This is a genomic window from Bordetella ansorpii, from assembly GCF_900078705.1.
Classification (GTDB): Bacteria; Pseudomonadota; Gammaproteobacteria; order Burkholderiales; family Burkholderiaceae_B; genus Bordetella; species Bordetella ansorpii_A.
Genome location: NZ_FKIF01000010.1, coordinates 228,961 through 344,303, shown reverse-complemented (window position 1 = coordinate 344,303; position 115,343 = coordinate 228,961). Strand labels below are relative to the sequence as shown.

Annotated in this window: 81 protein-coding genes, 1 tRNA gene and 4 pseudogenes (2 of these 86 only partly in view); 33 read left to right on the top strand and 53 right to left on the bottom strand. The window is 68.3% G+C overall.

Annotation, left to right across the window (positions count from 1 at the left end):
• Together A6745_RS25920 and A6745_RS25915 are read left to right on the top strand one after the other, a co-directional pair.
• Positions 1–478, top strand: partial view of a phage tail assembly chaperone gene (locus A6745_RS25920; protein ID WP_066133942.1) — the 3' portion only. Its footprint begins 113 nt before the window's first position; the window shows 478 of its 591 coding nt (coding positions 114–591); the start codon falls outside the window, past its left edge; it ends in the stop codon at positions 476–478.
• 134 nt (positions 479–612) lie between these two features.
• Positions 613–1,404 carry a DNA adenine methylase gene (locus tag A6745_RS25915; RefSeq protein WP_066133939.1) on the top strand — a complete coding sequence of 264 codons (792 nt, stop codon included), beginning with the start codon at positions 613–615 and terminating at the stop codon, positions 1,402–1,404.
• Here the strand turns inward: A6745_RS25915 and A6745_RS25910 are convergent.
• Positions 1,364–2,386 (bottom strand): tyrosine-type recombinase/integrase, encoded by a 1,023-nt coding sequence (locus A6745_RS25910; RefSeq protein ID WP_066133938.1) that lies wholly within the window; start codon positions 2,384–2,386, stop codon positions 1,364–1,366. The two genes, A6745_RS25915 and A6745_RS25910, sit on opposite strands and share 41 nt — an antisense overlap.
• Before the next feature lie 259 nt (positions 2,387–2,645).
• Here A6745_RS25910 and A6745_RS25905 point away from each other — a divergent pair, with 259 nt between their 5' ends.
• The gene (locus A6745_RS25905; protein WP_066133936.1) at positions 2,646–3,821 is read left to right on the top strand and encodes a PepSY-associated TM helix domain-containing protein; all 1,176 of its coding nucleotides are present in this window, start codon (positions 2,646–2,648) and stop codon (positions 3,819–3,821) included.
• On the top strand, positions 3,818–4,012 hold the full coding sequence (locus A6745_RS25900; protein ID WP_066133933.1) for a hypothetical protein: 195 nt from the start codon (positions 3,818–3,820) through the stop codon (positions 4,010–4,012). The genes A6745_RS25905 and A6745_RS25900 overlap by 4 nt, the downstream gene beginning before the upstream one ends.
• Before the next feature lie 101 nt (positions 4,013–4,113).
• Here A6745_RS25900 and A6745_RS25895 read toward each other — a convergent pair whose 3' ends face one another.
• Entirely contained in the window at positions 4,114–4,938 is an 825-nt protein-coding gene (locus A6745_RS25895) for an aldo/keto reductase (protein ID WP_066133930.1), read from the bottom strand.
• Between the two features lie 214 nt (positions 4,939–5,152).
• Between A6745_RS25895 and A6745_RS25890 the strand changes: the two genes are divergently transcribed.
• Positions 5,153–6,958, top strand: a complete 1,806-nt coding sequence (locus A6745_RS25890) for an ABCB family ABC transporter ATP-binding protein/permease (protein WP_066133927.1) — start codon at positions 5,153–5,155, stop codon at positions 6,956–6,958.
• 7 nt (positions 6,959–6,965) lie between these two features.
• Here A6745_RS25890 and A6745_RS25885 read toward each other — a convergent pair whose 3' ends face one another.
• The 6 genes from A6745_RS25885 to A6745_RS28865 all read right to left on the bottom strand — a co-directional run bounded on the left by A6745_RS25885 (position 6,966) and on the right by A6745_RS28865 (position 9,794).
• Positions 6,966–7,211, bottom strand: a complete 246-nt coding sequence (locus tag A6745_RS25885) for a hypothetical protein (protein ID WP_066133924.1) — start codon at positions 7,209–7,211, stop codon at positions 6,966–6,968.
• Between the two features lie 117 nt (positions 7,212–7,328).
• Complete coding sequence (locus tag A6745_RS25880) at positions 7,329–7,544, bottom strand: hypothetical protein (RefSeq protein WP_066133921.1); 216 nt, start codon at positions 7,542–7,544, stop codon at positions 7,329–7,331.
• Between the two features lie 105 nt (positions 7,545–7,649).
• A complete protein-coding gene (locus A6745_RS25875; protein ID WP_066133918.1) occupies positions 7,650–8,756 on the bottom strand; it encodes an AGE family epimerase/isomerase in 1,107 nt (368 codons plus the stop codon).
• A 127-nt stretch (positions 8,757–8,883) separates the two neighbouring features.
• Complete coding sequence (locus tag A6745_RS25870) at positions 8,884–9,096, bottom strand: hypothetical protein (RefSeq protein ID WP_066133917.1); 213 nt, start codon at positions 9,094–9,096, stop codon at positions 8,884–8,886.
• Positions 9,097–9,300: 204 nt separating this feature from the next.
• On the bottom strand, positions 9,301–9,531 hold the full coding sequence (locus tag A6745_RS25865; protein ID WP_066133915.1) for a hypothetical protein: 231 nt from the start codon (positions 9,529–9,531) through the stop codon (positions 9,301–9,303).
• A gap of 107 nt (positions 9,532–9,638) precedes the next feature.
• Complete coding sequence (locus A6745_RS28865; protein ID WP_156513550.1) at positions 9,639–9,794, bottom strand: hypothetical protein; 156 nt, start codon at positions 9,792–9,794, stop codon at positions 9,639–9,641.
• A gap of 513 nt (positions 9,795–10,307) precedes the next feature.
• Between A6745_RS28865 and A6745_RS25860 the strand changes: the two genes are divergently transcribed.
• A tRNA-Pro gene (locus A6745_RS25860) sits at positions 10,308–10,384 on the top strand.
• Between the two features lie 579 nt (positions 10,385–10,963).
• Here A6745_RS25860 and A6745_RS25855 read toward each other — a convergent pair.
• The 7 genes from A6745_RS25855 to A6745_RS25825 all read right to left on the bottom strand — a co-directional run bounded on the left by A6745_RS25855 (position 10,964) and on the right by A6745_RS25825 (position 17,489).
• Positions 10,964–11,380 carry a MerR family transcriptional regulator gene (locus A6745_RS25855; protein WP_066133911.1) on the bottom strand — a complete coding sequence of 139 codons (417 nt, stop codon included), beginning with the start codon at positions 11,378–11,380 and terminating at the stop codon, positions 10,964–10,966.
• Positions 11,381–11,488: 108 nt separating this feature from the next.
• On the bottom strand, positions 11,489–11,842 hold the full coding sequence (locus tag A6745_RS25850; protein ID WP_066133904.1) for an integration host factor subunit alpha: 354 nt from the start codon (positions 11,840–11,842) through the stop codon (positions 11,489–11,491).
• 2 nt (positions 11,843–11,844) lie between these two features.
• Positions 11,845–14,265, bottom strand: coding sequence for a phenylalanine--tRNA ligase subunit beta (pheT, locus tag A6745_RS25845; RefSeq protein ID WP_066133902.1), 2,421 nt, complete (start codon positions 14,263–14,265; stop codon positions 11,845–11,847).
• Positions 14,266–14,437: 172 nt separating this feature from the next.
• Positions 14,438–15,460, bottom strand: a complete 1,023-nt coding sequence (gene pheS, locus A6745_RS25840; protein WP_066133899.1) for a phenylalanine--tRNA ligase subunit alpha — start codon at positions 15,458–15,460, stop codon at positions 14,438–14,440.
• Positions 15,461–15,537: 77 nt separating this feature from the next.
• A complete protein-coding gene (rplT, locus tag A6745_RS25835) occupies positions 15,538–15,897 on the bottom strand; it encodes a 50S ribosomal protein L20 (RefSeq protein ID WP_066133896.1) in 360 nt (119 codons plus the stop codon).
• A 13-nt stretch (positions 15,898–15,910) separates the two neighbouring features.
• Positions 15,911–16,108 (bottom strand): 50S ribosomal protein L35, encoded by a 198-nt coding sequence (rpmI, locus tag A6745_RS25830; RefSeq protein ID WP_012249552.1) that lies wholly within the window; start codon positions 16,106–16,108, stop codon positions 15,911–15,913.
• A gap of 334 nt (positions 16,109–16,442) precedes the next feature.
• On the bottom strand, positions 16,443–17,489 hold the full coding sequence (locus tag A6745_RS25825; protein ID WP_197488237.1) for a DUF481 domain-containing protein: 1,047 nt from the start codon (positions 17,487–17,489) through the stop codon (positions 16,443–16,445).
• A 186-nt stretch (positions 17,490–17,675) separates the two neighbouring features.
• On the opposite strand from A6745_RS25825, the gene A6745_RS25820 reads away from it, so the two are divergent.
• Entirely contained in the window at positions 17,676–18,416 is a 741-nt protein-coding gene (locus A6745_RS25820) for an IclR family transcriptional regulator (RefSeq protein ID WP_066133892.1), read from the top strand.
• A 52-nt stretch (positions 18,417–18,468) separates the two neighbouring features.
• Here A6745_RS25820 and A6745_RS25815 read toward each other — a convergent pair whose 3' ends face one another.
• The 4 genes from A6745_RS25815 to A6745_RS25800 form a co-directional block, all read right to left on the bottom strand.
• A complete protein-coding gene (locus A6745_RS25815) occupies positions 18,469–19,635 on the bottom strand; it encodes an acyl-CoA dehydrogenase family protein (RefSeq protein WP_066133890.1) in 1,167 nt (388 codons plus the stop codon).
• A complete protein-coding gene (locus A6745_RS25810) occupies positions 19,635–20,879 on the bottom strand; it encodes a CaiB/BaiF CoA transferase family protein (RefSeq protein ID WP_066133887.1) in 1,245 nt (414 codons plus the stop codon). The genes A6745_RS25815 and A6745_RS25810 overlap by 1 nt, the downstream gene beginning before the upstream one ends.
• Positions 20,876–21,853: a Bug family tripartite tricarboxylate transporter substrate binding protein gene (locus tag A6745_RS25805; protein WP_066133886.1), complete on the bottom strand. Its 978-nt coding sequence runs from the start codon at positions 21,851–21,853 to the stop codon at positions 20,876–20,878. Before A6745_RS25805 ends, A6745_RS25810 begins: the two co-directional genes overlap by 4 nt.
• A 130-nt stretch (positions 21,854–21,983) precedes the next feature.
• Positions 21,984–22,376, bottom strand: a complete 393-nt coding sequence (locus tag A6745_RS25800) for a cupin domain-containing protein (protein WP_066133883.1) — start codon at positions 22,374–22,376, stop codon at positions 21,984–21,986.
• A gap of 249 nt (positions 22,377–22,625) precedes the next feature.
• Here A6745_RS25800 and A6745_RS25795 point away from each other — a divergent pair, with 249 nt between their 5' ends.
• The gene (locus tag A6745_RS25795; RefSeq protein WP_197488236.1) at positions 22,626–23,648 is read left to right on the top strand and encodes a D-cysteine desulfhydrase family protein; all 1,023 of its coding nucleotides are present in this window, start codon (positions 22,626–22,628) and stop codon (positions 23,646–23,648) included.
• Between the two features lie 40 nt (positions 23,649–23,688).
• Here the strand turns inward: A6745_RS25795 and A6745_RS25790 are convergent, their stop codons facing one another.
• Positions 23,689–25,194 carry a YifB family Mg chelatase-like AAA ATPase gene (locus A6745_RS25790; RefSeq protein WP_066133882.1) on the bottom strand — a complete coding sequence of 502 codons (1,506 nt, stop codon included), beginning with the start codon at positions 25,192–25,194 and terminating at the stop codon, positions 23,689–23,691.
• A 169-nt stretch (positions 25,195–25,363) separates the two neighbouring features.
• On the opposite strand from A6745_RS25790, the gene A6745_RS25785 reads away from it, so the two are divergent.
• Positions 25,364–25,666: an ArsR/SmtB family transcription factor gene (locus A6745_RS25785; RefSeq protein ID WP_066133879.1), complete on the top strand. Its 303-nt coding sequence runs from the start codon at positions 25,364–25,366 to the stop codon at positions 25,664–25,666.
• Between the two features lie 83 nt (positions 25,667–25,749).
• On the top strand, positions 25,750–26,724 hold the full coding sequence (locus A6745_RS25780) for a zinc-dependent alcohol dehydrogenase family protein (RefSeq protein ID WP_066133876.1): 975 nt from the start codon (positions 25,750–25,752) through the stop codon (positions 26,722–26,724).
• Here A6745_RS25780 and A6745_RS25775 read toward each other — a convergent pair.
• Positions 26,714–27,307, bottom strand: a complete 594-nt coding sequence (locus A6745_RS25775) for a TetR/AcrR family transcriptional regulator (RefSeq protein WP_066133873.1) — start codon at positions 27,305–27,307, stop codon at positions 26,714–26,716. The genes A6745_RS25780 and A6745_RS25775 overlap by 11 nt on opposite strands.
• A gap of 126 nt (positions 27,308–27,433) precedes the next feature.
• Here A6745_RS25775 and A6745_RS25770 point away from each other — a divergent pair, with 126 nt between their 5' ends.
• The gene (locus A6745_RS25770) at positions 27,434–28,624 is read left to right on the top strand and encodes an MFS transporter (RefSeq protein ID WP_066133870.1); all 1,191 of its coding nucleotides are present in this window, start codon (positions 27,434–27,436) and stop codon (positions 28,622–28,624) included.
• A 20-nt stretch (positions 28,625–28,644) separates the two neighbouring features.
• Here A6745_RS25770 and A6745_RS25765 read toward each other — a convergent pair whose 3' ends face one another.
• Complete coding sequence (locus tag A6745_RS25765) at positions 28,645–28,917, bottom strand: accessory factor UbiK family protein (RefSeq protein ID WP_066134846.1); 273 nt, start codon at positions 28,915–28,917, stop codon at positions 28,645–28,647.
• Positions 28,918–29,553: 636 nt separating this feature from the next.
• Here A6745_RS25765 and A6745_RS25760 point away from each other — a divergent pair.
• Positions 29,554–29,892, top strand: coding sequence for a P-II family nitrogen regulator (locus A6745_RS25760; protein ID WP_029579579.1), 339 nt, complete (start codon positions 29,554–29,556; stop codon positions 29,890–29,892).
• 36 nt (positions 29,893–29,928) lie between these two features.
• Complete coding sequence (gene amt / locus A6745_RS25755) at positions 29,929–31,167, top strand: ammonium transporter (RefSeq protein ID WP_066133867.1); 1,239 nt, start codon at positions 29,929–29,931, stop codon at positions 31,165–31,167.
• A gap of 129 nt (positions 31,168–31,296) precedes the next feature.
• Here amt and A6745_RS25750 read toward each other — a convergent pair whose 3' ends face one another.
• Positions 31,297–31,743, bottom strand: a complete 447-nt coding sequence (locus tag A6745_RS25750) for an acetyltransferase (RefSeq protein ID WP_066133864.1) — start codon at positions 31,741–31,743, stop codon at positions 31,297–31,299.
• Positions 31,744–31,752: 9 nt separating this feature from the next.
• Positions 31,753–32,352, bottom strand: coding sequence for a TetR/AcrR family transcriptional regulator (locus A6745_RS25745; protein ID WP_066133861.1), 600 nt, complete (start codon positions 32,350–32,352; stop codon positions 31,753–31,755).
• A 161-nt stretch (positions 32,353–32,513) separates the two neighbouring features.
• Between A6745_RS25745 and A6745_RS25740 the strand changes: the two genes are divergently transcribed.
• Positions 32,514–33,791 carry an MFS transporter gene (locus tag A6745_RS25740; protein ID WP_066133859.1) on the top strand — a complete coding sequence of 426 codons (1,278 nt, stop codon included), beginning with the start codon at positions 32,514–32,516 and terminating at the stop codon, positions 33,789–33,791.
• Between the two features lie 13 nt (positions 33,792–33,804).
• On the opposite strand, the gene A6745_RS25735 is transcribed toward A6745_RS25740, so the two are convergent.
• Positions 33,805–35,529, bottom strand: coding sequence for a cyclic peptide export ABC transporter (locus A6745_RS25735; protein WP_066133856.1), 1,725 nt, complete (start codon positions 35,527–35,529; stop codon positions 33,805–33,807).
• Between the two features lie 184 nt (positions 35,530–35,713).
• Here A6745_RS25735 and A6745_RS25730 point away from each other — a divergent pair, with 184 nt between their 5' ends.
• The 6 genes from A6745_RS25730 (at position 35,714) to A6745_RS25705 (ending at position 44,208) form a co-directional block, all read left to right on the top strand.
• Positions 35,714–36,688: an alpha/beta hydrolase gene (locus tag A6745_RS25730; protein WP_066134843.1), complete on the top strand. Its 975-nt coding sequence runs from the start codon at positions 35,714–35,716 to the stop codon at positions 36,686–36,688.
• 3 nt (positions 36,689–36,691) lie between these two features.
• The gene (locus A6745_RS25725) at positions 36,692–37,768 is read left to right on the top strand and encodes a GNAT family N-acetyltransferase (protein WP_066133853.1); all 1,077 of its coding nucleotides are present in this window, start codon (positions 36,692–36,694) and stop codon (positions 37,766–37,768) included.
• Between the two features lie 59 nt (positions 37,769–37,827).
• The gene (locus tag A6745_RS25720) at positions 37,828–39,123 is read left to right on the top strand and encodes a lysine N(6)-hydroxylase/L-ornithine N(5)-oxygenase family protein (RefSeq protein ID WP_066133850.1); all 1,296 of its coding nucleotides are present in this window, start codon (positions 37,828–37,830) and stop codon (positions 39,121–39,123) included.
• 127 nt (positions 39,124–39,250) lie between these two features.
• Positions 39,251–40,675, top strand: coding sequence for a diaminobutyrate--2-oxoglutarate transaminase (locus A6745_RS25715; RefSeq protein WP_231886090.1), 1,425 nt, complete (start codon positions 39,251–39,253; stop codon positions 40,673–40,675).
• A 112-nt stretch (positions 40,676–40,787) separates the two neighbouring features.
• A complete protein-coding gene (locus tag A6745_RS25710; RefSeq protein ID WP_066133843.1) occupies positions 40,788–42,908 on the top strand; it encodes a TonB-dependent siderophore receptor in 2,121 nt (706 codons plus the stop codon).
• Between the two features lie 28 nt (positions 42,909–42,936).
• Positions 42,937–44,208 carry a PepSY-associated TM helix domain-containing protein gene (locus tag A6745_RS25705; RefSeq protein WP_066133840.1) on the top strand — a complete coding sequence of 424 codons (1,272 nt, stop codon included), beginning with the start codon at positions 42,937–42,939 and terminating at the stop codon, positions 44,206–44,208.
• Between the two features lie 22 nt (positions 44,209–44,230).
• On the opposite strand, the pseudogene A6745_RS29765 reads toward A6745_RS25705, so the two are convergent.
• The 12 genes and pseudogenes from A6745_RS29765 to A6745_RS25650 form a co-directional block, all read right to left on the bottom strand.
• A pseudogene (locus A6745_RS29765) lies at positions 44,231–50,044 on the bottom strand (amino acid adenylation domain-containing protein); the annotation flags it as partial.
• Positions 50,045–50,119: 75 nt separating this feature from the next.
• Positions 50,120–53,344 (bottom strand): annotated as a pseudogene (locus tag A6745_RS29760) (amino acid adenylation domain-containing protein); the annotation flags it as partial.
• Positions 53,345–56,689 (bottom strand): non-ribosomal peptide synthetase, encoded by a 3,345-nt coding sequence (locus A6745_RS25695; RefSeq protein WP_066133833.1) that lies wholly within the window; start codon positions 56,687–56,689, stop codon positions 53,345–53,347. It lies immediately after the preceding pseudogene.
• Entirely contained in the window at positions 56,689–64,359 is a 7,671-nt protein-coding gene (locus A6745_RS25690; RefSeq protein WP_066133829.1) for a non-ribosomal peptide synthetase, read from the bottom strand. The genes A6745_RS25695 and A6745_RS25690 overlap by 1 nt, the downstream gene beginning before the upstream one ends.
• Positions 64,353–67,355, bottom strand: a complete 3,003-nt coding sequence (locus A6745_RS25685) for a non-ribosomal peptide synthetase (protein WP_066133826.1) — start codon at positions 67,353–67,355, stop codon at positions 64,353–64,355. Before A6745_RS25685 ends, A6745_RS25690 begins: the two co-directional genes overlap by 7 nt.
• A 6-nt stretch (positions 67,356–67,361) precedes the next feature.
• Complete coding sequence (locus A6745_RS25680; protein WP_082853297.1) at positions 67,362–76,403, bottom strand: non-ribosomal peptide synthetase; 9,042 nt, start codon at positions 76,401–76,403, stop codon at positions 67,362–67,364.
• A 3-nt stretch (positions 76,404–76,406) separates the two neighbouring features.
• Positions 76,407–82,892 carry a non-ribosomal peptide synthetase gene (locus A6745_RS25675; protein WP_066133823.1) on the bottom strand — a complete coding sequence of 2,162 codons (6,486 nt, stop codon included), beginning with the start codon at positions 82,890–82,892 and terminating at the stop codon, positions 76,407–76,409.
• Positions 82,889–83,902 carry a TauD/TfdA family dioxygenase gene (locus A6745_RS25670; protein WP_066133820.1) on the bottom strand — a complete coding sequence of 338 codons (1,014 nt, stop codon included), beginning with the start codon at positions 83,900–83,902 and terminating at the stop codon, positions 82,889–82,891. Before A6745_RS25670 ends, A6745_RS25675 begins: the two co-directional genes overlap by 4 nt.
• Positions 83,903–83,940: 38 nt before the next feature.
• Entirely contained in the window at positions 83,941–84,675 is a 735-nt protein-coding gene (locus tag A6745_RS25665; protein ID WP_066133817.1) for a thioesterase II family protein, read from the bottom strand.
• Between the two features lie 5 nt (positions 84,676–84,680).
• Positions 84,681–84,938: an MbtH family protein gene (locus A6745_RS25660; protein ID WP_066133814.1), complete on the bottom strand. Its 258-nt coding sequence runs from the start codon at positions 84,936–84,938 to the stop codon at positions 84,681–84,683.
• 206 nt (positions 84,939–85,144) lie between these two features.
• Positions 85,145–85,393: a FecR/PupR family sigma factor regulator gene (locus A6745_RS25655; protein WP_066133811.1), complete on the bottom strand. Its 249-nt coding sequence runs from the start codon at positions 85,391–85,393 to the stop codon at positions 85,145–85,147.
• Between the two features lie 99 nt (positions 85,394–85,492).
• Positions 85,493–86,023, bottom strand: coding sequence for a sigma-70 family RNA polymerase sigma factor (locus A6745_RS25650; protein ID WP_066133808.1), 531 nt, complete (start codon positions 86,021–86,023; stop codon positions 85,493–85,495).
• 344 nt (positions 86,024–86,367) lie between these two features.
• Between A6745_RS25650 and A6745_RS25645 the strand changes: the two genes are divergently transcribed.
• Both A6745_RS25645 and A6745_RS25635 read left to right on the top strand, forming a co-directional pair.
• Entirely contained in the window at positions 86,368–87,663 is a 1,296-nt protein-coding gene (locus A6745_RS25645; protein WP_066133807.1) for an alpha/beta hydrolase family protein, read from the top strand.
• 495 nt (positions 87,664–88,158) lie between these two features.
• Positions 88,159–89,757, top strand: a complete 1,599-nt coding sequence (locus tag A6745_RS25635) for a TerC family protein (RefSeq protein WP_066133803.1) — start codon at positions 88,159–88,161, stop codon at positions 89,755–89,757.
• A gap of 266 nt (positions 89,758–90,023) precedes the next feature.
• Here the strand turns inward: A6745_RS25635 and A6745_RS25630 are convergent.
• Positions 90,024–90,299, bottom strand: a pseudogene (locus A6745_RS25630) (AAA family ATPase); the annotation flags it as partial.
• 65 nt (positions 90,300–90,364) lie between these two features.
• On the opposite strand from A6745_RS25630, the gene tnpA reads away from it, so the two are divergent.
• Complete coding sequence (tnpA, locus tag A6745_RS29150; protein ID WP_197488248.1) at positions 90,365–90,673, top strand: IS66-like element accessory protein TnpA; 309 nt, start codon at positions 90,365–90,367, stop codon at positions 90,671–90,673.
• A 16-nt stretch (positions 90,674–90,689) separates the two neighbouring features.
• On the opposite strand, the pseudogene A6745_RS25625 reads toward tnpA, so the two are convergent.
• A pseudogene (locus A6745_RS25625) lies at positions 90,690–91,622 on the bottom strand (aldo/keto reductase); the annotation flags it as partial.
• A gap of 162 nt (positions 91,623–91,784) precedes the next feature.
• Between A6745_RS25625 and A6745_RS25620 the strand changes: the two are divergent.
• Positions 91,785–92,753 carry an AraC family transcriptional regulator gene (locus tag A6745_RS25620; protein ID WP_066133796.1) on the top strand — a complete coding sequence of 323 codons (969 nt, stop codon included), beginning with the start codon at positions 91,785–91,787 and terminating at the stop codon, positions 92,751–92,753.
• A gap of 5 nt (positions 92,754–92,758) precedes the next feature.
• Here the strand turns inward: A6745_RS25620 and A6745_RS25615 are convergent, their stop codons facing one another.
• Positions 92,759–93,586: an oxidoreductase gene (locus tag A6745_RS25615; RefSeq protein WP_066133794.1), complete on the bottom strand. Its 828-nt coding sequence runs from the start codon at positions 93,584–93,586 to the stop codon at positions 92,759–92,761.
• A 124-nt stretch (positions 93,587–93,710) separates the two neighbouring features.
• On the opposite strand from A6745_RS25615, the gene A6745_RS25610 reads away from it, so the two are divergent.
• The 4 genes from A6745_RS25610 to A6745_RS25595 all read left to right on the top strand — a co-directional run bounded on the left by A6745_RS25610 (position 93,711) and on the right by A6745_RS25595 (position 98,642).
• Positions 93,711–94,643, top strand: coding sequence for an AraC family transcriptional regulator (locus A6745_RS25610; RefSeq protein ID WP_066133791.1), 933 nt, complete (start codon positions 93,711–93,713; stop codon positions 94,641–94,643).
• Positions 94,644–94,772: 129 nt separating this feature from the next.
• Entirely contained in the window at positions 94,773–95,273 is a 501-nt protein-coding gene (locus A6745_RS25605; RefSeq protein ID WP_066133790.1) for a (2Fe-2S)-binding protein, read from the top strand.
• Complete coding sequence (locus A6745_RS25600; RefSeq protein WP_066133787.1) at positions 95,260–96,249, top strand: FAD binding domain-containing protein; 990 nt, start codon at positions 95,260–95,262, stop codon at positions 96,247–96,249. Before A6745_RS25605 ends, A6745_RS25600 begins: the two co-directional genes overlap by 14 nt.
• A complete protein-coding gene (locus tag A6745_RS25595) occupies positions 96,246–98,642 on the top strand; it encodes a xanthine dehydrogenase family protein molybdopterin-binding subunit (protein ID WP_066133783.1) in 2,397 nt (798 codons plus the stop codon). Before A6745_RS25600 ends, A6745_RS25595 begins: the two co-directional genes overlap by 4 nt.
• Before the next feature lie 36 nt (positions 98,643–98,678).
• On the opposite strand, the gene A6745_RS25590 is transcribed toward A6745_RS25595, so the two are convergent.
• The 3 genes from A6745_RS25590 to A6745_RS25580 form a co-directional block, all read right to left on the bottom strand.
• Positions 98,679–99,647: a Bug family tripartite tricarboxylate transporter substrate binding protein gene (locus A6745_RS25590; protein WP_197488234.1), complete on the bottom strand. Its 969-nt coding sequence runs from the start codon at positions 99,645–99,647 to the stop codon at positions 98,679–98,681.
• Between the two features lie 108 nt (positions 99,648–99,755).
• Positions 99,756–100,448 (bottom strand): maleate cis-trans isomerase family protein, encoded by a 693-nt coding sequence (locus A6745_RS25585; protein WP_156513548.1) that lies wholly within the window; start codon positions 100,446–100,448, stop codon positions 99,756–99,758.
• Between the two features lie 68 nt (positions 100,449–100,516).
• Positions 100,517–101,869, bottom strand: a complete 1,353-nt coding sequence (locus A6745_RS25580) for an MmgE/PrpD family protein (protein WP_066133778.1) — start codon at positions 101,867–101,869, stop codon at positions 100,517–100,519.
• 114 nt (positions 101,870–101,983) lie between these two features.
• Between A6745_RS25580 and A6745_RS25575 the strand changes: the two genes are divergently transcribed.
• A complete protein-coding gene (locus A6745_RS25575) occupies positions 101,984–102,910 on the top strand; it encodes a LysR family transcriptional regulator (RefSeq protein WP_066133775.1) in 927 nt (308 codons plus the stop codon).
• A gap of 31 nt (positions 102,911–102,941) precedes the next feature.
• Here the strand turns inward: A6745_RS25575 and A6745_RS25570 are convergent, their stop codons facing one another.
• Complete coding sequence (locus A6745_RS25570) at positions 102,942–103,139, bottom strand: hypothetical protein (RefSeq protein ID WP_156513547.1); 198 nt, start codon at positions 103,137–103,139, stop codon at positions 102,942–102,944.
• 287 nt (positions 103,140–103,426) lie between these two features.
• Here A6745_RS25570 and A6745_RS25565 point away from each other — a divergent pair, with 287 nt between their 5' ends.
• Both A6745_RS25565 and A6745_RS25560 read left to right on the top strand, forming a co-directional pair.
• Positions 103,427–104,308, top strand: coding sequence for a Bug family tripartite tricarboxylate transporter substrate binding protein (locus A6745_RS25565; protein ID WP_197488233.1), 882 nt, complete (start codon positions 103,427–103,429; stop codon positions 104,306–104,308).
• Positions 104,266–104,733: an EthD domain-containing protein gene (locus tag A6745_RS25560; RefSeq protein WP_156513546.1), complete on the top strand. Its 468-nt coding sequence runs from the start codon at positions 104,266–104,268 to the stop codon at positions 104,731–104,733. Before A6745_RS25565 ends, A6745_RS25560 begins: the two co-directional genes overlap by 43 nt.
• A 93-nt stretch (positions 104,734–104,826) precedes the next feature.
• Here A6745_RS25560 and A6745_RS25555 read toward each other — a convergent pair whose 3' ends face one another.
• Together A6745_RS25555 and A6745_RS25550 are read right to left on the bottom strand one after the other, a co-directional pair.
• Complete coding sequence (locus A6745_RS25555) at positions 104,827–105,798, bottom strand: tripartite tricarboxylate transporter substrate binding protein (protein WP_066133762.1); 972 nt, start codon at positions 105,796–105,798, stop codon at positions 104,827–104,829.
• Between the two features lie 67 nt (positions 105,799–105,865).
• The gene (locus tag A6745_RS25550; protein WP_156513545.1) at positions 105,866–106,588 is read right to left on the bottom strand and encodes a hypothetical protein; all 723 of its coding nucleotides are present in this window, start codon (positions 106,586–106,588) and stop codon (positions 105,866–105,868) included.
• Between the two features lie 112 nt (positions 106,589–106,700).
• On the opposite strand from A6745_RS25550, the gene A6745_RS25545 reads away from it, so the two are divergent.
• A complete protein-coding gene (locus A6745_RS25545; protein ID WP_066133756.1) occupies positions 106,701–107,546 on the top strand; it encodes an SDR family NAD(P)-dependent oxidoreductase in 846 nt (281 codons plus the stop codon).
• Here the strand turns inward: A6745_RS25545 and A6745_RS25540 are convergent.
• Positions 107,543–108,430 carry a fumarylacetoacetate hydrolase family protein gene (locus A6745_RS25540; RefSeq protein ID WP_066133753.1) on the bottom strand — a complete coding sequence of 296 codons (888 nt, stop codon included), beginning with the start codon at positions 108,428–108,430 and terminating at the stop codon, positions 107,543–107,545. The genes A6745_RS25545 and A6745_RS25540 overlap by 4 nt on opposite strands.
• Before the next feature lie 3 nt (positions 108,431–108,433).
• The gene (locus A6745_RS25535; protein ID WP_197488232.1) at positions 108,434–109,630 is read right to left on the bottom strand and encodes a cupin domain-containing protein; all 1,197 of its coding nucleotides are present in this window, start codon (positions 109,628–109,630) and stop codon (positions 108,434–108,436) included.
• Between the two features lie 79 nt (positions 109,631–109,709).
• Between A6745_RS25535 and A6745_RS25530 the strand changes: the two genes are divergently transcribed.
• Positions 109,710–110,489, top strand: a complete 780-nt coding sequence (locus tag A6745_RS25530) for a FadR/GntR family transcriptional regulator (RefSeq protein ID WP_066133747.1) — start codon at positions 109,710–109,712, stop codon at positions 110,487–110,489.
• 22 nt (positions 110,490–110,511) lie between these two features.
• Here the strand turns inward: A6745_RS25530 and A6745_RS25525 are convergent, their stop codons facing one another.
• The 5 genes from A6745_RS25525 to A6745_RS25505 all read right to left on the bottom strand — a co-directional run.
• Positions 110,512–111,177, bottom strand: coding sequence for an MmgE/PrpD family protein (locus A6745_RS25525; protein ID WP_066133744.1), 666 nt, complete (start codon positions 111,175–111,177; stop codon positions 110,512–110,514).
• Positions 111,178–111,201: 24 nt separating this feature from the next.
• Complete coding sequence (locus A6745_RS25520; protein WP_066133741.1) at positions 111,202–111,921, bottom strand: MmgE/PrpD family protein; 720 nt, start codon at positions 111,919–111,921, stop codon at positions 111,202–111,204.
• A 35-nt stretch (positions 111,922–111,956) separates the two neighbouring features.
• A complete protein-coding gene (locus A6745_RS25515) occupies positions 111,957–113,588 on the bottom strand; it encodes an FAD-dependent monooxygenase (RefSeq protein ID WP_066133740.1) in 1,632 nt (543 codons plus the stop codon).
• Positions 113,589–113,598: 10 nt separating this feature from the next.
• A complete protein-coding gene (locus A6745_RS25510; protein ID WP_269148923.1) occupies positions 113,599–115,035 on the bottom strand; it encodes an FAD-dependent oxidoreductase in 1,437 nt (478 codons plus the stop codon).
• Positions 115,036–115,096: 61 nt separating this feature from the next.
• On the bottom strand, positions 115,097–115,343 hold the 3' portion of the coding sequence (locus A6745_RS25505) for a hypothetical protein (protein WP_066133736.1). It continues 11 nt past the right edge of the window; the window shows 247 of its 258 coding nt (coding positions 12–258); its start codon lies off the right edge, out of view — the gene reads right to left on this strand; its stop codon occupies positions 115,097–115,099.

Sequence of the window (115,343 nt, the reverse complement as noted above, 5' to 3'; positions counted from 1 at the left end):
GCAGATTGCTCGTTGGGACACGTCCATCCCGGATTACGAACCGACGTTCGGTAATGCTGGAACCGGGCAGTGGCTGGTCGAGGCCGACTATCGTACTGTCCCGCTGTTCGTGACCTCGGACGGTCGGCCCTACGACCTCGCCGAAGAAGTCGACGGGCAGATGTACCCTGGCACCGGCCCGTTGCCCGAGTGGCTGACGGCACAACCGCGGCCGACGGAGAATCACCGCTGGGACGCCAGCACGATGGCCTGGGTGCTCGATCAGGCAGCGGAGCTGGCGGCACAGGCAAGGGCCGTCCGTGCGAGGCGCGACGAACTGCTGAACGCTACCAACGGCCTGGTGCTGCGCTCTGTCACAACGGCCGTTCCGTTGCCTCAGACGGTGCTGGACTACCTGCAGGCACTGCGCGACGTCCCGGAGCAGGTTGGCTTCCCCACCAGCGTGACGTGGCCCGAAAAACCTGCAGCGGTCGAATAAAAGACGCGGCGACGTGTTCGATGTTGGAGCATCGAACACGTCCCGCACCAGCAGGACAAGCTGCGGGCGTGGCCAGGGCCGCGTCACCTGTGCACAGGCGCGCCAAGGCTACCATTTTGAAACCTATTTACAAAATGGCATCACCAATCATCCCCTGGCTCGGCGGCAAGCGCCGCCTGGCCGACCGGCTTCTCCCGTACTTCCCCCCTCACCAGTGCTACGTCGAGCCGTTTGCCGGCGGCGCCGCGATGTTCTTTCTGCGGCCGGTGCCGGCCGATGCCGAGGTGCTGAATGATGTCAACGGCGAACTGGTGAATCTCTACCGGGTGGTCAAGTGTCACTTGGAGGAATTCGTCCGGCAGTTCAAATGGGCGTTGTCGAGCCGTCAGGTGTTCGAGTGGCTCAAGGAGACGCCGTCTCAGACGCTGACGGACATCCAGCGCGCCGCCCGGTTCTTTTACCTGCAGCACAGTGCGTTCGGAGGCCGCGTTGACGGGCAGACCTATGGCACGGCCACCACCGCACCACCTGGGTTGAATCTCCTGCGCATCGAGGAGAACCTGTCGGCCGCCCATCTCAGGCTGGCCAGCGCCTATATAGAAAACTTGCCGTGGAACGAGTGCATCCGGCGCTATGACCGGGTGCATACGTTCTTTTTCATGGACCCGCCGTATTGGGAGACCGAGGGGTATGGAGTCCAGTTCGGCTGGGATCAATACGAGCTGCTCGCGGCCGTGCTGGGCCAGCTGAAGGGGAAAGCCATCGTCACCCTCAATGATCATCCGGCCATTCGAAAGCTGTTCAGCGCCTACCCAATCGAGTCGACCGACATCGTCTACACCGTGGGCGCGGGCGCCGGTGCACCGCGCCGCGAGCTGGTGATCTTCAGCTGGAATGTGCACGCTGAGCCAGCAGGGCTGGTGTGATGCCGGCCGACAACTGGGCGCGCTGCCGGCGGCCGAGGTCGCTGCGCGCCAGCTCTCTGGCCAGGTCTCGGCCAGAGGGATGGTAGTAGCGCAGCAGCATGCGCGTGTCCCTGTGCCCCGTCACTTTGGCGAGCTTGTGCATGTCGTAGACCTCGGCCAGCCTGGTCGTGGCTTCGTGTCGCAGATCATGCAGCCGGAGGTCGACGAAGTACTCCGGTCGCGGCGCGCGGCCATAGCGCCTGCATAGAGCTTCATACTGGCGCCTGGCTCGATCACGTGCGCGGGCGAAGGCGCGGGTGGCAGCCGAGGGGGAAATCGAGAAGATGCGCCCCCTGGACGGCTTGCCCACTAAGTACAGCTTGAGCCAGGCCAGCGCCCAGGGAGTTAACGGAACGGCGCGCCGCTCCCCGTTCTTGGTGTCATCCAGGTGCACGACGCCATGGGTCAGGTCGATCCGCTCCCGCCGCGCTGCGACCACCAGCTCCGAGCGTCGCATGCCGGACTCTGCGGCCAGCACCATGATGGTGGGTAACTCGGCCGACCTAGTCGCCCGGATCAGCCACTCGATCTCGCTGCGGGGGCATTCCGCAGCCGGGACGCCGCGCAGCCTGATGTTGTCGTAGAGCCGGCGCTCGCGGGCATTGTTGACCGCAGGACGGTCGACGAACTGGACCGGGTTGGCGAGTTGACGGTGTTTCCAGGTCTTCCTGGCCACCGTATAGAGATGGGAGAGCAGTGCCAGGCGACGAACCACCGTCGCAGGCGCCAGGGTCTGGAGCCACTCGGCAGCGATGCTGCTGATCTCTGTGTCCGTGATGGAGCTGAGGCGGCGGGTGGCCAGCCGTGTGGCCAGCCAGCGTTTCGCAATCGACGCGTCTGTGGCTGCGCCTTTTTTTCTAGGAGATATCTCAGCCTGGTAGCGCTCGAGGGCGTCGGAGAGGGTCGGGGTAAGGGTTTGCGGGCGATGTATCCAGCGGCTCATAAAAAGCCGCAGGTTTATCGTTTTGTAATTTCGTTTCTTCTAATGAAACCCAAATCAGGGCCATTTATCTCACGCCGCGTACCGCAAATATCGCGCGCCGCTTCAGCAACCGCTGTAGGGCTTGCACAGCAGCCTGGAAGGCAGGCCGGAAGCCCTCTGACGAAAAGCACGATCAGCTTTCCGTCAGCATTTGCGTGCCGGGCTGAGAATAACTATTATTCTTGCTATTTTTCGCGCCCCTCGCCTGCAAGGCCGCCTCATGAGCACCGCCTCCAAGATCAAGACCTGGTATCTGGTCCACAAGTGGACCAGCCTGGTCTGCACCCTCTTCCTGCTGATCATCTGTATCACCGGCTTGCCGCTGGTCTTCCACCACGAGATCGAAGACCTGCTCAGCGACGGCAAGCCCGTCGCGGAACTGCCCGCCGGCACGCCGAACGCGTCCGTCGACAGCTACGTCGCCCGCGCCAAGTCCTTGTATCCCAAGGAGTTCGTGGACTACGTCTACATGGACGACCACGATCCGAAAGTCTACGTCGGCATGACGCCCAAGCTGGGCGACGGCGTCGCCCAGGGCCATGCCGTCCAGTTGGACGCCCGCACCGCCGACGTGCTGGAAGACGGTCCGCTGTATGCCGAGGACAAGTTCAGCTTCATGGGCATCATGCTGGCGCTGCACACCGACCTGTACGCGGGCCTGGCCGGTGAACTGTTCCTGGGTTTCATGGGCCTGCTGTTCGTCGTGGCCATCGTGTCGGGCGTCGTGCTGTACGGCCCCTTCATGAAGAAACTGGACTTCGGCACCGTGCGCGCCGACCGCTCCAACCGCATCAAGTGGCTGGACCTGCACAATCTGCTGGGCATCGTCACGCTGGTATGGGGCATGGTGGTGGGCGTCACGGGCGTCATCAACGAACTGTCCACGCCCATGTTCGCGCTGTGGCAGTCATCCGAACTGCCGCCGCTGCTCGAGCCCTACCAGGGCAAGCCGGTGCCGACCGACCTGGCCTCGCCGCAGGCCGCCGCCGACACGGCCCTGAAGGCCGTTCCCGGCCGCGAGCTGACCAGCGTCGTGTTCCCCGGCAACGCCTACGGCAGCCCGCATCATTACCTGGTGTGGCTGCGCGGCAGCACGCCGCTCACGTCCAAGTTGAACACCCCGGTCCTGGTCGACGCCGTCACCGGCGACCTGACCAAGGTCGCGCAGATGCCCTGGTACCTGACCGCGCTGGAGCTCTCCCGTCCGCTGCACTTCGGCGACTACGCCGGCATGCCCCTGAAGATCCTCTGGGCCCTGCTCGACCTGATCACCATCGTGGTGCTGGGCAGCGGCCTGTACCTGTGGCTGGCCCGCCGCAAGGCCACCGATGCCCGCGTGGCCGAACTGGTGCGCCGCCACCAGGCCGCCGCGCAACCGCAACGGAGCCCCGCATGACCGCCACGCGCTCGCATTTCATGTTCGTGTGGGGCATGCCCATCCTGTTGGGCATACTCAGCACCTTCGGCCTGCTGGCCGCCCTGCTGGGCACCGGCATCTGGCACTGGGCCTCGTGGCTGTCGCTGGCCTGGCTGCTGGTGGTGATCGCCCGCTACTGGCTGCGTCCGGTGCGCCGCGAACGCGGATAGGCCCGTCCTACCGCCCGGCGAGCCTTAAAGAACACATCGCCGCCCACGGGGCCGCTCTGCGCGGTCTCGTGGGCGGCGATGTCTTTGGGGCCCGGTGCCTCTTACTTGAAGCTTTCCGGATCCGGCCCAAGGCGGCCGCTGTCCGGAATGCCGTCGATGGCGGCCATCTCGTCGGCCGACAGCTCGAAACCGAAGACGTCGAGATTGGCGCGGATGCGTTCCGGCGTCACCGACTTGGGAATCGCGATCAGGCCGTTCTGGATGTGCCATCGCAGCGTGACCTGGGCGGGCGTCTTGCCATGCTTGCGGGCGATGCCGGCGATGGTCTCGTCGTGCAGCGCGCCGCCCTGGCCCAGCGGGCTCCAGGACTCGGTGGCGATGCCGTGTTCGGCATGGAAGGCGCGCAGTTCGCGCTGGGTGAAGCCAGGATGCAGCTCGATCTGGTTCACGGCGGGCACCACGCCGGTTTCGTCGATCAGGCGTTGCAGAGCCGCCTGCGTGAAATTGGATACGCCGATCGAACGCGCACGCCCGTCTTCCTTCATGGCCACCATGGCGCGCCAGGCATCGACGAAACGGTCGCTGCCGGCCACGGGCCAGTGGATCAGGTACAAGTCGACGTAAGCCAGGCCGAGCTTCTGCAGGCTTTCGTCCATCGCGCGCTGGGCATCGTCGTAGCCGTGCTTGTCGTTCCACAGCTTGGTGGTGACGAACAGGTCTTTGCGGCCCACGCGCGCCGCGCGCAGCCCCTCGCCCACGCCCGGTTCGTTGCCGTAGATGGCCGCGGTGTCGATCGAGCGGTAGCCCGCCGCCAGGGCCTCCTGGACAGCCGCGCTGGCCTGGTCGTTCGGAACCTGCCAGACGCCGAACCCCAACTGGGGCATCGCATTGCCATCGTTCAACTTGAATACGGGGACTTGCGCCATACAACCTCCCTGAAAATCGTGTTGCCGCACCAAGAACGGCGCCAGGGCCGCAAGAGCGCTTATTGCCGGCCCGGACGTTCTGCGCGAGAGTCTGATGAATGCCATGCGGGACGGCGTCATCGCATGATGGCGCTATCCGGCAGGATGACAGGCCTGTATAGCATAATGCGTGCCGCATCGGCCTCACGGGCTTGTCACGCCCCTTGAAACAGTCATGAGCAAATCCGACAATCCCGCCCCGCAGGGCCGCCTCGCCACCCTGAAACCCCTGCTGCCCTATCTGTGGCCCAAGGGCCGCAAAGACCTGCGCTGGCGCGTCGTGGCGGCCGTGCTCGCCCTGCTGGCCGCGCAGATCGCCCAGGTCTACGTGCCCATCCTGTACAAGCACGCGGTCGACCACCTGGGCGGGCCGCAGCCCAACGGGCTGGTCACGGTGCCGCTGGGCATCATCCTGGGCTATGGCGCGGCCCGGGTGCTGTCCCTGCTGTTCTCCGAATTGCGCGATGCCATCTTCGCCAAGGTCGGCCAGCACGCCATCCGTGCGGTGGCGCTGCAGGTTTTCCAGCACCTGCATGCGCTGGCGCTGCGCTTTCACCTGGCGCGCCAGACGGGCGGCCTGACGCGCGCCATCGAACGCGGCACCAAGGGCATCCAGACGCTGCTGTCCTACCTCCTGTTCAGCATCCTGCCCACTTTTTTCCAGATCGCGCTGGTCTGCGTGATCCTGTGGCGCATGTTCGACATCTGGCTGGCCCTGGCGACCGCCGGCACGGTCACGCTGTACCTGGCCTACACGCTGGCGGTGACCGAATGGCGCACCAAGTTCCGCCGCCAGATGAACGACACCGACTCCGAGGCCAACACCAAGGCCATCGAGAGCCTGCTGAACTACGAGACCGTGAAGTACTTCGGCAACGAAGCCCACGAAGCCGCCCGCTTCGACGCCTCGCTGCAGCGCTACGAACGCGCCGCCGTGCGCAGCCAGGTCAGCCTGTCCATCCTGAACGTCGGCCAGGCGCTCATCATCTCGATCGGCCTGACCGTGGTGATGGCGATGGCCGCCCAGGGCATCGCCGATGGCCGGCACACGCTGGGCGACTTCGTGCTGGTCAATACCTACCTGCTGCAGCTGTACCAGCCGCTGAACTTCTTCGGCTTCATCTACCGGGAGATCAAGCAGGCGCTGGTCGACATGGAAAGCATGTTCACGCTGCTGGGCCAACAGCGTGAAGTGGCCGATGCCCCCGGCGCGCGGCCCCTGAAGGCGGACGGCGCCGCGCTGGAGTTCCGCGACGTGCATTTCGGCTACGACCCGCGCCGTCCCATCCTGAAGGGCGTCAGCTTCAGCGTGCCGGCCGGCAGGACCGTGGCCGTGGTGGGCGCCTCCGGCGCGGGCAAATCCACGCTGGCGCGCCTGGTGTTCCGCTTCTACGACGTGGACTCGGGCGCCATCCTGATCGATGGCCAGGACATCCGCCAGGTCACGCAGTCCAGCGTGCGCGCGGCCATCGGCGTGGTGCCGCAGGACACCGTGCTGTTCAACGACACCATCCACTACAACATCGGCTATGGCCGTCCCGGCGCCACCGACGCGGACATCGAGGAGGCCGCGCGCCTGGCGCACATCCACGCGCACATCCTGTCCATGCCGGACGGCTACCGCACGGTGGTGGGCGAACGCGGCCTGAAGCTGTCGGGCGGCGAAAAACAGCGCGTGGCCATTGCCCGCACCATCCTGAAGAACCCGGCGATCTTCCTGTTCGACGAGGCGACCAGCGCCCTGGACACCCACACCGAGCGCGAGATCCAGGCCAACCTGCGCGAAGTCAGCAGAGGCCGAACCACGCTGATCATCGCCCACCGCCTGTCCACCATCGCCGATGCCGACGAGATCCTGGTCATGGGCGACGGGCGCATCGTCGAACGCGGCAGGCACCACGACCTGCTGGCGCAGGGCGGCGTCTATGCGGGATTGTGGGCACGCCAGCAGGAGTCGTCGCGCGTGGCGGACGACGCCTGAAACGCAGCTACTGCGGCAAGGGGTCGGGCAGGCCGTCGGGGTCGACCGACCGAACCGCCGCCAGCGCATTGCGCGCCGCGGACATCGCTTCGATCGTGTTCCGGAAACGGCGCGACGTGAATATCTCGAACACCTGGGCGTCTGCCTCGCCCGCTACCGCCCTGGTTTCGATGAACGCCCGGGCGGGAATGCCACCTTGGGGGTGCGTGGCGTAGGCCACCACGTTGAAACCATCAAGCACTTTCGATGACATGCTGGTATCCCATCTTGCGCGCCATGCAAGGGCGCAACAAGCCGATAACGGCGGGAAAACCCACAGGCTTAAGAGGGTTAATGCGCCATCCCTTGCCGGCGCCATCGAGCAGCGGGTTCAGGGGGCCAGACGAAAACCCATGTCGAACCCCCACCGATCGGTCTCGCGCAGCCACTTGGATTCGCAACGCACGCAACGGAAGTGCTCCACGCGGTTGTTCTCGCGGCCTTGCTGCGTGGGGCTGGTGAACCCCTGATAACCCAGTTCGCCATGCGGCGAGACGCCGGACAGGCCGGCAGTGATGGACCGGCACGCTGGACACATGACACTCATGACTTTCCCCCGACAATTGCGTGTAACCAACGAATTGTAAGGGGTTTCGTCAAATCCGAACGCCCTGCCGTGGTACGAATGCGTCACTTCCCTATGAGAAGTGACTTATTTCGCAAGAGTTTCAAGCACGTTTTCCAGTGCCTCGTAACACGTCGAAAGGTGATATGGCGTCGTCGCGGGCATATCGGCGCGCGCCAATTCCCCATCGGGCCGCAGCACTTCGCGCCAGCCGGTGTCGTGCAGAAAACGGGCGCGGAACTGCGCCAACTGCCCGGCAAGCGCCGGATAGTCTCCCACCAGCGCCAGATAGCGGGCGTATTCGGTCTGCGCCCAGATACGCTGCAGGGGATCGCGCACCTGGCCCGCCGGATCCAGCGCGGCGCATACCCCCGCCGTCGACCCGTCGACCCCCTGCCCGCGCGCCCACAGGCTGCCGCGCGGCATGGCCAGCGTCAGGCTCAGGCCGTCATAGACCTGCGGCGCGGACTGCAGCAGGGCCATCCATTCGAACTGGTGGCCGGGCTCGATGCGATTGCCCGCCGTGCCCAGCGGCAGCTCGGCGATGCACTGGGTGCGCGCGTCCAGATGCCGGCCCGCGACGTCGTCGGCGATGTCGCGCAGCTTCTGCGCGAACCAGGCCGGCTCGGCCACGCGCGCCGCGGCCAGATAGGCCTCGGTCAGGTGCATGACGGGATTCTGTTCCGGGCCGCGCAGGGCCACGCCAGCGGCGCTCAGCGCGGCATCGTAGCCTCCGTCGGGCCGGCGAAAGCGCGCTTCCACCGCTTGCGTCGTGGACAGCATGGCCTTGCGCGCGCGCGGATCGCGCGTGCGCCCGAAATACACGGCACTGGCGAAGATCACGAACGCGTAGGTGTAGAGGTCTTGGGTGGTATCGAGCGGGCGCGCCTCGGCATCCACGCTGAAACGCCAGTTGCCCGACGCCGTATCGTGGAAATGGCGCAGCAGGCCGTCGAACAGCAACGTGGCATGCGCGGCGGCGGCCTGCCCCGGCGCGCGGGCATGCACATAGAGCTGGCGTGCGCACGCCATCGCACGATAGCGTTCATCGGGCAGCGGCACGCCCTCCTGGGAGATCGCCTCGTGCGGCAACCCCAGCACGGCATTGAAGCCCGCTTGCCGCCATTGCGGCAGGACCACGTCATCGAGATGTCGGCGCAGTGCGTGTACGGTGTCGGCCAGGGCGTGAGGCATGAAATCGTCGGAATACGGAGAACCCGCACGCCGCCGGCCTGACCGCATGACGGTCCGGCCGGCGAGCGGCTGGCGCAACGATAACCCGAAACGCCGCAGCCAACGGCACGCGGCTAGCGGCGCAGCGTCATCGATAGACGTTTTCCTGCAGCCAATCCATCGCAAAGGATTCGGCGCGCTCTCGCGCCTCGTCCAGGGATGCGCAGGCCCCGAGATAGGAAAACGCGGCGTCGACTTCGGTGCCGCCTTCGGCCGTGACGGTCAACAGTACGCCGTAGCCGCCAGTGTCCATGGCGGCGGTGGAAACGTCGATCAGAACTTCCTGGTCATGATGCTGCATGGCGCCCTCCCAGTCGGTTGCTTATAAGAAAGAGACGCGTGACTCGTTCCACGCGACGTCAGCGGGCAGCGTACACCCCGCTTTTGTCAGGATAAGACAAGGCTGGTGCCTTGGAGTTCATCATGCGATGACAAAATGGCTACAGGCCCATTTCAGTGGATTCCGCGCGACAAACCGCGATGGCTCGCGGGCCGTGCCTGGCGCTTACCGCAGATGGATGGCGGCCGGATCCGCCATGCGCAGCGACAGCCGGCCTTTGTCCGTCAGGCCATACCCGCCCTCGACCGGCTCGATGCACCGCAGGATCTGCAAGGCGTCGGCGACATGCCGCGGGATGTCCCGAGCCACGGCGGCGCGGGTCTCGGCGGTGTCCGCCGCGGAGATGGCGCCGAGCCAGGAAGCCAATTCACCTTGCTGGATGCGGGCGGTGGTCATAGGTGCGTTGCCAGAAGCCGGATACGGAAAGCCCGACAATAGCACGCACGCCCCGGCCCGCCCTCGAAAGACAAGCCCGCGGCCGCAATGGCGCCGCGGGCTCGAGGTCAGGACATGGAGCGGTCGCTCGGGCGTCCCTGGCGGATCGGGATCGGCGCCGGACGCAGCATGCGCTGGCGTATCAGTTGCGCGATGCGCGGTCCCAGGATCGTCACGCCGGCCATCAAGACCAGCCAGAAACCGAGGAATTGAATGAACGTCATGAACAGGGGATCCATCGTCGTCACCTTCTCGTCGTGTGGTTACTGGGGAGCCCCTTGCACCGGAGTGTGCGTCTTGCGGGGACATGGCTGCATCCTACGTGCGGCCCGGGGCGGCGGGAATGGCTTTCCGGGACTCGGTTACAAGAACCATTTTTTTGACGGATTCATGACGCAAGGGGGATTTCCCTGAGGGAACAACAAGTGGGCAGGTGATGGGCAGTGACATCGGATCGGCGCCGGGATTGCCCGCGCAGCCTTGCGCGGCAAGGGTTTGCGCAGGATGCGAGGTGGGCGGCTGCGCGCGGACGCCACGGGTTCGGCTGATACATATGGGATACAGCGGGCAAAGAATTGCGCGAGGCGTGTTTCCATCCTGGAGCCACGGAAACAGGGTCGCATCGGAAGACTGAAGCCATGCACGACGGCCAGAAGCAAGAATTTTTGAGATTTTTGGAAAAAAGTGCCGGGTCAGTTTGACAAGCAGCTTTTTCTTCCGCTATACTCTTTTTCTTTCGGGGCGTAGCGCAGCCTGGTAGCGCACTTGCATGGGGTGCAAGGGGTCGCGAGTTCGAATCCCGCCGTCCCGACCAGCAATACCGAGGCCGTTAGTGATAGCAATCACTAACGGCCTTGTTCTTTTGCCCGGCATTTTTGCGCGCCTCCCGCGCCTCTTCGACGAAGGCTTCCAGGGCCGCTCCCTCTATCCGTCGCCGGGATCCGGCTCGCATCTTTGCCCGATGGGCGGGTCCGTGGGGGCGTGGTGAGTTGTAACGGCCAGCGCCGTTGGCGTGCCCGGCCAGGGCTTTCCTTGCTCTTCAGGAACGAATTCGAAGAAGGACCCGGCGCGCAGGACGCCAAGTATCCCATCGCAGCGTCTGGCCCCCGGCAAATCATCTGCGATCCAGCAGCAACCGCCCCCCTCGCCAGCGACCTTTGGGCGCATGGGCCGACGCGGCGCGGCACGATTATCCGTCCGCGTCTTGCGGCCAACCTGCTGTCGACCGATGGGAGGGTGAAGTCGAAGGATGCGGCGCCCCGCGCTCACGTGGACGTCTGGCAGCGGCCACATGGCCCGAATGACGTTCCCGGCGGGGTTGCAGCCGGGAAATCGAGAAATTGGCGTCAGGCGGCTCGAGAACGGCCGCCCTTGCCCTTATCACCGCAAGGGATCAGCCCCGCGGCGTCTGCCGGCTTTCCGCCAGCGCCAGGGCCTCGCCCAGCATCATCGAGATGCCGCCCAGCTCGGCGCGCAGCGATTGCATCTCCGCGGCGCTCAGGCGCACGGCGGCTTCGGGGTCATGCGCGGCGGCGTCGCGCACGTCGCCCAGGCGATTGCGGGCGCCGCTGATGGTGAAGCCCTGCTCGTACAGCAGCGAACGGATCTTGCGGATCAGCAGCACTTCGTGATGCTGGTAGTAGCGGCGGTTGCCGCGCCGCTTGACCGGCTTGAGCTGCGTGAATTCCTGCTCCCAGTAGCGCAGCACGTGCGGCTTGACCCCGCACAGGTCGCTGACCTCACCGATGGTGAAGTAACGCTTGGCGGGAATGGGGGGAAGGACGACGGCGGTGGTTTCGGGACGGGTCATAGAGGGATTTTATGCCGCTGATTCCTTGGGGATCGATGACAATTGCCGACAAAGCGTATCACTAGGCCTGAAAAGCGCCGGGCGCTGCCGCAAGCGGAGATACAGGCATCAAGCCGAAGCGTCCGGGTCCGGGTCGGATTCGGCCACGGGCGGGGCTTGCTCGACCACGCCCTTCAATTTCTGGCTCGCATGGAACGTGACCACGCGGCGCGCCGCGATGGGGATGGTCTCGCCGGTCTTGGGGTTGCGGCCAGGACGCGGCGGTTTGTCGCGCACCTGGAAATTGCCGAAACCCGAGAGCTTGACGGCATCGCCGCGCGCCAGCGCCTCACGGATTTCCTCGAAGAACGTATCGACGATGTCCTTGGCCTCGCGCTTGTTCAGGCCGACCCGCTCGAAGAGCAGTTCGGCCAACTCGGCCTTGGTCAGTGTGCGCGGTTCGGCAATCAAAGCGGTCCCCATGATCAATCGCGCAGGCGTGCGCCGTGAGCGGCGGCCAGCGCATCGCGGATACGTGCCAGGCAGTCGGAGACGCGAGCCTCGTCCAGCGTGACCTCAGTGTCCTGTAGCCAGAAACGGAAGGCAAGGCTTTTCTCGGCCGGCGCGGGCTGGCCGGCCTGCGTCTTCTCGCGCCACACGTCGAACAGGCGCACCTCCTGCACCACGGCCAGTTGGGCGTCGGCCCGCACGGTGGCCAGGACGGTGTCCAGCAGCGCCTGGGCCGGCGTGGCGGCGGCCACCCACAGCGCCAGGTCGCGCACCACCACGGGCTGGCGCGACAGTTCGCGCACCTGCGGCAGACGGCCGGCCTGCAAGGCATCGACATCCAGCTCGAACACCACCGTCGCATGCGCCAGCTCGGCCTGCTGCGCCAGGCGCGGATGCAGCTCGCCCAGCCAGCCGATGGCGTGGCCATCGAGCTCGATGCGGGCGCCACGGCCCGGATGCAGCGCGGGATGGCTGTCGGCAATGAAACGCAGGCCAGCGGCGCGCGCGCCGAACAGCGCCTCGACGTCCATCTTGACGTCGTAGAAATCGACCTGGCGCACCGGCTCGGCCCACTGCTCGGCCACGGCCGGGCCCCAGGCGGCGCCCGACAGTTTCAGGGGCTGGGTGAGACCGGCCACGGCCAGCTCGCCGTCGGCGGCGCCGGCATCGCGCTGGAACACGCGGCCCAGTTCGAACAGGCGCACGCGCGACTGCTTGCGGTTGGCGTTGTGGCGGACGATGGCGACCAGGCCGGCGATCAGGCTCGAACGCATCACCGACAGATGGCTGGCGATGGGGTTGACCAGGCGCACGGGATTCTCGTTGCCCGCGTAGTCGCGTTCCCAGGTGGCTTCGACGAAGCTGTAGTTGACCACTTCCTGGTAATCGCGCGCGGCCACCTGGCGGCGCAGGCCGTGCAGGCTGGGGCGGGTCTCCGGCTGCGCGTGCATCTTGGCGCGCGCCATCGGCGGCACGCTGGGGATGCGCTCGAAACCATGGATGCGCGCCACTTCCTCGATCAGGTCTTCCTCGATGACCAGGTCGAAGCGGTAGGTGGGCGGCTGCACCACGAAATCGTCACCCTCGCGGGTGAAAGGCAGGCCCAGGCGCGTGAAGATCTGCGCCACTTCCTCGGCGGACACGGTCACGCCCAGCACGCGGTGGCAGCGCGCCAGGCGCATGCGCACGGGTTCGCGGGTGGGCAGGTTGACGATCTGGTCGTCCAGGGGGCCGACCTGGCCGCCGCAGATGTCGACGATCAGGCGCGTGATGCGCTCGATGTGGTCGGGAATGCTGTCGTAGTCGACGCCGCGCTCGAAGCGGTGGCTGGCGTCGGTGCTGAACTTGTAGCGGCGCGCGCGGCCGGCGATGGCCTCGGGCCACCAGAAGGCGGCCTCGAGGTAGATGTTCCGGGTGTCCAGCGTGACGGACGTGGACTCGCCGCCCATGATGCCCGCCAGGCTCTCGACCTGGTCGCCGGCGCTGATGACGCCGACGCGCTCGTCCAGCGCGATGGTCTGGCCGTTGAGCAGTTCCAGCGACTCGCCGGTGCGGCCCCAGCGCACGGTCAGTTCGCCGGACACCTTGTCCAGGTCGAACACGTGGGTGGGACGGCCCAGTTCGAGCATGACGTAGTTCGAGATGTCGACCAGCGCCGAGATGGAACGCTGGCCGGCGCGCTCGAGGCGGCCGCGCATCCAGTCGGGCGTGGCCGCGCGGGCGTTGACGCCGCGGATGACGCGGCCGGCGAAACGGCCGCACAGGTCGGGCGCCTGAACGTTGACCTTCAGGCGGTCATCGATGGAAGGTGCCACGGGCTCGAGGGCCGGCAGCGCCAGCGGCAGGCCCGACAACGCGGACACTTCGCGCGCCACGCCCACCATCGACAGGCAGTCGGCGCGGTTGGGCGTGAGCTTGAGCGTGAAGACGGTGTCGTCCAGGTCGAGCGCCTGGCGGATGTCCTGGCCCGGCGTCAGCGTGTCGGGCAGCAGCATCAGGCCGGCGTGATCTTGCGACAGGCCCAGTTCGCGCGCCGAGCACAGCATGCCCGACGATTGCACGCCGCGCATCCTGGCCACGCCGATCTTCATGCCACCAGGCAGTTCGGCGCCCACGCGCGCCAGCGGCACGGTGATGCCGGCCGCGGCATTGGGCGCGCCGCAGACGATCTGCAGCAACTGGCCCGAACCATCGTCGACCTGACAGACGCGCAGCTTGTCGGCATCGGGATGCGGGGCGATCTCGGCGATGCGGGCCACCACCACGCCGGAAAACGGCGGCGCGGCGGGCACGGCGTCCTCGACTTCGAGGCCGGCCATGGTGAGCTGGTGCGCCAGCTCGTCGGAGGAGATCGGAGGATTGACCAGCGAACGCAGCCAGGATTCGGGGATTTGCATGTCAGTTTTCCAGGGCGCTTGCGCGCCATCCAGACAAATTCAAGTCAACAACGTCGGCACCACAACCAACACCACTCAGAAGAACCTCGGGCACCGCGGACAGCACGGATCCGGCTTTGCCGGTCCGTAGCTGTCGCCCCCCTTGGGGGGCGCGCGCAGCGCGTAGGGGGGGCTACTGATTAAATTGGCGCAGGAAGCGCAGGTCGCCTTCGTAGAATTGGCGCAGGTCGTTCACGCCGTAACGCAGCATGGTCAGGCGTTCGAGGCCCGAGCCGAAGGCAAAGCCGATGTAGCGCTCCGGATCCAGCCCGAAGTTGCGCACCACCTGCGGATGCACCTGGCCCGACCCCGAGATTTCCAGCCAGCGGCCGCGGTTGGGACCGGACGTGAACATCATGTCGATCTCGGCCGAGGGCTCGGTGAACGGGAAGAACGACGGGCGGAACCGCACCACCAGGTCGTCGCTTTCGAAGAAGCAGCGCAGGAAGTCGGTGTACACGCCCTTCAGGTCGGCGAAGGAGATGTCCTCGGCGATCCACAGGCCTTCGACCTGGTGGAACATCGGCGAGTGCGTGGCGTCGCTGTCCACGCGATAGGTGCGGCCCGGGGCGATGACCTTGATGGGCGGCTGGTGCATGCGGGCGTAACGCACCTGCATGGGGCTGGTGTGCGTGCGCAGCAGCAGCGGCAGGCCGTCGGCGTCCTGCATGTCGACGTAGAACGTGTCCTGCATGGACCGCGCGGGGTGGTCAAGCGGATTGTTCAACGCCGTGAAGTTGGTCCAGTCGTTCTCGACTTCGGGGCCGTCGGCCACGTCGAAACCGATGGAGCGGAAGATCTCTTCGACGCGTTCCCAGGTGCGGATGACCGGGTGGATGCCCCCCACGGCCTTGCCGCGGCCCGGCAGCGTGACGTCGATGGTCTCGGATGCCAGGCGGGCATCGAGCTCGGCCTGCGCCAGCGCGGCGCGGCGGGCGGTGAGCAGCCCTTCGATGCGCTGCTTGGCCTGGTTGATCCGGGCCCCCATCTCGCGCTTGGCGTCGGGATCGAGCTTGCCCAGGCCTTTCAGAAGCACCGTCAGGGCGCCCTCCTTGCCGAGGAAACGCGCCTTGGCGTTCTCGAGCGAAGCGGCATCGGCCGAAGCGGCGAAACGTTCGTCTGCCTGGGAAACCAGGTCGTCGAGCTCTTGAGTCATGGCGTATAACAGCCTTCAAAACGCAAACGGGGCCATGACAGCCCCGTTTGCAAGCGCGATGCGCGATAGATGCGCGATCAGGCGGCCAAAGCGGCCTTGGCTTGCTGGACAATGGCGGCGAAGCCGGCCTTGTCGCGGACGGCCAGGTCGGCCAGGACCTTGCGGTCGAGTTCGATCGCTGCCTTCTTCAGGCCGGCGATGAACACGCTGTAGCTCAGGCCCTGTTCACGCACGGCGGCGTTGATACGGGTGATCCACAGGGCGCGGAAGGTGCGCTTCTTGTTGCGGCGATCGCGGTAGGCGTATTGGCCAGCGCGCATGACCGCTTGCTTGGCGATACGGAAAACATTACCACGGCGGCCACGGTAACCCTTGGCGGCCTTGATGACTTTCTTGTGACGTGCGCGGGCAGTTACGCCGCGTTTGACGCGAGGCATATATGATCTCCTATCAAGCGAACGGCATCATCGCCTTGACGGAGGCGACGTTGGTTTCGTGGACCGCTGCGGAACCGCGCAGTTGGCGCTTGTTCTTGGTGGTCTTCTTGGTCAGGATGTGACGCTTGAACGCCTGACCGCGCTTGATCGATCCGCTGCCGCGAACCTGAAAGCGCTTGGAAGCGCTTTTCTTGGTTTTCATCTTGGGCATGATGATTCCATTCTTGGACGTGTTGATGTTGCATGGCGGACAGGTGCTTGCGATCGTGCGCCAACCCCGGATTGCCCGGGAGCCGTTGCCAAGCAGGAGATGAACCCCGCCCGTATCTTTCGATACCTGAACACAAAACTTGTAGACCCGCGCCACTTCTAGGGGTAACTACTTTATGAACTACCGGCACTGCCGTACTGGTGCTGCCCGGCACTGCCGATGTTCCCCGGACGAATCCGGAAAAGCCCTTGATTATATGGCATTTTTATCCCGCGTGTCGACCGGCTGAGCGAAAAGAAACGGATCGGCCATCGGGCCGCCCTGCGCCTGGGCCCTACCACCTCACGCCAAGACCGGTGCCGAAGATGGATTCGTTGATGGATTCGCGTGAACTGCTCACCTGGTTGCGGGCGTATTTCGCATAGAGGGACAGCCAGCTGTTGAGGTTGTATCTGGCCCCCATCTCGCCCGATACGGAGACCTGGGCGGCGCCGCCGAAGGGCCGCGTCAGCTCGCCCCGCGCATAGATCTCGTACTGTTTGCCGCTGAAATACTTCAGGTAGTCCCACCGCAGGCTGGCGGCGTAGCTGTTGTCGCTGCCGCCATCGTCATAGCCGTAGTGAACCCGGCCGAAGAGCGCCGACATCGAGAAGGCGCCCCGCTCGTCGTCCCAGAACTGATAGCCGGGCCCCGTGCCATAGCCCGTCTGGCGATTCAGATCCTCCACCCAGTCGCGCCGATGCAACACCCGCCCCTGCCAGAATGCCTGCTCGGACAGGAAACGGTCCAGCGTGTAGTCGACGCCGTAGTTGTTGGTGTTGACGCTGTCCTCTTCCTTGCTGCGCGCATAGTTGGCCGTCAAGGCGTGCCGCCACAGGCCATGGCGCAGGCCGGCCTGCACCGCGGCGGAATAATCCTGCGTTTCGGTCGAAGCGGTCTTGCGATTGGCGGCGACGTCGACGCGCCCCGTCCACAGGGCGTCGGTCAGGAACGGGCGCGGCCGTACCAGGCCATCCAACGAAGACAGCGGCAGCTGGCGGTCCACCGGTTCGGACGCCCCGTCCTCGGTCACCACGCCACGCACCACGACCGCGCCCGGATTGGCCGCCGCCAGGCTGGCGCGGTATTCGCGGCCGAAGGTCTGGTCCCGCAGGACCAGGTCGCCTTCCGTCTGCAAGGTCTTGATCTTGTCCGCCGCGATGCGGACATCGCCGCCGTAATCAGTGCTGATGAGCAACTTGCCCGCGTCCAGCGAACGCACCGTGCCGGAGATGCGGTCGCCATTCTTCAGCCACACCGTATCGGCGTGCGCGGCGCCGGCCAGCAGGCACAGCATGGCGGAAAAGGGCAGCCTGGCGGCGATGAGATTCCTGTACGGCATGAACGTCCCTGGTCTGGCTGCGAAACGGACCATCCTAGAGAATTGCTGCGGCGCAAACAACGCTCGCAGTGTTGCCCCTTGTGTCAGGACGTTCGGCAAGGGGCCCCGCCGGCCCGGTGTCGGGTACCATACCCGCACATCCGCCCTGCCCGCCGCGGCCCCTTGGAACAAGCCCGTTTTCCGCCCATGAGCGTCAAGACCGCGCTGCGAGTCATAGAAATCATCGAAATCTACGCGCGCGAGAAACGGCCGCTGTCGCTCTCCGAGCTGGCGCGCCTGTCCGACGTGCCGGTGTCCAGTTGCCTGGCGCTGATCCGCACCCTGACCAACCTGGGCTATCTGTATGAAACCGGGCGGCGCCAGGGCTACTACCCCACGTCGCGCCTGCTGGCCATGGCGCAGTCCATCGCCCGCGCCGATCCGGTGCTGGATCGCGTCTATCCGCGCCTGTCGGCGCTGCGCGAGGCCACCCAGGAAACCGTGGTGTTCGCCAAGCTGGACGGCGAAGGCCGGGTGGTCTATCTGGATGTGCTGGATTCGCCGCACACCATCCGCTACGTGGCGATGGCCGGGGAATTCCGCGAGGCGCACGCCAATTCGCTCGGCAAGGCCCTGCTGTCGACGTTGCCCCCCGAGGCACGCCAGGCGCTGCTGGCGCGCCGGCCCATGACCCGCTACAACGAGCGCACGCTGGTGACGGTGGAAGCGATCGAGGCCGAACTGGCGCATTCCCTGCAACGGGGCTGGTTCGCCAACATCGGCGAATCCATCCAGGACGTGGGCGCGGTGGCGTGGCCCGTGAACCTGTCGGGCGAACACTACGCCATGTCGATCGGCGGACCCGTGCAGCGCATCGAGCCGCGCCAGCACGAATACGCCGAATTGCTGCGGCAGGCCGGCTCCCTGCTGGAAAATCCGGCGGGCTGAACGGGCGTCCCGGCAGCCCGGGATCCGCGGCGCGCGCCGGCCCGGAGCCTCTTCAGTAAGAGCGCGGCAGCCCCAGCACCTTCTCGGCGATGAAGCACATGATCAGTTGCGGGCTGACCGGCGCGATGCGCGGGATGTAGCTTTCGCGCAGCAGGCGCTCGACGTGGTATTCCTTGGCATAGCCCATGCCGCCCAGCGTCAGGATGGCGGTCTGGCAGGCGTTGTGGCCGGCTTCCGCGGCCAGGTACTTGCCCGCGTTGGCGCTGGGCGCGCACGGCAGGCCGGCGTCGTACTGGGTGGCGGCGCGCATCACCATCAGGTTGGCGGCCTCCAGCTGCATCCAGACCTGGGCCAGCGGATGCTGGATGCCCTGGTTCTGGCCGATGGGCCGGCCGAACACCACGCGCTCGCCGGCATAGCGCACCGCGCGGTCCAGCGCGGCGCGGCCCAGGCCGACGGCCTCCGCGCCGATCAGGATGCGCTCCGGATTCAGGCCATGCAGGATGTACTCGAAGCCCTTGCCCTCTTCGCCGATGCGGTCCGATTCGGCAATGCGCAGGCCATCGATGAACAGCATGTTCGAGTCCACGGCCTTGCGGCCCATTTTCTCGATCTCGCGCACTTCCACGCGCGAGCGGTCCAGGTCGGTGTAGAACAGCGACAGCCCCTGCGTGGGCTTGGAGACGTCCGCCAGCGGCGTGGTGCGCGCCAGCAGCAGCATCTTGTCGGCCACCTGCGCGGTCGAGATCCAGATCTTGCGGCCATGCACCACGTAGCCGCCCTCCACGCGTTCGGCGCGGGTGGACAGCCGCGTGGTGTCCAGGCCGGCATCCGGTTCGGTGACGGCGAAACAGGCCTTGTGCCTGCCCTCGATCAGGGGCGGCAGCCAGCGGCCGCGCTGCTCGTCCGTGCCGAACACCACCACGGGGTTCAGGCCGAAGATGTTCATGTGCACGGCGGACGCGCCGGTGAAGCCCGCCCCCGAGGCCGCGATCGACTGCATCATCAGCGCGGCCTCGGTCATGCCCATGCCGGCGCCGCCGTATTCCTGCGGCATGGCGATGCCCAGCCAGCCATCGCGCGCCAGGTCGGCGTGGAACTCGTGCGGAAACGCGCCGTCGCGGTCGCGCGCCAGCCAGTATTCGTCGGGATAGCGGGCGCACACGCGCCCGATCGCATCGCACAGCGCGGACTGGTCCGCGGAAAGCTCGAAATCCATCAGGTCTCCCCGGAGATGGTGACATGTTCGGCAATCAGGCGGTCGATGGCCGTGTCGTCGAACCCCGCTTCGCGCAGGATCTCGCGGCCATGCTCGCCCAGGCGCGGCGCGGGACGGCGCAGCGCGGTCGGTGTGTCGGCGTAGCGTCCCAGGGGGGCGGGGGTGCGCAGCCTGCCCTCGGTGGGATGGTCGACGCTGCGCACGAAATCGGTGGCGCGCATGTGCTCGTCGGCCATCAGGTCTTCGACCGAATACAGCGGCGCGGCCGGGATGTCGGCGCGCGCCAGTTCCTGCAGCCACTGCGCGGTGGAGCGCGTACGGATGATCCCGGCCACGTAGGCGTAGACCTCGCCGATGTGCGCGGCGCGCGCGGTGTGGGTGCAAAAGCGCGGATCCTGCAGCAGCCCGGGCTGGCCGATCAGCGTGAAGAAGGCGCGCCAGTGCTTGTCGTTGTAGATCAGCAGCGACAGGTAGCCGTCGGAAGTGGCGTAGGGCCGGCGATGCTCGGCCAGCAGGCGCGCATAGCCGGTGGGCCCCATCGGCGGATCGAAGGTCGCCCCGCCCAGGTGGTCGCCCAGCACCATGTGGGCCATGCCCTCGAACATGGGCATCTCGATCGCCTGGCCCCGGCCGTGCCCACGCGCATGCAGCACGCCGGCCAGCAGCGCGATCGCCACGTTCAGCCCGACGCTGCGGTCGGCCAGGGTCAGCGGCGCATAGCGCGGCACGTCCGAGCCCTGCCGCACCGACAGGTCGCCCAGGCCGGCCAGGCCCTGGATGAGGTCGTCATAGGCGGGCCGGCCCGCGTACGGGCCGGCTTCGCTGAAGCCATAGGCGCCCACGTACACGATGCGCGGATTCACCGCCGCCACCGCTTCGTACGACAGGCCCAGGCGCGCCATCGCCCGCGGGCGGATGTTGTAGAGCAGCGCGTCGCAGTCCGCGGCCAGCCGCAGGCAGGCGTCGCGGCCCGCGGACGTCTTCAGGTCCAGCACCAGCGAACGCTTGTTGCGGTTCAGGTGCAGGTGCAGGTGGCCCATGCCGGGATTGCGCATGGGGCCGACGGCGCGCAGGTTGTCGCCGGCGGGAGGCTCGACCTTGATGACGTCGGCGCCCAGGTCGCCGAGCATCTGCGTGGCATAAGGCCCCATCACGACGGTACTGAGGTCCAGCACGCGCAGGCCGGCCAAGGGGCCTGCGGCCTGCGCGGCCGGGTCGAAGCGGGAATCGGAAGGTTGCGTCATTCGGGTTGGATGCCGGCGTCGCGCACCAGTTTGCCCCACAGGTCGAGCTGCTGGCGGACGAAGGCGCCGAATTCCTGCGGCGTGCCGCTGAAGGCGTCGAAGCCCAGGTCGGCCAGGCGCTTGCGCATCTCGGGCTTGGCCACGATCTGGTTGATGGCCTGGTTGAGCCTGGCCACGACTTCCGGCGGCATGCCCGCCGGGCCGAAGTAGCCGTTCCAGGAGTTCAGGTCGAAATTGGGCACGCCGGCCTCGCGCATCGACGGCAGGTCGGGCACGATCTTGCTGCGTTCGGCGGTGGACACGGCCAGGGCGCGCAACTGGCCCGATTGCACGAACGGCATGCCGGACGTGAGATCGGTGAACATGAAGTCGACCTGCCCGCCCACCACGTCGGTCAGCGCCTGCGGCGTGCCCTTGTAGGGAATGTGCAGCATGTCGGTCTTGGTCTGGTGCGCCAGCGTGGCGCCGGCCACGATGCCCGTGCTGTTGCCGCTGGCGTAGGTGACCTTGCCGGGATTCTTGCGCGCGTAGTCGACCAGCTCCTGCACGTTCCTGTACGGCCGCTTGGGATTGACCACCAGCATGAACGGCAGATTGCCGCCGCGCGCGATGGGCGTGAAATCCTTGATGGGATCGTACGGAATGCTCTTCATCAGCCACGGCGCGGCCGAATGCGAGGTGTTCGTGGTGACGAACAGCGTGTAGCCGTCCGGCTTGGCGCGCGCCACCAGATTGCCCGCGATGGTGGAGTTGGCGCCCGGCCGGTTCTCCACCACGACGGGCTGGCCCAGGATGGCGCCCAGCTCGCCCGCGAAGATGCGGCCCACGGCGTCGGTGCCCGCCCCCGCAGGGAACGGCACGACCAGCGTGATGGGACGCGAGGGATAGTTGTCGGCGGCCATGGCGGGCGCCGCGGCGCACAGCCCGGCGACGGCCAGGACGGCCGCCCCCAGGAAGGATCGGAATTGCTGCATGGTTTTGTCTCCTGTCGTTATAGGGATATGGGCCCATGCCGATCGGGACGCCGGCGCGGGCAGGCATGCGGGCCATCCATGGCGCGCCGGCCTGAGCCCGCGTCCCGATGGCACGGCGCCTCGGCGCCGCTCAGGCAGCGCCGCGGATCACCCGGTCGGGCGATTCTTCGTACGGCGGCGTGTAGATCACCAGCAGGCGGGCCGGGGTATCGCTGGTCACCGTGAACACGTGCGGAATGTCGGGCGGGAAATAACAGCAGTCGCCCGGCTGCATGTCGGCGGACTCGTCGCCCACCTGCGCGCGCGCCGTACCCGCCAGCAGATAGCAGACCTGTTCGATGCCGGGGTGCGCATGGGGCAACGCGCCGCTGCCCTTCTCGATCACGCCCAGCAGCACCTCGACGTGCTTGGAACCGACGTTGGCGGGGCCGATGAGGCGGCGGTTGAGCGTGCCGGTGTGGTTGGCGGGATGGTAGCCAGGCACGTCGGCCTCGCGCACCAGCCACGAGGGGGTCGTGGTCATGCTGTCTCCGTTTTTCGCGTGTATGAAAAACATTTTCGTATACGGAAAATAAAAATGCAATGCACGGCATCCCGCCGTCGAGGATGGCCCCGCTTCCCGGGGTGCAAAGGCGGGGACGGCTTGCGCTGGACAGCGCCATCCTTCCCGCACGGCCCGCCGCCAATGCCGCCGGCGAAGGCGACAGGCGGGCAGAGCCGCTGCCCTGTGGCCTAATGGCGGTTCCGGCGGAAAGACGAACATGCAGACACGATGGACCTGAACGACGCATTGAGCCGCTTCGAGCGGTTTCCCCTGCTGGACGGCCCCACGCCCATCCAGCGCCTGTCTAGGTTGGAAAGCCGCCTGGGCAGCCCGATCCGGATCCACGTCAAACGCGACGACCTGATGGGCGTCGGCTTGGGCGGCAACAAGCTGCGCAAGCTGGAGTTCCTGGTCGGGCAGGCGCTTGCCCAAGGGTGCGACACTTTCATCACCACGGGCGGGTTGCAGTCCAACCACGCCCGGCTGACGGCGGCCGCCTCGGCGCGGGCGGGCCTGGCCTGCGAGCTGGTGCTGGCCGACATGGTGGCGTACGAAGACGAGGCCTACGCCCACAACGGCAACGTGCTGCTGGACCAACTGTTCGGCGCCGCGGTGCACCGGGTCGCGCGGGACGCCGATCCGCTGCTCGCGGCCCGGCAGCGCGCGGGCGAACTGCAACGCCAGGGCCGCAAGGCCTACGTGGTGGGCCTGGGTGGATCGTCTCCCTTGGGCGCACTGGGCTATGTGGCCTGCGCGGCGGAACTGCTGCAACAGGAACGGGCCATGGAGACCCGCTTCTCGCGCATCGTGATTCCCACGGGCAGCTTCGGCACGCACGCGGGCCTGCTGGCCGGGCTGCAGTGGCTGGGCGGCGATGCGCGGCGCGTGCGGGGATACACCATCCTGGCGCGGCAGGACGTGGCGAGGCAACGCACGGCCAGCCTGGTGGAAGCGATCTTCTCGCAGTTGCGGCGCCCGGGCGCGCTCGATGCCGACGCGATCGATGTCACCGACTCGCAGTTGGGGCCGGGATATGGATTGCCGACGCCGGCCATGATCGATGCCGTGCGCCTGCTGGCCCGCACGGAAGGCCTGGTGCTGGATCCTGTGTACAGCGGCAAGGCGTTCGCGGGCCTGCTCGCATCGATTCGCGCCGGAGAATTCGCGGCGGGCGGCTCGGTGCTGTTCATCATGACGGGCGGATCGCCGGGGGTGTACGCGTATCGGAGCACGCTGGAAAACCAGGGCTGAATCATCGCGCAGAATCACCCCTGGCCCGGTACCCGCGCGATCACACCGACGCCCGCCGATACTGCACGGCCTCGGCCACATGCCGCGTATCGATCTCGTGCGCCCCGTCCAGATCCGCCAGCGTGCGCGCCACCCGCAAGGCACGGTGCAAGGCGCGCGCCGAACCATCCAATTTACGGATGGCCTGCTGCAGGAGATTGCGCGCCGCCTGCGGCATCGGGCAATGCCGTTCGAGCTCCGCGCCTTGCAGCGCGGCATTGGGCTTGTCCTGCCGGGCCATCTGGCGCTCGCGACAACGCACCACGCGCATCCGCACCACCGACGAAGGCTCGCCCGGCGGCTCGTCCAGCCAGTGCAGGTCCGCGGGTGGAATGGCCAGGTGCAGGTCGATGCGATCCAGCAAGGGTCCGGATATCTTGCCCGCATAGCGCTGCACCTGATCCGGACTGCAACGGCACGGCCGCGTGGGGTGGCCCCGCCATCCGCAGGGGCAGGGATTCATGGCCGCCACCAATTGAAACCGCGCGGGATACTCGACCTGATGCAAGGCGCGCGAGATGGCGACCCTGCCCGTCTCCAAGGGCTCGCGCAAGGACTCCAGTGCTTTTCTGCCGAACTCCGGGAGTTCGTCGAGGAAGAGCACTCCCCGGTGGGCCAGGCTGATCTCCCCCGGCCTCGGTTTGCTGCCGCCGCCCACCAATGCCGTCGCCGAGACGGTGTGGTGCGGCGCGCGCAGCGGCGGTTGTCCCAATGGCAACACGCCGCCCGCCAGCGCGGCCAACGCGGCGGCCTCCAGCGCATGCGTCACGGACATCGGCGGCAGCAATCCCGGCAGGCGCTGCGCCAGCATGCTCTTGCCCGCCCCCGGCGGCCCGACCATCAGCAGGCTATGGGCGCCCGCCGCGCAGACTTCCAACGCCCGCCGCGCCGCGGGCTGGCCGCGCACATCCGACAGGCAGGGCATGTCCGGCGCGGCGGGCCAGGCTGCCGGTTGCGCGGCCGGCAACGCCGAGGCGCCGGCCAGATGCGCCGCCACCTCGGCCAGCGTCCGCGCGGACAGCACCCGCACGCCCGGCACCCAGGCCGCGATCTCCGCGCTGCCCGTGGGCAGCACCAGCACGGCCCCGGGCCGCTCGCGGGCCACGGCCAACGCCAACGGCAATGGGGATGCCACCGGCACCAGCGCGCCGGTCAGGGACAACTCCCCCGCCAGCACGATGTCCGCCAATGCATGCGCCGGCATACTTGCCGCAAGCGTGAGTTGGCCGGAGGCCAGCAGCAGTCCCAGCGCGATGGGCAGGTCGAAACGCGCCGACGCCTTGGGCAGGTCGGCGGGCGACAGATTGACGGTGATGCGCCCCGGCGGAAACTCGAAGCCGCTGTTGGCCAGCGCCGCGCGCACGCGTTCGCGGCTTTCACGCACCTCCGTATCCGGCAAGCCCACGACGCTGAACGACGGCAACCCCGTGCCCAGGTGGGTTTCCACGCGCACGGCGGGCGCTTCCAGGCCGGACAGGGCGCGGCTGGCGAATACGGCTAGGGTCATGGATGGCCTGCTCGATGGATGACGAGCGGGCCAGTATGGGCAATTGTGGCCGGCCGCGCCGGGCGCCGAGAGACAGAAACGTCACCCAGGCCCGCCCCGGCGAGGCGGCGGACGAAACGTCGGCATTTTTTTGCATTGACATATCGGGAAATTCCGATACGATAGCGCCATGGACCTGCTCGAAGTATTCAAAGCCCTGTCGAACCGTACCCGTCTTCAGATCCTGCAAGGCCTGAAGGATCCGGTGAACAATTTCCCTCCGCAAGACGAAGGGGATGTTCTGACGGTCGGTGTCTGCGTCAGCAGCATCCAGGAAGGGGTCGGGCTGTCGCAGTCGACGGTGTCCGATTACCTTGCGACCTTGCAACGGGCGGGCCTGGTCGAAGTCCGGCGCATCGGCCAGTGGACCTACTACAAGCGGAACGAGGCCACCATCAGCGCGCTTACCGAGCTCATAGGCAAAGAGCTTTGATCGTCAGCGCCTTCCCAGCGCTTTTTATCAACCTGTTAAATCGATAATTCCCGATATCCCTTTTTCCAGAAATAAGGATCACCATGAAAGCGCTAGTACTCAAGTCATTCGGCGGCCCGGACGCGTTCGAGCTTCTCGACGCCCCCAAGCCCCAGCCCCAGGCGGGCCAGATCCTGGTCCGGGTGCATGCCACCTCCATCAATCCCCTGGATTACCAGGTCAGGCGTGGCGACTATCCCGACCTGGTGCCGCTGCCTGCCATCACCGGGCACGACGTCTCCGGCGTCGTCGAAGCCGTCGGACCGGGCGTGACGGCTTTCTCCGTGGGAGACGAGGTCTGGTACACCCCGCAGATATTCCACGGGCCGGGGAGCTACGCCGAGTACCACGTGGCCGACGCCAGCATCGTCGGCAGGAAGCCCGCTTCGCTGAACCATCTCGAGGCGGCCAGCCTGTCCCTGGTGGGCGGAACGGCGTGGGAGGCCCTGGTGGTCCGCGCGGCGCTGAGAGTGGGGGAAAGCATTCTGGTGCACGGCGGCGCGGGGGGCGTGGGCCATGTGGCGATCCAGCTCGCAAAGGCCATCGGCGCCAGGGTGTACACCACCGTACGCGCAGCAAACTTCGACTTCGCACGAAAGATGGGCGCTGACGTGATGATCGACTACGAGAAGGAAGATTACGTCGAGGCCATCATGCGGCAGACGGAGGGACGCGGCGTCGACGTCGTGTTCGACACCATCGGCGGCAATACCCTGTCGCGCAGCCCCGACGTGCTCGCGCAGTTGGGCCGTGTCGTGTCGATCGTGGACATCGCCCAGCCGCAGAACGTCATCCAGGCCTGGGGCAAGAACGCGAGCTATCACTTCGTCTTCACGCGGCAACACCGCGGCAAGCTCGATGAGCTCGGCGCATTGGTGGAGCGCGGCCAACTACGGCCGCACGTGGGCGCCGTCTACTCGCTTGCCGATGTCCCGCTGGCCCACGCCCGGCTGGAAAGCCCCGACAACGGCCTGCAGGGAAAAATCGCCATCGCGGTCGACCCCGGGCTCATGCCGTAAGGGCAGGCTCGCCCACCCGCGCGTCCAGCAGCCTGGCGACACAAAGCTTCGCGAAGCCCGGATCCACCGGCACCGTATCGAACAGCAGCCGGTACGTGATCGGCGCCACGACGAAATCCAGCACGTCGTCCATGTCCGGCACGCCGCCCTCGCCACGCTGGTGCGCGCGATCCACGAACATCTGCAGATGCGCCCGCACGATGGTCGCGCACTGGCACGCGGGGCCGCTGTCGGTGGCGCTCATGCCGGCCATCACGTCGCGCAGCATCTGGCGGCCCGGCGCCGAGGTCATTTCCTCGACGTACCCTTGCGCCCACGCCTCCAGGTCGCTGCGGAACGATCCCGTATCCCCAGGATCGCCATCGGGATGGAACCGGTCGACCGCCACGTCGGCCAGCAAGGTCTGCAGGTCGCCCCATCGTCGATAGATGGTGGAAGGGGTGACCCCGGCTTGCGCCGCCACCAACGCCACCGTCACCTCCTCGCTGGACATTTCGTCCAGCAGGCTCTTTACTGCCTGATGCACCGACGCCTGCACGCGCGCACTGCGCCCGCCCGGCCGCACACCCTCTCGTATCGGCATGATGTGGACTCCTTGCGTCAAATCCGAACGCTTCTGGTGAATCTAAAGCTATTAAATTGCTTTAGTGAGAGTAATGATCTATGCTGCACTAAAGCAATTATCTAGCTTTTGACCGCCGGAGTGTCAATGAACGCCATCTACACCCCCGCTGCCTCCGCACGCGCACTCGCCGTCTACTCGTTGACCGCCGCGACATTCCTGGGTGCGTCCAGCGCTCCCACGCCGCTGTACCGGGTGTACCAGGAAACCTGGCACTTCTCTTCCGGCACGTTGACGCTGGTATTCGCCATCTACGCCTTCAGCCTGCTTGCCGCATTGCTGACCACCGGCCCGCTGTCCGACCATCTGGGCCGGCGGCCCGTGATCGTGGGCAGCATCCTGCTGAACATGCTGGCCCTGTCAATCTTCGCCGCCGCGGATGGCGCGCCGATGCTGCTGCTGGCGCGCGCGTTGCAGGGGCTGGCCACCGGCATGGCGATCAGCGCCCTGGGCGCCGGCCTGCTCGACGCCAGCCGCGAACGCGGTCCCCTGCTCAATTCCCTGGCGCCGTTGTTCGGCATGGGAATCGGCGCCCTGGGCGCCAGCCTGCTGGTGCAATACGCGCCCGCGCCGCTGCGCCTGACCTACCTGCTGCTGATCGTCCTGCTGGCCGCCGAAGCGCTGCTGGTGCTGAGGCTGCCGGAATCCGCAAGCCGCGTGCCGGGCCTGCTGGCCTCGATGCGCCCGCGCGTCCGGGTGCCGCCCGCGGCGCGCGGGGCCATGCTGCGTATCCTACCGGTCAACATCGCCCTGTGGGCGCTGGGCGGATTCTATTTATCGCTGGGGCCGACCCTGGCTCGCAGCGTCACGCATTCCGACAATATCGTGGTGGGCGGCTGGGTGGTATTCGCGCTGACGATGAGCGGCTTCGGGGCCATCGCCCTGCTGCGGGGATTGCCCACGCCTCGCCTGCTGATGACAGGATCGATCGCGCTGGCGGCTGGCCTGGTGGTGACGCTGACCGGTGTGCACCTGGATAGTGCCGCGCTGTTCTTCGCCGGCACCTGCCTGGCGGGCACCGGTTTCGGCGCGGCCTTCCAGGGCGCGTTACGGTCGGTCGTGCCGCTGGCGCAGCCCACCGAACGCGCGGGACTGGTGGCGGCGTTCTTCGTGCTGAGCTACCTGGCCTTCAGCCTGCCCGCGCTGCTGGCGGGTGTGATGGCGCATGAACTGGGCCTGCGGGCAACCACGGACCTTTATGGCGCCACGCTGATCCTGTTGGCGGTGTCGACGGCAGTGGCCAGCGGCCTGGGCAAGCGCGCAACCGCCTCGGGCTGAGGCCGCGGCGCGTCCCGCGCTCAGGAGGGCGAACCGCCGCCCTTTGCTTCCAGCGCATCCAGGCGGGCCTGCAACTGCTGCACCTGCTCGCCCAACTGATCGACGCGCATGCGGGCGCGCGCCAGCAGGTCGGTCTGCACCTCGAACTCTTCGCGGGTGACCAGGTCGAGCCGGGTGAACGTCTGCGTCATCATGGCGCGCGCGTTGCGCTCCAGGTCGGCGGCGGGGCTGCGGGCGATCAGATCGGACAGATTCTTCTGCAGGTCTTCCATCCACTGCGTGCGATTATTCATCATGGCTTTTCCTTCGGATGCTGGCGAACAACCGCCAGTGTAGAGCCTGACGCCCCGCTGTGCAGGCGCCGACGGTGATCTTCTGTGTCGCAGGCCCCAGGAAGGTGCCGATCGCCCCTCCTTGGCAAGCGACGGACAAAAAGAAAGCGGCCCGCCGAAGCGCCGCCGCCTTTCAAAAGCACAGGAGAAAAACCGAATCGCCGCAGCGATTCCTAGAAGCTGCCATCAGGCACACCCCTGGTTGGCCGGTTGCCCGGACCGTACTCGAAAACCTTTCGGTCATCGCGTGGGGACGATTCTTCATGAGTGCCGGACCCCACACAAGCGGCAGCTGTAATGCGCCGTATCAGCGGCGGGGGGCCGACGCCGTGGCCACCCCTGCAATTGGCTACAAATTCCCCCGCCAATACATACTTGGTTGCACCATGCCCTCTCGCCCGGGATGACGACCCAGAATGGTGCATCGCGGCGTGCACGCATGCCCCATATTGATGCATATATGCACGGATGCGACGCACCGCGATCCGGCCCGACACGATGGCACGGGCCAGCGGCGCGCCGAGCCCGGGCGTCATGAAGTTGGCATGCGTTTTGCTTAATAGCTGATGCCTACGCGCAACCATGAGAGGAAAAGCCATGAAACTCGTCATCGCCATCATCAAGCCATTCAAGCTCGACGAAGTGCGGGTGGCTCTGTCCGGCATCGGCGTCCAGGGACTGACCGTCACCGAAGTGAAAGGTTTCGGACGCCAGAAGGGCCATACCGAGCTGTACCGCGGCGCTGAATACGCCGTCGATTTTCTGCCCAAGCTTCGGGTGGAAGCTGCAGTGCCCGACCACCTGGTCGATCAGGTCATCGAAGCCATCGAGCAGGCCGCCCGCACCGGCAAGATCGGTGACGGCAAGATCTTCACTGCCCCGCTGGAGCAGGTCATTCGTATCCGAACCGGCGAATCCGGGGAAGCTGCGCTGTAAAGCACACAGAGAAAGACTCATTGGAGCCTATTAGAAATGGATAAAGCGGATATCTCCTGGTTGCTCGTCTCGACACTGCTGGTGTTGATGATGGCGGTCCCCGGCCTGGCACTGTTCTACGGCGGCCTGGTGCGCAGCAAGAACGTGCTGTCGGTGCTGATGCAGGTGCTGTGCACGTTCGCCCTGGGCGTCGTGCTGTGGTTCATCTACGGCTACTCGCTGGCCTTCACCGAAGGCAACGCCTTCTTCGGCGGCTTCTCGCGGGTGTTCTTCTCCGGCATGTTCACGCCGGCGGATGGTTCGTACGCCATGTCGGCCTCGCTGACCGAGATCCTATTCGCGTCGTTCCAGGCCACGTTCGCCGGCATCACCTGCGCGCTGATCGTGGGCAGCTTCGCCGAGCGCGTCCGCTTCTCCGCCGTGCTGGTCTTCACGGCGATCTGGTTCACGTTCGCCTACGTTCCCATCGCCCACATGGTGTGGTTCGTCTCGGAAACCGCGCCCGGCCTGATGAACGCCAAGGGCGCGCTGGACTTCGCCGGCGGCACCGTGGTGCACATCAACGCCGGCGTGGCCGGCCTGGTGGGCGCCTACGTGATCGGCAAGCGCGTCGGCTACGGCCGTGAAGCGATGCAGCCGCACAACCTGCCCATGACCTACATCGGCGCCATGCTGCTGTGGGTGGGCTGGTTCGGTTTCAACGCCGGTTCGTCGCTGGCCGCCAACGAAGGCGCCACGCTGGCCTTCTTCAACACGATGGTCGCCACGGCAGGCGCGGTGCTGGCCTGGACGCTGACCGAGTGGAGCCTGAAGGGCAAGCCCTCGATGCTGGGCGCCGCTTCCGGCGCGATCGCCGGCCTGGTCGGCATCACCCCGGCCGCCGGCCTGGTGGGCCCGGTGGGCGCGCTGGTGATCGGCGTGGTGGCGGGCGTGATCTGCGTGTGGGGTGTCAACGGCCTGAAGCGCATGCTGCGTGCCGATGACGCGCTGGACGTGTTCGGCGTGCACGGCGTGGGCGGCATCGTCGGCGCCCTGCTGACCGGCGTGTTCAACGCCAAGGCCCTGGGCGGCCCGGGCCTGGACAGCGTCGGCGCCATCGCCGGCCAGGTCTGGGTGCAGCTCGAAGGCGTGCTGCTGACCATCATCTGGTCGGGCATCGTGGCCTGGATCGCCTACAAGATCGCGGACATGCTGTGCGGCCTGCGTGTGCCGGAAGACCAGGAACGCGAAGGCCTGGACGTGACCAGCCACGGCGAGTCCGCGTACCACAGCTAAGCAGGAACACCAGAGGCGGGCACCATACGCCCGCCCTGCAGACCCCGGGGGAAAAAGCCGAAAAGGCTGAGCAGTACGGAACGGCGCCGCGAGGCGCCGTTCTTTTTGGGCTCGGGCGAAAGCGCGGGCTCAGGCCCGGGCGGGCCGGTGGCGAAGATGGATCAGCGGGTATGGCCTGCCCTGCCCGTCCTGTTCGGACCGGCCGATGGCCTGAAAGCCCAGCCGCTCGTAGAACCCGATGGCTTGGCCATTCTGCGCATTGACGTCGGTGTACAGGTCCGGATGCCGGAACAGCGCGTGCCGCACGAGCAAGCGGCCCACGCCGGCCCCGCGATGCGCCGGATCGACGAACAGGGCCTCCATGCGGTTGCCATCCAGCAGCATGAAGGCAATGGCGCGGTCCGCCGCGTCGACCGCCAGCTCCAGCGGCGCCCGCGGCAGGAAGGCCGCGACCTCGGCCTCGATGGCCTGGCGGTCTTCTGGGGCCAGGAAATGGTGCGTGGCATCCACCGCCCGCCGCCAGATGTCGAGCGCGCGCGGCGCATCCGCCGGGGTGGATTTGCGTAAGGAGATCATGGAAAGGGGCTACAGGCTTGCCTCGATCAGCCGGTCCGCGATCTCACGCAGATGTTTGGCGGGGCCGTCCGCGCCGAAGATCTGCCCCGATACGAACGTGCCTTCGAGCAGCAGCAGCAAGCCATCGCCCAGGGCCTGCGGATCACGCGCGCCCATGTCGCGCGCCATGTCCACCAGGCGCCTGCGCAGTTCGCGCTTGTGCGCGACGGCCACTTGCCGCGCCGGATGGTCTTTCTCGGGATACTCCACCACCGCATTGCTCAGGCCGCAGCCGCGATAGCAGCCCGGCGCCGTGGCGCGCGCGGTCAGGCCACCGAAATACGCCAGGATCTGCGCGCGCGGATCGCCGGGATGCGCGGCGGCAGCGGCATCCAGGCGGGCCCAGAACTCGCTCTCGTAGTCACGCAGATACGCCGCCGCCAGTTCGTCCTTGGACGAGAAGCTACGGTACAGGCTGGGCTTGGTGACGCCGGCCTCGGCCACGATGGCGTCCACTCCCACGGCGCGTATGCCCTGGTGATAGAAGAGCTGGCGCGCACTCTTGCGGATGCGGTCGGCCGCCGGCGCGGGACGCGGCGGGGCATCGGGAAGGGAGGCTTTGTTCGTCATGGAAGGCCCTGGAAAATGGCGCGCGGATCGCCCGAGCATAACAAGGCGGCGTTCTGCAATGCCCGTACGGGCGCGCGCCGGCACGGAATCGAAAATGCGCTTGACGGCGTTACTGACCGGTACGTACTATACGCCCCTCTTGATACGTACCGGTCAGTAACATGATCTTCCACCGCGCCGTTCCCCGCTTTGGCCAGCGCTATGCCTTCGTCGTGGTCGCCGTCATCTTCTTCGCCCTGCTGGTCTCGGCCGGCCTGCGCTCCACGCCCAGCGTGCTGCTGGTGCCGCTGGAAGAATCCTTCGGCTGGAGCCGCTCCTCGATTTCGCTGGCCGCCGCCATCGGCATCTTCTTCTACGGCCTGATGGGCCCGTTCGCCGCGGCGGCCATGGAGCGCTTCGGCCTGCGCCGCGTGCTGATCTGCGCCCTGCTGGTGATGTCGGCCTCCAGCGCCGCCAGCGCCTACATGACCGAGACCTGGCATCTGCTGGCCACCTGGGGCGTGTTCTCGGGCATGGCCTCGGGCGCGGTGGCCGTGGTGCTGGGCGCCACGGTGGTCAACCGCTGGTTCGTCCGCCGCCGCGGGCTGATGATGGGCCTGCTCACCGCCAGCACGGCCACGGGCAACCTGGTGTTCCTGCCGATCCTGGCCAAGCTGGCCTCGTCCGGCGACTGGACCCTCGTGGTCTGGGTGGTGGCCGCCGCCGCCCTGGTCATGGCGCCGTTGGCCTGGCTGCTGGTGCCCGACCGCCCCGCCGACGTGAACCTGGTGCCCTATGGCAGCGAGCCCGGCACCCTGCCCTCGGCCCCCGCGCCGCGCACCGGCATGGTGGCCGCCACCTTCGGCGTGCTGCGCCAGGCCGCGGGCAAGCGCGTGTTCTGGTATCTGTTCGCCACGTTCTTCGTGTGCGGCTTCACCACCAATGGCCTGATCGGCACCCACCTGATCGCGCTGTGCGGCGACCACGGCATCGCCGAGGTGCAGGCCGCCGGCCTGCTGGCGCTGATGGGCGTGTTCGACCTGGTGGGCACCACGGCCTCGGGCTGGCTGACCGACCGCTACGATCCGCGCAAGCTGCTGTTCACGTACTACGCGCTGCGCGGCCTGTCGCTGATGTATCTGCCCTACTCCGATTTCTCGTTCTACAGCCTGTCGATCTTCGCCATCTTCTACGGCCTGGACTGGATCGCCACCGTGCCGCCCACGCTGCGCCTGACCACCGACGCCTTCGGCGAGCGCGATGCCCCGGTGGTGTTCGGCTGGATCGTGGCCGGACATCAACTGGGCGCGGCCAGCGCGGCCTGGATGGGCGGCTTCGTGCGCGAAAGCACGGGCAGCTACCTGATGGCCTTCGTGCTGTCGGGCGCCACGGGCCTGGTGGCGGCGGTGATCGCGCTGATGATCCACCGCACGCCGCGTCCGCGGGTGCTGGCCGCCTGACGGGCCGGTCTCTTCACGCGGCCAGGCTGGCGGGGACGTCGACCCGCTCGACGCGGCCCGCCCGCATGTGCACGATGCGGTCGGCCACATGGAAATACCGGTCGTCGTGCGAGATCACCACCAACGACCGGCCTTGCGCGCGCAGCTCGGGCAGCAATTCGGTGTAGAAAAGATGACGGAAGGCCGGGTCCTGGTCGGCCGCCCATTCATCGAACACCAGCACCGGCCGGCCCTCCAGATAGGCATGGACCAGCGCCAGGCGCTTGCGCTGTCCGGTGGACAGGTCCACGGTGCTGAAGGCGCCCTCCCGGACCGTCACCTTGTGCGCCAGTTCCAGCCGCTGCAGATAAGGCCGGGCCGTTTCCGGCAGCGACTGCCGGTCGCCGGGCAGGTCCTCGAACAGGAAGAAATCCGACAGCACCGTGCCGAACAACTGCCGGTAGTCATCGCGCTCGCCGTGGCCCACCGGCCTGCCGTCCAACAGGACCGTGCCCTCGCTGGGCAGGTACAGGCCCAGCAGCAGCTTGATCAGCGTCGTCTTGCCTGAACCGTTGTCGCCCACGATGAACAGCAGCTCGCCCCGGCGCACGGTCAGGTCTATGGGTCCCAGCACGAAGCCCGGTGGACCGCCGTCGGACGCCGGGAAGGCATACGTCGCACCGCGCAGTTCGATGCCGCGCTCCATCGCGGGCTGGTGCTGTGCGCCGCCGCCCACGTCCATCGCGTGGTCCAGCGCCGCCTCGGGCGTGGCGAAGCGCGCCGCGAGATCGGCGATGCGCTGGAAGGCCACCTTGGCGCGGCCGATGCCGGGCAGCGCATTGACGATCTGATCCACCGGCCCCTTCAGGAACAGCAGCACCAGCACGAAGCCGCTGAGCACGCCCGGCTCGCTGCCACGCAGCGTGGCCCACCCCAGGATCAGCGCGATCAGCAGGAAGAACAGCGCCGACCCGAAGGCACGCGCGGTGACATAAGTGTTGATCGCCTTCCAGTTGATGTCGCGGATGCGGTCCACCGAGTCCGCCACCCCTTCGCGGTAGAGCCGGTCGCGGCGCTGCCGGTTCATCCGCAGTTCCTTGGCCCCCTCGCTGATGCCGCGATAGGCCTTGTGCAGGCTCTCCTCCATCTCGCGGGCCTTCCAGAAGCCGGCCATGCCGCGCGCCTGGTAGCGCAGCTGGCAGGCCGTGCCCAGCAACAGCATGCACAGCAACACGCCGAACATGGCGGGCGACAGCCAGGCGAGGTAGACCAGGCAGCCCAGCGCGGTCGCCAGTGCGATGACCGTGGACGACAAGGTGAACGCCACGTCGCTGATCATGTCCACATCCTGCGTCAGCACCGGCATGAGGCGGTGGGTGCGGTAGCGCTCCAGCGCATCGATGGGCGCGGACAGGATCTGGCGCGCCAGCATCTTGCGGACCTGCGCCACGAGCCGTTGCCCCACGAGGTTGGTGGAGATGTCGGAGACGGCCCGGCCCGCCAGCGCCAGCAGGCACAGCCCGATGAATACGTACAGCGCCTGCCCCTGCAAGGGACCGGACTGGTTGAGCACGTCGTTGATCGTGCCCAGCAGCGCCACGGTGGCCGCGCCGGCGGCGACGCCGCACACCGAGGACAGGACGATCCAGCCCAGGAAGGGACGCAGCAGTCCCGCCAGGCCACGGCGTTCGGACGGGCCCGCCTTGTCCGGGGGCCGCCGCCCTGCTGTCTCCGTGGCCGTCTCTTGCACAACCGTCATCACCCACTCCCAGACCGCGGCGCCGGTACGGCACTGCTCTCCTTACACAGGACGCACGAGCCCGCGAGATGTTTAGTCCCGCCCGCCGGGCGCCGGCCAGGCGACTAAACAAAATCCCATGGTCCGCGTCTTTCCATGACAGGCGCTCGCTGGTTGCCAGGCGCCGCCCTTGCCTAGGATGGACATGACTCTGCATCCCGACCTGGAAGCCTTCCTGGAAATGAGCCGGCGGGCATCCGCGCGCCCCATGACGGCGATGACGCCGGACGAAGCCCGGGCCGCGTACGACCGCTCCACGCTGGCGCTGGACACCGAAGCCCCGGAACTGCCCACCGAGATCCTGCGCGTGGCCTGCCGCGATGGCCACGCGATGCGGCTGCGCCGCTATCGCGGCGCCGCGCGGCAGCCCGCCCCCGTGCTGCTGTATTTCCATGGCGGGGGCTATGTGCTGGGCAGCCTGGAATCGCATCACTCGCTGTGCGCCACCCTGGCGCAACAGGCCTCGTGCGACGTGCTCGCGGTCGAATACCGGCTGGCGCCCGAACACCGTTTTCCCACGGCGTTCGAAGACGCCGAGGACGCCAGGCTGTGGCTGGACCGCGACGGCGCCGCGCTGGGCCTGGACACCGGGCGCGTGATCTACGGCGGCGACAGCGTGGGCGGCACCCTGGCCACCGCGCTGGCGCTGGCCGACCGCCTGGCCGGGCGGCCGCAACCCGCGCTGCAACTGCTGCTGTATCCCTGCGCGAGCGCCAGGCAGGACACGGCCTCGCATGCCACCTATGCCTGCGGCCATCTGCTCGAAGCCGAGGTGCTGCAATGGATGTTCAACCATTACCTGCGCAGCGCGCGGGACCGCGACGACTGGCGTTTCGCGCCGTTGCAGGCCACCGACCTGTCCGGGCTGGCGCCCGCGCGCCTTTTCCTGGCGCGCCACGATCCGCTGTGCGACGAGGGCCTGGCCTATGCGCGGCGCCTGCGCGAAGCGGGCGTGGACGCGCAGGTGCGGGTGTACGAGGACATGGTTCACGACTTCGCGCGATTGGGCAACATCGTGGAGCAGGCCGAGGAACTGCGCGCGGAACTGTCGGCCTGCCTGCGCCAGTGGCACGCGCGGGCCGTGCCTGCCGCGCCGGCCGGCCGGACGGCACTGGCCTGAACCATGGACATCATGCAAGCCGCCCCCTCCACCGCCGCCTCGCGCCAGCGGCACGCGCCGGACTGGATCTCCCATGCGTCGGGCCTGGTGCTGCATGCGGACATCCGGCCCGCGCGAGATGGCGCACGGATGCTGCGCATCGGCACCGGACAGGGTCCATGCAGCGTCTGGACATTGCATGCCGACGGCGCGACGGGCCAACTGCACTGCCAGGACGCCGCGCAGGACGAATCGCTGGCCGCGCATACGCTGGCCGCGCTGGATGCCGCCTTCGGACTGCACCCGACCCTGCGCAGCCTGAGCGTGCCGCGCGCGACGCAGCTCGCCCGGCAACTGGCCAGCGCCTCCTTCCCCGCGGCGGGGGATGCCCCGGCCGTCATCACGCGCGGCGCCCTGTGGCAACTGCCCGCGCTCTGGCTGCCCGCCGATGCGCCGCAGACGCCGTACGCCGAGCAATGGACCTGGACGGCAGGCCGGCGCCATCCCGCGCGCAGGCCGCAGCCGGCCGGCGTGGCGTACCGTCGCTACATTCCCTGGCTGCGCGGCACGCTGACCCTGCGCGCCGCCGACCCCGACGTGGACCTGCCCCACTTCCACCGCTGGATGAACGACCCGCACGTCGCGGCGTTCTGGCAGGAGAACGGCACCGAGGCCGAGCATCGCGCCTATCTCGAAAAGCTCGCCGCCGATGCGCATGCCGCGCCGCTGATCGTGGAACTCGACGGCGCGCCCTTCGCCTACGTCGAGACCTATTGGGCCCAGGAGGACCGCCTGGCCCCCTACTACGACGCCGATGATTACGACCGGGGCTGGCACGTGCTGGTGGGCGAGCCGGCGTTCCGCGGCAGGCCCTTCCTGACCGCATGGATGCCGTCGGTCTCTCATTACCTGCTGCTGGATGACTGCCGCACGCGGCGCCTGGTCATCGAGCCCAGGGCGGACAACGCCAGGATGATCAAGAGCCTGGGGCGCTGCGGCTACGCGATGCTCAAGGAGTTCGACTTTCCCCACAAGCGCGCGATGCTGGGCATGCTGCTGCGCGAGCGCTTCTTCTCGGATGCGCTCTGGATACCGGGCTGATGCCCGCCGCGGGAGAACGGCATTCCTGCCCGGACCCGCAATGACATAAGGACGAATCCATGCAAGTCCACGACGTCATCGGGGTCGGCTTCGGCCCGTCGAATCTCGCCCTGGCCATCACCCTGCGCGAGACGCCACGGGACGGCCGCCCCCTCAGTGCATGCTTCATCGAGAAACAGCGGAACTTCGCCTGGCACCGCGAAATGATGCTGGATCACGCCCACATGCAGATCTCGTTCCTGAAGGACCTGGCGACCATGCGCGATCCGCGCAGCCGCTTCACCTTCGTCAACTACCTGCACAGCAAGGGCCGGCTGGCCGATTTCATCAATCTCAAGACCTTCTTTCCCAGCCGCCGCGAGTTCAACGACTACCTGTCATGGGCCGCCTCGCATTTCGAGGACGAATGCGCCTATGGCGAAGAGGTGTTCGAGGTGCGGCCCGAGCCGCGCGACGGCCGGGTCGGACAGCTGCGGGTGCGCTCCCGCGATGCGCAGGGAAATGTGCGCGAACGGCTGGCGCGCAACCTGGTGCTGGGCATCGGCGGCAGCGCGCATATCCCCTCCTGCTTCGCCAGCCTGCCGGACGGGTCGCCCGTGTTCCATTCCAGCCGCTACCTGGGCTGCATCGACGCGCACGCGCGCGCCCGGCGCATCGCCGTGGTGGGGGCGGGGCAGAGCGCCGCGGAACTGTTCATGGACCTGCACGGCCGCCTGCCCGGCGCGCACGTGGACCTGATCATGCGCGGCCGGGCCATGCGGCCGTCCGACGACAGCCCCTTCGTCAACGAGATCTTCAACGCCGAGTTCACCGACTACATGTACCGACGCGATCCCGCCACGCGCGCCGCGCTGCTGGACGAGTTCTGGCACACGAACTACGCCGCCCCGGACCTGGACCTGGTGCAACGGATGTTCGCCGTGTTCTACGAGCAGAAGGTCTCGGGACAGCACCGCCACCGCCTGCTGCGCCGCCACGAGACGCGCGGCGCGCGGCGCGACGGCGCCGGCATCGAACTGGACCTGCGCGACCTGGACACGGGCGCGCCGCGCTCGGAACGCTACGACGCCGTGGTCCTGGCCACCGGCTATGCGCACGAACACCACAAGACCCTGCTGGCGCCGCTGTCGTCCCATCTGGGCGAACTGGCGGTGGACCGCAACTACCGAGTCGTGTCCGACGCCTCGCTGCAGGCCGGCATCTTCCTGCAGGGCGCCTGCGAAACCAGCCACGGCCTGAGCGACACGCTGCTGTCCGTCACCTCGATCCGCGCGAATGAGATCCTGGACGCGATGTTGCAACCGCCCCACAACCAAGCGGAATCCGTCCTGCAAAACGCCGCGGAAAGCCTCTAGGACGGCCCTTGCCCATAGGGTAAGTATCTATAAATATTTAATTGCAAATAAGAACCATACCTATTACTCTTCTTGAAGGAGTACAGCGATGACCCCAATGCCACCGCGTATGACCCCCGGATTCGGCTTGTCCGCCGCTGCAGCCGAGTTGGCGCGGCGGCATCGCGCCATGGCGGGACCTTACGTCCTCGGCACGAACCCCTTGCTGGCGAACCAGCAGGCCCGCGAATCCAGCGCTCGCAGCTATCCCCGGCGCATTCCGCTGGCGCTGCGCCAGGGCGCGGGCATCTATCTCGAAGACGTCGAGGGCCGCGTATTCATCGATTGCCTGGCGGGCGCCGGCACCCTGGCGCTGGGCCACAACCATCCGGTGATCACCGAGGCCATCCAGGCTGTGCTGGACAGCGGCGCGCCGTTGCACACCCTGGACCTCACCACGCCCACCAAGGACCGCTTCATGGCGGACCTGTTCGACATGCTGCCGGCCGGCATGGCCGCCGACGCCAAGGTGCAGTTCTGCAGCCCCAGCGGCTCCGACGCCATCGAGGCCGCGATGAAGCTGGTGCGCATCGCCACGGGGCGGGCCGGCATGGTGGCCTTCAGCGGCGCGTATCACGGCATGACGCAGGGCGCCCTCGCCATGATGGGCAGCCTGGGTCCCAAGCGCGCGCTGCACGGCATCCCGCAGAACGTGCAATTCGCGCCCTACCCCTATGACTACCGCTGCCCTTTCGGGCTGGGCGGCCAGGCCGGCGTGCGGGCCGGCCTGCATTACCTGGAGACGCTGCTGTCCGACCCCGAGAGCGGCGTGCCCACGCCGGCCGGCGTGGTGGTCGAGCCCGTCCAGGGAGAAGGCGGCGTCATTCCCGCTCCGGATGCCTGGCTGCGCGGCCTGCGCGACGCCACCGCGCGCCATGACGTACCGCTGATCGTCGACGAAGTACAGACCGGTTTCGGCCGCACCGGCCGCATGTTCGCGATCGAGCATGCAGGCGTCACGCCGGACGTGCTGGTCCTGTCCAAGGCCATCGGCGGCGCGCTGCCGCTGTCCGTCGTCGTCTACCGCGGCGGCCTGGACGCCTGGAAACCCGGGGCGCACGCCGGCACCTTCCGGGGCAACCAACTGGCGATGGCGGCGGGTTCGGCCGCCATGCGCTTCATCCGGGACGAGGGCCTGCCCCAGCACGCCGCCGACATGGGCGAGCGCCTGGCCGCGCACCTGCGCGCGCTGCGCGAAGACGTCCCCGCGCTGGGCGACGTGCGCGGCCGCGGCCTGATGCTGGGCGTGGAGATCGTGCAGGCCGACGCGCGCGGCGCGGACGGCCCTCCCGCGGCGGCGCCGGAACTGGCGCAACGCCTGCAGGCGCTGTGCCTGCGCCACGGACTCATCCTCGAGCTGGGAGGCCGCCACGGCAGCGTCGTGCGCTTCCTGCCCCCCCTGATCATCGATGCCTCGCAGATCGACGACGTGGCGCGCATCTTCGGCCATTGCGTCCGCCAGGCATGCGGACCGATCGTCAAGGACACCAAGGAACCGGCTGTACCCATGTAGTTCCCCTCAACACCATCGACCCACGACAATGACTCAACGGCTTAACACGCACAGAGCGGCGACGAACCGCCCCCTTCCCCACAGGACTTCCCTGGCGGTACGTGCCGCCCTCATGGGCCTGGCTTGCTTCCATGTGGGCGCCCAGGCGCAGAACGCCTCGGGCAGCGCCAACGTCACGCAGCTTCCGGCGGTGACCGTCACGGGCGACGTGGTCCCCCAGACGGCCACCGGCCCGGTGGACGGCTACGTGGCCCAGCGCAGCGCCACCGGCACCAAGACCGATACGCCCATCCTGGAGACGCCGCAGTCGATCTCGGTAGTGACCAAGGATGCCATGCAGACCCAGGGCACCCTGAACCTGGCCAATGCCGTGCGCTACACGTCCGGCATGAACACGGCGGCGTACGCCAACGGCGACGGCAACGCCTTCGATGCCTTCACCATGCGCGGCTTCGTCGTCAGCAACAGCGGATTGCTGCTCGATGGCATGCGGTTGCACTACAACATCCTGGATGCGCCCACCGACCCGTACGCCCTGGAACGCATCGACATCCTCAAGGGGCCGTCTTCCGTGCTTTACGGCCAGTCGGGTCCCAGCGGGGTGATCAATCTGGTGTCCAAGCGGCCCAGCGCGGAAAGCCACCACGAGATCGAAGTGCAGGGAGGCACGTACGACCGCCGCCAGATCGCCACCGATCACACCGGCGCGCTCAACGAGGATGGCACGCTGTCCTACCGCCTGACCGGCCTGTTCCGCGAAAGCCATACCTATCTCGACTTCAACCGTGACAACCGGGTCTTCATCGCGCCGGCCCTGAAGTGGCAGCCCAGCGCCGCGACCAGCCTCACGCTGCTGACCAGCTACTACAAGAACAAATCCGACGCCTACGCCGGACTGCCTTATTCCGGCACAGTGAAGAAGAATCCGCTGGGCGAACCCTCCGTCCACACAAACCTGGGCGACCCGAACTACAACTACTGGGACAGCTACAGCAAGTCCGTGGGCTACATCTTCGAACACAAGTTCAACGATGCCCTCGAAGTGCGCCAGAGCGCCCGCTACGGCGAATCGTCGCTGTACTACGGCTACCTGTTCCCCGCGGTCACCGGCGGCGCGCTGCCCGGCAACCGCACGGTCAACCGGCAGGCCATCCGCCGGCACGACGAGACCGACACGCTGACCGTCGACACCAACATGACGGGCCGCTGGCGCGCCCTGGGCGGCGAGCACACCACCCTGCTCGGCCTGGATTACGGGCGCAACCACTCGGACACGATGAACTATCGCGGCGCGGCGCCCCCGGTCGACCTGTTCGACCCGGTCCATGGCCTGCCCAACCTGCCGCCGTCCACACTCGCCTTGCGCAACAGCGACGTCGTGCGCTTCGAGCAGGTCGGCCTGTATGCGCAGCAGCAGAGCAAGTTCATGGACCGCTGGGTCGTCACGCTGGGCGGCCGCCAGGACTGGTCCGAGAACCGTGCCTACAGCCGCGTCACCAAGGTGGGCACGAAGCAGACCGACGACAAGTTCACCGGCCGCGCCGGGCTGACCTATCTGGCGCCTTACGGCATCGCGCCGTACGTCAGCTACACCCAGTCCTTCGAACCGGTGGGCGGCAGCGACGCCGGCGGCACCCCGTTCAAGCCGACCGAAGGCGAACAATACGAAGTGGGCGTGAAGTGGCAGCCCGATAACGGCAGGACGCTGGTCACCCTGGCGGCGTATCACCTGACGCAGCAGAACGTGCTGACCTCGGACCCGGACAACCAGGGCTTCCAGGTCCAGACCGGCGAGATCCGCTCCAAGGGCGTCGAATTGGAGGCCACCACCGAGATCATGCGCAACCTGCGCGTGCGCGGCGCCCTGACCTTCAACAGCAGCGAAATCACCAAGAGCAATACGGTTGGCCAGGTCGGTTTCCGCCCCGCGGATACGCCGATGCGCATGGCCTCGCTGTGGGTGGACTACAAGCTGCCGCCCGCGGTGCTCGGCGGCATGATGATGGGCGCCGGCGTGCGCTACATGGACGGCACGAACGACGTGCAGAACTCCGTCAAGACCTCGGGCTACACGGTCTACGACGCGATGCTGGGCTACGAGATCGAGAAGTGGCGCTTCACGCTGAACGTGCAGAACGTCTTCGACAAGAAGTTCCTGAGTTCATGCAACAACTTCTCGTGCTACTACGGCCAGCCCCGCACGGCCATGCTGTCGGCGCGCTACTCATGGTGAGTCCGGTTCCACGCCGGACGATGCCTGCGTGAGGCGCGAGGCCGGCCGCGCCGCACTGATCCTGCTGCACAGGTGGGTGGGATTGGTGCTGGCGGCCTTCCTGGTGGTGCTGGGGCTGACCGGCGGCATCCTGGCCTTCGAGGATGAGCTGGATGCCTGGCTCAGCCCGCAGTTGCGGCTGGCCGAGCCGCCCGCCCCCGGCAGCCCCATGCTGGACGCGGATGAACTGGCCTATCGTGCGCAAGCGGCCTTGCCGCGGGCGCAGATCAGCCAGTTGCCCTTGCAGCGGCCCCCCGGCCGGTCGGTGCGGATGCGGGTGTATCCGCGCGTGGACCCCGGCACGGGCCGGCCCTTCGTCCTGGACTACAACGAAGCCTTCTTCGATCCCTACGACGCACGCCTGCTGGGCACCCGCATGTGGGGCGAACTGCAATGGGACCGCACCGCCCTGGTCGGCTTCGTGTACCGGCTGCACAGCATGCTGGCGCTGCCCCCCTCATGGGGCCGGCTGCTGCTGGGCGTCCTGGCGCTGGTCTGGACCCTGGATTGCGTGGTCGGCCTGCTGCTGACCTTTCCCCGGAGCCGGCCGGGTCGAGGCGTGCGGTTACGGGCCTGGTTCTCGCGGTGGATGCCGGCATGGAGCGTCAAGTTCGGCGCCAGCCTGTTCCGCCTCAACCTGGACCTGCATCGGGCCAGCGGACTCTGGCTATGGCTGTTGCTGCTGATGTTCGCATGGTCCAGCGTGATGTTCACGTTGCGCGATCAGGTCTATCTGCCGGTGATGTCACGCCTGGTGACCTTCAACGATCCCCTGCGGAGCATGCCGGCCCGGCCTGGCGGCGCGATGGCCGGCACGATGGACTGGACGGCGGCGCTGCAGGCCGGCCGGGCGCACGCGCGAGCGCTGGCGCGGCGGCACGGCTGGCGCATCCAGGAGGAGACCCTGCTGGCGCTGGCCCGGCCCAAGGGCGTCTACAGCTATTGGATCCACACCGACCTGGACATCCGGGACGGCGACGGCGCCACCGGCGTGGTGTTCGACGCGGCCTCGGGCGCGCTGACCGGGGTCGTGCTGCCCCGAGACCCCACGGCCGCCGGCAATGCCTTCAACCAGTGGATGTACGGCCTGCACATGGCCCAGGTGTTCGGCCTGCCCTATCGCATCCTGGTGTTGCTGGCGGGGCTGGCCACGGCGATGCTCAGCGTGACCGGCGTCATCATCTGGTGGAGAAAGCGCGCCGCGCGCAGGCATGCGGCCCGGGCGGCTGCCTCGGCGGCCGCCCGGCGCATCGCCCGCTAGGGCCTGTTGACGCGCAAAGGCCCTAGGACAGCGCGGCAGTACGGCAACCCTGCGCCATGACTTCCAGTTCCTCGCGATAGCTGTCCGCCAGGCTTTGCATCGTCGCGGCCTGGAATACGCGCTTGCTGTAGACGCAGCGCACGGTGAGCTGGCCGCCGTGGATACTGCCGACGACCTCGATCCAGTTGGCCAGCGGTCCTTCGGGGCCGCGTTCCGCGCCCGCGCTCTCCCGCGCCACCGCGAATTCCGATTCGGCGCCCAGCGCCTGGTCGAACTGACCGAGATAGTTGAACGTGAGGCGCGCCGGCCCGGCCAGCCCGCCGGGTCCGCCGAAGGGGATTTCCCGCGCCGTGGACAGATAGCGCAGCACGCCGTAGCCCAGGCCGTTGGCGGGCAGGCCGCGCAGCGTCCGGCGCACCGCGTCCAGCGTCTGCCGCGCGGAGCCCGACAGCCCCCCCGACAGACGCACGGGATAGGCGGTGGTGAACCACCCCACGGTCCGGCTGAAATCCAGTCCGGCCGCATCGCCTTCCCGGCCATGCCCCTCCAGGCAGATCGCGTGGCTGTCGCCGCCGGTCCAGCGCGATAGCGCGCGCGCCAGCGCGGACAGCAGCAGCTCGTTGATGTTGGCTCCGAAAGCCGCGGGCGCGTCGCGCAGCAGACTGTCGGTCGCGGCCTCGTCCAGCCGCAGCCGCACCGACGCCACGTCGCGCACCAGGTTCGGCGCGCTGGGGTCGTCACGCGGAATCTCGGTGACGTCTCGCGTCTGCGCCGCCCACAGCGGCATCTCGCGCGCCAGCTCGCCCGATGCCGCCAGGCGATGCAGATGCGACGTCCAGGCCTGGTACGACGACGTGCGCGCGGCCGGCGCGGGCGCCCTGCCCGCGCGCAGCTGGCCGTACCATGTCTGGAGGTCATCCAGCAGAATGCGCCATGACACGCCGTCGACGATCAGGTGATGCGCGGCCAGCAGCAGGCGCGCGGTGCCGTCGGGCAGGCGCATGAGCACGGCCCGCCAGACCGGCCCGCCCGCCAGGTCCAGGCTGCGCTGCGCGTCCTGCGCCACCGCCGTCACCTGGCTGGCGTCGTCCAGGCCGCGCACCCACAGCGGGTCGCCCGCCGATTGCGGCGGCTCGTAGTACTGCCGCCATGCCCCCTGCGCATCGCGCACGAAACGCATGCGCAGGGCATCGTGCTGCCGCTGCAGCCATCCCAAGGCCTGCCGCAGGGCGGCCACGTCGATGTCCGCCGCCGAGCGCAGCATGACGGACTGGTTGTAGTGGTCGCGCTGCGCGATGTCCTCGTGCAGGAACCAGTGCTGGATGGGCAGCAGCGGCACGTCGCCGGCCGCGGCCTCTTCCTGGCGCGACACGGCCGGCGGCCCGGCCTGCGGCGCCTGCTCGCAGATCGCACGCACCGTCTGCAGCCGCATCAGGTCGCGCAGCTTCAAGGCCAGGCCCAGCCCGCTGGCGCGAACCTGCGAAATGACCTGGAGGCTGAGAATGGAATCGCCGCCGATCTCGAAGAAGTTGTCCAGCGCGCCGACCCGGGGCAGGCCCAGCACGCGCTCCCAGATTCCCGCCAGCGCGCGCTCGGCATCGTTGCGCGGCGCCTCGTAGCCTGCGTTGGCGCGGGGTTCGGGCAGCGCGGCGCGGTTGAGCTTGCCGCTGATCAGGCGCGGCAGCGTCTCCAGCGGCACGACGTGCGCGGGCACCATGTGGGCCGGCAGCTCGGCCGTCAACTGGCGGCGTACCTGCTCGGACAACGGCTGTCCGGACAGGCCGGGCCGCGGCACGACATAGGCCACCAGTTGCGGTCCGCCGCCGTCGCGGCGGGCGATGACGGCCACCTCCGCCACGCCCTCGACGGCGCGGGCACGGCTTTCGATCTCGCCGGGCTCGATGCGGAACCCTCGGATCTTCACCTGCTCATCCGCCCGCCCCAGGTACTCGATGTTGCCATCCTCCCGCCAGCGCGCCAGGTCGCCGGTACGGTACATGCGGCCGCCAGGGACGTAGGGATCCGCGACGAAGCGCTCGGCCGTCAGCGGCGCCCGGCCCAGGTAGCCCCGGGCCAGCCCGTTGCGGCCCATGTAGAGTTCGCCCACGACGCCGCGCGGCACCAGCGCCAGGTCCCGGTCCAGGATATAGGCATCCCGTTCTCCCACCGGCCGGCCGATGGGCGCGCAGGCGCAATCGAAAACGGCATCGGCCGGCGCCTTCCAGATCAGGGGCGTGACCACGGTCTCCGTGGGCCCGTAGCCGTTGATGAACCACTGCGGCCTCAACGCCTGGCTGGCGCGCTCGAAGCCGCCCTTGGTCATCGCCTCGCCGCCGAACACATAGAGCCGCATCGGCGGCGCCTGGCCACACAGGCGCGCCCATTCCGCCAGTTGCCCCAGATAGGCGGGAGGAAAGGCCGCCTGCGTCGCGCCATGGCGCACCAGCGCGTCGTGCGTCTGCTCGGCGGTCCAGACCTCGTCGTCGCGCAGGGCCAGGCTGGCGCCCACGCACAGTGGGGTGAGCCAGCGCTCATGGGCCCCGTCGAACGACAGGGACATGAAGTGGAACTCGCAATCGTCCTCGTCCATGCCATACACGCGCGCGGTGGCCGGGCAGTGCATGGACATCTGCCCGTGCGGCACCGCCACGCCCTTGGGCGCCCCGGTCGAACCCGAGGTATAGATGACGTAGGCCAACTGCTCCGGATGCACCGGCAGGCCGGGATCCGTGTCCGGCCAGGCCGCCAGGTCGAGCGCGTCGATATCCACCACGGCCGCGCACCCCAGCGCGCGCATGCGTTCGGCCAGCGCGCACTGCGTCAGCAGCAGCGTGACCGCGCTGTCGCGCAGGAGATACTGCAGCCGGTCGGCGGGATAGGCCGAATCGAGCGGAACATAGGCGCCGCCGGCCTTGAGCACGCCCAGCATCGCGGCGAAGGCGTCGAACGAGCGCGTCATCGCCACGCCGACCCGCACGTCGGGCCCCACGCCGGCCGCGGCCAGGTAATGGGCAATGCGATTGGCACGGGCATTCAGCTCGCCATAGCTGATCTGCGCATCGTGCAGGGCCAGCGCGCGCCGTGACGGACGTTGGGCGGCATGCCGTTCGAAGTGCGCATGCAGCGCGGGGGGGACGCCGGCCCCGGGCTCGCCCCGGCCCAGCGCCAGCAACGCCTCGGCGTCCGCTGGCGGCAGTATCCGCAGGTCGCGCAGCGGCACGTCCGGCTGGCTGGCCATCAGGCCCAGCAGATGGAACATCTGGCCCGCCAGCGCCTCGGCCTGCGCGGCGCTGAAATGCCTGTGCTGGTAAATGAACTTGATGAACAGCGTGCTGCCGAGATGGACCTCGACGTCCATCGGGTAGGTGGTGACGTCCAGCGCCGACGGACGCTCGAAACGCAGTTCTCCCTGGGCGCCGCCCAGCGCCGCATCCACCGGGTAGTTCTCGAAGACGACGATGCTGTCGAACAGGCCGCCCTGCTGGCCGGACCATCGCTGGATCTGGTTCAAAGGCGTCTGCTCGTGCTCGCGCATGGCCGCGTTGGCCGACTGCAGGCCACGCAGCCAATCGCCCAGCGCCTGTCCGCCCGCCGTATCCACCACGACGGGCAGGGTATTGATGAAGAGCCCGACCATGCTGTCGGCGCCCGGCAGATCCATCGGACGGCCCGCGACCGTCGCGCCGAAGGCCACGACGTCCTGCCCGCAGTAGCGGGACAACAGCAGGGCCCACGCCCCCTGCACCAGCGTGTTGGGCGTGATACGTTCGCGCCGCGCGCAGGCCAGCAACCGCGCCGTGGCCTGCTCATCCAGGCGTTGCCGCACTTCGCCATGGCCGGAAGCCTCCGGCCGCTGTCCCCCCAGCGCGGCCGCCAGCAGCGACGGCGTCGGCAGGGGCGCGATGGCGGCCTTCCAGTAGGCTTCGCTGGCCGCGGCGTCGCGCTGCCGCAGCCACGCGATGTAATCGCGGTACGGTGCGCTGGCCGGCCGCCGCGCGCGGCGTGAATAGTGCTCCAACACCTCGCCCAGCACCGCCGACATGCTCCAGCCGTCCATCAGCAGGTGATGGCGCGTCCATACGAACTCGTGGCGGTCGTCGGCGGTACGCACCAGCGACCAGCGCATCAACGGAGGTTGCAGCAGGTCGAAGGGACGGCGCTGCCGCCGCGCATGCTCTTCCAACGCAGCGTCCAGGCCGGCATGCCCGCGCCAGTCGTGCCCTTCGACCTCGACCCGCACGTCGCGCGCCACCCATTGCAGCGCCTGCCCGTGGCGATCGGCCGGGATGAAGCCGGTGCGCAACACGTCGTGGCGATCCACCACGGCCTGCCACGCCGCGCGGAAACGCTCGGCGTCCAGGCCGCCGATGCCCAGGCGCAGTTGCGTGACGTAGGCCGCGCCCTCCTGGTCGTCCAGGCTATGGAACAGCATGCCCGCCTGCATGGGCGACAGCGGGTAGAGGTCCGCCACGCGCGCGGGCGCCAGGGGCAGGCCGTCCAGCCGCGCCTGCGGCACGCTCGCCAGGGGAAAATCGGCGGGGGTATGGCCCTGCGGGCCCTCGCTGCAGTGCGCCACCACGGCCAGCAACTCGCGCTGGAACGCCTGCACCCACGCCGCGACCGTCTGCCGGGCGTGGCGTCGCGGGTCGAAGCGGACGGACATCTGCAGGGCGCCGCGGTAGACGCGTCCGCTGACGCCGATCTCATGCATGCTGGCCGACCCCGGGTCCATGGCGGGCCCCGCGTCCTCCGAGGCGGGTTCCCAGGGCGAGGTGTCGTCGAAACTCGCGTCGAACTGGCCAAGATAGTTGAACACCACCGCGGGCCGCGCGGCGGTGCGCAGGGCGTCGCGCTGGGCCGGCGTGCCGAAGCGGCTCAGCAGGCCATAGCCCGCCCCGCCGGCGGGCACGTTGCGCAGCGTCTCTTTCACCCGCTTGATGGCATCGCCCAGGTCTCCGTGCGCCGCCAGGCAAACGGGATACAGCCTGGTGAACCAGCCGACGGTGCGCGAGAGATCGCCGGCATCGCCGGCGCCGTCACGGCCATGGCCCTCGATGTCCAGCACGACGCGGTCGCGACCTGTCCAGCCGTTCAAGGCGCGGGCCAGCGCGGTCAGCAGCAGCTCATGCACCTGCGTGCGGTAGGCCGCCGGCGCGCGGGCCAGCAGCGCCTGGGTGGACGCCACGTCCAGCGAGAACTGCTCGGTGCGCAGCGCGCCGGCCCGGCTTCGCACCGCGGGATCTGCGCCGGGCGGCGGCTCGATCGCCGCGAGCGTGCCGCGCCAGTAATCGAGTTCGCCCGCATGATCCTGGACGTGGCCATGCAGCCAAGTCGTCCATGCCTTGTAGGAGGCGCCTGGCTGCGGCAGGTCGACGGCGTTTGCCGCCAGACACTGCCCATAGGCCATCGCCAGGTCTTCCAGCAGCACGCGCCACGACACGCCATCGACGGCCAGGTGATGGATCGCCAGCAGCAGGCGGCCCGAGCCATCGTCCAGGCGCAGCCATGCCGCCCGGGCCAGCGGGCCGTGCTCCAGGTCCAGGCTGCCCTGCACCTGCTGGCAGGCCTGGCTCAGCTGAGCCGCGCAGCCCGCGTCATGCACCCACAGCGCGTCTCCGGCCCCGGCCCCGGCCTCGGCATAGAATTGCGCCCATTCGCCGTCGGCGCCGCGCCGGTAGCGCAACCGCAGCGCGTCGTGCCTGGCGGCCACCGCGCTCCAGGCGCGCCGCATCGCATCCACGTCGACCGGCCCACGCGGCTTCAGCAACAGCGCCTGGTTCCAATGGTGCCGGGCAGGCACGTCCAGGTCGAAGAATGCCGCCTGCAGGGGCGACAGGGGAACCGCCCCCGCCGCGCAGTCCCGCGGCGCCTGCGCGGCGGCCGGCGCGGCGGCCATGGCCCCGGCCAGGCGCGCGAGGTTCGGCTGCTCGAAGACCTGGCGGGGCTGCACCTGCCAGCCCTGGCGCTGCAGCCGCGCCACCACCTGCAGGCTGAGAATGGAGTCGCCCCCGAGCGAGAAGAAATTGTCGTGGCGTCCGACGCGGGGCTGGCCGAGCACCTCGCGCCACGCCTGGGCCACCGCCTCTTCGGCGGGTGTGGCGGGCGCCTCGTACGGGGCGGCGTCCTCGGTGACGTCCAAGGCGGGCAGCGCCTTGCGGTCGATCTTTCCGTTGGCATTGAGCGGCAGTTCGTCCATCGCCACGATGAACTCGGGCACCATGTAGTCGGGCAGGTCGCGCGCAAGCTCGGCGCGCAGGCGCGGGGGATCGATCACGGCGCCTGCCGCCGCGCAGGCGTAGGCCACCAGCCGGGTCACCGCGCCGTCCTGCCGCGCCGCCACCACGCCGTCGCGCACGTCCGGGCAAGCCAGCAGGCGGGTCTCGATCTCGCCCAGTTCGATGCGCAGGCCGCGCACCTTCACCTGGTGGTCCAGGCGGCCGAGATATTCGAGCTGGCCGTCCTCGCGCCAACGCACCAGATCGCCCGTCCGGTAGAGGCGTGAGCCTTTGCCCAGCGGGTCCGCCACGAAACGTTCGCTGCTCAGGCCAGGCCGGCCGAGGTAGCCGCGCGCCAGTCCGGCGCCGGCCAGATAGAGTTCGCCGGGCATGCCGGGCGGGGTCGGGTTCAGGTCGTGGTCCAGCACGCACGTGCGCAGGCCGGCGATGGGCTTGCCAATCGGCACCGGCTGGCCGGCCTGGCACGTCCAGTGCGTGACGTCGATGGCCGCCTCGGTCGGGCCGTACAGGTTGTACAGCGCCACGCCCGGATGACGCGCCAGGAAGGCATCCTGGCAATCCGCCGGCAGGGCCTCGCCGCTGCACAAGACGCGGCGCAGGCTCGTGCACGCCTGCGCGCCATCGAACGCCAGGAAGGCACGCAGCATGGACGGCACGAAATGCAGCGTGGTCACGGCGTGTTCCTGGATCAGGCGCAGCAGCGCCGGCGGGTCCCGATGGTCGCCGGGCGCCGCCATCACCAGGCGCGCCCCGACCGCCAGGGGCCAGAAGAACTCCCATACCGATACGTCGAATCCGAACGGCGTCTTCTGCAGCACCGTATCGTCATCGCACAGGCCGTACGCCTGCTGCGCCCAGTCGATGCGGTTGGCCAGCGCGGCGTGGCCGTTGGCCGCGCCCTTGGGCCTGCCCGTGGACCCGGACGTGAAAATGACGTAGGCCAGATTCTCGCCATGCAAGGCCACGCCCGGATCGTGACCGGGACCGTCCTGCACCGAGGCCTCCACGTCCAGGATGCGCACGCCGGCGGCCAGGCCGAGCCGCTCGGCCACGCCCTCATGGCTGAGCACGATGTCCAGGCTGGCGTCCTGCACCATGCCCGCCAGCCTTGGCGCGGGGTGATCCGGATCCAGGGGCACATAGGCGCCGCCCGCCTTCAGGATGCCCAGCATGCCGACCACCATGGCCACCGAACGCTCCAGCGCCAGGCCGACCTGGGCATCCGGTTTCACGCCCAGCCCGATCAACCGGTGGGCCAGGCGATTGGCCTGGCGGTTCAGCTCGGCGTAGCTCAGCGTGCGCTGGCCGCAGACCAGCGCGATGGCCTGCGGCGTGCGCGCCGCCTGGGCCTCGAAGCGCCGGTGCATGGGCAGCGCCGCGCCCGCGCGCGGACCGCCATCGCCCCATGCGTGCAGCTGCGCCACTTCGGCGGAATCCAGCAGCGCCACGTCGCCGACGGCCTGGCCCGCGTCGCTCGCCAGCGCGCGCAGCATCGCCAGATAATGGTTGCCCAGGCGCCGCATGGTTCCCGGCCCGTAGAGCTCCTGCGCATAGGTCAGGCTGGCGCGCACCGCTCCGGCGGCATCCTCGGTCGTGGTCAGCATCAGTTCGCACTGCGCCATGCGGCCGTCCAGGGGGTAATCGGCGATCTCCAGCGCCCCCACCTGCCGGCGCGCCAGGCCGGCGCCCGCCTGCAAGTGGTTGTACATGATCTCGAACAGCGCGCCCGACGCCGCGCCGCGCCCGCTCAGCGCCTCCACCAGTTGCTCGTAGGGCAGATCCTGGTGCGCCTGCGCCCCCAGCGCCGCCGCCCGCACCCCCGCCAGCACGTCGGCCAGCGAGTGGCGCCCGTGCACGCGGGCCTGCAGCAGCTGGGTATTCACGAAAAGACCGATCAGGCGTTCGGTTTCGCTGCGGTGGCGGTTGGCGACCGGCACGCCCAGGCGCAGCGTCTGCTGGCCCGTATAGCGGTGCAGCAGCGCCACGAACCCCGCCATCAGCACCATGAACAGACTGGCCTCGTGCGCCTGCGCCACCGCGCGCAACGACCGCACCAGGGACACGTCCAGCGCCATGCCATGATGCGCGGCACGGTAGCGGCCATCGGCGCGGCGCGGACCGTCGGCCTGCAACTGCGTCACCGGCGTCTCTGCCCCGCCGTCCTCCAGCGCCGTGCGCCAATACGCCAACTGCCGCTCGCGCTCGCCGGCCTCCAGCCAGTTGCGCTGCCATGCCGCGTAGTCGGCGTACTGGATGGGCAGCGGCGGCAGCGCCGCGTCGCCGCCTCGGTCGGCGTGGGACTGGTAGTTCCCGATCAGTTCCTCGACCAGCACGCCCATCGACCAGCCGTCCGATACGATGTGATGCATCGCCAGCACCAGCACGTGCTCCTGCTCATCGAGCCGGATCAGGCCGGCGCGCAGCAGCGGACCCCGCCGCAGATCGAAGGGCGTGTCGGCCACCTGCTGCGCGTGGCGCCGGGCCAGCGCCTGGGCATCGGCCTGGCCACGCAGGTCCCGGTACTCCCAGGACGGCGCCTGCGCGGGCAGCACCACCTGTTCTCCCGCGCCGGACTCTCCCGGCCGGAACACCGTCCTCAAGCTCTCGTGGCGCGCGGTCAGGGCCTGCAAAGCCGCCTGCAATGCCTGCGCCTGCAGAGGGCCCTTCAGCCGCAGCGTGCGCACGATGTGATAGGCCGTGCCCCGCGGATCGAGGTTCCACATGAACCACTGGCGGGACTGCGCGTACGACAGCGGCGCGGCCTCGCGGGTCCGCGCCGCGACGATGGGCAGGCGCGCGAAATCCAGGCCCTGGCTGGCCAGCGCCTGCAGGAAACTGGCCTGCTTGTCGCGCGGCAGCCTGATGAAACGCTCGGCAAGCGCCTGTTTGCTGTGGTCCATTCAGTTCTCCAGTCCAGCCAATAAGGCAGCCATCGAGGCCAGTTCGTCCTGCTCGCCGGCCTGTTCCCGGCCCCGCGCGGCGTCGATCTCCCCGGCCAGCGACGCGACGGTCGCCTGTTCGAAGAACAGCCGCAGCGGCAGGTCGACACCGAAGCGCTCGCGCACGCGGGCCTGCAGGCGCATGGCCGCCAGCGAATGCCCCCCCACCGAGAAGAACGTCTGGTCGCGGCCGACCGGGCCGGCCTGCAGGACGTCACGCCACAGGTCCGCCAATGCCATTTCCGTCTCGCCCTGCGGGGCTTGCCGTGCCGCTGCCGCGTCCTCGATGTCGGGCAATGCGGCGCGGTCGATCTTGCCGTTGCCGGTCAGGGGGATGGCGCGCAGCACGCCGATGGCCGACGGCACGAGATAGGCAGGCAGGGCCTCCCGCAGGGCGCGGCGCAGTGCAGCCGTGTCGGGCCGCGCATCGCCGCCCGCCACCACGTAGGCCACCAGGGCGCCGGCGCGCACGGCGGCCGCGGCCTGCGCCACGCCCGGCTGCCGCAGCAGCGCCGACTCGACCTCGCCCATCTCGATGCGATGCCCATGCAGCTTCACCTGGCCATCCAGGCGGCCCAGGTATTCGAGCTGGCCGTCATGGCGCCAGCGGGCCAGGTCGCCGGTGCGGTAGAGGCGCGCGCCGGGGGGCCCGCAAGGGTCGGCGACGAAGCGCGAGGCCGTCATGCCCGCCTGGCCGAGATAACCGCGCGCCAGACCGTCCGCGCCGATGTACAGTTCGGCGGCCACGCCCGCCGGCACGGGCTGCAGGGTCTGGTCCAGCAGTACGCAGCGGGTGCATCCGATCGGCGTGCCGACAGGCACCGCGCCACGGGCCAGATCGAGATCGTCCACGCGCCGGCACGCCGCGAACGTGGTCGTCTCGGTGGGGCCATAGCCGTTGATGAGTTCGCCATGAGGCATGGCCTGGCGAGCCAGCGCGGCGTGATGCGCGGACATGGCCTCGCCGCCGGTGATCAGTTGGCCCAGGCCCGCGAGCGCATCCGCCTGGTGGGTGACCAGTTGGTTGAACAGGGCCGCCGTCAGCCATGCCGTGTTCACGGACTGGCCGCGCAGCACGCCAGCCAGGTCGGCCAGTCCCAGCGGTCCCGCCGGCGCCTGCACCAGCGTTCCGCCATTGCACAGCGTGCCCCAGATCTCCAGCGTGGACGCGTCGAAGGCCAATGGCGCGAACTGCAGCATGCGCACCGTCTCGTCCAGCCGCGCATAACGCGCGCCGCCGACCAGCCGGTCCACGCCGCGATGCACGGCGACCACGCCTTTCGGCCGGCCGGTGGAGCCCGACGTATACATCACATAGATCGGGTGATCGGCATGGACCGGCACGCCGGGATTGCTCTCGTGCCCGGCATGGTCTTGCGCCTCCTCCAGGCCCGTATCGGCCATGCGCAGGCGGCGCACCGGCGTCCACCCGGCCGCCGGCGTGCCGGTGTCCGCATCCACCAGCAGCAGGGCGATATCCGCATCGCGCGCCATGTCCGCCAGGCGTTGCGCGGGGTAGTCCGGGTCCAGCGGGACGTAGGCGCCTCCTGCCTTCAGGATGCCCAGCAGCGCGACCACCATCGCCACCGAGCGTGGCAATGCGACTCCCACCTGCACGTCCGGCCCCACGCCCAGCGCGATCAACCGGTGCGCCACGCGATTGGCGCGGCGGTTCAGTTCGGCGTAGCTCAGCGTCCGGCCACCGCTGACCAGCGCGACCGCATCGGGCTTGCGCGCGGCGTGCGCCTCGACGCGCGCGTGCACGGGCAGCGCCTCGGCCTCGCGTGGCGCGCCCTCGCCCCAGGCGCGCAATTCCGCGTCCTCGTCCGGCGCGAGCAGCACGACGTCCGCGACCGCCTGCCCGGCATCACGCGCCAGCGCGCGGAGCATCTCCAGATAGTGCCCGCCCAGGCGGCGCATCCGGGGCGCCTCGAACAGCTCCCGCGCATACGTCAGGACGGCCCGGATCGCACCCGTGCCATCCTCGGTCGTGGTCAGCACCAGCTCGCACTGCGCCGAACGCCCCTCCAGGGGGTACTCGGCGATATCCAGCGATCCCACCCGCCGGCGCTGATCGGACGGCGCCGACTGCAGATGGTTGTACATGACCTCGAACAACGCGCCCGGGTGCGATCCGCGCGCTTGCCGCAGGCTCTCGACCAGTTGCTCGTACGGCAAGTCCTGGTGGGCCTGCGCGCCCAGCGCCGCCGCGCGCACCCGCGCCAGCACGCCGGCCAGCGTCGTGCGGCCATCCACCCGCGCCTGCAGCAGCTGCGTGTTCACGAACAGCCCGATCAGGCCCTCGGTTTCGCGGCGATGCCGGTTGGCGATCGGTACGCCCAGGCGCAGCGTGTCCTGGCCCGTATAGCGATGCAGCAGCGCCATGAACCCCGCCAGCAGCACCATGAACAGGCTCGCCTCGTGCGCCTGCGCCACCTCGCGCAGCGACCTCGCCAGCGGGGCATCCAGCGTCACCGTCTCGTTGGCCGCCCGATAGCGGCCGTCGGCGCGGCGCGGATGGTCGGCGGACAACCGGACCGTGGGCGGCACGCCCTCCTCCCAAGCCAGGGCCTCGCGCCAATAGGCCAGTTGCCGCTCACGCTCGCCCGCGTCGAGCCAGTTGCGCTGCCACGCCGCGTAATCCGCATACTGCACGGGCAACGCCGGCCATTGCCTGGCCGTGCCGGGCGCCGCATGCGCCATGTACCGCGCCACCAGTTCCTCCACCAGCACGCCCATCGACCACGCATCGGAAACGATGTGATGCATCGCCAGCACCAGCACGTAGTCCTGCTCGTCCAGCCGGACCAGTCCGGCGCGCAGCAACGGCCCTTGGCACAGATCGAACGGCGTGTCCGCCACCTGCTGTGCGAGCCCGCGCGCCTGCGCCAGCGCGTCCTCCTGGCCCCGCAGGTCCCAGCGCGCCAGTTCGGGCGGCGCGGACGGCAGCACCACCGCTTCGCCCTCGCCGCCCTCGCCCGCGCGAAATACCGTGCGCAGGCTTTCATGGCGGGCAGCCAGTTCCGACAGGGCGGATTGCAGCGCCTGTCCGTCCAGCGGACCGGACAGGCGCAGGGCGCGAACGATGTGATAAGCGTTGCCCAGGCGGTCCAGGTTCCAGATGAACCACAGGCGGGCCTGCGCATGGGACAGGCCCTGCGGTCCGCCCTGGATGGGCCGGGGAATCAACGGCAACTGCGCGGGCGAGATGCCTTCGTCGCGCATGCGCTGGTAGAACTGCGCGCGCTGCTCGGGGGTGGCGTTGGCAAAACGGTGCATCAGCCGCTCGGCGGCGAGTCGGTCCATCAGGAAGTCTCCAGCGAATCGAAGAAGGCGTCCAGCGTGTCCAGGGCCTGGCTGCCGACGGTCACGCGCGCCTGCGCCACGCGCTGCGCGAAGTCGCGTAACACCGGCGCGGCGAACAGCGCCGAGACGTCCAGCTCGCAGCCCCGTTCGCTCTGCACGCGCGCGATCACCTGCATGGCGCTGAGCGAATGGCCGCCGAGCAGGAAGAAGTCGCTGTCGCGCGACCGGACGTCGACGTGCAGCACCTCGGCCCACATGCGGGCCAGCGACACCTCGAGTTCGCCTTGCGGCGGCTCGGCGATGGCCTGTTCGACGGCGGGGGATGGCAAGGCCTTGCGATCCACCTTGCCGCTGTTGTTCAGGGGCAGTTCCGCTAGCACGGCGATGTGCGCGGGCACCATGTAGTCGGGCAGCGAACGCGCCAGCGCGGACCGCAGCAGCGTGGCATCCGGGCGCTCCCCGCCGCTGCCCGTGACGTAGGCGGCCAGCATCGGCGCCTCGCCGCCCTGCCACACGGTCACCACGGCCGCCGCCACGCCGGGCAGCGCCAGCAGATGCGCTTCGATCTCGCCCAGCTCGATACGGTGGCCGCGCACCTTGACCTGGTGGTCGGCGCGCCCCAGATAGTCGAGCCGGCCGTCGACCGTGCGGCGCACCAGGTCCCCGGTGCGGAACAGCCTGCCCGTCCCCGCCGGATCGGCGACGAAGCGCTCGGCCGACAGGCCCGGCCGGCCCCAATACCCCAGCGCCAGGCCATCGCCGCCGATGTACAGCTCGCCGGCCACGCCGACGGGGACGGGATACATGCGGCCATCCAGCACATGCAACGCCGTGCGGGCGACAGGCCGGTGAAGGGAGGGCGGCAGGCCGTCGACGGGCGTGGCGCTGGACCAGATGGTGGTCTCGGTCGGGCCGTACATGTTCCACAGGGAGACGCCGCGGTCCCGCAACTGGGCCGCGAGGTCTTCGTGCAGGGCCTCGCCTCCGCACAGGCCGGTCAGGGGCCGGCCAGGATCGGCGTGCCAGCCGGCCTCCAGCAGCAGGCGCCAGCCCGCCGGCGTCAGTTGCAGGAAGCTCGGGCGGCGCTCTCTCAGCAGGGCCGCCAGCGCCACGCCGTCGCGCGCCTGGGCGCGAGTGGCCAGGGTCAGGCTGGCCCCCACGGTCAGCGGCAGGAAGAGTTCCAGTGCGGCGATATCGAAGGACAGCGAGGTCGTGGCCACCACCTCGTCATCCCCGCTCATGCCGGGCGCCTCGCCCATGGCCAGCAGGAAGTTCGACAGCGCCCCATGGGGCACCATCACGCCCTTCGGACGTCCCGTCGATCCCGAGGTGTAGATCAGGTAGGCCAGATGCCGCGGCCCGACCTCGACCGCCGGCAACGGGCCGCCTTCGCCGGCCGCCATGCACGCCTCCAGCGTCAGGACGCGCCAGGGCGCCTGGGCATCGGCGTCGGGGGCCGTGCTGGACAGCACGAGCCGGACCCCGCTGTCATCCAGCATGTACCGGGCGCGCTCCGGAGGAAGCGCCGGATCGACCGGCACATAGGCCGCGCCCACTTTCAGGATGCCCAGCAGCCCCGCCAGCATCGCCGGCTCGCGGTCCATGGCGATGGCCACCCGGTCGCCGGGCCGCACGCCGTGCCGCCACAGCCCGCGCGCCACCCGATCCACGTACCGATCCAACTGCCCGTACGTCCACTGCCGCCCCGCGCCCGCCACGGCGGGCCGGTCCGGCATCGACCGCGCCTGGCGGGCGAACCGTTCATGCACCGCCGCGTAGCCTTGCGCATGGCGGGACAGGTCCTCGATCGCCGGCGCGGCATCCCGCAGGGCCGCCTGCCCCAACACCGCGTCGCAATGGGAGCACAGCCAACGCAGCAGATGCTCGAATTGCGTGGCGACGGCCTGCGCCTGGCGCGCGTCGAAATCCTGGCCGGCGTAGGCGAACGCGGCATGCAGCGTGTCGTCCACATGCACCGTGACGGTCATGGGATAGCCGGTTTCATAGCGATTGCCGGGAACGCCGAAACGCACGCCGGCCGCCTCGCCCTCGCGCAGCGCCTGGTCCACGGGATAGTTCTCGAACACCACGATGGAGTCGAACAGCGGCTGCCCTCCGTGCCCGGCCCAGGCCTGGATCTCGTAGAGCGGCGTGGCCGCATGCTCGCGCGCCCGCGCCTCGTCGGCCTGCAGGCCGCGCAGCCATTCGCCCACCGGCGCGCCGTCCGGCACGCTGGCGATCACCGGCAGGGTGTTGATGAACAGTCCCACCATTTCCTGGGCGCCGGGCAGCTCGGCCGGCCGCCCGGCCACGGTGGCGCCGAACGCCACGCAATCGCTTCCCGCGTAGCGGGCCAGCAGGAGCGCCCAGGCGGCCTGCACCAGCGTGTTCACCGTGACGCGTTCGCGCTGTGCGCAGGCGCCGAGCAACGCCATGCCCGCCGCATCCAGCGAGCGGTGCAGGACGGCGGGGCCCGGGTCGCGGCCCGGCTGCGGACGGCCCGCCTCGGCCAGGCGGGTGGACGCACCCAGCAAGGCAAGCCGATCCGTCCAGTACCGCCGCGCCGCGCCGCCATCGGCGCGCGCCAGCCACGCCAGGTAATCGCGAAAGCGCGGCGCCGCGCCGGACGCGGGCCGGCCCGCGTAGGCGCGCAGCACGTCGCCCAGCAGGCGCGACACGCTCCAGCCATCCATCAGGGCATGATGATGGGTCCAGATCAGATGATGGCGATCCGCGCCGGTGCGCACCAGCGACAGGCGCATCAACGGCGGTTCCGCCAGGTCGAAGCCCTGCTCCAGGGCCGCGCCGGCCAGCGCGTCGAGCCGCGCGTCCTGCTCCTGCGCGCCACGCATGTCCAGCACGTCCAGCGGCAGCGGCGCCTGCTTCGCGACCCACTGCAGCGGCACGCCCGTCACGCCGGGCAGGAACCCCGTGCGCAGGACGTCCCAACGTTGCAGCGCATCCTGCCAGGCCTGCCGAAAACGCGGCACATCCAGCCCGTCGATATCCACGCGCAACTGATTGACATAGGCCGCGCGCGCCCCGCCGCTCATGCCGTGGAACAGCATGCCGGCCTGCATCGGCGTGGCGGGATAGAGGTCCTGCACGCGTTGCACGGCCAGCGGCAACGCATCGAGCTGCGCCTGTCCGAGGTTCGCCAATGGCACGTCCGAAGGCGTCAGGCCGATGGCCTGGCTGCCGCAGTGCGCCACCAGCGCCACGAGCTCATCGCGCATGCCGTCCAGCCACGACTGGACGTCCCGCGCACGGTGCCGGTCCGCGCCGAACGACACGGACAGGGTCAGCTCGCCGCGGAACACGCTGCCCTTCACGTTGAACTCATGGACGCTCAGCGTCCGTGGATCCATGGCGGCGCCCGCGGGACCGGACAGGACACGCCAACCCGCCTGCGGCGACTGGCCTTCGTCGTACTGGCCGAGGTAGTTGAACACCACCTGCCGTGTCGGCAACGCAACGGCGTCGGCGCGGCGGCACCAGGCGTCGAAACCCAGCCCATGGTGGGGCGCGCGCCGCAGGCTTTCCTTGACGCGCTTGATGGCGCCGCCGGGGTCGCCCATCGGCTGCAGCAGCACGGGATACAGATTCGTGAACCACCCCACCGTGCGCGACAGATCGATGTCGTCGAACACTGGCTCGCGGCCATGCCCTTCCAGGTCGATCAGCACCTGTGCCAGGCCGCTCCAGCGGCACAGGGCGCGGCCCAGCGCGGTCAGAAGCAGATCGTTGACCTGCGTGCGGTAGGCGGCGGGCGCCTGACGCAGCAGGCGGTCCGTCCAGTCCGCGTCCAGCGTGGCGGTCAGCGTGCGCTGGTCGGCCAACGCACGGCTGCCCGTCGCGTCGGCGCACGGCAGCGCCGCCGCCGCGCTCGCCAGGCTGCGCCAATGCGCGTCTTCGGCCGGGCTCACCGGCAGGCGGGTCCGCAGCGCCATGCCCCACGCCTTGAAGCTGGCGGGCTCCGGCGCCAGGCGGCACGGCTGGCCGGCGATGGCCTGGGCGTAGGCCTGGCGCAGGTCGTCCAGCAGGATGCGCCACGACACGCCGTCCACGACCAGATGATGAATGACGATCAGCATGCGCGCCGGCCCGTCTTCGGCGTCGACGATCTGCACCCGCAACAGCGGCCCCTGCTCGATGTCCAGGCTGCGCTGGGCCCGCTCGAACAACGCCAGCGCCTCGTCCTCGCCGCGCGCGCTGGCCCGCCAGATCAGCGCGCTGGCGTCGTCGGCCGCGCGCGCGTGCCGCTGGACCCATTGCCCCGCCGCATCCTTGCGGTAACGCAGGCGCAAGGCCCCATGCGTATCCAGCACGGCCTGCAATGCCCGCGCCAGGCAGGCATCGTCCGGGCCGGCGTCGGCCCGCAGCAGCACGGCCTGGTTCCAATGATGCCGGTTCGGGACATGGCGGTCGAAGTAGCGCTGCTGGATGGGCAACAGCGGCGCCTCGCCCTGCGCGGCCTCGGCGGGCTCGGCCCGCGCCGCCGCCAAGGGCTCGGCCTCGTCCGCCAGCGCCGCGACGGTCTGGCGTTCGAAGACCTGCCGCGGCGACAGGCGCCAGCCCGCGTTGCGCAGCCTCGCCACCAATTGCAGGCTGAGGATGGAGTCTCCGCCCGCTTCGAAGAAGTTGTCGTGCCGGCCCGGCCGCGCCACGCCCAGCACGTCGGCCCAGGCCTGGGCGATCACGCTCTCGGCGCCGGGACGCGGCGCATCGTAGTCGGGTGCGGCGATCTCGGGCTCGGGCAGCGCCGCGCGGTCCAGCTTGCCATTGGGGGTGCGCGGCAACCCGGCCAGCACGACAATGGCGGAAGGCACCATGTAGTGCGGCAATCGCCGCGCCAGCCGGTCACGCAGTGCGGCGGTATCCGCGGCGCCGGGGCGGGCGGCATCCCACACCACATAGGCAACCAGCCGGGCGGAACCGTTGGGCGCCGATCGCGCCACCGCGACGGCCTGCGCCGCCCCTTCCGCCAGCAGCGCCTGCTCGACCTCCGCGGGCTCGACACGGAAACCCCGGATCTTGATCAGATGGTCGCGCCGGCCGAGATAGGCCAATTGCCCATCGGGCAGCCTCATCGCGCGATCACCGGTGCGGTACATCCGCCCACCCGCGATCTCCGGATCGGCCACGAACCGGTCGCTGGTCAGTCCCGGACGGCCCAGATAACCGCGCGCCAGGCCGCCGCCGGCCAAGTACAGCTCGCCCGGCACGCCCGGCGGGACAGGATTCAGATCCGCGTCCAGCACGCGGGCATGGCGCGGACCGACGGCCGTGCCGATCGGCGCATATGCCGTTGCGGGACCTGCGGCGGACGGCTCGGCCGCCACCCAGGCGCATGGCGTGATCACCGCCTCGGTCGGGCCATACGAGTTCACCAGTATCCGCGCGTCCAGGCCGGCCCGCGCCTGCTGCACGTCTTCCAGCGGCCAGGCCTCGCCCCCCGCGATGCAAAGCCGCACCCGCAGTCCCTGGCGGCGGGCCTCGTGGCCGAACTCACGGAGATAGGCGGGCGGCAGGTGGATGGCCGTCACGTCCTGCCGGCGCGCGTAGCCGACCAAGGCTTCCGCATCCCACATGCCCGGCGGGGGAACCACCACCGCCGCTCCCGTGCAAAGCGGCGTCATCCATTGAGACCCCGAGGCATCGAAGCTTATGGACGCGAACAGCAACTGCCGATCATCGTCGCGCAGGCCGAAGCGCCGGCTCACGGCCGCGATGTGCATGCCCAGCGCCCCGTGCGTCACGGCCACGCCCTTGGGGGTGCCGGTGGACCCCGAGGTGTAGATCACGTAAGCCAGCGACTGCGCGGCCGGAGCCCCGGGAAGGGGTTGCGCGGGATCCTGGCCGTCCAGTCCGCCGAGGTCCGTCACACGCGCGCCGGGCATCCCGCGCAGGACGGACCGCATGCCGGCCTCGTCCGGCGCCAGCGCGTCGTGGACGATGACCCATTGCGCGCCGCTGTCCTGCAACATGTAGGCGATGCGCGCCGCGGGATAGGCGGTGTCGATCGGCACATAGGCCGCGCCGCTCTTCATCACGCCCAGCAGCGCCGCCAGCAGTTCCGCGCCACGCGGCACCGCCACCGCGATGCGCTCGTCCGGCCGTACGCCCAGGCCATGCAGGTGGCCGGCGATCCGCCGGGCGCGCGCTTCGAGCCGCGCATAGGTCCACGTTCCGTCGGCGTCCACCACCGCCACGGCGTCGGGCCGTTGCGCCGCCACGGCCTCGAACTGCTGGATGACGGACAGGCCGGCCGCCGTGGTCTCTCGCGGGCTCACCGCCGCGGCGTCCCGGCTTGCCGGCCGCGCGATGCCGGTGTCGCCCAGCAGTTGGTCCGGCGCATGGGCCAGTTGATGCAGCACATGCGCCATCGCATCCAGCATGCGCCGCGCGGTATCCGGCAGGAAAAGTCCGCTGTCGTACTCCAGCCTCAGGCGGCAGCCCTGCGCGTCGAGCATGCACAGCAGGGAAAGCTCGAACTTGGGTGCGGTGGCCGGCAGCGGCAACGCCTCGGCGGCCAGGCCGTCCAGCATCAGGGCGGCATCCGCATCCGCCACCTGCACACCGAACAGCGTCTGGAACAGGGGATGGCGCGATCCGTCGCGCGCCTGGCCCCGCCCGGCCAGCAGCCGCTCCACAGGCAACGCCGCCTGGTCCATGGCCTGGACGGCGGCGCGGCGCACGTCCCGGCACAGCTGGCGCAGGCTGATCTCCGCGCGCAGCCGGGCGCGAAACACCTGCGTGGTGACGAAGCAGCCGACCAAGCCTTGCGCCGCCTCGCTGTCGCGGCCGGCCGACGGCACGCCCAGGGCGTAGTCGTGCTGCCCGCCGTACCGCGCCAGCACGACCTGCCAGGCCGCCATCAACACCATGAAGGGCGTGCAGCGCTCTGCCTTGCAGAACGCCGCCAGGGCCGCGAAATCCGCCGGCGCCACGCGGTGCTGGACGATGGCGGCGGCCTGCCCTGCCCGCTGCGAACGCGGGAAGTCGGTCGGCAGGTCCATCACCGGCACCTCGTCATCGCCCAGGTGCGCGCGCCAGAACGCCAGGCTGCGCGCCAGCGCGGCCTGTGCGTCCGGGCCCTGCTGCAGGCGTGCGTAGTCGCCGTATTGCAGCGGCAAGGCGGGCAACGGCGTGGCATCGCCACGCACCGCGCGCCGGTAGGCCTCGGCCAGGTCCGCCGCGAACAGCGGGTTGGACCAGGCGTCCGACACGATGTGGTGCAGGCACAGCGCCAGCACCCATTCATCGTCGGCCGTGCGCAGCAGGCTGCCGCACATCAGCGGCGCCTGCGCCAGGTCGAATTCGTGCTGGCTGACCGCTTCGATCTCCCGCGTCGCGCGCACCGCGCGCGACGCCTCGGACAGCGCTCGCAGGTCGTGCCGGGCCAGGCCGAAGTCGCAGGACCCGTGCACCCGCTGCACCGCGCGGCCATCCTCTTCGTGGAAGCTGGTGCGCAGCACCTCGTGGCGCGCCAGCACCGCGCGCAACGCGGCGTCCAGCGCGTCGGCATCCAGCGCGCCCCGCAACCGGAATGCGCGTGGCAGGTTGTAGGCCGTCGCCCCCGCGCGCGTGCGCTGCGCCAGCCACAACGGCTCCTGCGCATGGGACAACGGATGCCGGCGGTCGGCGGCATGCGGCGCGGCGCTCAGCATGGCTGGGCCTCGCCCGCCAGCGCCTCGTGCGAATCCGCCTGCGCGCGCAGCGCCGCGGCCAGGCCGCGCGCCGTGGGGTGGTCGAAGACCAGCGCGGGGCTGGCCTCGACCCGCAGCGCATTGCGCAGCCGCGCGACCAGCTTGATCACCAGGATGGAATGGCCGCCCATGTCGAAGAAATCGTCGTCGTCGCCGACATGGTCGCGGCCCAGCACTGTCGCCATGGTCTCGCGCACGGCCCGCACTATGGGATCCGCGCTGGCCTCGCCCGCCCGCACCGCCGGGGCTGCCTCGGCAGCCGCTGCCGCCAGGCCCCGCCGATCGATCTTGCCGTTCTCCAGCCGAGGCATGTCGGCCACGAAACGGTAGCGCACCGGCAGCATGTAGTCCGGCAGGCTGCGTGGCAACGCCGCACGCAGGTCGTGCTCCAACCGGGAGTGCTGCGCGCCGCCTCCGGCCACGCCGGCTTCGGGCTGCACATAGGCCACCAGCGCCGCGCCGGTGTCGGCGTCGGGTTCGGCCAATACCACGGCCTGGGCCACGCCGGGCTGGGCGCGCAAGGCGGCTTCGACCTCGCCCGGCTCGACGCGATAGCCGCGCACCTTCACCTGATGGTCCGCGCGTCCCGCGATGCGCAGGCCGCCACCGGCCAGCACATGGGCCAGATCGCCCGTGCGGTAGAGCATGGCGCCCGGCGCAAAGGGGTCGCGCACGAACGCGTGCGGCTCCCGTCCATTCAGGTACCCACGGCACAGTTGCGCGCCACCGATATGGACTTCGCCCAGGCTGCCGGCGGGCGTGGGCTCGCCTCGCGCGTCCAGCACGCGCACGCGGTTGCCGTCCAGCACGGTGCTCAATGGCAGAATGCCGTCGGGCGCGCCTTCGGGGCCGACCTCGTGGACCATCACTCCCACCGTCGTCTCGCTGGGGCCATAGTGATTGAAGATGCGGCATGCGGGCGCCACCGCGCGGATACGCCGCACCAAGGCGGCCGGCGTCGCTTCGCCTCCCAACACCAGCGTCGATGGCACCGTTGGCGACGCATGCTCCAGCAAGGCCTGCAGATGCGAGGGCACGATCTTCAGCGCGTCGACACGCGCCTGGCGCAGGAACCTGCTGAAAGCGGCGCCATCCAAGGTATCCCGCGCCTGCGCGAAGGCGATGCTGGCGCCGTTGTGCCAGGCACCGGCCAGCGCGGTGTAGCCGAGGTCCGCCGCCAGCGAACTGGCCAGGCCCCAGCGGCGGCACTGTTCCAGGCCCATGGCCGCCGTGGCGGCCCGTGCATAGTTGGCCAGCGCGCCATGCGTCACCGCCACGCCCTTGGGGGTACCGGTCGACCCCGAGGTATACACGACATACGCCAGCGCATCGGGCGCGGTGGCCGGATCATCGCCGGCAATGCCGTCGGCGCGGGCGGGCATGACGGCGCGCCGATCGCTGCCGGGAAACCAGGCCGCGTAAGCCTGCGGCGGCTGCGCCTCCTCCAGCACGAGCACCGGGCGCGCGTCATCGAGCACGGCCTGCAGCCGCGCTTGCGGCCAGGCGGGATCCAGCACGACATACGCGGCGGCGGCCCGCCACACGCCCGCGATGGCCAGCGCCAGCGCGGGCGTGGACGGCAGGCGAAGCGCCACCAGGCTGCCGGGCAGCACGCCCTGCCCGATCAGCCAGGCGGCCACGTCGCCGGCGCGCGCATGCATGCCGGCATAGTCCAGAAACTGGCCGTCGGGCTGCACCAGGGCCGCGGCCTGGGGGGTCTGCCCGGCCCAGTGTCTCAAACGCCATGGCAGCAGCGGCGCATCGCCGGACAGGCCGGTCCGGTCGTCTCGCGCCAGCAACGCCGCGCGTTGGCGGGGATCCAGCAGGCGGTAGTCCGAGGCCGGCCGGCCCGCATCGTCCAGCACGTCGCCCAGCAACACCTGGAACTGATCCAGCAGCGCCGCCAGCGCCGCGGCGCAATAACGGGCGGCATCCGCGTACAGTTCGACGCGCGCGGGCCGCGCCTCGCGCAGTTGCAGCAGCAACGCGCAGCCTTCCGTGGGCCGGTGCAGGACCTGCGCGGGCAGCGCGCCATCCGGCGCCTCGCCGTACTGGCCGAGCACCGCCACGCCGCATGCCCGCGCGGCATGCAGCGCGGGCGCGTCCGGCGGCATGCATTCGCGCGCCGCCGCGTGCGCTTCCCAGGTCTGGCGCAAACCCTCCAGCCAGGCCCGGACGCTGGGCGCGCAGGCCGGGTCCACCACCCAAGGCAACGGGCGCGGATAGCGCCCCACGCTGTCGCGCATCAGGTCGTAATCGTCGCGGCAATCGTGCATGCTGGCGCACACGTAGGGCTGCAGGCCGTTCAGCCGCGCCAGCAGCAGCCACCAGACGGCCTGTTGCAACTGCACCGGCGAGATTCCGAAATGGCCGGCCTGCGCGCGCAGCCGCGCCGTGGAGTCGGGCGACAGATCGATATGCGCCGACACCTGCGAGGCGATGAGCGTATCGCGCGCCGCCTGGGCAGACGACGCAACGCTCGCGCCCGGCAGGCCCGCTGCCCGGGCCAGGTAATCCGCCCAGTACGCCTGCCCGTCCTGCGCATCGGCGGAGTCGGCCAGGCCTTCGCACCATGCAAGATAATCGCCGAACTGGAACGCGGGCTGCGCCGCGTTCAAACCCTGCGCCGACGCCGCGCGGCGCAGGTCCAGCGCGGCGATGTGCGCGCTGGTAAAGTCCACCCTCTCGGGATCGAAGGCCAGCAGGAGGCAGCCGCGGCCCGCGGCCTGGACCCACGTGGCGCGCAACGCGCAGTCGTGCGGCAAGGGCTCGGCGGCCTCGCGCGCGGCAAGCGTCTCTGGCGAGCAGTCGCCACCCGCTTCGCGCCAGGCAGGCGCCCCGGCGCCCAGCGCTTCGTGACGGCTCACGACCGCCTGCAAGGCGTCGCGCCAGGTAGACGGCCCGCCCCCGGATTGGCTGGCGTCCAGCGCAAACTTCAACACGATATTGCCCTGCATGGTTCGCTACTCCTGGTATTCGCTCGCGACCGCCGCCTGCCGCGCCGGTTGCGCCAGCATCGAACGGTCGAACATCGCCCCCATGGCCACCACGATCTTGCGCGGCCCGGTATAGGGATCGCGCGCATGGGCGGCCAGCATGTTGTCCAGCATCACCACGTCGCCGCGCTGCCAGGGGAAGCGCACCGCGCACGCCTCGTAGGCCCGCCCCAGCACGGCCATGGCGTCGTCGGGAATGGCGGACCCATCGCCGAAGAACACCTGGCGCGGCATGCGGCGCGGGCCCACCATGGCCAGCAGGTCGGTCCGCACGTCCGGATCCAGGCAGGCCACGTGATGCAGCTGCACCTGGTTGAAGAAAGCGCGATCGCCCGATACCGGATGGCGGATCACCGCCGCGCAGCGGTGGCGGGTCTGCAGCGTCTCTTCATCCAGCCACTCGAACCCGGCGCCAGAGGCCATCAGCCGCCGTTCCACTTCCCGCCGGTCACCGGTCTTGTAGAAATCGCGCCAACTGACGTCCAGGCGCGGCGTGAACGTGCGCACATACAGCAACTCCTTGCGCTCGAACTCGTCCACCAGCGCCGGCGGCAGGACGCGCAGCATCTCGCGGCAATCCACGATGGGCGTGGCGCCCCCCGCCACGGCGGGCAGCTCGCAGAAAAACCATTGCTTGCGCGGCCAGCGGTCCAGGTGGGAACTCTCGTTGTGATACAGGATCATTTCCTGTTCGGGATAAGGCGTGGACCGGTAGATGTTGCGGCCGCCCTCTTTCTTGGGCAGATCGCCGTACTGGCCATACAGGCCCGGCTCGATGGCCTCCGCGAAGGCCTCGAATTCGCGCGGCGTCTGCAGGGGAAAGCCGCGCAGCAGCAGGCCGGCATGCCGCAGCAGCAGCGACTCGATCTCGTCGCGATGCTCGCGGGCCCATTGCACGGCGTCCAGCCCGGCACCTTCGTTGCGCACCACCAAGGGGAAGGAGCGTGCCGACCCCGGCAGCAGGTCGTGCACCACGCGCGGCGCGGCAAGGGCCGCCGCGGTGGGCGCGGCCACGGATCCGGGCGCCCTGCGGGCCGCGTGCAACGCCCGCAGTTGGTCCAGCTTGGCGGACGGCCTGGCCGGCGCCGGCGTGGCCCTCTCTTCGACCGCGCGGTACACCAGCGCATCCACCGGCACGCCCGCATCCTGCGCCACGCGGACCAATCCGGCCCGCCAGGCGCTGGCCAGTGCCTGGATGCCCGAGGACGAATAATGCGCGCGGCGGTATACCCAGTCCGCGCGCAAGCCATCTTCCGATTCGCTCACGAACACCGCCAGATCGAACTTGCCGCGTTCGGCGGCGCTGTCGACCACCTCGACGGTCAGGCCCGGCGGGTCGAAACGCGCCTGGGGCAGGTTCTGCATGACGAACAGGACCTGGACCAGCGGCGCCTGCCCACGCTGGCGCCGCACCCGGCCCGCCTCGACGATCTGGTCGAACGGCAGGTCGGCGTGTTCCAACGCATCCAGCAGGCCGGCATGCACCGCTTTCAGCCAATCGCCGAAAACCTGGCCCGGCGTCCGCCGCAGGCGTATCGGCAACACGTTGACGAAGAAGCCCACCAACGGTTCCAGCCGTTCATGCGTACGGCCGGCCGAATCGGTGCCGATCACCACGTCGTCCTGTCCGGCGCTGCCTTGCAGCACGGGCGCGAAGGCCGCCAGCAGCACGGCGAACAACGAAGCGCCCCGCGCCTGCCCCGCCTCTCGCAGCAGGCGCGCGGTCGAGGCGTCCAGGTCGACCCGCGCCTGGCCCACTTCGGACGGGTCCGCAGCGGGACTGTCCGGCAGGACGGCCGGCCTCGACAACGCGGGAGCATCCTGCAGCGTACGCGACCAGAAGCCCGCCAGCGCATCGTGGCGCGAGCGGACGCGGTCGCACTGCCACGCCGCGTAATCGGGATACTGGATGGCCAGGACGGGCCATTGCGGCGCACGCTGTTCCAGCCGCGCGCGATAGCCGGCCACCAGGTCCCGGACGAACACGGCCTGTGACCATCCGTCGAACACGATGTGATGCACGCACAGGAACAACAGATGGCTGTCCTGCCCCAGCCGGGCGATCGCCGCGCGCGCCAGCGGTCCCTCGGCCAGGTCGAAGGGCTGCGCCGCGCGCGCGCGCATCGCCTGCTCGGCGGCGGCGCGCCGCGCGGGCTCGGGCACCTGGGACACATCCACCCATTCCAGGGTCAGCGGCGCCTCGGCCAGGACGGATGCCCCGACCTCGCCGTCATCGGACTCCACGAATACGGTGCGCAGCGCCTCGTGCCGCGCCATGACCGCGTCCAGCGCGAACTGCATCGCGGCCAGGTCCATCCGCCCGTTGCAGACCAGCATGGCCGTCATGTTGTAGGCGGCGCGTTGCGCCAGGGCGGCGCGCGGCGCCAGCCTGTCGGCCAGCCATAGCCGCTGCTGCACGGGCGCCACCGGCAAGGGCTCCCCGCGCGGCACCGGGCGCGGCGCCGGCTCCGTCGCGGCGCTGCCTTGTTGCAAGGCCTGCGCCATGCGCCACAGCACCGGCTGGTCGAACACGGCGCGCAGCGGCAGTTCGACCTTCAGGGCCGCGCGAACCCGCGACACCAGCTGGATGGCCAGCAGGGAATGCCCGCCGAGCTCGAAGAAATTGTCGTCACGGCTGACCGTCGCCAGATCCAGCACGTCGGCCCAGGCCTGCGCCAGCGCCCGCTCGGTGGCGTCCCGCGGCGGTTGCGCGGCGGCCGCCGCGCGCTGGGGCTCGGGCAAGGCCCGGCGATCCAGCTTGCCGTTGGCATTGCGCGGCAGACGATCGAGTGCCACCCACAACTGCGGCACCATGTATTCCGGCAGGACCGCACGCAGATGCGCCGTCGCGGCCTGCTGGCAAGCGGCCAGCGCCGACGGGCCGCCTTGCGGCACGACATAGGCCACCAGTTGGCGGTCGCCGCGCGGCCCCGGCCGGGCCGCCACCGCCGCTTCGTCCACTCCTGGCGCGCGGCGCAACTGCGCCTCGATTTCGCCCAGTTCGATGCGGTGGCCGCGGATCTTGACCTGGTCATCGCGCCGGCCGGCGTACTCCAGCACGCCGTCGGCGCGGCTGCGCGCCAGGTCTCCCGTCCGGTACATGCGCGCGCCGGGCGCATCGGCATGCGGATCCGCCACGAAGCGTTCCGCGCTCAGCCCGGGACGCCCCGCATAACCACGGCCCACGCCGCTGCCGGCCACGTACAACTCGCCCACCACGCCCGCCGGGACGCACTGCAGGTCCGCGTCCAGCACCATCAGGCGCGTGTTGGGAACGGGGCGGCCGATCGGCAGCATGGGAATGTCCTCCAGCGCATCCGCCTGGACCCGATGCATCGACACGTCATCCGCGCATTCGGCGGGACCGTAGGCGTTGAGCAGCGGCACCGACGGATAGCGGCCGAACCAGTCCTGCGCCAGCCTGGTGCTGGAAGCCTCGCCCGTGGGCAGCATCCAGCGCAGCGCCGGCAGGTCGGCGGCGTCGGCGGCCAACATGGCGCCGATGACGGCCGGCACGGACTGCAGCACCGTCACGCCGCGTTCGCGCACCGCGCGCGCCAGCGCGGCCGGATCCCGCGCGACCTCGTCGCCGATGATCTCGACGCGCGCGCCGCACAGCGCCGCCGTCAGGAACTGCCATACCGAAATATCGAAACTGGGCGACGCGGTCTGCGCGACCGCATCCTCTTCGGTCAAGGCCAGCAGGGGCAGCTTGCTCAACTGATTGTTCAGCATGCCCCGCTGCGTGACGACCACCCCCTTGGGCTGTCCCGTCGACCCCGAGGTGTAGATCACATAGGCGGCCTGGTCCGGATGCGAGGGCAGGCGCAGGTCCGTATCGGCGCCGCCCCGCACGACGGCATCGAAGCGCAGCAACGCCATGCCGTCCTCGTCGGCCTGGCGGACAACCTCGTCCAGCGCCCGGGCCTGGCGTGGCGTCATCAACAAGGCGTGGGCGCCGCTGCCGCGCAGCGCCGCGGCCATCCGCCGCGGCGGCAGCGCCGGATCCAGCGACAGGAACGCCCCGCCCGCCTTCGCCACGCCCAGCATCATCGTCAGCAGCGCCGTTCCGCGCTCTCCCACCAATCCCACCACGGTGTCGGCGGCCACGCCCGCCTCGCGCAGCGCGTGCGCCACCCGGTTGGCGTCGCGATTCAACTGCGCATAGGTCAGCGAACCGTCGTCGTCGCGCGCGGCGATGCGCTGCGGATGGCGCTTCGCCTGCGCCTCGAAGCGGCTCGCGTAGCCGCCCTCTCCATATTCCAGGGCGTCACCGCGCAGGATGGCCTGGCCGCGCCACGAGGCGCCCAGGTCCAGGTCGCCCAGCCTGGCCTGCGGATCGCCGGCCAGGCAGGCCACCGCCTGCCGCAACAGGGCCAGCAGGCGATCGACGTCGGCGGCGTCGAAGCGATCGACGTCATAGGACAGGCGAACCAGCATCCGCGTACCGGGCACCACGATGACCGTCATCGGGTAATTGGTATGGGTATGGTTGTCGCCGATATCGATGCGCAGGCCGGAGATGTTCAGGTGCACGCTGCCGTCCAGCGGCGCGTTCTCGAACACGAACAGGCTGTCGAACAGCGGCGTGCCGCGCGGCAGGGCGGCCAGTTGCTGGATCTCGGCCAGCGACAGGTGCTCGTGTTCGCGCATGGCCGCATTGCTCTGCAGCAGCGACTGCAGCCACTGCCCGACCGTGGTGCCGGGGGACGGCATGCGCAGCCGCAACGGGATCGAATTGATGAACAGGCCGATGGTCTCCTGGATGCCTTCCAGCTCCAGCGGCCTGCCCGCCGACGTCACCCCGAAGGTCACCTCGTCGGTGGCGCCGAACCGTGCCAGGATCAGTGCCCAGGCCGCCTGGAACAGCGTGTTGACCGTCACCCGGGACTGTTGCGCGGCGCGCTGGAAGCCCGCGGTCTGCCGCTCGTCGAACTGCAGTACGCCCTCGCGCACGGCGGACACGGCCGCGCCGCTCTTGCCGCGCATCCACGGGATCGGCGTCGCCGTGTCCAGGCCGCGCAGCGCATCGCTCCAGAAACGCAGCGCCGCCGCCCTGTCCTGGCCGCGCAGCCAGTCGATGAAATCGCGGTACGGGCGCTTGCGCGTCGTGCGCGGCGTGCGGCCCGTGCGATAGGCGTCGTAGTGCTCGAAGAAGTCGATCAGCATGATCGAGCGGCACCAGGCGTCCATCATGATGTGATGGAAACTCTGCACCAGGTGGAAGCTGCCATCGGCCAGCTTGACCAGGCGCTCGCGCATCAACGAGGCCCGGCGCAGGTCGATGCCCTGCTCGCGTTCTTCGCGCAGCTCGCGCTCCAGGCGCGCCATCGCCTCTTCTTCGGCGACGCCGCTCCAGTCACGGTAATCGACCACGCTGGGCACGCGGCGGTACACGATCTGCAGCGGCTCGCCCTCGTCTTCCCAGGCCAGCGCGGTGCGCAGCGCCGGATGCAGGGCCACGACCGCGTCCCACGCACGCGTGAAGGCCGGCACGTCGATACCCACGCCGAAGCGGTAATGGTCCTGCACGACGTACATGCCGGAGCCCGGATTCATCAGCGAATGCAGCAGGAGGCCGTGCTGCATCGGCGCCAGCGGATAGATGTCCTCCACCTCGGCGGCATTCAGGCCCAGCGCCCGGATACGCTGGGCGGCCCGGTCCGTGGCGGGCCGCGGCGCGGCGGCGGGCGGCGGCGAAGCCGCGCTGCCACGCGCTGCCTCTCGCGCCGCCTGGGTGGCGGGCGCGGACGCCGGCACGCAGCCGCCGGCCTTGGCGGCCGCCTCGTCCAGCAGCGCGGCAACCCGTGCCACGGTCTGGTGCGCGAGCAATTGCTTGGGCAGCAGGGCCAGCCCCTGCTTGCGGGCCCGGGCCACCACCTGCAGGGCCAGGATGGAGTCGCCGCCCAATTCGAAGAAGTTCTGGTGCCGGCCGATGCCGTCGCGGTTAAGCACCGTGCTCCACACCGCGGCCAGGGTGGCCTCGGTGCCGGCGCGCGGCGTGTCGCCGTCGCCGGCGTCACCTTCGACGGCGGGCTCGGGCAAGGCCCGCGCATCCACCTTGCCGTTGGGCGTCAACGGCATCGCGGCCAACACCACGATCGCGGACGGCACCATGGCGTCGGGCACCCGCGCGGCCAGCGCGTCGCGCAGTTGGCGGGCATCCAGCGCCACCCCCGCCTGCGGCACCACATAGGCCAGCAGTTGCGCCCGGCCGTCCGGCCCGTTGCGCACCACCGCATGCGCCTGGGCCACGCCGGGCTCGGCAAGCAGGCTGCCGGCGACCTCGCCCAGCTCGATCCGGTAGCCGCGCACCTTGACCTGGCCATCGGTGCGGCCCAGGAAGACCAGGCTACCGTCGGCCAGCATGCGCGCCCGGTCGCCCGTTCGGTACAGGCGGGAGCCCGTGCCAAAAGGGTCGGCCACGAACCGTTCGGCGGTGGCGCCGGGCCGGCCACCATACCCCTGGGCCAGGCCCGGCCCGCCCAGGTAGAGTTCGCCCGGCAGGCCGGCGGGCAGCGGGTTCAGATCCGCGTCCAGCACCCAGGCCCGCGCGCCCGGCAACGGCGCGCCCAGCGGCAGGCTGGGCACGTCGCGCTGCGCGCTTGCCGCTTCCTGCGTCAGGATGCCCACCGTGGTCTCGGTGGGACCATAGTGATTCATCACCCGCAAGTCCGGCCGCAACTGGGCCACGCGTCCCAGCAGGGCCCAGCCCGTGGCCTCTCCGCCCAGCACCAGGCGGCGGCGCGGCAGCACGCCCGCGGCATCGGCGGCCGCCAGCAGCGCCTGCAGATGGCTGGGCACGATCTTCAGCACGTCCACCTCGTGCTCGCGCATGTAGGCCGCGAAACCGTCCGGATCGAACGCCAGCTCCGTCGGCATCATGTGCAGGGCCCGTCCCGCGCACAGGGCGCCGAACAGCATGGTGTGGCCGAGGTCCGCGGCCACGGTCGAAGCCATCGCCATGCCGCGCGCGTCCTCGGGCAGGTCCATGCGCGCCAGCACGCCGGCCACGTAGGCCGCGAGCGCGCCCCGGCTGATCACCACGGGCTTGGGCTGCCCGGTCGAACCCGAGGTGAAGATGACATAGGCGGGTTGCGCCGGATGTACCGGCGCGGGCGTCCATTCGACCGCCCGCGCGGTCCCGTCCGCCGGCGGCAAGGGCAGCACCCGCGCCTGCCCGGCCCACGCCGCCACGGCGACCGCGTCGTCGGCGGACACCACCAGGCGCGCGCCGCTGGCCTGCACCTGATAGGCCAGCCGCGCGGCGGGCAGCGCCGGATCGAGCGGCACATACACGCCGCCCGCACGCAGCACGGCCAGCATCGCCGCCACCAGGCCCGCCGAGCGCGGCGCGTGCACGCCGACCGCCACCCCGGCCGCCACGCCGTGCTGGCGCAGTTCGCGCGCCAGCGCCGCGCTCGCGGCCCGCAGACCGGCCTGCGTCAATGTGCCGTCGGCGCCTGCCACACCCGTGGCGCCGGGCGCCCGCTCCACCCATCCCAGCCATGCGTCGATGACATCGGGCGCCTGCGCGGAGGCGTCCGCCGGCATGGCCCGCGCGGCGCTTCGCACCGGGTGCGATGCCGCTCCAAGCGGTTCGGCGCCATCCCGCACCGCGCGCGCCAGCGCCTGCACATAGACCTCGCGCAAAGCCTGGATCGTGGCGGCGTCGAACAGCTCCGACGCGTAGGCGAAGTAGCCGCGCACGTCATCGCCATGGTCCGTGAAATCGAACGTCAGGTCGAAGTGCGCGCGTCCGCCGGACAGGGCCTCCAGCTCCATCGACAGCTCGCCGCGCCGCCGCGCGGCAGGCAACGGTGGCAATTCCGCGCATTTCACCTGGAACAGCGGATGCATGCCGGTCGTGCGGGCCGGCGCCAGGGCCTCGACCAAGGCGTCGAACGGCAGGTCCTTGTGCTCCTGCGCCTGCAGCACGGCGTCCCGCGTCGCGGCCAGCAGGGCGTCGAAGCCGGCCGCCGGATCGACGCGCAGCGCCAGCACCACGAGGTTCACAAGATGGCCGACCATCCCGCGCGTTTCGCTGCGGTCGCGGCCCGCCAGCGGCGTGCCCACCCGCACGTCCGCCTGGCCGCCGCACCGGTACAGCGTCCACGCCAACACGGCGACCATATAGATGTAGAGCGAGACGCCATGGCGGCGGGCCGCCGCGCGGACCTCCCCGGCCATGCCCGCCGGCAATGCCAGCGGTACGCGCGCCTCGGCATGCGAAATGGCGGCATCCCGAGGACGATCCGGCGCCAGCGCCTGCTGGCCTGTTTCCGCCGCCAGCCGCTGGCGCCAGTACGCCATCTGGCGGTCGCTTTCGCCCGCCTGCATCCACGTCCGCTGCCAGGCGGCGTAATCGGCATACTGGATATCCAGGGCATCGCGCGCCGGCGCCCGCCCTGCCCTGGCGTTCTCGTACCGCTCGCCAAGTTCCTCGATCAGGATCTGGATGGACAGGCCATCGGCGATGATGTGGTGCAGCACCAGGCACAATGCGTGCGTGCGCGGGTCGACCCGGGCAAGCGCCACGCGCAGCGCGGGCTCGGCATCCAGGGCGAAGGGCGTCACGGCATGCTGCCGCGCCCATGGCCGCACCTGATCCAGGTCCATCTGCTCGGGCTCCAGCGGCACGGGCCGGGCCGGCGCCACCACCTGGCACGGTTCCGCTCCATTGCCCGCGGCGAAATGCGTGCGCAAGGTTTCATGCCGCTGCACGAGTTGGGCCAGCGCGGCCCGCAGGGCCGGCAGGTCCAGCGGCCCACGCAGCCACAGGATGCCGGGCAGGTTGTAGGCGGGACTGGCGGGATCCAGTTGCCACGTCAACCATAGCGCACGCTGTGCGTACGACAGCGGCAAGGTCCGGTCGCGCGGACTGCCCACGATGGGCAGCTCCGCGAAGCTCAATCCATTGGCGCGCAGCCGTTCCAGGAACGTGCGTTGCGCCGCCGCGTCCAGGCGTGCGAAACGCTGCGCCAGTTCGGTGCCTACTCGCTCAGACATGCGTCATCCTTCCAGTTCGTCCAGCAGGGAGGCCAGCTCCGACAGGCGCCGGGCCTTTGCGTCGGGCGCGTCGAAGGGGGCCGGGTCCAGCGTGGCCGCCATCTCGCGCAAGGTCTGGTGATCGAAGAAGCTGCGGATAGGGATCTCGCAGCCATACCGTTCCGCGACCACCGCCTTGACGCGTATGGCCAGCAGCGAATGACCGCCTATCTCGAAGAAGTTGTCGTCCCGGCCCACGCTGTCCAGGCCCAGCGCCTGGCTCCACACCTGGGCCAGCGCCTGCTCGACGGCGCCTCGCGGGGATTCGGACGCCGGGGGCCGCCCCGCCACCTCGGGCTCGGGCAGGCCTCGGTAGTCGAGCTTGCCGCTGGGCGTGCGCGGCAAGGCATCCACCAGCGCGTAATGGCCGGGCACCATGTACTCGGGCAAGCGTTCGGCCAGCCGGGCGCGCATGCGCGCGGGCAACACCGCCAGCCTTTGCGCGCGCAGGGGATCGCTGGCCAGCACGCGCCCATCGCGCGGCGGCGGCGCCATCGCCGCGCGGGGCGCGCCCGGCCGCGCGAACTCGATGTCGTAGCCGCCCAGGGGATCGGCATCGCGCCATTCGGCGCATGCCTCGTAGCCGAGCTTTTCGGCCAGCCCCCGCAACGCGTCCGGCTCGATGCCGGCGGTCTCGATGTCCAGGATCTGCGCGCGCAGCGTCCCCGCGGTGATCTCTGCCCGCGAGGCATCCTGCAAGGCCCGCCACACGGCCGCGTCGCGCGACAGCCTGGCATTGGGAACGCCCGTCACGCGCAGCGGTGCCTGCGGCTGCTGGCTCAACAGCGCCTCGACATCCGCCGCCCCCGCCGCCAACGTGTCCCAGCGCACCACGCGAGCGTCCCGCGCCTGGCCCAGCGCATCCGCGGGCCCCAGGGCCACGTCGTAGCGGTACCGGGTCAGCTCGTTGTCGTCGCCGCCGTGCTTGAGCATCACGCGCGCCGCGCCCAGCCCCAGGCGGGCGGCGGCCTCGTGGAAATAGGCAGGATCCACGGCCAGCTCTTTCTCGCGTTCGACGGCACGCTCGACCCGCAGGCGCAACTGGCGCAAGGGCGTGTCGGGATCGGCCTTGTGCAGCAGCACCGTGGCATGGAACAAAGGCAGGTGCGCCGGATGCCGGAGGTCGCCGATGAACATGCGTCCCCCGGGCGCCAGCGTTGCCGACGCATTGCGCAACACCTCGTCCAGGTAGGCCAGTCCGGGAAAATACTGGGCCACCGAGTTCAGCACCATCACGTCATGCGGACCCGCCGGCACGTCGGTCGCCTGGGCCTGCGTCAGTTGCACGTGCGCCAGGCCGGGCCGCGTGGCCAGCCACTGGCGCAAGTCGGCCACCGCCCGGGGCGACAGGTCCGTGCCCACGTATCGTTCAGCGCCCGCCGCCAGGTGCTGGACCAGCAGGCCCACGCCGCAGCCCAATTCCAGAATGCGCCGCCCGTCCAGGGCGCGTATCCGCGCAACGGTGTCGTCGAGCCAGCGCCGCATCTCGGCCTCGGGAATCGGCGCGTCCGTATAGCTGCTGTTCCAGCCCCGGAAGCTCGGCGCCACGTCGGTGTTTTCGTACGTGCCGTCGAACACGGTTTCCCACTGGGAGACCAATGCCTGCGACGGCGCCTCGTCCTGCGCGAGGCCGGAAAGACCGGCAGCGGGCACCACATAGGCCACCAGGCGGCCCTGCCCATCGGGGCCGCTGCGCAGCGACACCGCCGCATCGGCCACGCCAGGGCATGCGCGCAGCAGGGTCTCGATCTCGCCGGGCTCGATCCGGAAACCGCGCAACTTCAACTGTTGGTCGATACGGCCCAGGTACTCCGTTTCCCCATCGGCGCGCCGGCGTGCCATGTCGCCGGTGCGATACAGGCGCGCGCCGTCACCGGCGAAAGGATCCGCCAGGAAGCGTTGCGCGGTCAGGCCGGGCCGGTTCAGATAGCCGCGTGCCACGCCGGGGCCGGACACATAAAGCTCGCCGGCGATGTCCACCGGCGCCGCACGCAGCGCCGTGTCCAGCACATGCAGGCGCAGGTCGCCGATGGCATGCCCGATGGGACTGCGCCCGCCGTCCACGTCGGCACGCAGAATACGCCGATGGGTGACGTGCACGGTGGTTTCCGTGATGCCATACATGTTGACCAGCGCGGGGCGCTGATCGCCGTAGCGTTCCACCCATGGACGCAGGCTGGCCACGTCCAGCGCCTCGCCGCCGAACACCACCAGGCGCAGGGACTGCAGCGCCCCCGCCTGGGCCAGCGGGGTCTGGATCAGCGAACGGAAGGCCGACGGCGTCTGGTTGAGCACCGTCACCGCGTGATCGCGCAGCAGGACGGCGAAGTCCTCGGGCGAGCGGCTGATGGCGTGATCGACCGAGACCAGTTGCCCGCCAAGGCACAGCGCGCCGAAGATCTCCCATACGGAAAAGTCGAAGGCATACGAGTGGAACAGCGTCCATACGTCGTTCTCGCCCAACCGCATGCCGCCGCGCGTGGCATCCAGGAGGCGGGCCACGTTGTGGTGCGTCACGCCCACGCCCTTGGGCTGCCCCGTGGAGCCGGACGTGTAGATCACGTAGGCCAGCGCCTGGGCCGGCAGGTCGAGCGCGAGATCGCCGTCGTCGTCCGCCGCCTCGGCCAGCGATGACAGCGTCCATACCGCCCGGCCCGGCGCCAGGTCGGCGGCTGCCGCCTCGTGCGACCCGTCCACCACCAATCCGGCCAGGCCGCCATCGGCGGCCATATAGGCAAGGCGATCGGCCGGATAAGCCGGATCCAGCGGAACATAGGCCGCGCCGGCCTTCAGGATGCCCAGCAGGGCCACCACCAGATCGGGACCGCGCGGCATCATCAGCCCCACGCGATCCTGGGCGCCAACGCCCTGCGCGCGCAGCGCATGCGCCACCCGGTTGGCGCGAGCGTTCAACTGGCCGCGCGTCAGCGCCACGCCGCCGCCCGACAGGGCCGGCGCCTGACCGTCGCGCGCGGCCCATTGTTCGATGCGCCGATGCAGCAACGGTTCGGCATCGGGCAAGGGCGCCGCGTCCGCCGCCGCTTGCGGGGGTGCCTCGATCAGGCGGATGGGCTCCTGCAGCGCCACATCCTCGACACGCGCATCGGCCTGCTCGGCGAAGGCGCGCAGCATGCACAGGTAGTACGCCGCCAGCCTCTCGATGGTGCCGGCATCGAACAGGCCGGGGGCATAGGTCAGGCGCATCCGGATGTCCCCGGGCCCATGCTCCATGGTGTCCAGCGCCAGCTCGAAGCGCGCCGCCTGGTCGCCGTGCGCCAGCTCCTGCAGCGCCAGTCCCGGCAGCGCGCGCAACCGGCCGTCGTCCAGCGCCTGGTGGTTCATCAGCACGCGGAACAGCGGGCTATGGTCGGGATCCCGCCCCGGCTGCAGGGCCTCGACCAGCATCTCGAAAGGCAGGTCCGCGTGGGCCTGCGCCCCGAGCACGGTCTCGCGTGCCTGGCGCAGCACCTCGGCCAGCGCCATGCGGCCATCGATGTCGGCGCGCAGCACCTGGAGATTGACGAAAAAGCCGACGATGCCCGCGACCTCGGGCTGGGCCCGGTTGTTGTTCGTGGTGCCCACCCGTATGTCGGATTGCCCGGTATAACGGAACAGCAGCGCCTGGAAGGCCGCCAGCAGCACCATGAACGTCGAGGACGAGGCGTGGCGCGCCGCCCGCTGCAGGGCCTGGGCGTCCCGGCCGGCCAGCGCGAAGGCATGCACGGCGGCCGTGCCTTGCAGCGCCCCCGCGCGGCGCGGACGGTCCGTGGGCAGCTCCAGGACAGGATGCTCCTGGCCCAACCGGGCACGCCACCAGGCCAACTGGCGTTGCGCTTCGCCCTGGGCCAGGCGGTCGCGCTGCCACACGGCATAGTCCGCATACTGCAGCGTGGACGGCGGCGCGGCATCCTGCGTCCCCCGCACCCGCGCCGTGTAGCCACGCGCGAAGTCATCGCACAGCACCTGCATGGACCAGCCGTCCGCCGCGATGTGATGCACGGTGAGGGCCAGCACATGGCAGCCCTCTCCTTCGTCGATCACGCAGGCACGCATCATGGGACCGGCCGCCAGATCGAACGGCGCCTGGTGCGTGTCGTACAGCGCCCGTTCGCGGCGGGCCGCGCGGGCCTGGACGGGCAGGCTCGCGAGGTCCACCACCGATATCTGCGTCATGGCGCGGGGCAGTACGCGCTGGCAGACCGCGCCGGCCGCGTCGGTCAGGTAGACGGTGCGCAGCGCCTCGTGCCGCGCCACGAGGCCTTCCAGCGCGGCGCGCACCGCCGCGACGTCGAGCCGCCCCTTCAGGTGCAGCGCGCAAGAAATGTGATACGCCGTGCTGGCGGGATCCATGTGCCACAGGAACCACAGCCGTTGCTGGGCGTGCGACAGCGGCAGCAGACCCTCGCGGACCTCGGGCGCCAGCCTCGGAACCGGCTGCGCGGCGGCTTGCGGGTTCGCCTGCCGCGCGCGCACCTGGCCCACCGCCTGCGACAGGCGGGGATGCTCGTACACCAGCCGCACCGGATAGTCCACGGCCCAGCAGGCGCCGATGCGCGCAGCCAGTTGCACGGCGGCCATCGAGCTGCCGCCCAGCGCGAAGAAATCCGGATCGCCCGCCAGCGCGTCCCAGGGCCGCTTCAACACCTGCGCCCAGATCGCCTTCATGCCCACGGCCAGGGGATCGCTGTCCCATTGGAGAGCCGCCTCATCCATCGGGCCGCCGGCCGCCGCGTCCTGATCGCGCAGGACGGACCACGCATCGAGCGTGCCGTCCCGCAGCGCCGCCTCGCAGGCGCGCCGCTGCAGCTTGCCGCTGGACGTCTTGGGCAGGCCGCCCGGATTCAACAGCACCACCACGCCGGGCACTTCGGCGCATGCCTCGGCCACGGCCGCCGAGACCGCGGCGCCGATCTGCTGCGCCGTGGCGCGCTTCTGCGTGCCGCGGCCGATCTCCGCCGCGATGCCGATCGCTTCGCTCCCGTCGTCGCGGGGGCAGGCAAACGCCGCCACGCGGCCCTTGCGCACGGCCTCGACGCGCTCCTCGACCGCGCGTTCGATGTCCTGCGGATACAGGTTCTGGCCACGCACGATGATGAGATCCTTCAGCCGGCCCGTGACGTACAGCTCGCCGTCCTTCAGAAAGCCCAGGTCTCCGGTGCGCAGCCAATGGCCACCCTCGCCCGCCACGAAAGTCTCGGCGCTGGCTTGCGGGTCATTCCAGTACCCACGCGAAATGCTGCCGCCCTGCACCCGGATCTCGCCCACCCTGCCCTCCGGCACCGCCACGCCGGTGGCCGGATCGATGACCGCCAGCCTGTGCAACGGCGCGGCGAAACCGCACGAGACCTGCGGGTGACCGTCCGCCCGTTCGCGGGCCAGGCCACCCGCCAGCGCCTCGGGATCGCAGCGTGTGGCACGCAGGCCCGCGCCGCGCCGGCCGCCGGTGACCAGCAGGGTCGCCTCGGCCAGTCCATAGCACGGATACAACGCCCCGGCGTCGAATCCCGCCGGCTGGAACGCGCCGGCGAACGCCTCCAGCGTGTCGTGCCGCACCGGTTCGGCGCCGCAGAACGCGACGCGCCAGCTCGACAGGTCCAGCCCGCTGTCGCCCGGGACGATCCGCTCGGTGCACAGGCGATAGGAGAAATCCGGGCCGCCGCTGATCGTGCCGCGGTAGCGCGAAATCGCCTGCAGCCAGCGCACCGGGCGCTCGAAGAAGAAGCGCGGCGACATCAGCACCACGGGAATGCCGCGGTACAGCGGCTGCAGCAGGCCGCCGATCAGGCCCATGTCGTGATACAGCGGCAGCCAGGAGACGAACACGTCGTCGGCGCCCACCGACAGCGAAGCCTCGATGGCAGCCTCGTTGGCCATCAGGTTGCCGTGCGTGACGATCACGCCCTTGGGCTGCGAGGTCGAACCGGAGGTGTATTGCAGGAAGGCGATGTCGTCGGCGCCCGGCAGCCGGCACGCCTGCATTGCGGTACTCACGGCGGAACCCGCGGTCAGGATGGGCACGCGCACCACTCCCGCCAACGCCTGCCGCACGTCATCCAGGCAGGCATCGGACGTCAGCACGCAGGCGGGATCGCAGGCCCGCGCGATGGCGACCACGCGCGCGGCCAGTTGAGGGCGCGAGGCTTGGGGAGGATAGGCGGGCACGGCCACCAGGCCCGCATACAGGCATGCCAGGAACCCCACGACGTAGTGATCGTCGTTGTCCAGCATCAGCAGTACGCGGTCTCCCAGGCGGCCGCATTCGCGCAGCCCGGCGGCCAGCGACCGTGCGCGGGAATGCAGCGCTTCATAGCTGATGCGCAGGTCCGCCTCGGGGCCCCCGTCGCTGCCGACCACCACCAGCGCCGTATCGTCCGGCCTGTGCGCCGCATGCTCGCACAGGCGCGCCACGATGCTGTCCGTCACGCCGGTATCGCCATTCATCGATTTCATCTCGCGTCCTGTTCCAACAGGGCGGGCTCGCTCAACCCGGCCGATTCTCCGTGGGCATGCGCCATCGCCACCACGACCTTGCGGGCTCCGCGATAGGGATCCCGGGCATGCGCGACCAGCATGTTGTCCAGCATCAGTACGTCGCCCTGCTGCCATTCGAAGCGCACGGTTTCCGCGTCCAGCACGGCGCGCACTTCATCCAGCACCTCGTCCTCGATCGGCGAGCCGTCCGCGTAATAGGCATTGCGCGGCAGGTTCTCGACACCCAGCAAGGCCTCCAGCGACTCGCGCACCTCGGGCATGAGGTTGGAGACGTGGAACAGGTGGGCCTGGTTGAACCACACGGACTCGCCCGTCCAGGGATGGACCGCGACGCCCTGGCAGAGCTGGTCCGTGCGCAGGCCGCCGTCGGGCAGCCATTCGCACGCGATGCCGGACGCGGCGCAGTAACGCTGCACCTCGGCCCGGTCATCCGTGTTGAACACCTGCTGCCACGGCACGTCGAAGTCGCCGTAGTTGCGCACATAGCGAACACCCGGCTCGAAGCGCCGCCGCAAAGACTGCGGCATGCGGCGGTATATCGCGCGGCTGTCGGCGATCGGCGTGGCTCCGCCCTGCTCGGCCGCCGTGACGCAATGGAACCAGATGCGCATCGGCCATTCCGTGGTGTAGGCCTGCTCGTTGTGCAGGGGGATGTATTGGTGCGCGGGATATTCGGTAGAGGTGTAGACCCCGGAGGCCGACACGGCGCTGCGCGGCGTCGACCCGAACTCGTACTTCAGCAGCGGATGCCCGAACGACGAGGCGAACGCCTCGAACGCCTGCACGTCCGGCACCGCGAAACCGCGCAGCAGCACCGCGCCCTGCGCCAGCAACGCCGTATCGATGTCGTCGCGCAGGCGCGGCAGGCTGCCGGCCAGCGACTCACCCGGCAACGCTGGCGCGATCAGCGCGGGCAGCGACGAACCATCCGGCGCGGTTCGTACGAAACGCGCAATCTCGATGCTCATGATTCCTCCGTGGCCCTCGGGCCGGCGATGCCGCGCGGCTACGCGGCCACGGGCCGCGCCTCTGCGGACACCTGCGTTGTTCGGACCTGCAGCCGACGTTCCAGCATGCGCAGCACGTCGCCCTCTTCGTGCCGCACGAAGAAATGCCCGCCATCGAACCAATCGAGCGTGCAGGCGTCGGCCGCCTCCCGCCACGGCAGCAGGTTGTCGAGCCCGATGTCGTCCGCCCGGCCCGCGAATACATGGATGGGCAATGGCAGCGGGGCTTGCGGGCGGGCGCGGAAACTGCGGCATACCTGGTAATCCGCGCGCAGGATGTCCAGCGTCATGCGCAGCATGTCGGCATGGGCGTAGACCTCGTCGGGTGTTCCGCCCTGCTTGCGCATGTCCTCGATCAGGCTGTCGTCGCTATCGAGACCGGCGAAGCGCGACGGATCGCGGCGCGACGGCGCGGGGCTGCCCGACGCCACCAGCGCGCGCGGCAGCGCACGGCCCTCGGCCCTGAGGCGCACGGCGATCCCATAGGCCAGCAAGGCGCCCATGCTGTGCCCGAACAGGACGTAATCGCCCTGCAACGACGCGGACAGTTCGGTGCACAGCGCTTCGACCAGCGCGTCGAAGTCCGTGGCGATGTCCTCGGCCAGGCGCGAACCGCGGCCCGGCAACTCGGCCGGCACGACGTCCAGCCAGGCCGGCAACAGGCGCCGCCAGCGCAGATACATGGTCGCGCTGGCGCCCGCGCAAGGCAGGCACACCAGCCGGGTCGGGGCCATCGCGCTCAGGCCCCGTCCCTGGCCACCTCGCCCTGCGGGGTGGCCGCCTGGCTGGACATCCATTCGCGCAACGAGCGCGGGCGCATGTCGGTCCAGGTCCGCTCGACGTAATCGAGCACGGTCTTCTTGTCGCCGCGCACGTCCTGCACGGCGGTCCAGCCCTCAGGGACGGCTTTCCAATGCGGCCAGATCGAGTATTGGTCTTCGTGGTTGACCAGGACGATGAACGTTTCGTCTTCGCGGTCGAAGCAACTCGTAGACATGCGGCACCCTCGGTTCTATTGCGGTGGGACCCGAGCGCGGCAAGCGCGCTGCGGCTTCTCCGGATATGACGAAAGAGGGCGAAATTTGTTTAGTGAAATATCGGAAGCGGGGCCCGGGCAGGCCGCGTGGCGCGGCGGGGCCCCCGCAAGGCGCCGTTGGACGCCTCAAAGGCCGGATGTCGGAGGGAAGCCCCCACCGCGCCCGCTCAGGCGTCGGTGGGGCCCTTACAGTCCGAGGGAGGATCGAGGTCGTTGACGGGAGGAACGAGGCCCGCGATCAGCCAGAGCCGGGCGGCCCGGTCGTAGGCACGGCGGTGTTCGGGATCCTGGCGCAGCCAGGCTATCAGTTCCTGCTGAGCCGCGGCATCGAAGGCGCTTTCATCGTGCTGCCGTTGGACCCAGGCCAGCGCGGCTTCCCAGACCCCGGGATTCGGGGAGGATGAAGTCGGGTTCATGGACTCACTGTTGCTATGCCGCGTGCACCCCGCGCGGCGGCCGGTTGTATTCGTAGGTGCGGCCTCGGCATCCTGGCGACGCGGCGCGCGCCCGTTCAATCAACCACGGCCCTGCCTGTAGAGATCATAGCAGGGGGCCAACGCCTGAACGGCGTCTTTCAACAGGAAATTGACCATGGTGGCGGAAATCCCCAGTTTCTCGCCGATGCCGCGCTGCGTAAGGCCCTGCACGCGGTGCAGTTCGAACGCGAGGCGGGTGCGCGGCGGCAGCGTGGCCAGGACGTCGCTGACGACTTCCAGCAGCCGGCGCTCGTCCACCCCGTCGTCCGGCTCGAAACCGCCCGCGACGTCAGGCAGCTCGCCGTCGTCGGACTGCGTGCAGTAAGCGACCTCGACGCTCTTGCGGCGGCGGTAATCCAGCGCCATGTTGCGCACGACCTGGCAGCAGTAGGCGTACGGCTTCTCGACGTCACGCGCGCATGCGCCGTCGACCAGCTTCAGGTAGGCATCCTGAAGCACGTCGTCCGCTTCGTCCGCCCCTCCCACGATCTTGCGCGCCAGGCCTCGCAGTTCCGACCGATGCGCGATGAACACCCGGCCTAACGTCAGGTTGGACGGATTCGCTGACATGAACCATACCTCCGATTTGTCCCGTCCAGACTTCGCGGACGGGACACATTGCACACGGTTAGCCTTTCAGTTCCTGCATGCAGGTTTCTTGTGATTTCTCACTGAGCATTCGCCAAACTCTCTGTGCACGAGATGCCGCGGGCTTTTTCCCAGGCGCAGGAGCCACCCGCGGCGCGCCTGAGCGTCCATGGGCGACGATGCGCATGGTTGCTCCTGTTCGGGGGAGCGGCACCTGCGGATGTCCGGTCAACCATTCGTAACCGACAATGATTCTCATCCATATTTATACTATCTTCAACTTTACGGGGATACTCATGTCGAATATGTGTCCGAAGTTCAGAGGAATGACCGGGCCGCCGCTGGCGGTCCTGGTGATGATGGGCGCCTCGTCCATCGCCTGTGCGAAGACGCCCGCGGACGTGTCCCGTGGTGACCTGCTGCGGACGCACCCTGTCGTCCAGTACCCACGCGGGGCCATCGACCAGGCCAATCGTGGCGCGCCGCCGGGCGGTCCCGCGTCCTGCGATGTCGAGGTCATCGACGCCGCTTACCGCAGCATCGGCGTGCGGGGCGAACCAGCGATCCTGTCGGCCGCCCTTTACATGCCGCGCAACTGCCGGCCGCTGGAACGCGGGGCCGGCGTCCCCTCGCGCACGCCCCTGCTGGCCAGCGCCCCCGGCACGCAAAGCAAGCGCAGCGTGCGCGCCAGCCAGGCCGCCGCGTCGGACCCCGTGCTGTCGACATTCGCCGCGCACGGCTACGCCGTGGTCGTGCCCGATTACCTGGGCCTGGGTGGATCCACCTATCCCTATCATCCCTACCTGCACGCCGACTCGGAGGCGAGCGCCGTCGTGGACGCCATCCTGGCAGCGCAGGAGTACCTGCGGGACGACCGCCGCAACTGGTCCGGCATCACGCTGCTGATGGGCTATTCCCAAGGCGGCCACGCGGCCATGGCCGCGCAGCGCGAGATCGAGCGTCGCTATCTCGACCGCATTCCCCTGGCCGCCTCGGCCCCGATGGCCGGACCCTACGCCCTGCAACAGACCTTCCTGCAGGCATGGGCCGGACGCACCAACGGCCAGCCAAATGTGCTGGCGCCGCAACTGCTGGCCTATACGGTCGTCAGCTACGAACACGTCTACGGCGACATCTACCATACGCCCGCGGACGTGTTCAGGATGCCCTATGCGCAGCAGATCGAGTCCTGGTATCCCGGCGCCAGCACGCTGGGCGGCCTGCGGAGCAAGTTCCCGGCCGACGGCAACATGGACACGCTGCGCCAGCCGGCCTTCGCCGCGGACTTCCAGGACAATCCGGGCAATACGCTGCGCCGCCGCCTGGCCGCCAACGATCTGCTGAACTGGACGCCGAGGATTCCCACGGCCCTGTGCGGCAGCAGCAAGGATGCGATCGTCGACTACGCCAACAGCCGCGCCGCGTACGCCGTGTTCAAGCAACATGGCGCCCCGGTGCAATTGCTGGACGTGGCGGACGAGGTTCCTGGCGAGGCTCCAGGCGCCGCGCATCACACGACCTACGGCGCGCCGCTGTGCTATGCCCGGGTCAAGGCCCAGGTGTTCGACCCGTTGCTGGACGCCGCCGCCAGACGCATCGCACGGCGGAAGCGGCATCTCTGATGCCGGATCCGGGAGCATCACGAAACGCCTGCCGGGCAATGGTCCCGGCGCAAGCCCACCGTTACCGGCACGGCTGCCGGCCTGCCGCCTGCGTGGGCCCGCCAAAGGCGAGGCGCCCCCTGGCAAAAAGCGAAGGCTCCTGTATTATTCAGCTTTCCGTAAGAAAAAGGATGGCCCCGCAGCCAGGCGCAAGCCGGCGTCGCAGGCACCGTCCTTGCCTATGACCAGCGAACCTCCCAGTAGCACCGCGCCCCGGCTGCTCCAGCCGTGGCGCATCGTCCCGCAAGACCGCCGCCGCGCCGTCTTCGCCGTCAGACCGAACGTCATCCCCGACGCTTCCGTCCTGTTCATCGCCATGCGTGACCCGCCTTCGCGGCGCCTTGCGCATCGAGCCCTGCGCGCATCCGCGCGCAGCCTCCTCCCTGTTTCCGGCTGGCCCGCCGCCGCGACCGGTTCGCGCCGCGCCGCCCGCACCCGCTCCTATTGGATCCACAAATGATTTTCGACTGGATGTCCGATCCGACCGCCTGGCTGGGCCTGGCGACGCTGATCGTTCTCGAGATCGTGCTGGGCATCGACAACCTGGTGTTCATCGCGATCCTGGCCGACAAGCTGCCGCCCGAGCAGCGCAACCGCGCCCGCATCATCGGCCTGTCGCTGGCCATGATCATGCGCCTGGGCCTCTTGGCCAGCATCGCGTGGGTCGTCACGCTGACCGCGCCGCTGTTCACCGTGTTCGGCGCCGAGATTTCGGGCCGCGACCTGATCCTCATCTTCGGCGGCGTGTTCCTGTTGTTCAAGGGCACGATGGAGCTGCACGAACGCGTGGAAGGCGGCACGCATCAGACCAACCAGAAGGTGCAGCACGCGGTGTTCTGGCAGGTCATCCTGCAGATCATCGTGCTGGACGCCGTGTTCTCGCTGGACTCGGTCATCACCGCCGTGGGCATGGTGCAGGACCTGAGCATCATGATGATCGCCGTGGTGGTCGCCATGGGCGTGATGATGCTGGCCAGCCGCCCGCTGATGGCCTTCGTCGGCCGCCACCCCACGGTGGTCATCCTGTGCCTGGGCCTGCTGCTGATGATCGGTTTCAGCCTGGTGGCCGAGGGCCTGGGCTTTCACGTGCCCAAGGGCTATCTGTACGCCGCGATCGGCTTCTCGATCCTGATCGAACTGTGCAACCAGTTGGCGCGCCGTAACCGCAGCCGCCGCAGCCAGGGCCTGACCGGCCGCCAGCGCACCGCGCGGGCCGTGCTGCGTCTGTTGCGCGCCAGCAAGCACGATCCCTCGCAGGCGCATGCCCAGAATCCCGCCGAGGACGTGGCGGCGCTGGTGGACGGCGTGGGCGACGGCTCCGGCTTCGCGCCCGAGGAAAGCAGCCTGATCGAACGCACCCTGTCGCTGGGCGCGCGCGACGTGCGCTCGATCATGGTGCCGCGCGGCGACATGGTCTGGCTGGACGTGAAGGACGATACCGGCACGGTGGTGCGGAAATTCGCCTCGGGCCATGCCCGCCTGCCGCTGTGCGAGGGCGACGCGTCGAACGTCATCGGCGTGCTGCACTTCAAGGACGTGATGCCGAGACTGCAGGTGCCCGGTGCCATCGACCTGATCGAACTGGCCCGCGAACCGCACTACATCATCGAAAGCGTGCCGGTGCTGAAAGTGCTGGAAGCGCTGCGCCAGTCGCGCGACCACATGCTGATCGTGGTCGACGAGCACGGCAGTTGCGAAGGCCTGGTCACGCCGCTGGACGTGCTGACGGCCGTGGGCGGCGACCTGCCCGAGCACCCCGGCGAAGCGCCGCCAGCCACGCTGCTGTCCGAAGACGTCTGGCTGCTGGACGCCGACATGCCGGTGGAAGAAGCCCGCATGCTGCTGCAGGACGACGGCCTGCAGAGCCCGGTGCAGGATGCCACGCTGGCCGGCGCCCTGCTGCGGGTGTGCGGCCGCCTGCCCGAGGTCGGCGAATCGATCGAATGGGGCGAATGGCGCTTCGAGATCACGCAGCGCGACGGACTGCGCATCGGGCAGGTGCGCGCCGAAAGGCGCATGGCGCCCAACGGGCATGCGGCGGCCCAGCGGCATTAAGCAACAGGCGGTTGCGGAAATCCCAACCGCCTTTTTCCCTGCCGGGCCCGCGCGGGGCCGGCCCCTGCAGCCACGCCGCCAGGCAGCCTCCCGTCGACGTCACGCCCACACTGGCCAGCGCGAACAGCGCCAGCCCGATACCGAATCCGCTCATGATCGATGATTTCCTGTGACGGCGGCGCGCATGGAAGTCGGCGCCGTTCAGGGAATCGACGGATCACCGCCTCGCGGGTTCCCAGGCGCGAGCCCAATGCCCCCTCTCGCGGTCATGGATGGCGCACGACGTCGAATCCCTCGCTGTCCTGCGGGGCGGCGAAATGGCTGGAGATCAGGTCGAACTGCTCGTCCGAGGTGTTGAACGGATGTTCCCCCCGGGCATTGCGGTCGCGCAGGCGGCCCTTGCACACGGCGTCGGGCACGTCCAGAAAATGCAGCCGGTGCGGCACGCCGGCGCGATCGATGAGGCCGCGCGCCCATGCGCGCTGGGCCACGGTGTTGGCGGGAAAGTCCAGCACCACCGACAGGCCCGCCGCCGTAAGCGCCCGGCGAACACATATTGAGCGCGTGCGTTGTCCTCGATAGTGTCCACCATTTTTAGGTGGACACCATGTCGAAGACAGAATTAGCACCGGTGCCTAAGCGCCGGTCTTATCCGAAGGCGCTGAAGGCGCAGATCGTGGCCGAGTGCAGGCAGCCGGGGATATCCATCGCCGGGGTAGCGCTGTCGCACGGCGTGAACGCGAACCTGGTGCATAAATGGATCCGCCAGGCCGAGCGGCAGATCGGTTTGGTGTCAACGTTCGTGCCGGTTGCGTTGCCCGCGGTGTCTTCGGCGGGTCGTCATATCGAGATCCGCTTGTCGCGCGGCCCCGTGCAAGCGACGGTGCAATGGCCCGTGAGCGAGGCGGGTGGCTGACGGCGCCGACGGCCTCCAGCGCTTCCGTGCTCAGGACGATGTCGGCTGCCTTCAGATTGTCTTCGAGTTGGTCCATCCGCTTTGCCCCCGCCAGCACGCTGGTCACCACTTTCTGATGTAACAGCCATGCCAGCGAAATCTGGGCGACCGACGCGTTGTAGGACTCGGCAATGGGCCGCAACGCATCGATGACATCGAATCCGCGCTCGTAGTCGATGTGCGGCCGTGCGTTCAGGTCCCTGCTGCCTTCCGGAACCGACTCGCCGCGCGCCTGCTTGCCGCTCAGGAAGCCCCCCGCCAAGGGACTCCATACCAGCAACCCGACACCCTCACAGTCGAGGAGCGGCGCGATCTCTCGTTCCAGATCGCGTCCCACGACCGAGTAATAGGCTTGCAACGAAGACGGCCGCGTCAGATTCAGCCGGTCGGCGATTCCCAAGGCGCGGGCGAGATGCCAGGCCGCGAAATTTGAAACGCCGACATAGCGGACGTGGCCCTGCCTGACCAGGTCGTCCAACGCGCGCAGCGTCTCTTCGATCGGCGTGGCGGGGTCGAAGCCATGGACCTGATACAGGTCGATGTGATCGACCCCAAGGCGCCGCAGGCTTCCCTTGGCGGCGTCCAGGATATGTGCCCGCGATGCGCCGGCGCCGTTCGGTCCGGACGTCATGGGACCAAAGACCTTGGTCGCGATCAGGTAGTTTTCCCTGGCCTCGCCGAGATTCCTCAAGGCCTCGCCCAGCAAACGCTCGGACTCACCCAAGGCATAGAAATCGGCGGTGTCGTACAGGTTGATGCCAGCATCGAAAGCGCGGCGCACCATGGCGTTCGCCTCGCCCTGTCCCAGGCCTCCCAGGCTTTCGTAGCCGGCATTGTTGCCGAAAGTCATCGCGCCGAAAGCCAGCTCGGACACGAAAAGACCGGTATTTCCCAAGCGGTGGTATTTCATCCTTGCTCCATGGATGGATCGCATCACCGCAAGCTTAGGTGCCGCCACGCAGCGCCCGTTAGCCCGATAATGCCCGCCGGCTGCCCAATCCTCTCTTCAGGAAAGCGACGTTTCATCGCGAGAAAAAATCTGGCAAGCTGGCGGCCCTGGGAAAAAGCTGCCATGCCACACGTCGACTCATCCGACACCGCCGAACGCCTGCGCGACGAAATCGAAGCGATCATCGAGCGATTCGCCGCCGCCAATGACAGCCATCGCACACCCTTGCCGGGGCTGAGCGTCGCGCGCATTACCGCTCCGGTGGCTCCGACCGCCCAGCTCGATGCCCCGTGCCTGTGCGTTTGCATACGAGGCAGCCGGCGCATTTCGACTGCGGAAACGGTCATCCTGCATGAGGAAAACCATTTCATCCTGACTGCGATCGAGCTGCCGAGCGTGATCGCCATACCGGACGCCAGCCCAGCCTGTCCCTACACCGCCCTGCGGGTGGACCTCGATCTGGAACTGGCGCGCCAGGTCATGGCCGAAATCGATGTCGATGGCCGGGGCAGCCTACCGCATAACACGCGTCGTAATGTCATCGCGCTCGATGCGGAGATGCTGGACAGCCTAGCGCGTCTCGTACGCCTGTTGGAACGGCCGACCGATATTCCTTTCATGTCCAGGCTGCTGCATCGGGAGATCGTCTATCGCCTACTGATCGGCGCCGGCGGCGCACCGCTACGCTATATCGTCCAGTTGGGCTCGCTGGGCCACCGCGTCGCCAAGGCCATCGACTGGTTACGCGCCAACTTCCGCGAACGGCTACGCATCGACCAATTGGCGGCGAAAGCCGACATGGGCGTATCGACATTGCATCGGCATTTCCACGACCTTACGGGCCTGAGCCCGCTGCAGTACCAGAAACAACTGCGCCTGCACGAAGCCCGTCGAATGATGCTGGAAAGCGAATTCGACGTGGGACGGGTCGCCTTGGAGGTCGGCTACGAAAGCGCCACACAGTTCATCCGGGAGTACCGACGCTTGTTTGGCGCACCACCCGCGCGCGACGTACGGTCGATCAGGGAAAGCAGCCAACAGCGCCGACGCCTCTGGCTGGCGTCGACGCCCCACGGAAGATCCAGCCTCTGACGGGGTTATTCGAAATCGGTCGACATCGACAGTTGCCGCCAGACCTCGGCTTCGGCCAGCTGTGAACGGGCGCGATTCTCGACGACTTCGTAGGCATCGGAACCCGCTGCAAAACGCAAGGGTGGATTCGGCGAGGCCACCAGGGCCACGACCGCGGCGCCCAATTTCCGAGGCTCGCCCAATTGCCGGTGACTGACCGCATCCAGCCCGCGGCGCTTGTCCTCGCTGTACTGGATGTAGTCGTCGACATCAACGTCGCCATAGCGCACCGAGCTTGCATCCAGAAAATCCGTCCGGAATTGGCCCGGCTCGACCAACGTCGTCATAATGCCGAATTGCTTCAGCTCCTGGGCCAGGGCCTCGGACCAGCCTTCGACGGCAAACTTCGACGCACAGTACATCGAAGATCCGCCAAACCCGACGAGCCCGGCGATTGACGTGATGGAGATGACGTGGCCGGCGCGCTGCGCTCGCATCACGGGCAGCACCGCCCGGGTCACCGCGAATGTGCCGAACACATTAGTCGAAAACTGGCGCGATATGGCTTTTTCCGATAGTTGCTCGAATGCGCCCAGCTGGCCATACCCGGCATTGTTCACGAGCACGTCGATACGCCCGAAGTGTCGCACCGCTGTGGCCACGGCCGCCTCGATTGATTGAGCGTCGGTCACGTCCAGGGGTATCGCCAGCGCCCGGTCCTCGTCGGCAAAGTGCGCACGCAGTGCGTCGGGGTTACGGCTGGTCAGGACAACCCGGTCGCCACCAGCCAGTGCGGCCTTGCCCATCTCCAGCCCCAACCCGCGATTGGCACCGGTAATGAACCATGTCTTCATGCCAAAATCCAATAAGAATCGAACACTTGGCAGCTTACCGATGGCGGGGCACCGCGCGTTAGCCCATTGCTTCCGGCCTGTTGCCTGATACTCTTGAGAGCCCGCTCGGCGAAAGGGATTGGCCATGGAAACTGTGACGACCGAGGAAGATAGCCGGCTACTGCTCGAAACGGCGCCGATACGCGAGCAGTTGGCGCGCGACGTGGTGGACCTTATCAGTCCACATCCGCCGGACACGCAGTTGCTCCCCGGCGTGCACATGTATTACCGCGATACACCAATGCCGCCCACGGGCTACTTCTACGAGCCCAGCCTAGCGGTCATACTGAAGGGCAGGAAACGCGTCCAGCTGGGCGAATCCGTCTATCGCTACGACGCCTCGCGGTTCCTCCTGACGTCCATGCATCTTCCCACCACGACGGAAGTGCTCGGCGCGAGCAAACAGGATCCATACGTTTCGGTTCTCATCAAGCTGGACCTGGGCATCGCCCGCGAAGTGCTGGCTGAAATCGAACTGCACGGCGTGGGTGATATCTCGCCGGATTCCGCCATGGCCACCGGCCCGGCGACACCCGAGATCTTCGATGTCATACACCGGACGCTGGACCTGTGCACCTACCCAGGCAACCCTGCTTACCTATGGAAGATCCTGCAGCGCGAAATGATCTACAGGCTGCTGGTCGGGCCGATGGGCGCGCGGTTCAGGCAGACGGTCCTGCTCGGTAGCCAGAGCAACAAGGTCGCCAAGGCCATCAACTGGTTGAAGGACAACTACGCCCAGGCCTTCAAGGTTGAGGAGCTCGCCGCGTTGGCCGGCATGGGCGTTTCCACCTTCCATCACCACTTCCGCGCCATCACGTCCATGAGCCCGCTGCAGTACCAGAAGCAACTTCGGCTGCACGAGGCGCGGCGGTTGCTGTTGATGGAACAAGCCGACGCCAGTACCGTCGCCTTCCGCGTAGGCTACGAAAGCAGCACGCAGTTCAACCGGGAATACAGGCGGCAGTTCGGCCAGCCGCCGATACGCGACGTTCGGGCCCTGATGGCGGTCTCGTAGCGCGGCGGCCCGCGAGAGAATTGGGCAATCATCGCAGAGGATCGGGCTCATGACTCTCGCGGGCCGGAACGTATAGTCGGCGGGTGACCTGGAATACCCGCACCCAGGCTCGACTATGTGGGCTCGCGCATGACTCAATCAAAAACCATCACTTTGCGGATCAATGACAGCGACAGGACGCTGCCCCTGGATCCCCGGACAACGCTACTCGACGCACTCCGCGAACATGCCGGGCTGACCGGCAGCAAGAAAGGATGCGACCACGGTCAATGCGGCGCCTGTACCGTCCATGTGGACGGACAACGAGTGCTGAGCTGCCTGACCCTGGCCGCGCAAGCCGAGGGGCTCCCGATCACAACTATCGAGGGACTGGGCGACGCCCCGAACGTCCTGCACGCGATGCAGGCCGCCTTCGTGAAGCAAGACGCCTTTCAATGCGGCTACTGCACGCCTGGCCAGATCATGTCGGCAGTGGCCTGCATCCGGGAAGGCCATGCCGGCAGCGCGGACGAGATCCGCGAGTACATGAGCGGCAATATCTGCCGCTGCGGCGCCTATCCCAATATCGTCGCGGCCATCGAGGACGCGGCCCGCACCCTCGGATGGGAGGCCGCGCATGCAAAGCTTTGACTACACCCGCGCGCCCGACGTCGCCGGCGCGGCGGCGCTCAATGAGGGCGGTGCCCGCGTGCTCGCGGGCGGCACCACCCTGGTGGACCTGATGAAGCTCAACGTCGAGCGGCCCGCCAGGCTGGTCGACATCACCCGGATCACGGGGCTCGACCATATCGAGGTGGGCAACGATTGGATCCGCATCGGGAGTCTGGCACGCATGAGCGCGGTGGCCGACCACCCCCAGATCAAATCCACCGCACCCGTCGTGGCGGAAAGCCTCGCCCGCGCGGCCTCCGCACAGATCCGAAACATGGCGTCGATGGGAGGCAACCTGCTGCAGCGTACGCGCTGCCCGTACTTTCGCGACGTTGCGGCAGCCGCGCCATGCAATAAGCGGGTCCCAGGATCGGGCTGCGCCGCGCAGGATGGCATCAACCGCAATCATGCGGTGCTGGGCGGCAGCAAGGCCTGTATCGCGGTCTACCCTGGTGACTTCGCGACGGCGCTCGCTGCCTTCGACGGCAGGATCCGCATACAGGGCGACCGGGAACGGGTTGTCGTTGCCAACGAATTTTTCAGGACGCCGGGCGAGACGCCCAACATCGAGAACAGCCTGCAGCACGGGGAAATCATCACGGCCATCGAGATTCCCGTTACAGCCGCGCTCCGAAATTCCCACTATCTGAAGGTGCGGGACCGCGCCTCCTACGAGTTCGCGGCCGCCAGCGCGGCGGTCGGGGTGGAGCTGGAAAGCGATGGCGAAACCATCAAAGACGTGCGCGTCGCGCTGGGTGGTGTCGCGACCAAGCCCTGGCGCGCACGTGCCGTGGAAGCCGAGCTGGCAGGCAAGCCTTTCACCGAAAGCGTCATCAGGACCGCAGCGAGCCGGGCCACGAAAGGCGCAGTCGCCAGGCAACACAATATGTACAAAATCACGCTAATCCCCCGGGTCGTCACGCGCGCGCTGCTGGAAGCCAGGAGGGTCGCATGAACCACGGTTTGGATGTCCTGATCAATCGTAGGGAGCTTCTCCAGCTTATGGCCGCGGGCGCCACTTCCGGCGCGCTGCCGGCGGTCGCGCTCGCGGCCTCGGGCCCCGCGACGGCCGACGCGCCCGCCGGCGCGCCAGCCGGCAGCGATGCCCTCGGCGCTGACACCCCACGGATCGACGGCACGCTGAAGGTCACCGGGCGAGCGCCCTATGCCATCGAACATCAGGTGGAAAACCTGGTCCATGGCGTCCTGGTGCAGTCCACCATCGCGAGCGGCCGCGTGGCCCGCATGGAGGCCAGCAAGGCGCGCGCGGCGCCAGGCGTTCTTGCTGTCTATACGCCCGGTAACGCGCCGCGCATCCTCCCGGCCTCCGTCTACACCAAAGGCGGCGCCGCCACCGAAGCGTTTCTACCGCTGCAGGACGACCGGGTGCTATGGAACGGGCAGCACATCGCATTCGTGGTCGCGGAAACGCTTGAGCAGGCCATGGAAGCCGCCCATCTCATCGAAGTGGAATACGAAACGTCCACCGCCGTGCTGGACGCGGGGGACGCGCAGGCCCCCGTGGTGCCCGTCGACGCCCTGGACGTGAGCTGGGGCGACGCCCAGGCGGCAATGCAGCAGGCCGACGTCAAGGTGCACGGCGTGTACACCACGCCTCGCGAATACAACCTACCCATCGAACTGCATGCCTGCATCGCCGCATGGCAGGGAGACGAACTGACGGTGTGGGAGCCAAGTCAATGGGTGGGCGGCGCAGGAGCCGTCATCGCGGAATGGATGGGCATCCCTGTGGAGAAGGTCCATATCGTTTCGCCCTTCATCGGCGGCGGCTTCGGCAGCAAGGTATCGCCCCACCCCCATGTCGCGATCACCTGCGCGGCGGCGCGCGCGCTGGGCCGCCCGGTGAAGACCTCCCTGACGCGACAGCAGACGTTCACGGGCTATGGCGGACGTCCCAGGACGCACCAGGAACTGACGCTGGGCGCCAGGCGCGACGGCACGCTGGTCGCGATCCATCACCGCAGCTGGAACGAAACGGCCATGGAGGACATCCACCAGGAGCCTTGTAACGCCGTGACGCCGCTTATGTATGCGGTGCCGAATTTCTCGTCGCGCCACAGCCTGCGGCGCGCGCACACCGTCAATCCCGGGTGGTTGCGAGCGCCGGGTGAAACCCCCAGCGCCTATGCGTTGGAGACGGCGATGGACGAGTTGTCCTACGAACTCGGGATCGACCCGCTCGAACTGCGTTTGAAGAACTATGCGGAGGCCGACCCGGAAGCCAAGGTGCCGTGGACCACGCGCCAATTGAAGGAAGCCTACGCCGCCGGCGCGCAGGCGTTCGGCTGGGCGCGCCGCCCCCCGCAGCCGCGCTCCATGCGGGAAGGACGCGAACTGATCGGCTGGGGCATGGCCACCGGTACCTATCCCGTCCGCCGCACGCCTGGCCAGGCCAGGATCACGCTATGCCAGGACGGCAGGATCGAAGTCCGCAGCGCCGGCGTGGACCTCGGCACCGGCACTTATACGATTCTTTCCCAGACAGTCGCCGACGCCTTGAATGTGCCCACCGGTCAGATCGACGTCATCCTGGGAGATACCTCGCTGCCGCTCGCACCGCTGGCCGGCGGTTCGCAATTGGCCAATGTGCTGGTCGGCGCCGTCCACAAGGGCGCGCTGGCCCTGCGCGCGGAACTGCTGCGCATCGCCGCGACCGACGCCCGTTCGCCCCTGCGACACGCACGTGCGGCGGAACTCGTACTGGCGGACGGCAAGGTGCTCTCGAGCCGCACGCCGGAGATGGCTATGGCTTTCGGGGCGCTGCTTCGCGCCACCCGTCGGGACAAGGTGGACATCGACGCCGATACCTTCTCCGAAGGCGCGGGCCCGGAGGAGCGCTACCAGGCCAACCGGACGTTCAAGAAGATGGTGTCACCAACCGCGGGAGGCGTGTCCGCGCACGCCTGGAGCGCCCAGTTCGTCGAAGTGCGCGTCGACGAGGATTTCGGTACTGTGCGCGTGCGCCGCATGGTGGGCGCCTTCGACAGCGGCCGGGTATTCAATCCGCGATTGGCGCGCAGCCAATGGATGGGCGGAATGATCATGGGGCTAGGCCAGGCCTTGCTGGAAGACGGTGTATTCGACCCGAGGACGGGCCGCGTGGTCAGCGCCAGCCTGGCGGACTACCTGGTCGCCGTCAACGCCGACGTGCCCGCCATCACCACGATTTCGGTGGGCGTACCGGACTTGAAGGCCACCGCGCTGGGCGGGAAGGCAGTGGGCGAACTGGGGATCGTCGGCGTCGCCGCGGCCATCAGCAACGCCGTCTACCATGCCACCGGCAAACGGGTGCGGGACCTGCCGATCACGATGGAGAAGCTGGTCTGATCCGCCCTGCCCGCGCGGCGGGTGGCCGGGACGGCGTCAGTCCAGCTTCGCCCCGGTCATCCGCACCAGGCTGCCCCACCGCTTGATCTCCGACTCCACGAAGGCTCGGTAGCCGGGCGGCGGAAAATCAGGGAGCTGCATGCCATACTGCGTCAGTTGGGCGGCCACCGCCGGATCGGCCAACGCGCGAGTCAACGCCTTCGCGACGGCATCGACGATGTCCGCCGGCGTACCCGCGGGCGCCGACAGCCCATTCCAGGATCCCAGCACGAAGTCCTTGTAGCCGAGCTCCGCCATTGTGGGCACATCGGGCAGCGCCGACGACCGCCTGGCGCTGGTCACCCCCAGCGCACGAACCTTATTGGCGCGGATCTGCGGAATGGCCGTGGTGATATTGTCGAACTGGAATGCCGTTTCCCCTCCGAGCAGAGCCACGAGCGCGGGCGCATTGCCCTTGAACGGGATATGCAGGGTATTGATGCCGGTCAGGTGCCGGAAATACTCGCCGCAAAGATGCAGCGACGATCCATTCCCCCCGGAACCATAGGCCATCGGATTGGGGGTGGCCGAACGTTGCCGGGCTTCGGCCAGGAACTCCTGGAAATTCGTCGCCTTGACGGCGGGCCCGACCAGCAGCACGTTGGGCAGCGTGCCGATCAACCCGATGTGATCGAAGTCCTTTATCGGGTCGTAGGGCAGGCGCGCATACAGGCTTGGCGCGATGGCCTGCGACGCATTGTTGGACAGCAACAGCGTGTAGCCATCGGGCGGTGATTTGGCCGCGCGGTCGGAGCCTATCGTGCCGCCCGCGCCGGGCAGGTTCTGGACGTACAGGGACCCGCCCAGGAATTCGCTCATCTTCGCGGTCACCGCCCGAACGATCACATCGCTGGACCCGCCCGGCGGAAAAGGATTGATCACCTTCACCGGTTGGTCAGGATAGGCCTTCGCGCTGGCCATCCTGGCAAGCGCGGGCACCAGCACGGCGCCCGCCAGCGCCTGCATGGCGCGGCGACGGTTCACAGGGTTCATTCGTGTCTCCAACATTATGGTTTTTGCAAGGGCGGCCCTGTCGCGGCAACGCCGGCAGGCTCGCCGCCGAAAGCGGATTACCTATCGCGCAAACAACCTGCCGTAGCCGGGCTGCCGGTAGTCCACACCCGCCGTTCGCAGGGCATTCCACATCATGCAGCCCGCCGCCGACACGACGGGCTTCTTAAGGTCGTCCTCCAGTTGCTGGATGGCCGGCAAGGTGGGCATCCCGACCCCGCTGAGAAAAATCGCATCGACGTCTTCGCCATCGGCGCGTCGCGCCACGGTGTAGGCGCGCTCCGGCGTCTCGTCATAGACGTTCGGACAGTCCTGCAGATGCGCATACCGCACCACGGTAATTCCATGCCTTTCCAGGTGCGCCTTGCCTACCAGCGTGATCTCCTCCGAGTAAGGCGTGGCCAGCCCTATACGCTTCACGCCCAGCTCCCGCAGCGCCGCCAGCGAGCTGCCGAAGGCGGTGATGAACCGGCAGCCGGTCGCCTTTTCGACACGCGCGGTGATTTCCGCCTCGCGTTCCGCGCCTATGGTGTAGCTGGTGGCCGTGTGCGCCATGACGATGACGGCCGGGCGCACCATGGCGAGAAGCCGCGCGCATTCGTCCACGCTGGCCGCCTGGCGCCGGTTGCGTTCCTCCTGGCCCCATTGCGTACCCACGCCTTCCGATGCATCCATCCGCGTGAAATGGACGGACACCCCTGGCGGCGCCAGGCGCGGCATTTCGACCTCCACCGTCGGCGCGCCGGGCGGCACCATGAATCCGATCTTCGCTCTCCAGCCGTACATCTTCCTCTCCTTTAGATATGCGTTCGCGTACCCGTGGCCTACGGACCGGGTGGCCGTAGCAACGCGGTCAGATCATTGACGTCGCCGATGTGCTCGAGCTGGTTCACCATGTCGATGATCTGCTCGGCGCGGCCATGGCAGGCCGGCGCCGCGATGCGTCTGAACTTGATTTCTGTTTTCTCCATGGACGGCTTCATGGTCTCTCCCTCGGAACCCGTCATCCGCAGTCGGCGGCCATCCTTCGTGGCGATGTCGACAACCACTTCGTCCTCAAGCTGGCTGTCGCGCCCGAGTTCGATCCTGTCGGCAAGCGTCAGCACGCCCTCGTCCCGCAGGTTTTCGTAATAACCGTATTCGTCGATCGGCCTGCCCAGCAGCGCGGCGGCCACGCAAAATCGGGCGGAAATCCTCGCATGCAAGGCGCTGGCGTAGGGTGCGACGTTGGTGAACCCGGGATTGGTGAAGGTCGCATCCGACACCGTGATGCGCACGACATTGATGCCAGCCGGATCCAGGCGATGCCGTGCGGCAAGCGCCAATGCCAACGCCACGGGCGTCTGAACGAACATGCAGATCGGGTATTCCTTATATACCGTCTCGGTCATCAGCAGCCGTTCGCCCAAGCCAGCAACCGCCCGATGTGCGTCGTCCGCGGTATTGGCCATGGCCTCATAGAAACCGGCCTCGCCTTCGAACGCGAGCGGCGACGCGGTCGCCCCCGCGGCCCCCAGCATGGCGGCGCACGTGCCATTACGCGCCGCCATGCCCACGTTGAGCTTGACGTCCATCGTCCCCGTCAGGAAACCGGCGCCGAAGCCGCCCGCGAACACGCCAGCGCAGCCCAGCGCGTCCCGCGTCCGCCTTTCATCCAGGCCCATGGCTCGGGTAGCCGCGGCGGCGGCGCCTATGGCGCCCGCCACGCCGGTCGCGCGAAAGCGCGGCAACATGCCGGGACCGCCAACGTACGCACGCGCGACGATCTCGTAGCCGGCGACCAGTGCCGCCAGCAGGTAATGCCCGCCGCGATGGTGCATTTCGGCGAATGCGAGGGCGGCAGGCACCACGACAGCGCCGGGATGGGACTTGTACAGGACGTCATCCTGGGTCCTGCCGTTGATCAGGGTGGCGTTCACGAACGCGGCGTCGGGCATGGCATAGCCGCCAGCATGTCCGATGATGGTGGTGTGGCCGCCTCCCGGGGTCGCGAGCGCCATGGCCACCGTCGGCACCGGAAGCTGCGTGGCGGGGATGGAAGTGGCCAGGCAATCCAACAATCGTTCCTTGGCGAGTTCGACGATAGCAGCCGGCAAATCCTCGAAACGCAGGCCGCTTGAAAAGGCAGCCCAGCGGCCGCTGATGCTTTGCATGGAATCATTGCGCGTGATCGCCATCGTTGTCTCCGTTCTGTTGATCTTGTAGCCGCTAAGGTAGGAGAGCCTGATTCCGTTGACAATCCGACGGGACGCAAACTACCTTTTCGCTTTCTGAAAAGATAAAGGCCGCGCTTGGATACCATCGTCTGCATGCAGCTTTTCGCCCGGTCGGTGCAGTTGGGCAGCTTCTCGGCTGCCGCCCGACAGGCAGGGATAGCCCCAGCCAGTGTTTTCCGCGCGGTGAATGCATTGGAAGATTCGATAGGCGCCAAGCTTCTGAACCGCACCAGCAGGCGGTTGTCGCTCACGGAGGCGGGGGCGCTCTACTACGAGCGCCTGCAGTCCATCCTGAACGCGATGGATGATTTGAAAGCCGATATCGGCCAGTTGCAGGCGACGCCGAAAGGGACGCTGCGCGTCCTGTCGCGCGTCGCCTTCGGCAACAAACATCTCGCGCCCATCCTGCCGGAGTTCCTGCTCAGGCACGGTGGCTTGCGCGTCGACCTGCTACTGTCCGACCACCCCACGGATCTCGTGGCCGAGAAAATCGACGTCGCGATCCTCTGGGGCGACGTTACGAGTCCTTCACTGGTCAGGCGCAAGCTGGTTTCCAGCCCACGCACGGTCTGCGCCAGCCCGCGCTACCTGGACAAGTATGGCCGGCCGCAACGTCCCGCGGAGGTGGCGGCATACAACTGCCTGACCTTTCGCTCGGACGTCGCGCGACCCGCTTGGCGCTTCATCAAGGACGGTGAACTCATCGAAGTTGCGGTAACAGGAAGCTTGCGCTCCGACGGCAGCGAAGTGCTGCGTGAAGGCGCCTTGCGGCACCTGGGCATCGTCCTACTGCCGACCTGGATGGTCGGCCCAGACTTGGCCGCGGGGCGCCTGGTGCCGCTGCTCACGGATTACCAGGCCAGCGCCTTCGGGTTCGACGACGACGTGTGCATCGTGACGCACAAGGCTCGCCATCGTTCCCTGAAGGTGCAGCTATTCATCGAGTTCTGCCTGCAGCACTTCCGTGCGCGCACCGACTGGGCGTCGTTGAAGAACGATTGACGCCTCCCGCCGGCGGCGCCCGTCAAACCGCTCACGCTGCTTTGCCCCCTTGCGGCACCGGCGCATTCTGCTCGATCAGGCCTTGACGTTTCAGCTCGTCCCAGAAGGCGGCGGGAACGGTGTCCTTCATCGAGCTGGCGTTCGCCAGCGCCTGCGCCTCGGTGTGGGCGCCGACGATCAGGGCCAGGGCCACGTCGCGCGCGCAAGCGACGCCTATGGGCAGGGACACGCTCATATGCGCCAGGTTCGTACCGTTGCTCGCCGGGACGCTTATGCCAGCTACGACGATGGTGACGCCCGAAAAGATGGGATCTGGTATCTCTTTCTCCTCCTGAGCGCGCAGCGACCGTGACCTCTGTCGTTTGCACCGTTGCCGTCGACACTCCGCTGCGATATAGTCGTATGGTCGTACCATAATACTATACAGGAGACACCATGATTCGGCGGACAGTCTTAGGCGTCGCGCTCGCGGCCATTTGCGTCTGCGCTAGCGCGCAGGAGTACCCCACCCATCCCGTGACGATCATCGTCCCATTCGCCGCAGGCGGCGGCACGGACCAATCGGCCCGGCTCGCCGCGCAATTGCTCACCAAGTCCTTGCACCAGACCTTCGTCGTCGAGAACAAGGCGGGCGCCGGCGGCATGATAGGCCTGGGTCAGCTGGCGAGGGCCAAGCCGGACGGCTACACACTTGGATGGGCCGGCAATAGCCCGCTCACCATCGCGCCCTATCTGCAGAAAAATCCACCATACGACCCGGCGACGGCGTTCACGGCGGTGAGCCTGGCTGGCTTGTCCTCATCCGTCCTGCTCGCCCGCCCCGGGCTGGACGTGCACACCTTGCAGGCGCTCGTGGCGAAAGCCAAGGCGCAACCCGGCTCGATATCGTTCGGCACCAGCGGCATCGGCACGTCGACCCACCTGCTCGGGGAGCTGTTGAAGTCGGAGACACAGACCGATCTGCTTCACGTGCCGTACAAGAGCGACGCAGAATGCATTTCCGCCTTGCTGGGCGGTCAGGTCGACATAGCATGGGTGTCGTCGCAAATCGCTATCCCTCAGGTGAGCGGCGGCAAACTAATCGGCCTGGTGGTATCGGGTGACGGCCGGGAGCCCGCCATGTCCGGCGTGCCGACTGTGAAAGAAGCGGGCGTCCCAAACATGCAGGTGCCGATTTTCTTCGGCTTGGTGGGCCCGGCCAGGCTGCCGCATGACATCGTCGACAAGTTGGCCGCAGCGATGGCAAACGTGGCGCGCGATGAGGAGTATCGCAGGGCGCTGTCCGCCACGGGGCTGCACGCGGCCAGCTCGTCGCCGGCGCAGTTTTCGGCACTCCTCGAAAGCCATCGAACCCGTTGGTCGACCCTGATCAGGCAATTGAACATCAGCGGCCAGTAGAAGCCGTCCCTTCCGGCCGTGGCGGCCCGCCCGCCGCCGCTTCCCTCTTTGTTGAAATGGAGTTTCCCATGATCAAACATATCAGCCTGATCAACCGTCACCAGAACGAGTCCGTGGCGGATTTCCGCGCCTATTGGCTCAACGTGCACTCGCAACTGGTCAAGGGCGCATTGCCGGGGCTTCGCAAGTATGTCGCCAACTTTCCGGTCGACGTCTCGGACTCCGAACCGCTCGCCAGCGGCCGGCACCTGTCCTGCGACGCAATCGTCGAACTGCATTTCGACAGCCTGGACGCGTTGAAGGCGGCGATCCGTTCGCCGGACTGGCAAAGCGAAAAGCGCAAGGCCAGCAGCGCAAGGTTGATGGAGCTATCCCTCAATCAGTACATGATCGCGGAAGAAGTTTCGATATCCCTGGACGCATGACGGAAAAAGGCGGCTCGCACCACATGCGAGCCGCCGCGGGCACCGCCGGGCCGTTCATGCCAGGGCGCAAGCCATGCTTTGCGCCCCGTAGCCTTATTGGCTCAAATTCAACGTCTTTACGGTCTTCTCGTAGGTGGTCCGCTCTTCGTCCAGAAAGGTCTCGACCTTGCCGATGTCCGCATCGTCAGGCTTGACGTCAGCGCCGAACTCCTTCATCCGGTTGACGAAGGTAGGATCGTTCATCACGGCCTTGAGCGCCTGATTCAGGACGTCACGGTTCTGCGCCGGTATCTCGCGTGGCGCGAAAACGCCAAACCAGGCAGAGATATCAAAACCCGCGACGCCCTGCTCCTGCATGGTCGGGATGGAAGGAAAGTTCAACGATCGTTCCATGCTCAGCGTGGCCAGCGGACGTAGCCGTCCGTCAGCAATGGGACCCTTGCCGTCGATGCCGGCGATCGTGTACCACTGCACATCGCCGGCCGCCATTGCGATCAGGATGTCCGGCGTACCCTTGTACGGGATGTGCTGGAACTGCGTGCCGGCCCGCAGATTCACCGTTTCGCTCGCGACATGCGTGACTGAGCCGATGCCGGGCGAGGCGAAGTTGTCCTTCTTGGTAGTCTTGCCGGCGGCCACGAGATCACTCAGGCTCTTCCACGGCGAGCTGGATGGAACCACCAGCAGCAGCGGGGTGTGCGCGACGATCCCGATCGGCTCCAGATCCTCCATCTTGTAGCGGACCGCCTTGTTCACCAAGGGGATGAGCGTGATCGGGCCCGACACCGTGAACAGCAGGGTGTATCCCTCCGGATTGGCCCGCGCCACGTTCTGCACACCGAGCGCGCCGCCCGCGCCGGCCAGGTTCTCGACGATCACGGGTTGCCCGAGCTTGTCGCTCATGCCCCGGGCCACCATCCTGCCCAGGGTGTCCGTCGATCCGCCGGGGGGAAACGGAATGATGAAGCGGATGGGCTTGTCCGGAAAAGCGCCATGCGCGGCGCCCGCCACGCAGGCGGCCGCCGCGAACGTTGCCAGGGCCGCGACCAGTTTAGGAAATTTCATGTATGTCTCCCTACGGAATCTTTTATTGAAGGCGCCCGGGGCCCAGGCGAGCCCGCGCAGCCTGCTATCACGCCGCACCGACGGCCGACGAACGGACCATTTCTTCGTGTGTCAGCACATGGGAAAGCGCATAGAAGTCGAAAATCACCCCCACTCGCGCGCCGTGCGATACGAGGCTTTCCTCGCCGAGCAAGCCGCGACCCAACTCCCGCAGCATGGCCTCGTCCCATCCTTCCACCAGCAGGATCCAATCCGATTCGACGGACCCCGCGCCGTGCGCGCAGATGCGCTCCTCTTCGGTCATAGGCCTTTCGATCGACCGGTCGCGGACCAGGAAATGCGCCCCAACGCGGCCGTCACGGGATGCAAAATCGCCCGACACCGTCTCCATCAACCAGGCTTTCAGGGCATCTTCGCGCCTGGCGGCCGGCGAGAAACGCACCGTCATGGCTCGTGAGCCAGTGCCCAATCCCGAACTGGCCACCACTTCGCACAGCGTGCGGCCGGCATAGTCGGCCAGCGGCCGGAATTTCTGGGTCCAGGGCGTGGGGGTGTTCAGTTTGTCGATGTATTCGCCCTGGACCGTGACGGACTTGTCGGCCACTTCGTACAGCGCAAAGGCCGAAGGGGAGCCTTCATCCAGTGCGTTCAGGCGACGTCCGCGCAGAAAACCCTTAGTGCTCACACGTTCGAGCAGGTGTTCATAGGAATGGAACCTGCAGTGCTCCTCACGGTATTCACGCGGGTAATTGCTATAGATCACGACGGCTGTCTTTCCGAGCAATGCCAATTTCCTTCTCCTTGTTGTCAGATGCGGTCAACGCACGTATACCAGCTGTTCCGAATTTTAATGTAGTATGGTCCAACCATACAAATGAGATCCTGGACGACTGGGGAGCAGCATGCGACTTAATCATGTAAGCGCGATCGTGACCGGCGCGGCGGGTGGTATCGGGCGGGCCGTCGTGCGCGCACTGTTGGAAAGCGGCGCCAAGGTGCTCGCCACCGACATCGACGATGCCCGGCTTCAGGGCTTGAAGGATTCCCTGGCGCCAGATCATCATGCCCGCCTCAGACTGATGCGCGCGGACCTGGGCGACGCCGGCTCTCCGCCCCGCTTGCTCGACGGCGCGGAGCAGGCGTTCGGCCAGGCCAACGCGGTCGTCAATAGCTCCGGGCTCGGGCGCGCCATTTACACCAGGGATCTGCTGACGGATCCCCCACCCGTCTGGGATATCGATTTTTCCGCCTGGCATAGCATGTTCGACGCCAATACGATGAGCCCCATCCGCCTGATCAATGCCGCGGTCCGGCGCTTCCGCGCCGGCGAATGGGGTCGGGTCATTACCATTACCACCAGCCTGGACCACATGCTCGCCAACGGTTCCGGACCGTACGGACCATCGAAGGCCGCCCTGGAAGCGTACACGTCGATTCTCGCACGCGAATTGAGCGGTTCCGGGATTACCGCGAACGTCCTGGTGCCAGGAGGCACGGTCGATACGCCAATGGTGCCGGACATTCCGAACCTGTCGCGCGAATCCCTCCTGTCGCCCGATGTCATGATTCCCCCCCTGCAGTGGCTGCTGTCCCGGGACGCCGATGGCGTGACCTGCAGGCGCATCCGCGCGAATCTCTGGGACACCGCGCTGCCGCCGGAAGCGGCCTACCAGGCGGCGTCCGCGCCGGCGGGGTGGTGGGACCTGGCAGCGGGACAACAACGACGCCCCCGAATGCCGGCGACTTAGTAAGGACGGGGCGCGACGGCTTCGCGCTCGCGCACGGTCACGGCCATTTCCCCGACCTGGTCGATCGCGATCCGGACCGTATCGCCGCTCGCCATCGGCCCCACGCCTTCCGGGGTACCGCTTGCGATCACATCGCCCGGCCGCAGCGTCAACACCGACGAAATCATCTCGATCAACTCGGGAATGCCGACAATCAGATCCGAGGTATTCGCATCCTGGCGCAGCTCATCGTTCACCCAGAGGCGATTCCGCAGCGTTCCAGATTCCGGAATCTCGTCCGCCGTCACCAGGTAGGGGCCCAGGGGCGTAAAGGTATCGAAGGACTTGCGCATCGTGCGCTCTTCTTCGCCCGAACCCTTTTCGATACGCATCGTTCCGTCGATCAGGCAGGCATACCCGAACACATAGTCGAGTGCGTTGGCGCGCGGGACGTCGCGGGCCGTCCTGCCGATGATGACCGCCAGTTCGGACTCGTGATCGAAGCGCCTGTTGGAGCCCTTCGGCAACCAGACGGTGCCGCCTGCGCCCACCACGCTGGCCGGCGCCTTCAGAAAGAACCCCTGCTCCCGTGCACTACGCCCGCCGGTCGTGACCGAACGGTCGCCCAGTTCGCCGATGTGCTTGCGGTAGTTGGCCGGCGCCGCGAAGATGTGCGGCGGCGCGGGATTCGCGGCCAGAAGCCGCACGTCGCCGAGTCGGTGCAAGGGCGCGCCGGCAACGGCTGCTTCGAGCTTGGGTCTGTATTCAGCCCAGTTCTCGATGAGCCAATTGATGCGTTGCCCGGGCAATCGCGCGAGAAACTCTGGCAATGCGCCGGTGACGTCCGCGATGCCGGCGTCGGTGACGATCCCGACCTGGAAATCGTTGAAGGAAGCGATCTTCATGTATCAGTTGCTCTTGGAGACGGAAACAGGTTCGTCCGCGATTTCTTCGCGGTAGTAACCGAGCTTTTGCATGACCGGGAAGTCATTGACCTGGAACAGCAGCGCATCGCTGCCGCCGAGATTGGCGTGCGAGTGCCACGCCCAGGGATTGATCGTCAGGAAGTCGCCCGCCCGCCAGTCGTACGCGACGCCTTCCACGACGGTCCTGCCAGCACCCTCGACGACGTAATAGAGCTTGCTCCCCGTATGCCGGCGTGCGACGCCCTGGAAACCGGCGCGCAGCCGTTGCAGCCGCATGTCCATGGTCTGCATGGCTGGACCGCCAGTGACGGGATTGCGGTATTCCTGGATCAGGTCGTCGGCGGGATCGCTCCCCAGGACGGCGATGCGGTCCAGCGATTCGAGCGCCAACGCGCGCGGATACACCAGCAGCGGATTCGCCGTCGCTCCCGTCGGGACGACCGCGGGCGGCATCATCAGGGCGTTACCGAACAGGCGTTCCGACCTGTCCGGCACGGGCAGCACTGCCTGCTGTTCCGAAGCATGCGGTTCGAAGAAACTGGCATGCAACATCTGCATGACGGCCACGTCCAGGATGTCCAGCCATACAATCGGCTGGTCTCCATGGTATTCATGGTCGTGCCAACACATCGACGGCGTCAGAACGAGATCGCCTTCGTTCATCACATAGCGTTCGCCGTCGACGGTGGTCGTGGCGCCACCGCCCTTCATGATGAACCGGAACGCATTCGCCGTATGCCGATGCGCGGCGGCGATTTCACCGGGCAGGATCACCTGGATCGACGCCCAGAACGTATGTGTCGTGCCATAGGGCAGCCCCGGATTCGCCAGCCGCAGCGTGCGGCGCTGGCCGCCCGAACCGATGTCGAGTTCGGATCCCAGGCGCTGAAGCAATGGTTGCAGGTCGGCCCAGCGCCAATGCACGGTCTGGGTGCTCGACTTCGGTTCGCGCGTGAATACGGGCGGGTCATCCGGCTGGTGGACCTTGCAATTGAATTTCGCCAGCTCGGCCTTCAGATTCTGACGCGCCCGCGCGTCCTGCATGCTTGTCTCTTCACTCATTCCATCGCTCCATCTCCGGGCTGTCCTGTCCAGCTCCCGCTCCAGCCTGTCGAACTGAAAATCCATGCGCCATAATACATCATAAGGTTGTACCTTATGCTTGGTATAATCTCTCATGGTTGCAGCCTGCGACTTGTGCTACTAGTGGCATTCCTCTATCGAAATCGCTTTGGAACCCTGGACGATGAGTAAAGCAATGAAGGCGGCGCGTCAGGCGCCCGCCGTGGCTGAAGAGGCGAGCGGGCCTTCCTTCGCCCCGATAAAGACCAAGCGCGCCTTCGAACAGGTCTGCGACCAGATCCGCCGCGAGATCGCCATGGGCAGGCTGAAGCCCGGAGATCGCCTGCCACCGGAACGCGAATTCGGCGAGCAGCTCGGGGTCAGCCGCACCGCGGTCCGCGAAGCCTTGCGCAGCCTGGAAAACGCCGGGTTGGTGTATTGCCAGCAGGGCATGGGCGGCGGGGCATTCATCTGCCAACGCGACTCCGGCATCGTGACGCAGGCCGTCAGCGATATGGTGATGCTTGGGCAGGTGCCCTGGGGCGACGTCACCGAGGCGCGAATCATGTTGACCGAACAAGCGATCCGGCTGGCTTGCGAGCGGGGAACGGAAGAAGACTTTCTCGCGCTGGAGCAGGACATCGATCACATCGAGGAACTGACCGCGCGCGGCGACTTCAGCCGGCGCACCAGCTACATCACCGAGTTCTACCGGCTGCTGGCCTTGGCCACCCACAATCTGGTTCTGCTCATGCTGCTGGAGTCGCTGTCGGAACTCAGCCGCGCGCTGCTGGCCAAGGTCGATCCGGTGCCTAAAAGCGACGTCATTGCCGTCCGGCGCCTGGTGGTCAAGCATATCCGCGCACGCAATGCCGACGCCGCCGTCGCCGCGATGGGCGCGCACCTGCGCCGACTGGACCAGTATCTGCGCAGCGAGTCGAAGAAGGAGTCGCCCCGGCGCGCGCGTGTGCGCTAGGCGAAGCCTACCAAGCGGCCGGCTAGGCCGGCGCGCCCAGCATTTCGGTCAGTTGCCTGACGTCCGGCAAGTCCTCGATATGCAGTATCTGATCGACGATACGATCCAACTGGGCCGACCAGGCGCCGGATCCGGGCGCGGCGCTCGCCGCCAAGCGGCGGAATTTCTCCACCACATCGTGTTCGCCGTAGGCCTGCGCGTCGTCCCACGCGTCGCCCAATGCATAGTCGCTGGACGCCTCGAATAGCGTGCCGCGCGCGTACACCCGCGCGCGAGAAGGCACCTTGAGTTCGTTCTTCTCCAGCCCCCAGTTGGCCGGGTCATAGCCGCGCTCGTCATCGCCTACGACGACCTTGCCGCGGATCGCCCGCGCCGCCGCGCCGCTCATGCTGCTTGCGCTGAACCACTCGGGGCCGGCGGGCACGCGCAGCACGACCATGGCCGCCGCATGGGCGAAGCTGAATCCCGCCGCAACCAGATTGGGCGGATCCTGGTTGGAATAAAAGCAGGGATACGGAATCATGGGAAACGAATCCAGTTCGATGCGCTCGATTTCTTCCGCCTGCAGCCGATGAGTGCGGACCAGGAACTCGAACGCGGTCAGCGCATAATGGATCCAACGGCAGCATGGCCAGAACTTGATGGAGGTTTGCGGCAGGTACCACTCAGCGCCGCGCCCGCGCAGCATCGCGTCGGGAGACAGGATCGCGCCCTAGAAGACCTGCCCATAGCTATTCGAATCGAAGATATCCCGGATGCCGCGCACGCCCTCGCGCGCATTCCAGCCGGTATCCGCGTACTTGAGCGTGCCCAGCATGGTGTCCCGCCCCCATTGCCTGGACCAGTCGCGTCCCACCATATATTGCGCGCAATTGCCAAAGGCATCGGCGAGCGGCTCCGTCGACAGGCCGTTCAGGCGTGCCGCCGCGGCGCACGCCGCATGCACGCCCTGCCCCGGCCCTACGAGCCCGGTCCACCCCCGGGTCCGGCCCTTCTCGTCGACCGTCACGCGCGGCGACAGGTAGTTCCCCAGGCGCACGCCGACCTCGAAGCCCATGATGAATGCGCCGAGCAGGTCTCTGCCGGTGCGTCCCTGCTCCTCGCACAATGCCAGCGCGGCGCCCAGGGTCGCCTGGGCGTGATGTCCCTGCACCTTGTAGCACTCATCCATATCGAGCACATTGCCGAGCCGGCCGTTCGCCCAGGCCGCCATCGACACGCTTGTCTTCTGGCCCGTGCCGAGTACCGTGGCGACCCCGGGACCGCTTTGCCGGACGATGCGGCGCAAAGCTTCGCCCGGCGGCGTGTCGACCGCGCCTATCGCGCAACCGACGGTATCCAGCAAGAGGTATTTCGCGGCCTCGACCAGGCTCGGGGGGAAATCCTCATACCTGTTCCCAAGCCCGAATTCCGCGAGTTGTTTTGTTATCACGTGCAAGTCTCCACCGGTTCATGCGCCATCGATTGTTAACGGCCGCACACGCCGCGCATCAGGGCGAGGGGATATGCCGCCAAGGTCTGGGCCCGCCAGGCGACGTGGCCGTCCGGCCGCACCAGGACCAGCGGTTCCTGATAGGCCGTCAGAACGCCTTCTTCATTCATCTCGTACACGGCGAGCGGTACGCCAGCTTCGTGCGCCGCCTGGGCTATCCTGGCGGCATCATCGCGCCGGTGTGAAGCGGCCATCAGCACGAATCCCTTGCCGAACAAATCCAGGGTGGAAACGCCTTCCGCAAGCCACGCATGCGGCGCCCTGCATCCCGGCCGGGTCGTCGGCCGATAGTTCACCGCGTCGAGAAATTCCCGCTCCACCTGCTCCGGCGTTTCCAGTTCGTTGTAGACGATGACGGGGGAATCCATATAGCGATTGCCCAGATGCATATTCTTGGAGAACCACTCCTTGCGCAGGCCGTCGCCCAATCCCTTGCCGACGGCCGCCCGCGCCGCGTCGCCTTCGGGACCGTCCGCGAACACCATGGCGGTATGCGGCACCTTCTGCATGACCTCCAGGTTGCTGGTAGAAAATCGCGTTATCCTGTGCGCCACTGGCCGGCGCTCGATCTCGTAGGATGCCAGCAGCGCCTCGCCGCCCCAGCCTTCCAGGCAGCCGGCCAATTTCCACGAGAGGTCGACGGCATCGCCGATGCCGGTATTCATGCCCAGGCCGCCGGTCGGCGACGTCAGGTGGCAAGCATCGCCGCAGATGAAAACCCGGCCGCGCCGATAGCTGTCGGCGACCTGCTCGATGCGGGTCCACCGCAGGACGCTCAGCAGCTCCATGTCGAAGGGCTTGCCCACGGCCCGGTAGGCAAACTGCTTGAGCTGGTCGTCCGTATAGTTGTGCCGTTCGGTGGCGTTGCCGATTATGGACATGCGCCACTGGTCGTTGCCATTGATCGCGACGATGGTCGCCCACACGCCGGATTCCCCCACGAACATGTAGCGATAGCCCGGCGCCTTGTCATGAAGACCATTGAAATCCGCGCACCTGAAGATGACGTTGGTGGTGTGGGTCAGGACGCCCTTGCCCTGCATGCCTATGCCCAATCGTTCGCGCACCGTGCTGCGGCCGCCGTCGCAGCCGACCAGATACTTGCTCCGGTATTCCCTGACCTGGTCCGTGCCCAGGTCCTGCACTTCGGACGTCACGCCATCCGCATCCTGCCGAAAGGAGAGCAGGCGGTGTCCATACCGCAGCTCGACGCCGGGCTGCGACGCGGCGAAGCGCTGCAGGATCGGGTCGAACATATTCTGCGGGCACCGCTCGCGTTTCTGCGGGCTTTCCGGCGGAGCCTGGTCATCCGCCATCGAAGGCATGGGCTGCCTGCCCAGTTCGTAGCCGTCCAGCGTCGTCAGGTAGACATTGTCCTGGGGGTATCGGCGGTTGTAGGCGCTGGACTCGACGTCCTTCACGATCCCCCAACGGCGGCAGAACTCCATGGTCCGTATACCGACGCCATCCATTTTCGCCTGGCCGATCCTGCCGTCGCCCTGCTCCAGCAGCACTGCCCGGCGCCCGCGCCAGCCGATATCTCCCGCCAACGACAGACCGACCGGGCCGCCTCCGACGACGAGAACTTCCGTTTCGATGATGTTCATCCGTCTATCCTTACGCCGTGCCCGCGCCGACGGCCTGGTCTTTGCGCTGTTGTGCGATATGTTGGCCCGCGCGCATCCCGGTGGTCGCCGCCTTGGCCAGTCCTCCCAGATAGCCGACGCTGCGGCCGCCTTCCAACCCGCCCGTCGATCCGCCCGCCGCGTACAGTCCGGGGAATGCCGAGCCATCGCCGCGCAGGGCGCGTCCCCATTCGTCGATCGCGATGCCGCCCATGGTGTAGGTAATGCCCGCGCAAACGGGCACCGCATAGAAGGGCCCGGTGCTGATCGGGTATGGGCGGTAGGCGCGCGGATTGCGGGGCGGGTCGAGCGATTCCAGGCTGCCCGATTCTATGGCAGCGTTGTAGCCAGCCACCGTCTCCATCAACGCATCCGCCGGCAAGCCGAGCCGCTGCGCGAGCTCGCCTAGCGTCGCAGTCTTGATGACGGTCCCGCCGCAGTTCTCCATATGCGGATTCGGCGGCAGGAAACGGGAAGAGCCCGGGCCATCCCATAGCGGTTGATCGAATATCACCGTCGTCGACAGCGGGTCCTGCATGGCCGCGATCCCGTTGGCGATATACACCCCACCGCGACCTTCGTCCAGGAAGCGCTTGCCCTGGCCGTCCACCACGATCGCCGACGTGGCCACATTGTCCATCCAGGGAAGCGGCCACAACTTGTCGTTGGTCAACGCGTCCCGGTTCATGACATGGCCATAGAAGCCGACCAGCTCCGTAAGCCGGGCACCGGCGGCCCTGGCCATGCGCAGTCCGTCGCCATGGCCGGACTTGGCGTTACGCTGCAACAGCTTTTCAGGTGCTGGGGAAATACCCTCTCGCAGTATGGCCGGGTCGCACTGATAGCCGCCATCGGCGATCACGACAGCGGTCGCCCGAACCTGGAATTCTTCATCTCCACGGCTGCCTCGCAGGCCGACGCACCGGCCTCCATCGACGACGAGCTCGGTGGCCCGATGGCCGCGCAGGATGGCACCGCCGAACTTCGCCAGCTCAGCGGCCAGCGTGCGCAACAGCACGTCGCCGCCGCGCCCTTTCCACTCGGACCCGACCCGTTGCAGCGAGGGCGGCGACAGCACGAAATTGTGGTGCGCTTCCGCACCGCCCTTGATGAAGCGAATACCGTGCGACTGCAGCCACCTGACCGCGCGCTTGGTGTCGACGGCCATGGCACGTGCCAAGGCCGGATTCACGCTGCCTTCGGTCGCCCCCATGATCTTCTGTTCGAGCAGGCTCTCGTCGGACAGGATGTCCGTGAGGCAGATATGAAAGGCTCCGCCCGTCATCCGCGAGTTGCACAGATAGTCCTCTGCTTCATTGCGTTCCAGCACGACCGTTTTCAGGCCGCTTTCCGCCGCCATCAGCGCCGCGGACAAACCCGCCAGCCCGCCGCCTACCACGCATACGTCACTTTCTATCATTTTGACCACCCTCTTCTTATCATGCAGCTTGATACCCGGTCCGTACGCGCACGCACGGGTCGTACAACGCCTATCGAGGCATCAAGGTCTCGGCAACCAGCTCGACGACCTCGACCAGTACGCGGATCACGAAATACGTCGCCGCCGCGAGAATTGCCGAGATGACGTACCCGTCCACCAGTCCTGTGCGAAAAGCCACCCACCAGCCAATGAGCAGCACGCCCAGGGTGGCCAGCAGGACGACGATGTGCTTCTGTCGTATCAGTGCGCGTATCAGCGGAAACGGGACGCTGGCTTGGGACTCGGTCGTTGCCGGA

Coding starts and splice junctions, on each gene's coding strand:
- A6745_RS25870 (WP_066133917.1), bottom strand. CDS start 9,096: ATGCAGCATCATGACCAGGAAGTTCTGATCGACGTTTCCACCGCCGCC.
- A6745_RS25765 (WP_066134846.1), bottom strand. CDS start 28,917: ATGAATAATCGCACGCAGTGGATGGAAGACCTGCAGAAGAATCTGTCC.
- A6745_RS25875 (WP_066133918.1), bottom strand. CDS start 8,756: ATGCCTCACGCCCTGGCCGACACCGTACACGCACTGCGCCGACATCTC.
- A6745_RS25710 (WP_066133843.1), top strand. CDS start 40,788: ATGGGCCTGGCTTGCTTCCATGTGGGCGCCCAGGCGCAGAACGCCTCG.
- rplT (WP_066133896.1), bottom strand. CDS start 15,897: ATGCCTCGCGTCAAACGCGGCGTAACTGCCCGCGCACGTCACAAGAAA.
- A6745_RS25725 (WP_066133853.1), top strand. CDS start 36,692: ATGGACATCATGCAAGCCGCCCCCTCCACCGCCGCCTCGCGCCAGCGG.
- A6745_RS25650 (WP_066133808.1), bottom strand. CDS start 86,023: ATGTCAGCGAATCCGTCCAACCTGACGTTAGGCCGGGTGTTCATCGCG.
- A6745_RS25620 (WP_066133796.1), top strand. CDS start 91,785: ATGCCACACGTCGACTCATCCGACACCGCCGAACGCCTGCGCGACGAA.
- A6745_RS25890 (WP_066133927.1), top strand. CDS start 5,153: ATGAGCAAATCCGACAATCCCGCCCCGCAGGGCCGCCTCGCCACCCTG.
- A6745_RS25745 (WP_066133861.1), bottom strand. CDS start 32,352: ATGACGAACAAAGCCTCCCTTCCCGATGCCCCGCCGCGTCCCGCGCCG.
- amt (WP_066133867.1), top strand. CDS start 29,929: ATGGATAAAGCGGATATCTCCTGGTTGCTCGTCTCGACACTGCTGGTG.
- A6745_RS25795 (WP_197488236.1), top strand. CDS start 22,626: ATGGACCTGAACGACGCATTGAGCCGCTTCGAGCGGTTTCCCCTGCTG.
- A6745_RS25590 (WP_197488234.1), bottom strand. CDS start 99,647: ATGCAGGCGCTGGCGGGCGCCGTGCTGGTGCCCGCGCTTGCCAGGATG.
- A6745_RS25525 (WP_066133744.1), bottom strand. CDS start 111,177: ATGCTGCGCGGGCGCGGCGCTGAGTGGTACCTGCCGCAAACCTCCATC.
- A6745_RS25690 (WP_066133829.1), bottom strand. CDS start 64,359: ATGCTGAGCGCCGCGCCGCATGCCGCCGACCGCCGGCATCCGTTGTCC.
- A6745_RS25880 (WP_066133921.1), bottom strand. CDS start 7,544: ATGAGTGTCATGTGTCCAGCGTGCCGGTCCATCACTGCCGGCCTGTCC.
- A6745_RS25670 (WP_066133820.1), bottom strand. CDS start 83,902: ATGAGCATCGAGATTGCGCGTTTCGTACGAACCGCGCCGGATGGTTCG.
- A6745_RS25790 (WP_066133882.1), bottom strand. CDS start 25,194: ATGACCCTAGCCGTATTCGCCAGCCGCGCCCTGTCCGGCCTGGAAGCG.
- A6745_RS25555 (WP_066133762.1), bottom strand. CDS start 105,798: ATGAAATTTCCTAAACTGGTCGCGGCCCTGGCAACGTTCGCGGCGGCC.
- A6745_RS25900 (WP_066133933.1), top strand. CDS start 3,818: ATGACCGCCACGCGCTCGCATTTCATGTTCGTGTGGGGCATGCCCATC.
- A6745_RS25760 (WP_029579579.1), top strand. CDS start 29,554: ATGAAACTCGTCATCGCCATCATCAAGCCATTCAAGCTCGACGAAGTG.
- pheS (WP_066133899.1), bottom strand. CDS start 15,460: ATGACTCAAGAGCTCGACGACCTGGTTTCCCAGGCAGACGAACGTTTC.
- A6745_RS25780 (WP_066133876.1), top strand. CDS start 25,750: ATGAAAGCGCTAGTACTCAAGTCATTCGGCGGCCCGGACGCGTTCGAG.
- A6745_RS25825 (WP_197488237.1), bottom strand. CDS start 17,489: ATGCCGTACAGGAATCTCATCGCCGCCAGGCTGCCCTTTTCCGCCATG.
- A6745_RS25855 (WP_066133911.1), bottom strand. CDS start 11,380: ATGACCCGTCCCGAAACCACCGCCGTCGTCCTTCCCCCCATTCCCGCC.
- A6745_RS25850 (WP_066133904.1), bottom strand. CDS start 11,842: ATGGGGACCGCTTTGATTGCCGAACCGCGCACACTGACCAAGGCCGAG.
- A6745_RS25910 (WP_066133938.1), bottom strand. CDS start 2,386: ATGAGCCGCTGGATACATCGCCCGCAAACCCTTACCCCGACCCTCTCC.
- A6745_RS25675 (WP_066133823.1), bottom strand. CDS start 82,892: ATGAAATCGATGAATGGCGATACCGGCGTGACGGACAGCATCGTGGCG.
- A6745_RS25740 (WP_066133859.1), top strand. CDS start 32,514: ATGATCTTCCACCGCGCCGTTCCCCGCTTTGGCCAGCGCTATGCCTTC.
- A6745_RS25770 (WP_066133870.1), top strand. CDS start 27,434: ATGAACGCCATCTACACCCCCGCTGCCTCCGCACGCGCACTCGCCGTC.
- A6745_RS25655 (WP_066133811.1), bottom strand. CDS start 85,393: ATGAACCCGACTTCATCCTCCCCGAATCCCGGGGTCTGGGAAGCCGCG.
- A6745_RS25720 (WP_066133850.1), top strand. CDS start 37,828: ATGCAAGTCCACGACGTCATCGGGGTCGGCTTCGGCCCGTCGAATCTC.
- A6745_RS25695 (WP_066133833.1), bottom strand. CDS start 56,689: ATGGACCGACTCGCCGCCGAGCGGCTGATGCACCGTTTTGCCAACGCC.
- A6745_RS25785 (WP_066133879.1), top strand. CDS start 25,364: ATGGACCTGCTCGAAGTATTCAAAGCCCTGTCGAACCGTACCCGTCTT.
- A6745_RS25905 (WP_066133936.1), top strand. CDS start 2,646: ATGAGCACCGCCTCCAAGATCAAGACCTGGTATCTGGTCCACAAGTGG.
- A6745_RS25895 (WP_066133930.1), bottom strand. CDS start 4,938: ATGGCGCAAGTCCCCGTATTCAAGTTGAACGATGGCAATGCGATGCCC.
- A6745_RS25730 (WP_066134843.1), top strand. CDS start 35,714: ATGACTCTGCATCCCGACCTGGAAGCCTTCCTGGAAATGAGCCGGCGG.
- A6745_RS25610 (WP_066133791.1), top strand. CDS start 93,711: ATGGAAACTGTGACGACCGAGGAAGATAGCCGGCTACTGCTCGAAACG.
- A6745_RS25645 (WP_066133807.1), top strand. CDS start 86,368: ATGACCGGGCCGCCGCTGGCGGTCCTGGTGATGATGGGCGCCTCGTCC.
- A6745_RS25515 (WP_066133740.1), bottom strand. CDS start 113,588: ATGAACATCATCGAAACGGAAGTTCTCGTCGTCGGAGGCGGCCCGGTC.
- A6745_RS25735 (WP_066133856.1), bottom strand. CDS start 35,529: ATGACGGTTGTGCAAGAGACGGCCACGGAGACAGCAGGGCGGCGGCCC.
- A6745_RS25600 (WP_066133787.1), top strand. CDS start 95,260: ATGCAAAGCTTTGACTACACCCGCGCGCCCGACGTCGCCGGCGCGGCG.
- A6745_RS25805 (WP_066133886.1), bottom strand. CDS start 21,853: ATGCAGCAATTCCGATCCTTCCTGGGGGCGGCCGTCCTGGCCGTCGCC.
- A6745_RS25820 (WP_066133892.1), top strand. CDS start 17,676: ATGAGCGTCAAGACCGCGCTGCGAGTCATAGAAATCATCGAAATCTAC.
- A6745_RS25810 (WP_066133887.1), bottom strand. CDS start 20,879: ATGACGCAACCTTCCGATTCCCGCTTCGACCCGGCCGCGCAGGCCGCA.
- A6745_RS25815 (WP_066133890.1), bottom strand. CDS start 19,635: ATGGATTTCGAGCTTTCCGCGGACCAGTCCGCGCTGTGCGATGCGATC.
- A6745_RS25665 (WP_066133817.1), bottom strand. CDS start 84,675: ATGGCCCCGACCCGGCTGGTGTGCCTGCCTTGCGCGGGCGCCAGCGCG.
- A6745_RS25615 (WP_066133794.1), bottom strand. CDS start 93,586: ATGAAGACATGGTTCATTACCGGTGCCAATCGCGGGTTGGGGCTGGAG.
- A6745_RS25540 (WP_066133753.1), bottom strand. CDS start 108,430: ATGAAGATCGCTTCCTTCAACGATTTCCAGGTCGGGATCGTCACCGAC.
- A6745_RS25530 (WP_066133747.1), top strand. CDS start 109,710: ATGAAGGCGGCGCGTCAGGCGCCCGCCGTGGCTGAAGAGGCGAGCGGG.
- A6745_RS25885 (WP_066133924.1), bottom strand. CDS start 7,211: ATGTCATCGAAAGTGCTTGATGGTTTCAACGTGGTGGCCTACGCCACG.
- tnpA (WP_197488248.1), top strand. CDS start 90,365: ATGTCGAAGACAGAATTAGCACCGGTGCCTAAGCGCCGGTCTTATCCG.
- A6745_RS25680 (WP_082853297.1), bottom strand. CDS start 76,403: ATGTCTGAGCGAGTAGGCACCGAACTGGCGCAGCGTTTCGCACGCCTG.
- A6745_RS28865 (WP_156513550.1), bottom strand. CDS start 9,794: ATGACGTTCATTCAATTCCTCGGTTTCTGGCTGGTCTTGATGGCCGGC.
- A6745_RS25635 (WP_066133803.1), top strand. CDS start 88,159: ATGATTTTCGACTGGATGTCCGATCCGACCGCCTGGCTGGGCCTGGCG.
- A6745_RS25595 (WP_066133783.1), top strand. CDS start 96,246: ATGAACCACGGTTTGGATGTCCTGATCAATCGTAGGGAGCTTCTCCAG.
- rpmI (WP_012249552.1), bottom strand. CDS start 16,108: ATGCCCAAGATGAAAACCAAGAAAAGCGCTTCCAAGCGCTTTCAGGTT.
- A6745_RS25580 (WP_066133778.1), bottom strand. CDS start 101,869: ATGGCGATCACGCGCAATGATTCCATGCAAAGCATCAGCGGCCGCTGG.
- A6745_RS25865 (WP_066133915.1), bottom strand. CDS start 9,531: ATGACCACCGCCCGCATCCAGCAAGGTGAATTGGCTTCCTGGCTCGGC.
- A6745_RS25585 (WP_156513548.1), bottom strand. CDS start 100,448: ATGGTGCCGCCCGGCGCGCCGACGGTGGAGGTCGAAATGCCGCGCCTG.
- A6745_RS25545 (WP_066133756.1), top strand. CDS start 106,701: ATGCGACTTAATCATGTAAGCGCGATCGTGACCGGCGCGGCGGGTGGT.
- A6745_RS25800 (WP_066133883.1), bottom strand. CDS start 22,376: ATGACCACGACCCCCTCGTGGCTGGTGCGCGAGGCCGACGTGCCTGGC.
- A6745_RS25775 (WP_066133873.1), bottom strand. CDS start 27,307: ATGCCGATACGAGAGGGTGTGCGGCCGGGCGGGCGCAGTGCGCGCGTG.
- A6745_RS25535 (WP_197488232.1), bottom strand. CDS start 109,630: ATGAGAGATTATACCAAGCATAAGGTACAACCTTATGATGTATTATGG.
- pheT (WP_066133902.1), bottom strand. CDS start 14,265: ATGCAAATCCCCGAATCCTGGCTGCGTTCGCTGGTCAATCCTCCGATC.
- A6745_RS25660 (WP_066133814.1), bottom strand. CDS start 84,938: ATGTCTACGAGTTGCTTCGACCGCGAAGACGAAACGTTCATCGTCCTG.
- A6745_RS25750 (WP_066133864.1), bottom strand. CDS start 31,743: ATGATCTCCTTACGCAAATCCACCCCGGCGGATGCGCCGCGCGCGCTC.
- A6745_RS25605 (WP_066133790.1), top strand. CDS start 94,773: ATGACTCAATCAAAAACCATCACTTTGCGGATCAATGACAGCGACAGG.
- A6745_RS25685 (WP_066133826.1), bottom strand. CDS start 67,355: ATGCAGGGCAATATCGTGTTGAAGTTTGCGCTGGACGCCAGCCAATCC.
- A6745_RS25915 (WP_066133939.1), top strand. CDS start 613: ATGGCATCACCAATCATCCCCTGGCTCGGCGGCAAGCGCCGCCTGGCC.